The 115343-nt window shown below is 41.7% G+C and carries 100 protein-coding genes, 4 pseudogenes and 3 CRISPR repeat arrays (1 of these 107 running past the window's edge); of the genes and pseudogenes, 82 read left to right on the top strand and 22 right to left on the bottom strand.

Annotated features, from left to right (window positions below):
- Positions 1-87: the 3' end of a hypothetical protein gene (locus IFO66_RS14955; protein ID WP_192025919.1), read on the top strand. 648 nt of this gene lie to the left of the window's left edge; only the last 87 of its 735 coding nucleotides appear in the window; its start codon lies off the left edge, out of view; the stop codon is at positions 85-87.
- A gap of 78 nt (positions 88-165) precedes the next feature.
- On the opposite strand, the gene IFO66_RS14950 is transcribed toward IFO66_RS14955, so the two are convergent.
- The gene (locus IFO66_RS14950) at positions 166-912 is read right to left on the bottom strand and encodes a MerR family transcriptional regulator (RefSeq protein ID WP_192025918.1); all 747 of its coding nucleotides are present in this window, start codon (positions 910-912) and stop codon (positions 166-168) included.
- Positions 913-1063: 151 nt separating this feature from the next.
- On the opposite strand from IFO66_RS14950, the pseudogene IFO66_RS14945 reads away from it, so the two are divergent.
- Positions 1064-1189 (top strand): annotated as a pseudogene (locus tag IFO66_RS14945) (Virginiamycin B lyase); the annotation flags it as partial.
- Positions 1190-1274: 85 nt separating this feature from the next.
- On the opposite strand, the gene IFO66_RS14940 reads toward IFO66_RS14945, so the two are convergent.
- On the bottom strand, positions 1275-1631 hold the full coding sequence (locus tag IFO66_RS14940) for a hypothetical protein (protein WP_192025916.1): 357 nt from the start codon (positions 1629-1631) through the stop codon (positions 1275-1277).
- A gap of 221 nt (positions 1632-1852) precedes the next feature.
- On the opposite strand from IFO66_RS14940, the gene IFO66_RS14935 reads away from it, so the two are divergent.
- From IFO66_RS14935 to IFO66_RS24370, 11 genes and pseudogenes are all read left to right on the top strand, one after another.
- Positions 1853-3088 carry a phosphatidylinositol-specific phospholipase C gene (locus IFO66_RS14935; protein ID WP_192025915.1) on the top strand — a complete coding sequence of 412 codons (1236 nt, stop codon included), beginning with the start codon at positions 1853-1855 and terminating at the stop codon, positions 3086-3088.
- Positions 3089-3310: 222 nt separating this feature from the next.
- Positions 3311-3694, top strand: a complete 384-nt coding sequence (locus IFO66_RS14930; RefSeq protein WP_192025914.1) for a GntR family transcriptional regulator — start codon at positions 3311-3313, stop codon at positions 3692-3694.
- On the top strand, positions 3691-4557 hold the full coding sequence (locus IFO66_RS14925) for an ABC transporter ATP-binding protein (RefSeq protein ID WP_192025913.1): 867 nt from the start codon (positions 3691-3693) through the stop codon (positions 4555-4557). Before IFO66_RS14930 ends, IFO66_RS14925 begins: the two co-directional genes overlap by 4 nt.
- Entirely contained in the window at positions 4550-5170 is a 621-nt protein-coding gene (locus IFO66_RS14920; protein WP_192025912.1) for an ABC-2 transporter permease, read from the top strand. Before IFO66_RS14925 ends, IFO66_RS14920 begins: the two co-directional genes overlap by 8 nt.
- A gap of 81 nt (positions 5171-5251) precedes the next feature.
- Positions 5252-6136, top strand: a complete 885-nt coding sequence (locus tag IFO66_RS14915) for a CPBP family intramembrane glutamic endopeptidase (RefSeq protein WP_225445788.1) — start codon at positions 5252-5254, stop codon at positions 6134-6136.
- A 98-nt stretch (positions 6137-6234) separates the two neighbouring features.
- Positions 6235-6429 (top strand): annotated as a pseudogene (locus IFO66_RS14910) (YfzA family protein); the annotation flags it as partial.
- A gap of 231 nt (positions 6430-6660) precedes the next feature.
- Entirely contained in the window at positions 6661-6807 is a 147-nt protein-coding gene (locus tag IFO66_RS14905) for a hypothetical protein (RefSeq protein WP_192025910.1), read from the top strand.
- Positions 6804-8684 (top strand): M56 family metallopeptidase, encoded by a 1881-nt coding sequence (locus IFO66_RS14900; protein WP_192025909.1) that lies wholly within the window; start codon positions 6804-6806, stop codon positions 8682-8684. The genes IFO66_RS14905 and IFO66_RS14900 overlap by 4 nt, the downstream gene beginning before the upstream one ends.
- Positions 8685-9059: 375 nt before the next feature.
- Positions 9060-10058 (top strand): hypothetical protein, encoded by a 999-nt coding sequence (locus IFO66_RS14895; RefSeq protein WP_192025908.1) that lies wholly within the window; start codon positions 9060-9062, stop codon positions 10056-10058.
- Positions 10059-10086: 28 nt separating this feature from the next.
- The gene (aiiA, locus tag IFO66_RS14890) at positions 10087-10845 is read left to right on the top strand and encodes a quorum-quenching N-acyl homoserine lactonase AiiA (protein ID WP_192025907.1); all 759 of its coding nucleotides are present in this window, start codon (positions 10087-10089) and stop codon (positions 10843-10845) included.
- Positions 10846-11016: 171 nt separating this feature from the next.
- Positions 11017-11232, top strand: a complete 216-nt coding sequence (locus IFO66_RS24370; RefSeq protein ID WP_225445787.1) for a cytochrome P450 — start codon at positions 11017-11019, stop codon at positions 11230-11232.
- 9 nt (positions 11233-11241) lie between these two features.
- Here IFO66_RS24370 and IFO66_RS14880 read toward each other — a convergent pair whose 3' ends face one another.
- Positions 11242-11976: a response regulator gene (locus IFO66_RS14880; protein ID WP_192025905.1), complete on the bottom strand. Its 735-nt coding sequence runs from the start codon at positions 11974-11976 to the stop codon at positions 11242-11244.
- A gap of 63 nt (positions 11977-12039) precedes the next feature.
- A complete protein-coding gene (locus IFO66_RS14875) occupies positions 12040-13668 on the bottom strand; it encodes an ATP-binding protein (RefSeq protein ID WP_192025904.1) in 1629 nt (542 codons plus the stop codon).
- An 84-nt stretch (positions 13669-13752) separates the two neighbouring features.
- Here IFO66_RS14875 and IFO66_RS14870 point away from each other — a divergent pair, with 84 nt between their 5' ends.
- Entirely contained in the window at positions 13753-14817 is a 1065-nt protein-coding gene (locus IFO66_RS14870; RefSeq protein ID WP_192025903.1) for a TRAP transporter substrate-binding protein, read from the top strand.
- A 132-nt stretch (positions 14818-14949) separates the two neighbouring features.
- Positions 14950-16242 carry a dicarboxylate/amino acid:cation symporter gene (locus IFO66_RS14865; protein WP_192025902.1) on the top strand — a complete coding sequence of 431 codons (1293 nt, stop codon included), beginning with the start codon at positions 14950-14952 and terminating at the stop codon, positions 16240-16242.
- 491 nt (positions 16243-16733) lie between these two features.
- On the opposite strand, the gene IFO66_RS14860 is transcribed toward IFO66_RS14865, so the two are convergent.
- Together IFO66_RS14860 and IFO66_RS14855 are read right to left on the bottom strand one after the other, a co-directional pair.
- Positions 16734-18119 carry an SMI1/KNR4 family protein gene (locus tag IFO66_RS14860; RefSeq protein WP_192025901.1) on the bottom strand — a complete coding sequence of 462 codons (1386 nt, stop codon included), beginning with the start codon at positions 18117-18119 and terminating at the stop codon, positions 16734-16736.
- Between the two features lie 129 nt (positions 18120-18248).
- The gene (locus tag IFO66_RS14855; RefSeq protein ID WP_192025900.1) at positions 18249-18803 is read right to left on the bottom strand and encodes an SMI1/KNR4 family protein; all 555 of its coding nucleotides are present in this window, start codon (positions 18801-18803) and stop codon (positions 18249-18251) included.
- Positions 18804-19045: 242 nt separating this feature from the next.
- On the opposite strand from IFO66_RS14855, the gene IFO66_RS14850 reads away from it, so the two are divergent.
- On the top strand, positions 19046-19591 hold the full coding sequence (locus tag IFO66_RS14850) for a GNAT family N-acetyltransferase (protein ID WP_192025899.1): 546 nt from the start codon (positions 19046-19048) through the stop codon (positions 19589-19591).
- A gap of 131 nt (positions 19592-19722) precedes the next feature.
- On the opposite strand, the gene IFO66_RS14845 is transcribed toward IFO66_RS14850, so the two are convergent.
- Positions 19723-20700 (bottom strand): chitinase, encoded by a 978-nt coding sequence (locus IFO66_RS14845; RefSeq protein WP_225445786.1) that lies wholly within the window; start codon positions 20698-20700, stop codon positions 19723-19725.
- A gap of 401 nt (positions 20701-21101) precedes the next feature.
- On the opposite strand from IFO66_RS14845, the gene IFO66_RS14840 reads away from it, so the two are divergent.
- From IFO66_RS14840 to IFO66_RS14810, 7 genes are all read left to right on the top strand, one after another.
- On the top strand, positions 21102-21839 hold the full coding sequence (locus tag IFO66_RS14840; RefSeq protein ID WP_192025898.1) for a hypothetical protein: 738 nt from the start codon (positions 21102-21104) through the stop codon (positions 21837-21839).
- 160 nt (positions 21840-21999) lie between these two features.
- A complete protein-coding gene (locus IFO66_RS14835) occupies positions 22000-22410 on the top strand; it encodes a BlaI/MecI/CopY family transcriptional regulator (protein WP_192025897.1) in 411 nt (136 codons plus the stop codon).
- A complete protein-coding gene (locus IFO66_RS14830; protein ID WP_225445785.1) occupies positions 22407-24248 on the top strand; it encodes a M56 family metallopeptidase in 1842 nt (613 codons plus the stop codon). The genes IFO66_RS14835 and IFO66_RS14830 overlap by 4 nt, the downstream gene beginning before the upstream one ends.
- A 272-nt stretch (positions 24249-24520) precedes the next feature.
- The gene (locus IFO66_RS14825) at positions 24521-26413 is read left to right on the top strand and encodes an alkyl/aryl-sulfatase (RefSeq protein WP_192025896.1); all 1893 of its coding nucleotides are present in this window, start codon (positions 24521-24523) and stop codon (positions 26411-26413) included.
- 197 nt (positions 26414-26610) lie between these two features.
- Positions 26611-27582, top strand: a complete 972-nt coding sequence (locus tag IFO66_RS14820) for an ABC transporter ATP-binding protein (RefSeq protein WP_192025895.1) — start codon at positions 26611-26613, stop codon at positions 27580-27582.
- On the top strand, positions 27579-29093 hold the full coding sequence (locus tag IFO66_RS14815) for an ABC transporter permease/substrate-binding protein (protein WP_192025894.1): 1515 nt from the start codon (positions 27579-27581) through the stop codon (positions 29091-29093). Before IFO66_RS14820 ends, IFO66_RS14815 begins: the two co-directional genes overlap by 4 nt.
- A 167-nt stretch (positions 29094-29260) precedes the next feature.
- The gene (locus IFO66_RS14810) at positions 29261-30268 is read left to right on the top strand and encodes a DUF1835 domain-containing protein (RefSeq protein ID WP_192025893.1); all 1008 of its coding nucleotides are present in this window, start codon (positions 29261-29263) and stop codon (positions 30266-30268) included.
- A 188-nt stretch (positions 30269-30456) separates the two neighbouring features.
- Here IFO66_RS14810 and IFO66_RS14805 read toward each other — a convergent pair whose 3' ends face one another.
- Entirely contained in the window at positions 30457-31017 is a 561-nt protein-coding gene (locus tag IFO66_RS14805) for an NAD(P)H oxidoreductase (protein WP_192025892.1), read from the bottom strand.
- A 252-nt stretch (positions 31018-31269) separates the two neighbouring features.
- Here IFO66_RS14805 and IFO66_RS14800 point away from each other — a divergent pair, with 252 nt between their 5' ends.
- Positions 31270-32175, top strand: coding sequence for a copper amine oxidase N-terminal domain-containing protein (locus tag IFO66_RS14800; protein ID WP_192025891.1), 906 nt, complete (start codon positions 31270-31272; stop codon positions 32173-32175).
- A gap of 131 nt (positions 32176-32306) precedes the next feature.
- Here the strand turns inward: IFO66_RS14800 and IFO66_RS14795 are convergent, their stop codons facing one another.
- The gene (locus IFO66_RS14795; protein WP_192025890.1) at positions 32307-32693 is read right to left on the bottom strand and encodes a VOC family protein; all 387 of its coding nucleotides are present in this window, start codon (positions 32691-32693) and stop codon (positions 32307-32309) included.
- A gap of 184 nt (positions 32694-32877) precedes the next feature.
- Here IFO66_RS14795 and IFO66_RS14790 point away from each other — a divergent pair, with 184 nt between their 5' ends.
- The 6 genes from IFO66_RS14790 (at position 32878) to IFO66_RS14765 (ending at position 39156) form a co-directional block, all read left to right on the top strand.
- Complete coding sequence (locus tag IFO66_RS14790) at positions 32878-33207, top strand: transporter (protein WP_420488672.1); 330 nt, start codon at positions 32878-32880, stop codon at positions 33205-33207.
- 262 nt (positions 33208-33469) lie between these two features.
- Positions 33470-34027, top strand: a complete 558-nt coding sequence (locus IFO66_RS14785; protein WP_192025888.1) for a GNAT family N-acetyltransferase — start codon at positions 33470-33472, stop codon at positions 34025-34027.
- 203 nt (positions 34028-34230) lie between these two features.
- Positions 34231-34810: direct repeats of the CRISPR family, unit length 32 nt; unit sequence GTCGCATCCTACATGGATGCGTGGATTGAAAC.
- Between the two features lie 579 nt (positions 34811-35389).
- Complete coding sequence (locus IFO66_RS14780) at positions 35390-36187, top strand: hypothetical protein (protein ID WP_192025887.1); 798 nt, start codon at positions 35390-35392, stop codon at positions 36185-36187.
- 84 nt (positions 36188-36271) lie between these two features.
- Positions 36272-36631: a hypothetical protein gene (locus IFO66_RS14775; RefSeq protein WP_192025886.1), complete on the top strand. Its 360-nt coding sequence runs from the start codon at positions 36272-36274 to the stop codon at positions 36629-36631.
- A gap of 70 nt (positions 36632-36701) precedes the next feature.
- Entirely contained in the window at positions 36702-37394 is a 693-nt protein-coding gene (locus IFO66_RS14770; RefSeq protein WP_192025885.1) for a DUF4274 domain-containing protein, read from the top strand.
- Between the two features lie 100 nt (positions 37395-37494).
- Positions 37495-39156, top strand: a complete 1662-nt coding sequence (locus IFO66_RS14765) for a DUF6138 family protein (RefSeq protein ID WP_192025884.1) — start codon at positions 37495-37497, stop codon at positions 39154-39156.
- A gap of 99 nt (positions 39157-39255) precedes the next feature.
- Here IFO66_RS14765 and IFO66_RS14760 read toward each other — a convergent pair.
- Positions 39256-39720 (bottom strand): annotated as a pseudogene (locus IFO66_RS14760) (glucan biosynthesis protein); the annotation flags it as partial.
- A gap of 427 nt (positions 39721-40147) precedes the next feature.
- On the opposite strand from IFO66_RS14760, the pseudogene IFO66_RS23825 reads away from it, so the two are divergent.
- From IFO66_RS23825 to IFO66_RS14705, 12 genes and pseudogenes are all read left to right on the top strand, one after another.
- Positions 40148-40416 (top strand): annotated as a pseudogene (locus IFO66_RS23825) (GNAT family N-acetyltransferase); the annotation flags it as partial.
- A 668-nt stretch (positions 40417-41084) separates the two neighbouring features.
- Positions 41085-41975, top strand: a complete 891-nt coding sequence (locus IFO66_RS14755; protein WP_192025883.1) for a DUF6602 domain-containing protein — start codon at positions 41085-41087, stop codon at positions 41973-41975.
- On the top strand, positions 41975-44137 hold the full coding sequence (locus tag IFO66_RS14750; protein ID WP_192025882.1) for a Cas10/Cmr2 second palm domain-containing protein: 2163 nt from the start codon (positions 41975-41977) through the stop codon (positions 44135-44137). Before IFO66_RS14755 ends, IFO66_RS14750 begins: the two co-directional genes overlap by 1 nt.
- Complete coding sequence (locus tag IFO66_RS14745) at positions 44134-44853, top strand: RAMP superfamily CRISPR-associated protein (RefSeq protein WP_225445783.1); 720 nt, start codon at positions 44134-44136, stop codon at positions 44851-44853. Before IFO66_RS14750 ends, IFO66_RS14745 begins: the two co-directional genes overlap by 4 nt.
- Position 44854: 1 nt before the next feature.
- Positions 44855-45874: a hypothetical protein gene (locus IFO66_RS14740; protein WP_192025881.1), complete on the top strand. Its 1020-nt coding sequence runs from the start codon at positions 44855-44857 to the stop codon at positions 45872-45874.
- Entirely contained in the window at positions 45852-46637 is a 786-nt protein-coding gene (locus IFO66_RS14735) for a hypothetical protein (RefSeq protein WP_192025880.1), read from the top strand. The genes IFO66_RS14740 and IFO66_RS14735 overlap by 23 nt, the downstream gene beginning before the upstream one ends.
- Before the next feature lie 9 nt (positions 46638-46646).
- The gene (cas6, locus tag IFO66_RS14730; protein WP_192025879.1) at positions 46647-47525 is read left to right on the top strand and encodes a CRISPR system precrRNA processing endoribonuclease RAMP protein Cas6; all 879 of its coding nucleotides are present in this window, start codon (positions 46647-46649) and stop codon (positions 47523-47525) included.
- 441 nt (positions 47526-47966) lie between these two features.
- Positions 47967-48336: a CRISPR direct-repeat array (repeat unit 32 nt; unit sequence GTCGCATCCTACATGGATGCGTGGATTGAAAC).
- 132 nt (positions 48337-48468) lie between these two features.
- On the top strand, positions 48469-48807 hold the full coding sequence (locus tag IFO66_RS14725; protein WP_192025878.1) for a CHY zinc finger protein: 339 nt from the start codon (positions 48469-48471) through the stop codon (positions 48805-48807).
- A gap of 70 nt (positions 48808-48877) precedes the next feature.
- A complete protein-coding gene (locus IFO66_RS14720) occupies positions 48878-50356 on the top strand; it encodes an aminotransferase-like domain-containing protein (RefSeq protein WP_192025877.1) in 1479 nt (492 codons plus the stop codon).
- A 9-nt stretch (positions 50357-50365) separates the two neighbouring features.
- Positions 50366-51295 (top strand): D-alanine--D-alanine ligase, encoded by a 930-nt coding sequence (locus IFO66_RS14715; protein WP_192025933.1) that lies wholly within the window; start codon positions 50366-50368, stop codon positions 51293-51295.
- A 1-nt stretch (position 51296) separates the two neighbouring features.
- Positions 51297-52481 carry an aminotransferase class I/II-fold pyridoxal phosphate-dependent enzyme gene (locus tag IFO66_RS14710; protein ID WP_192025876.1) on the top strand — a complete coding sequence of 395 codons (1185 nt, stop codon included), beginning with the start codon at positions 51297-51299 and terminating at the stop codon, positions 52479-52481.
- 90 nt (positions 52482-52571) lie between these two features.
- A complete protein-coding gene (locus tag IFO66_RS14705; RefSeq protein ID WP_192025875.1) occupies positions 52572-53330 on the top strand; it encodes a glycosyltransferase family 2 protein in 759 nt (252 codons plus the stop codon).
- A gap of 85 nt (positions 53331-53415) precedes the next feature.
- On the opposite strand, the gene IFO66_RS14700 is transcribed toward IFO66_RS14705, so the two are convergent.
- Positions 53416-54708: an arsenic transporter gene (locus tag IFO66_RS14700; protein ID WP_273015462.1), complete on the bottom strand. Its 1293-nt coding sequence runs from the start codon at positions 54706-54708 to the stop codon at positions 53416-53418.
- A gap of 466 nt (positions 54709-55174) precedes the next feature.
- On the opposite strand from IFO66_RS14700, the gene IFO66_RS14695 reads away from it, so the two are divergent.
- The 22 genes from IFO66_RS14695 (at position 55175) to ric (ending at position 83736) form a co-directional block, all read left to right on the top strand.
- Complete coding sequence (locus IFO66_RS14695) at positions 55175-57430, top strand: ATP-binding cassette domain-containing protein (protein WP_192025874.1); 2256 nt, start codon at positions 55175-55177, stop codon at positions 57428-57430.
- A gap of 283 nt (positions 57431-57713) precedes the next feature.
- Positions 57714-58013: direct repeats of the CRISPR family, unit length 34 nt; unit sequence GTCGCATCCTATATGGATGCGTGGATTGAAACAT.
- Positions 58014-58375: 362 nt separating this feature from the next.
- Complete coding sequence (locus IFO66_RS14690; protein WP_192025873.1) at positions 58376-59452, top strand: ABC transporter substrate-binding protein; 1077 nt, start codon at positions 58376-58378, stop codon at positions 59450-59452.
- A complete protein-coding gene (locus IFO66_RS14685) occupies positions 59442-60239 on the top strand; it encodes an ABC transporter permease (RefSeq protein WP_192025872.1) in 798 nt (265 codons plus the stop codon). The genes IFO66_RS14690 and IFO66_RS14685 overlap by 11 nt, the downstream gene beginning before the upstream one ends.
- Positions 60214-61011, top strand: coding sequence for an ABC transporter ATP-binding protein (locus tag IFO66_RS14680; RefSeq protein WP_192025871.1), 798 nt, complete (start codon positions 60214-60216; stop codon positions 61009-61011). Before IFO66_RS14685 ends, IFO66_RS14680 begins: the two co-directional genes overlap by 26 nt.
- A complete protein-coding gene (locus IFO66_RS14675) occupies positions 61008-61835 on the top strand; it encodes an ABC transporter permease (protein ID WP_192025870.1) in 828 nt (275 codons plus the stop codon). Before IFO66_RS14680 ends, IFO66_RS14675 begins: the two co-directional genes overlap by 4 nt.
- A 306-nt stretch (positions 61836-62141) precedes the next feature.
- A complete protein-coding gene (locus IFO66_RS14670; protein WP_225445782.1) occupies positions 62142-62753 on the top strand; it encodes an RNA polymerase sigma factor in 612 nt (203 codons plus the stop codon).
- Positions 62701-64428, top strand: a complete 1728-nt coding sequence (locus tag IFO66_RS14665) for a DUF4179 domain-containing protein (protein WP_192025869.1) — start codon at positions 62701-62703, stop codon at positions 64426-64428. Before IFO66_RS14670 ends, IFO66_RS14665 begins: the two co-directional genes overlap by 53 nt.
- 190 nt (positions 64429-64618) lie before the next feature.
- Entirely contained in the window at positions 64619-65380 is a 762-nt protein-coding gene (locus tag IFO66_RS14660; RefSeq protein WP_192025868.1) for a DUF4367 domain-containing protein, read from the top strand.
- A gap of 27 nt (positions 65381-65407) precedes the next feature.
- On the top strand, positions 65408-66772 hold the full coding sequence (locus tag IFO66_RS14655; protein WP_192025867.1) for an ABC transporter substrate-binding protein: 1365 nt from the start codon (positions 65408-65410) through the stop codon (positions 66770-66772).
- A gap of 59 nt (positions 66773-66831) precedes the next feature.
- The gene (locus IFO66_RS14650; protein WP_192025866.1) at positions 66832-68184 is read left to right on the top strand and encodes an ABC transporter substrate-binding protein; all 1353 of its coding nucleotides are present in this window, start codon (positions 66832-66834) and stop codon (positions 68182-68184) included.
- Between the two features lie 13 nt (positions 68185-68197).
- The gene (locus tag IFO66_RS14645; protein ID WP_337913120.1) at positions 68198-69253 is read left to right on the top strand and encodes an FAD-binding oxidoreductase; all 1056 of its coding nucleotides are present in this window, start codon (positions 68198-68200) and stop codon (positions 69251-69253) included.
- Between the two features lie 227 nt (positions 69254-69480).
- Positions 69481-70143: a GNAT family N-acetyltransferase gene (locus tag IFO66_RS14640; RefSeq protein WP_225445781.1), complete on the top strand. Its 663-nt coding sequence runs from the start codon at positions 69481-69483 to the stop codon at positions 70141-70143.
- Between the two features lie 100 nt (positions 70144-70243).
- Positions 70244-70963, top strand: coding sequence for a lipoprotein BA_5634 family protein (locus IFO66_RS14635; protein ID WP_192025865.1), 720 nt, complete (start codon positions 70244-70246; stop codon positions 70961-70963).
- Positions 70964-71007: 44 nt separating this feature from the next.
- Positions 71008-71715: an ABC transporter ATP-binding protein gene (locus IFO66_RS14630; RefSeq protein WP_192025929.1), complete on the top strand. Its 708-nt coding sequence runs from the start codon at positions 71008-71010 to the stop codon at positions 71713-71715.
- A 2-nt stretch (positions 71716-71717) separates the two neighbouring features.
- Positions 71718-73706: an FtsX-like permease family protein gene (locus IFO66_RS14625; RefSeq protein WP_192025864.1), complete on the top strand. Its 1989-nt coding sequence runs from the start codon at positions 71718-71720 to the stop codon at positions 73704-73706.
- An 86-nt stretch (positions 73707-73792) separates the two neighbouring features.
- Positions 73793-74488, top strand: a complete 696-nt coding sequence (locus IFO66_RS14620; RefSeq protein WP_192025863.1) for a response regulator — start codon at positions 73793-73795, stop codon at positions 74486-74488.
- A 4-nt stretch (positions 74489-74492) separates the two neighbouring features.
- Positions 74493-75728, top strand: a complete 1236-nt coding sequence (locus tag IFO66_RS14615) for a HAMP domain-containing sensor histidine kinase (RefSeq protein ID WP_192025928.1) — start codon at positions 74493-74495, stop codon at positions 75726-75728.
- A gap of 195 nt (positions 75729-75923) precedes the next feature.
- Positions 75924-76754 (top strand): MBL fold metallo-hydrolase, encoded by an 831-nt coding sequence (locus tag IFO66_RS14610; protein WP_192025862.1) that lies wholly within the window; start codon positions 75924-75926, stop codon positions 76752-76754.
- A 90-nt stretch (positions 76755-76844) separates the two neighbouring features.
- The gene (locus IFO66_RS14605) at positions 76845-77258 is read left to right on the top strand and encodes a MarR family winged helix-turn-helix transcriptional regulator (protein WP_225445779.1); all 414 of its coding nucleotides are present in this window, start codon (positions 76845-76847) and stop codon (positions 77256-77258) included.
- A 1251-nt stretch (positions 77259-78509) separates the two neighbouring features.
- On the top strand, positions 78510-80066 hold the full coding sequence (locus IFO66_RS14600) for a discoidin domain-containing protein (RefSeq protein WP_192025861.1): 1557 nt from the start codon (positions 78510-78512) through the stop codon (positions 80064-80066).
- A 229-nt stretch (positions 80067-80295) separates the two neighbouring features.
- Entirely contained in the window at positions 80296-82914 is a 2619-nt protein-coding gene (ppsA, locus tag IFO66_RS14595) for a phosphoenolpyruvate synthase (RefSeq protein ID WP_192025860.1), read from the top strand.
- Positions 82915-83037: 123 nt separating this feature from the next.
- Positions 83038-83736, top strand: coding sequence for an iron-sulfur cluster repair di-iron protein (gene ric, locus IFO66_RS14590; RefSeq protein ID WP_192025859.1), 699 nt, complete (start codon positions 83038-83040; stop codon positions 83734-83736).
- Positions 83737-83800: 64 nt separating this feature from the next.
- Here the strand turns inward: ric and IFO66_RS14585 are convergent, their stop codons facing one another.
- Positions 83801-85144 (bottom strand): lytic polysaccharide monooxygenase, encoded by a 1344-nt coding sequence (locus IFO66_RS14585; protein ID WP_337913113.1) that lies wholly within the window; start codon positions 85142-85144, stop codon positions 83801-83803.
- Between the two features lie 655 nt (positions 85145-85799).
- On the opposite strand from IFO66_RS14585, the gene IFO66_RS14580 reads away from it, so the two are divergent.
- Positions 85800-87263, top strand: a complete 1464-nt coding sequence (locus IFO66_RS14580; RefSeq protein ID WP_192025858.1) for an Msr family ABC-F type ribosomal protection protein — start codon at positions 85800-85802, stop codon at positions 87261-87263.
- Positions 87264-87412: 149 nt separating this feature from the next.
- Here IFO66_RS14580 and IFO66_RS14575 read toward each other — a convergent pair whose 3' ends face one another.
- Positions 87413-87967: a DinB family protein gene (locus IFO66_RS14575; protein WP_192025857.1), complete on the bottom strand. Its 555-nt coding sequence runs from the start codon at positions 87965-87967 to the stop codon at positions 87413-87415.
- 63 nt (positions 87968-88030) lie between these two features.
- Positions 88031-88726 (bottom strand): DUF4386 domain-containing protein, encoded by a 696-nt coding sequence (locus tag IFO66_RS14570; RefSeq protein WP_192025856.1) that lies wholly within the window; start codon positions 88724-88726, stop codon positions 88031-88033.
- A 352-nt stretch (positions 88727-89078) separates the two neighbouring features.
- On the opposite strand from IFO66_RS14570, the gene IFO66_RS14565 reads away from it, so the two are divergent.
- On the top strand, positions 89079-89675 hold the full coding sequence (locus IFO66_RS14565) for a TetR/AcrR family transcriptional regulator (RefSeq protein WP_192025855.1): 597 nt from the start codon (positions 89079-89081) through the stop codon (positions 89673-89675).
- A gap of 16 nt (positions 89676-89691) precedes the next feature.
- Positions 89692-90582: an alpha/beta hydrolase gene (locus IFO66_RS14560; RefSeq protein ID WP_192025854.1), complete on the top strand. Its 891-nt coding sequence runs from the start codon at positions 89692-89694 to the stop codon at positions 90580-90582.
- 17 nt (positions 90583-90599) lie between these two features.
- Here IFO66_RS14560 and IFO66_RS14555 read toward each other — a convergent pair whose 3' ends face one another.
- Positions 90600-91391 (bottom strand): heparin lyase I family protein, encoded by a 792-nt coding sequence (locus tag IFO66_RS14555; RefSeq protein WP_192025853.1) that lies wholly within the window; start codon positions 91389-91391, stop codon positions 90600-90602.
- 532 nt (positions 91392-91923) lie between these two features.
- The gene (locus IFO66_RS14550; protein WP_192025852.1) at positions 91924-93276 is read right to left on the bottom strand and encodes a lytic polysaccharide monooxygenase; all 1353 of its coding nucleotides are present in this window, start codon (positions 93274-93276) and stop codon (positions 91924-91926) included.
- A 706-nt stretch (positions 93277-93982) separates the two neighbouring features.
- On the opposite strand from IFO66_RS14550, the gene IFO66_RS14545 reads away from it, so the two are divergent.
- The 3 genes from IFO66_RS14545 to IFO66_RS14535 all read left to right on the top strand — a co-directional run bounded on the left by IFO66_RS14545 (position 93983) and on the right by IFO66_RS14535 (position 95562).
- On the top strand, positions 93983-94690 hold the full coding sequence (locus IFO66_RS14545) for an FAD-dependent oxidoreductase (RefSeq protein ID WP_192025851.1): 708 nt from the start codon (positions 93983-93985) through the stop codon (positions 94688-94690).
- 147 nt (positions 94691-94837) lie between these two features.
- Positions 94838-95167, top strand: coding sequence for a metalloregulator ArsR/SmtB family transcription factor (locus IFO66_RS14540; protein ID WP_192025850.1), 330 nt, complete (start codon positions 94838-94840; stop codon positions 95165-95167).
- Positions 95164-95562 carry an SRPBCC family protein gene (locus IFO66_RS14535; protein ID WP_192025849.1) on the top strand — a complete coding sequence of 133 codons (399 nt, stop codon included), beginning with the start codon at positions 95164-95166 and terminating at the stop codon, positions 95560-95562. The genes IFO66_RS14540 and IFO66_RS14535 overlap by 4 nt, the downstream gene beginning before the upstream one ends.
- Positions 95563-95669: 107 nt before the next feature.
- Here IFO66_RS14535 and IFO66_RS14530 read toward each other — a convergent pair whose 3' ends face one another.
- Positions 95670-96068 (bottom strand): DUF1398 family protein, encoded by a 399-nt coding sequence (locus IFO66_RS14530; RefSeq protein ID WP_192025848.1) that lies wholly within the window; start codon positions 96066-96068, stop codon positions 95670-95672.
- Between the two features lie 160 nt (positions 96069-96228).
- Between IFO66_RS14530 and IFO66_RS14525 the strand changes: the two genes are divergently transcribed.
- The 5 genes from IFO66_RS14525 to nadE all read left to right on the top strand — a co-directional run bounded on the left by IFO66_RS14525 (position 96229) and on the right by nadE (position 100710).
- A complete protein-coding gene (locus IFO66_RS14525; protein ID WP_192025847.1) occupies positions 96229-97005 on the top strand; it encodes an NUDIX hydrolase in 777 nt (258 codons plus the stop codon).
- 165 nt (positions 97006-97170) lie between these two features.
- The gene (locus IFO66_RS14520; protein WP_192025846.1) at positions 97171-97749 is read left to right on the top strand and encodes a cysteine hydrolase family protein; all 579 of its coding nucleotides are present in this window, start codon (positions 97171-97173) and stop codon (positions 97747-97749) included.
- Positions 97742-99226, top strand: a complete 1485-nt coding sequence (locus IFO66_RS14515; RefSeq protein ID WP_192025845.1) for a nicotinate phosphoribosyltransferase — start codon at positions 97742-97744, stop codon at positions 99224-99226. Before IFO66_RS14520 ends, IFO66_RS14515 begins: the two co-directional genes overlap by 8 nt.
- A 32-nt stretch (positions 99227-99258) precedes the next feature.
- Positions 99259-99876, top strand: a complete 618-nt coding sequence (nadD, locus tag IFO66_RS14510) for a nicotinate (nicotinamide) nucleotide adenylyltransferase (RefSeq protein ID WP_192025844.1) — start codon at positions 99259-99261, stop codon at positions 99874-99876.
- Positions 99877-99891: 15 nt separating this feature from the next.
- A complete protein-coding gene (nadE, locus tag IFO66_RS14505) occupies positions 99892-100710 on the top strand; it encodes an ammonia-dependent NAD(+) synthetase (protein WP_192025843.1) in 819 nt (272 codons plus the stop codon).
- A 217-nt stretch (positions 100711-100927) separates the two neighbouring features.
- Here nadE and IFO66_RS14500 read toward each other — a convergent pair whose 3' ends face one another.
- From IFO66_RS14500 to IFO66_RS24115, 5 genes are all read right to left on the bottom strand, one after another.
- On the bottom strand, positions 100928-101566 hold the full coding sequence (locus IFO66_RS14500; protein ID WP_192025842.1) for an ABC transporter ATP-binding protein: 639 nt from the start codon (positions 101564-101566) through the stop codon (positions 100928-100930).
- Between the two features lies 1 nt (position 101567).
- Complete coding sequence (locus IFO66_RS14495) at positions 101568-102446, bottom strand: hypothetical protein (RefSeq protein WP_192025841.1); 879 nt, start codon at positions 102444-102446, stop codon at positions 101568-101570.
- Positions 102439-103203 carry a hypothetical protein gene (locus tag IFO66_RS14490; RefSeq protein WP_192025840.1) on the bottom strand — a complete coding sequence of 255 codons (765 nt, stop codon included), beginning with the start codon at positions 103201-103203 and terminating at the stop codon, positions 102439-102441. The genes IFO66_RS14495 and IFO66_RS14490 overlap by 8 nt, the downstream gene beginning before the upstream one ends.
- A gap of 7 nt (positions 103204-103210) precedes the next feature.
- Positions 103211-104431, bottom strand: coding sequence for a hypothetical protein (locus tag IFO66_RS14485; RefSeq protein WP_192025839.1), 1221 nt, complete (start codon positions 104429-104431; stop codon positions 103211-103213).
- Positions 104432-104792: 361 nt separating this feature from the next.
- Positions 104793-104927 carry a hypothetical protein gene (locus tag IFO66_RS24115; protein ID WP_273015453.1) on the bottom strand — a complete coding sequence of 45 codons (135 nt, stop codon included), beginning with the start codon at positions 104925-104927 and terminating at the stop codon, positions 104793-104795.
- Between the two features lie 594 nt (positions 104928-105521).
- Between IFO66_RS24115 and IFO66_RS14480 the strand changes: the two genes are divergently transcribed.
- From IFO66_RS14480 to cydC, 7 genes are all read left to right on the top strand, one after another.
- Entirely contained in the window at positions 105522-105851 is a 330-nt protein-coding gene (locus IFO66_RS14480) for a PadR family transcriptional regulator (protein ID WP_192025838.1), read from the top strand.
- Positions 105852-105866: 15 nt separating this feature from the next.
- Positions 105867-106736, top strand: coding sequence for a pentapeptide repeat-containing protein (locus tag IFO66_RS14475; protein WP_192025837.1), 870 nt, complete (start codon positions 105867-105869; stop codon positions 106734-106736).
- A gap of 231 nt (positions 106737-106967) precedes the next feature.
- Complete coding sequence (locus IFO66_RS14470; protein WP_192025836.1) at positions 106968-108530, top strand: polysaccharide lyase 6 family protein; 1563 nt, start codon at positions 106968-106970, stop codon at positions 108528-108530.
- Positions 108531-109172: 642 nt separating this feature from the next.
- Positions 109173-110540: a cytochrome ubiquinol oxidase subunit I gene (locus tag IFO66_RS14465; protein WP_192025835.1), complete on the top strand. Its 1368-nt coding sequence runs from the start codon at positions 109173-109175 to the stop codon at positions 110538-110540.
- Positions 110537-111550: a cytochrome d ubiquinol oxidase subunit II gene (locus IFO66_RS14460; protein ID WP_192025834.1), complete on the top strand. Its 1014-nt coding sequence runs from the start codon at positions 110537-110539 to the stop codon at positions 111548-111550. The genes IFO66_RS14465 and IFO66_RS14460 overlap by 4 nt, the downstream gene beginning before the upstream one ends.
- A 106-nt stretch (positions 111551-111656) precedes the next feature.
- A complete protein-coding gene (gene cydD / locus IFO66_RS14455; RefSeq protein WP_192025925.1) occupies positions 111657-113450 on the top strand; it encodes a thiol reductant ABC exporter subunit CydD in 1794 nt (597 codons plus the stop codon).
- Position 113451: 1 nt separating this feature from the next.
- On the top strand, positions 113452-115179 hold the full coding sequence (gene cydC, locus IFO66_RS14450; RefSeq protein ID WP_192025833.1) for a thiol reductant ABC exporter subunit CydC: 1728 nt from the start codon (positions 113452-113454) through the stop codon (positions 115177-115179).
- Positions 115180-115343: the final 164 nt, after the last annotated feature.

Below are 115343 nucleotides of genomic sequence, written 5' to 3'. Positions count from 1 at the left end.
GATCTCATTCATAAAATGGAAAGAAATTATCTCGAAGCCTTGTATAGCTCGCTAACGAATAACGAATTAAAGGAAATTCACAGGTGAAACACCGAAAAAGAAAAGAAACAAAAAAAGACCGCTATATTGCGGTTTTTTTGCGTCTATTTTTCCCATCATACTCGATTAGTCAATTTGTTGCCTGTCCACGGATTGACTTCCACTCAACATTGAAGTTTGTGTCAATTGAGTCAATGGATATAAAAACGATATCCCTCGCATTTGAGATTCGATGATTTGACTGAAATACGCACGAATATTTTCTGCAAGCTGTACAATACGCGGCAAATCGGTATACTCGACTAAGGCAATTGCTTGCTTGAAATGAACCGTTTCTTCTGAATAGACGGAGTTTTGCAGTACTTGCAACAGCCTGATTTTTAGAAGGTGAGATTCGCTGTATTGACGATATCGGTTAGTAGGGGCTCTATCTGGCTTCACATAACCAGCATGCTCCCAGTAACGAATAGCGGTTTTGGAAACCTGTGTCATTTCTGAAACTTCATTTATGGAGAACCAATTGTCGTTATGGACACTCGGACTTTCTTTCATGTACCGTTGAATATCTTCGATCAGTTTTTCCACTTTTGTTTTTTCCTTATACAGAGCGACTTCTTGTTCCCGCACAACCCACAAAGCATCGTACGGCTGCTCTAAATGAAGGAGATTAAGTACTTCTGTAGTCACTTCCATTCCGAAAGCTGGAGCCATTGCTTGAATACATGCCAAATAAGCTTCATGCAGATCTGTATAAACGCGATAGCCATTAGCAGAGCGTTCTGCGGGAGGGATTAGACCTTTAGCTTCGTAATTTCGCAAGGTGCTGGTGCTTATCATGTATTTGGAGGCCAGCTCTTTAGGGCGTATCGTCAATTTGTGTGTCTCTCCCTTTGAAATGTTGCTAAATTAAAGTTGCTTGTAAGGTTTTCGAGAAATGATGCTAATTATCCTGCTTTTTATTCATATGATAGGACAGGAAAAGGAGGCAGCATGTATGAGGATAACGATGCGCAAGTATGAAACCGGAGCTATAACGGAGTTCCTAATTCCTAAACAGAATGCAGAACCGCATGGTCTAGCGATTTGTTCTAAGGGGAATATTTGGTTTGCTGAACAGTGCGATCAAATTGGACGTTTAGTTATCAATTAGGAATATCCAAAACAGCTCCTATAATGGATTGTGATCTGTTAAATCTTTGGATTCACGATCATACGGGTCATACAGGGGATAACATTCAATTCGGTTGCGCTGTAATTTTTACCTCTTCATATTCTGAGATGTTAAAAGGGTCAAGAATATCTATTACTTTCTTTGTTGTTAAATTGACCACTGCTACAAATGATGGATTGATAAAGCAATGTACGCCGGGAGGACAACTAAATTTAAAAGCAACATAGGAAATTCCTAAATTTCCAACGACTTTTAAACATCCATATCCATTGTAAATATATCCTGCTTTGAATTTTTCAATAAGCTTTTCCCTTACTGACTGATTCGTTAATGCGATAGCGGTTGCGACCGTACATGGGTCTAGCGAAAATGCCGCACTATTAATAAATGCATCAAACTGTGTATGCAGTTCATTTGTCATGATACCCCTCCATTGTCAATCAGTTCATTTCGACGATGAAACATATCTATGCATCTGCCTAGAGAAAGGTGTGAGGTGTATGTTGCCCCTGCCGTGTAGGAAATTAAAACTTCCAAATTTGAGTAGCTAATGGATTGCTATAGCATGGTTCCTGAAGCGATATCATATAATTCTTCCTGAGAGACTCTCATAGCCTTATTAAGGGTATACAAAGGAGGAGAATGATGGCATCTATTCGCACGGACTTGAAATTAACCAATAATACTCCGTTACAAATGGTACGAATTTGGGTGACGGACACCGATAATTATGACTGGGATGGGGGCTCACGGCCTGATCATAATTTTCAAAATGTAAGTCTTACGGCCTACAACAGCCGTGAAGAACGTGAAGAACTTAACTATTGGGCAAGTTCAGCTTGGTATACCCTTCATATGCAATTTCAAAATGGCGATACCATTTCATATCGAAATGATCAATACGATGCTCGCCATGATCATAAGCGAAAAATTACACTACATGGTGAAAACGCAGGCAAATACATTGCGACGCAAGTTTCCGGAGATAACTGGAACAAGATTACGATATCACTTCGCATGCCAACTAGCGACTGGATGGACAAAATTGCGGGAAATTCAAAGTTGTCCGAGCTTAATCTCCCTGGCACGCATGATACTTGCGCCTTATATGGTGGAGACTTGGCCATTTGTCAGACGCAGACGCTTCAAGAGCAGCTGGAATCTGGTATTCGATTCATAGATATACGATGTCGCCATATTGAGAATCGATTTGCGATTCACCACGGTATTATGTTCCAGCATTTAATGTTCGGCGGAGGAGTCAGAGATGTATGTCTGAAATTTTTAGAAGATCATCCACGAGAGACGATTATTATGTCAGTCAAACATGAATACGACGATGCGGATGACACGAGAAGCTTTGAAGATACGTTCCGATGGTATCTGGAAGGCAATGAATCAATGTGGTATTTAGGTGAAACCATCCCAACATTGGATGAGGTACGGGGGAAAATTGTTCTGCTTCGCCGTTTTAAGTCCAATCTTTCACTAGGTATAGACGCAACGGCATGGAAAGATGATGCAACGTTCTCGATTGAGAGCTCTTATGCTGTCCTTCGGATTCAAGATGAATACAAAGTACCAACCGTATTTAATATCGGTAACAAGTGGGACCATGTCAAATCACTTTTGGATCGTGCTGTAGATGGAGCACAAACAGATTGGTATCTCAATTTTACATCTGGTACATCCGCTGGTGCCTATCCTTATACGGTTGCAGAAGGTAGCCTTGGTATAGAAGGTCTTAATTCCCATATGTACAGTTACTTGGATCATATAACGACGAAGAGATTAGGTACGATAATTATGGATTTCCCGAACAAGCCGATCCCAAGCTTAGTGGAGAGAATCATTGCGACTAATAAATTTTCAGTCTAACTGTCTCTTGAACGAATCAGAATATCTCCTCTAAAAGCCGCCGTTAGGCGGTTTTTTTCATTGTGCACGAATCGAGTTGATATTTTCAATTGAGGATAGAACATTAGGCGCAATACTTAAATTTTATTTGTACATCCATTCATATGTTGACGTATAAGTGAATAGTGTATATATTGTGTATATACGGTAGTTTATCGATTAACTTAAACCAGGTGGTAGAACATGAACATTATTATTTCAAATGCATCAGGCGATCCGATTTACATGCAAATTTTGAACCAGATCAGACAAAGTATTTTAAGTGGTGAATTGCAAGCCGGTGATAGCCTTCCGTCGATTAGACAGTTGGCTAAAGATTTGCAAGTAAGTGTGATTACAACGAAGCGTGCCTATGAAGAGTTGGAGAAAGAGCAGCTTATCGATTCCGTGGTAGGAAAAGGTTGTTTCGTATCAGGAGCCAACAAAGACTTTATTCGGGAGCAGCGGATGAAACGACTAGAAGAGAAGCTATTGGAAGTCATCCAAGACAGCAAAGAATTAAGCATGAGTCAGCAAGATGTAATGGAGCATCTGACACTATTGTTTGAGGAGGATCAGACATCATGAATGCAATCGAACTACGTAATCTAACGAAAATATACCCTCAATTTACGGTTAATAATGTATCTTTGGATGTGAAGCGAGGGTATATTACCGGGCTTATTGGTCCGAATGGTGTAGGTAAGAGTACCTTGATCAAGATGATGCTTGGAATGGTTCGCCCTGATACCGGCAGTATCAAAATACTTGGGTGTGATATGCCTAGGCAGGAGATAGATATTAAGCAGCGGGTCGGTATTGTGTCGGATGATTGTTTTTATTATGAAGATGTTTCGATTCGTGATATGAAGCGTATAATCGCTCCGTTCTATAAGAAATGGAATGAACAAAAGTTTAACAGTTATTTGGAACAATTCGAGTTGTCGCCCAAGAAGAAGATTGGACAATTGTCCAAAGGGATGAAGATTAAGTTTGCTCTTGCCGTTGCTCTATCTCATGAGGCGGAGCTGCTCATTATGGATGAGCCCACCTCTGGGCTTGATCCTGTGTTTAGAAGGGAATTGCTTGATCTGCTTGCGGAGATGATGCAGGACGAGCGAAATACAATTATTTTCTCAACCCATATTACAACCGATTTGGATCGTATTGCTGATTATATTAGTTTCGTTAACCGTGGTCAGCTTGTATTTAGTGAAGCGAAAGATGAAGTTCTTGATAGGTACGCAATTGTGAAAGGAGATAGGCAACTGCTTGATTCGGACATTCGAAAGAAGTTTACGGGGGTGCGTGAGACTGCTTTTGGGTTTGAGGGGTTAGTGGAGAATAGGCATGAGGCCGAACAATTATTTGGCAATTACGCTGTATTTGAGAAAGCATCCTTAGAAGACATTATCTACTACAACGCCAAGGGAGGCCGCGCTCATGCTTAATCTGCTTCGTAAAGACTTCATAGCCGCAAAGATGTCTTTAGGTATGAGTATCTTAATTTTTTCTATATTTTGTATCTTCTTTATGAAAAAAGAGATGTCTATGCATCTTGTCGGTATCATTACCGCCTTCGCCACAATTAGCAGCCTTACACTTAACGATACTAAAAATCATAATCATCTTTTTCTAGTTACATTACCTGTCAGTCGCAAGCATATTGTGCAAGCCAAATATGTGATATCTCTCCTTACTATATTTGTTGCCGTACTTGCTTCTTACGGAGTTCACTCGTTTGTAAAAATAGCCGTTCCAGGGTACATCACCGTAGGTTATAGCATGATAGACATTTTGGTCCCTATCGCCATTATGCTTGTTCTAACTTCTATTTACCTGCCGTTCTTTTACATGCTCAGTGAGAAAGGAGCGCCTGTTTTAAATGTTATATTCTTTTTCATTTTTCTTATAATGGCGGATCCAGTAGCTCAGACTATTCATAAGGCATCTCTAAATGGAATTAATTATCCACTTGTATATGGAACCCTATTCAGCACCTTATTATTGTTTATTGCATCTTGTTATGTAACGGTATATCTGTTTACGAAGAAGGACTTATAAAATAGAAGTAGATGCTGTTGCAAGGCTAAAGATAAATATGAAGGTAACTGTACAGTTAATGAGCAAAGGAGAGTTTTTCATATGAAAATGAAAACCATGCAATGGATAAGATTCATGTTTGCTGGGTGGGCAACCGTAGTACTAGGATTGTTCCTCGCTACTTGTTCAGCTGAAGTAGCTGAACAAGTGTTTGGGTTGCCCAGAATGGGTCAACAATGGGTTCAAGCTATCGTAATGACTGCTCTTGTTGTTCCAACTATTTTATATTTGTATCGATATGTTTATCGAATAACGGGAGTTAAACCTAAAGTACTGGAATATTCATGGACAAATATGTATCACTTATTTACAGGCATGTTCTTTGCAATAGCGCTCACTGCGGTGGGTTTCATTATACTCAGTGCACAAGGATTAATAGCCAATGTACAATGGCACGCACCTGATCAGTGGTTCGCTGCGCTGTTCATAAATATCATCATCGCTTTCTTATACGAAGCTTTCCCCGAGGAACTAGCTTTGCGGGGACTGTTGTATGATGTGCTGCGTCATCGATTCACGGCATGGCTCGCAGTACCCTTACAAATGTTACTATTTGTCTCTGTTCCTATCTTCGTAACTCAGCTTCAAGTACTCGTTGGAATGGCTCCGGGGAACATCATTAATATGGGTTACGTTATCACGATAATAAGCTTTGGATTCGTTTTGCAGCTGGTTCGTCTATGGAGCGGGAATATATGGGCTTCAATGGGATTTCATATTGCCTATTTAGAAATTATGAGATTTGTTGTAGCAAAAGGGTATGGAGCTTCACCGATCCTGACCTATCATGAATCCGTACCAGGGATTATAATCATCATTCCTGCTGTGGTGATTTTGGGAGGCGGTGTTGCATCCCTCGTTATATTAGGAGTTAAGCATCTCGTACAGAAAAGGAAAATGAAGCGAGATGCTTCTCTTACAAACTAAATTAATGAATATATGATCATAATTAATTATTTAGTTCAGCCTTTAGAGTCGAGTACTAGCGCTTTTTGCTGGACTTTTTCTAAGCATCGTGGCCGCTCAATCTACATGAGGGATCACTATTGGACCGTATATTTCACGACCTTGCTGGTACGAAGTTTTTTACGGAATGGTTTAGTCCTTACACAATGATGGAGTTTAACATTTTTACAGTGTTCTTTATCATTCTATTTCTCCCGTATGCGTGTATAGGTGTCATGAAAGACATCTATTTTAGTAGAAAGAACTCGAATTGAATGATAAAGAAGACCACTGATGATGAAAAATCGGTGGTTTTTTTGTTGCTCTAAAATTGAACAGATGACAGTTGCAAGTGCCTTTTTTATATTTATATGGAGGTCAAAAATGTTTTTGGGAAATAGTTAAGAAAATAATGTAAAAAACATGGTTGACATCTTCAAACTACAGATGTAGTATTTAATTGTAACTACACGTGTAGTGTCATCTTGATTTTGGAGGTTTCATGCATGAAACAATCACTACTTACTGCGGAAGTAGAACATGAAGATTGGCAAGTGTGTAGGGCAAATCCGGATTGCCCACCCAGCGTAGTTGTAGAGCAAGACAACAACAACGGCAGTAACAGGCAGCCAGAAAAGAGCGAGAGCGAATGATGGCTTCCTTGTATGCAAGCGTACTACAGATTTTTGATTGGGTAATTCGTGGATCATTTATGGCCAGTATTCTGGTCGTACTTGTCTTGTTTTTACAATTTTTCTTGAAAAAGAAGCTTGAGGCGAGATGGATGTATCTACTTTGGCTGCCAGTAGCATTACGATTGCTGCTTCCTTGGACTCCCGAATCTTCATTAAGCATTTATAACATTTTGCCTGAAAAGCTCGTCACGCTTGGCATTCAGCAACAAAATCAAGCTCCGTTACTATCGTCAGGAGCGTGGATGCAGTCGGCTGGGAAGGGTGAAATAGCTGTAGAGGAGTCACTATTCAGCAGTCCAGAAAACAGCAAATCACTAGACCAAACATCTTCACTCATTGACCAACGTCCTGCTTCAGCCTTGGCAAATGAAAGTTCACTACGATGGAAGACTAGCGTTGTAACAATTTTATTGCTCATTTGGCTCTCAGGCGTTGTATTATTGGCTGCGAAAACGGGATATGAGCAGACTCGTTTAAAGCAAGCTTTACGCGCAGGTCGTACTATTGAAACGCCACAGTTATTAGCATTATTTCAAGAGACGAAGAATCTTATTGGCGTTACGAAAAAGGTACAGTTTGTAGCTTCCGAACGCATACCTGGACCCGCTGTAGTTGGGTTTTATAAACCAGTGGTGGTTATTTCGCCCCAATTGCTCGTCACGTTGAGGCAAGAGCAATTGCAGTACATACTGGCACATGAATGTGCTCATATTCGGCGCCAGGATGTAGCTGTGAATTGGATATTGCACATCATTCTAATTTTTCATTGGTTTAACCCGTTCATTTGGCTTGCTCTATTCAAAGCAAGACAGGATCAGGAGATGGCTTGCGATGCATACGTCTTGGATCGCTTGAAGCCGCAGCAAAACCATATATATGGGCAAACGATTATCCACGTGCTGGAGCATTTTGCAGGCAATAGGCAGCAGCCAGGTCTTGCAGGGATGTCTTCCACGCATGAACAAATGAAAAGGAGATTACTCATGATTAAACATTTCCATAAAAAATCCTACAGCTTATCCATTTTAGGAATATCAACAATACTAGCACTAAGCAGTGTTTCATTGGTTGATGCAAAGCCAAGTGCAAGCTCGATTAAACAATCGGCCGTGGCGGTGGCTCAGATGGATCAGAAAACAACAGTTATTACGTCTGATTCAGTTTCCAAGAAAGAAAACAAAAGATTAAGTAGAAAAGAATTTGATAAGTTGTATAAAGGAGAGGCGAAAATTACAATTGACGAATTTTATCGACTCTATCAACTACAAGAAAAAAATCCAGATGATATTTATGGCGTGTACATAAATAACAAAAAGACAAATAGTAAAGGCCCAGAAGTGATTTGGTACGGACCCGTTGAGAATTGGTTCCACACGTACGAGTCGTATATGCAAAAGGCTGATACGTTAAAAGGGGAGTTTCTACAACGTCCAACAACACTGCCAGAAGAATATACTTTTGTCGAAGGACAAATTATGGCCAATTTAGATCCAAAATTCAAGAAAGATTTGAGAGAGGAAGCAGCAAAGAATGGCAAAGCAGTACACTCAAAAAAATACACATGGAACACAATGGAAGGTTCGTTGATCAAGTTTATAAATGGGGACAACTATGTGATTTTTAATTTTTACGAAATAGATTCAAAACATAAGGAAAAGCAGAAAGATTATAAATATTACCAAGCTAAAAAAGATGCAACAAATAAAAAACCACAAGAAAACGAGCTTACTTGGTATGGCAAGGATAAGTCATACAGAATCGTTACGAATGCGGATAATCCTTTGACGAAGGAAGAATTGATTATATTGTCAGAAACAATGATTGGTAGAAATTAATTTATTTGAAATTAAGAAAAAGTCCGTTTAGGCGGGCTTTTTTTATTTTGAGTAAGCTGCGTTAGCTATTTTTTATATCCAGAAATTGCTGGACTTTTCATAGGGTTGCGGGTATATTAATGTCACGAAATAAGTCTACGATTTCCCCGATGAACGATTTACCACAACTCCCACATATCATCCACGAAAAGAGGTGAAAGCGGTTACTCACCAGACTTCTTAATTTTGTTATTTTACTTTATTTCATTTACAAGAAGCATTCAGAACATCCGAAAATAATGAAGCCCTGTTTGCATGTCTGCGTTATGCTGGCAGATTGTGTGAAGACCTTTTCTATCTATTTGATGAACAAAAAAAGATTTGGAGGTATGATGTATGAAAAGTATATTTCCCAAAAGAATAGGTACAATGAACATGACCGTTAGGCCCAAGAAAGGTTTGAACCTATTTGTAGTCTTTCTTCTCATATCCACGATGCTACTCCCAATCACAGCAAGTGCCGCTTATTTCAACACCTATACGACTGTCGCAACGCTTGAAAATGCGAACGGTGGGAATTCCGCACAGGCATTTGCCGTAGGTTCTACCTATGCCTATACCGTTAAAGTTGCCAATGGCAATGCCAAGCAGGTCATTTACCGTACGAATATGACCACAGGTGCGACGAATCTTATGACAAACGGTGACACTGGAACGACCTACACGACCAACCTACACCATGCCAACGATATGGTACTTAGCACAATCAACGGTGAACTGTATATGTTTATCATCACGATGAAAGCTGGCAATATGAGTCTTGTAAAACTGAAGTATGTAGGTTCGACGTATTACCAAGTTGGTAACTATACGATCAAACTAAATGGTACGGACAAGGCAATGTCAGGTGTGAAAATCCTCAGCAAAGATGCCAATAACATTACTTTTCTTTTCAAAACAGGACATAATTTTTACAAAGGAACTATTCCGCTAACTGCCAACAGTGGGACGATTAATCTATCATCTGCCTTTAGTATAAATACACAAAATGCACTCGTTAACGGCAGCCCGGTATCAAACATCGGATCCTATGTATTCCAAGGATTCGGTCTTTATAAAGATACAATCTTTGTACCGATGACCTATAAAAATGTCAGCATTGTACTTGTATATCGTAATGTATCAAGTGCTTCGGGTACCATTCAAGCAGATAATAATCTGTCATTCCGTATTACTTCCTCTACGTATCCAGAATTATTTGAAATTGAAGGTGTCGGAGTCGCCCATGGTGATAAGCTCTGGTTTAATACGAATCGAAAAAAGACATCGACAGACCTCTTGCATGACGGTGTGCACTATTTCAATGATTTCAACGCTTCCCAATTCATTCAATAAATTTACGGCATTTATGAGGTGATTTGTAATGATCGAAAAATTGTATTGGCTTCCAGCGGGTAAACTCTCCTCGGATTATTCCGCACTTAATCTAAATGTACCGCCTGGTCAGATGGTGACCATCCCAATTTGGGTTTTTTTACTGGTCACTGAGGACGGTCCGATCCTACTTGACACGGGAATGCCGGAATCCTTTATTAACAACCCTGATTATTTTAAGGGTACTCCCTACGAAGGGCGAATCATTCCGCTGATGGAGCGTGATGATCATATTGTCTCTGTGCTAAAAAAGGTAGGCTACTCACCAAGTGATATGATCGCAGTGATCAATTCGCATCTTCACATGGATCATGCTGGAGGTAACCCTTATTTTCCTGATACCCCGATTTATATTCAACAGAAGGAATGGGAAATAGTTAAACAGGGGATCTCTGCTTATGCGCCTCCAGAATGCTTGCTGCCGAATCTGAACTATACCATTGTGGAAGGTGATACTGAACCGTTTCCAGGATTACAGCTTTTGTCTACGCCTGGACATTCACCTGGGCATCAATCCGTGCTTGTGACAACAAAGAAAACAGGTCCTATTTTATTAACTGTAGATATGGCGTATACGCGAAGCAATTATGAAGAAGGGGCCCCATTTTTTACGTACGATTATAGGCAGGCGAGGCAATCTATTGAGCGAATCAAACAGAAAATGGAGGGGATACAGCCGAGCATCATTTTCTTTGGTCATGATATTGACCAAGGAGCCGTACAGCAGGTATATCCCATATTTTATTAACTTCGGACAGCTATAGTTTGATTTATGTATGGATCTATTCGTATTCAATCTTGTAGAAGAGGTCGTTTTTAGAGGGTACAGTCACTCAATCAATAATGAGTGGCTGTATTTTTTTATGGAAGCAATGCTACCTAATGCTATCGAAGAGCTGCTTCGCTATACGGGCCCATTATGATCCACAGGCGTTTTGCAAGTGAAGACTTAACGATGCATGAGAAGAACCTCCATAAAGGAGAAATGGTTCTATTCTCACTTGCAACTGCGCACCTTGATTCCAAACTGTTTTCCGATCCTGGAAGCTTTGATAGTACCAGAAAAGAAAACGAGCATCTGGCCTTTGGTAAAGGTATTCATCACTGTCAGGGCGTGTCTATTTCACAATCCTGATGTAAGATGTTAAGAGCGTGAGTGTGGTTCGATAGCTGAAACAAGTGCGTAACGATTTACCGGTCTACCAACGCTGCCGTAACGTATATCAAGACGAACAGAGCCTGATTGAACTAAGTAATCTAAATAACGTCGGGCAGTTACTCTCGCCAAACCGACACCGTCCGCTACTTCTTCAGCAGTTAAACATGAACGCTGGTGCTGTAGCAAATGAATGACTTGTCGCATGGTACTTGATTGCAAGCCTTTCGGCAGTACCGCCGCAGCATCTAATACAAAGTCGGAAGTCGTGCTGCGTAAAATCGCATCCAGTTCTGCCTGTGTAACATGACGTTCTTCAAGTAGTGCTTGTCGGTATGCTCGATATTGCTCCAGTGCCGCCGCAATTCGCTCGAACTTAAATGGCTTGATAACGTAGTCGAAGACACCTTTTTGCATAATGTTTTTCACTGTAGGCAAATCTTTAGCCGCTGTCACAACAATAACATCGACAGGAAGTGCTTCAGCTCTGATTTGCCGAAGGGTTTCGACACCATCCTGTACGGGCATGAACATATCAAGAAATACGAGGTCGGGCTCTAAGTCCCGCACCAATTTCAAACCTTCCATACCGTTTCCAGCGATGCCCTCAACACGAAATCCAGTCACATTTTCAACAAACTGGCGGTTCACTTCTTGTACCATCGGATCGTCTTCAATGAGCAAGACACGGTACTCATTTATTTGAGCTTGCTTCTTATTCATGGATTTTGACTCCTTTCACAAGCGCATCATCTTAAATAGTGATACATGGTTATCAATTGCAGATTAGGATGCTCCTTCTTGCATCGGGAAGGTAATAATCATCGATGTTCCGTTTCCAGTAGAGGAGTGACAGACAAGCTCTCCACAGCCTTTTTCAATGATGTTGTCAATTAAGTACAAACCGATGCCGCGCCCGTCGGCAGCTTTGGTGGAAAAACCTTTTTCAAACATATGCTGCTGTGTACATTCATCCATGCCGTTTGCGTTGTCCTCGACCATAATCGACAGCACTTCATCATCTTGTTCTATGCTGATTACCACTTCTTTATGTTCACGTTCAGCCAGTTCCAATGCATCGAAAGCGTTTTCAATTAAGTTTCCGAGCAGCAGCACAAGATCGTGCCGATCCAGCTTCGGTGGAAATTGTGTCAATCCACTGCGCTTGTCTAATTCTACGTGAATACCAAGTTCTTGACCACGCGAAATTTTGCTGAGCAGCAGTCCGCCAATCCCTTCATCTGAAAAGCGTTCTTTAACGAAGGAAAGTAGTTCTTCCTGTCGTTCAGATACCTCGAACAAATAATCAAGTGCTTGTTCATAGTGCTCAAGCTGAATAAGGCCTGCTATCGTATGGAGTTTATTCATATATTCGTGATTTTGGACGCGTAGCGCATCGACAAATGCCTTAACGCCAGTTAATTCTTCCGCCATGTGCGCTAGTTCCGTTCGGTCTTGAAAAATGGCGATCGCACCGACGGTCTGTCCCTGCACAGTAATGGGGATGCGATTGCTCCAAATCACCGCTTTGCGCACGATTAATTCACGATTATATATCGGCTGCTGCAACGTCAAAATTTCTGGCAGCCTCGTATCTGGAATGACATCACGAATGGGCTGGCCAACTGGATTGCCTTCGATATCAAAAATTTGCTTTGCACGCTCATTAAATATCGTGATGCGCTCTTTGTTATCCACCGCGATAACACCTTCGTGCATCGCTTGAAAAGCGGCTGTGCGCTCTAATAAGATACGCGCAATCTCTTGCGGCTCCAAATTGAACATTTGCCGCTTAATATTTCGGGATAGCTGCCACGCCCCAAGCAATCCGAAGAGAAGGGCGAGCATGAGCGTTGCAGCAATGGCCCCGCGCTGCTCCCAAATCATCTGGTTGATGCTCGGCAGCAGCAACCCAGCCATCACCACACCTACTTGATGATGCTGTGTATTCATGATCGGCACATAAGCCCGCAGGGCAGAACCAGCTTCGCCTTTTACTTTAGATAAGTAAGAATGCTCCGCGAACGCAGGCTCCATGTCTTTATCATCCGTAATAGGCTTGCCGATCCGATCCGTGATCGGATGCGAATAGCGAATGCGGTCCATATTGAGCACGACGATATAAGATACTTCATTAATCATTCGGATATTTTCAGTTTCGTAGGCGATGTCTTGTGCTGCCGATACCGGAAGCTGCACCTTTTCTCGGATATGCGGCTGCTCCGCAACGGTTCGCGCTGTCGTCATTAATCGGCGACCAAGCTCATCCTCGGTCATGCGTGTCATAATGCCTACGACGATAATGCCGCCAATTAAGAGTGAGAACGAAGTTAGACCAAATGCGAGTAGCGCAATTTTACCATATACAGGCAAGTTGCGAATATAGCGCAAGTGGCGAATATTGATTTGATGCATGGCTAGTTTCGCTCCCTACCATTTACGTCTTTCTATCATTGTGAAATAATAAATGGAAATAATCAACAGGGAAGGGGCGAAATAATGAGATCTTTCGTCACAATTGGGATTTTTGTACTTGTTGGTCTCATTACTGCTATACTGATCGGATTTCCACTCCATTCGTCGAAACCATTGCCTTATGATGCAGAACAAGCGGGTCTCAAAGATCGTATTGTCATTAAGTTTAGTCATGTTGTTGCTGAAAACACGCCCAAGGGATTGGCGGCAGAACGATTTGCCAAGCTCGTTCACGAGCGATTGAGCGATCGTGTCGAAGTGCAAGTATACCCGAATGGAACCTTATATACAGACAAGCATGAGCTAGACGCTCTTAGTCGAGGGGATATCCAAATGATTGCGCCGTCTTTTTCGAATCTAACCAGTGCATTCCCAAGCTGGAAAGCGTTTGATTTGCCATTTGCTTTTCCTAATCAACAAGCGGTAGATGAAGCGTTACAAGGTGAGATTGGCAAGCAGTTGCTTGGTGAGCTGACCAATGCAAATATGAGAGGTATTTCCTTTTGGAACAACGGTTTTAAGCAGGTAACAAGTGCCCAGCGGCCACTAATTCATCCTGAAGATTTCGCAGGTCAGACGTTCCGCATATTGCCGAGCGAAGTGTTGGAGCAGCAGTTTCATGCATTGGGCGCGGAAGCGGTCATGATGCCCTTCACGGAGGTGTACCACAGCGTTGTGCGCGGCGACGTCGATGGACAGGAAAATACGATTTCAAACATATATAGTAAACGCCTCTATCAAGTACAGCGGTATATGACGATCAGCAATCATGGCTATTTAGGATATGCGGTTATTGTCAACCGCTCGTTCTGGGAGGGGCTTCCTGCTGATATTCGTCACGAGCTGGAACTGGCATTAGCAGAGACGACACAATGGAATAGGAAGCTTGCTCAGCAGCTTAATGACCAGCAGCTTAATGAAATTAAGAAGAGCGGCATGATGACCATTCATCAGCTGACTGTCAAAGAGCGAGACGAGTGGCTAAAGAAATTAGCACCCATTTACGAGCAGGTGGAGCAAGAGATTGGAGCTCCTTTACTGGCGCAAATTAAGTCACTTCGACATAAATATGATACACACAGTCCATAACGATGTGGAAACAGCAAGACCAAAAAGACCAATATGACCACATTATTGAATGGAACCGCTTTCTTGCCTACAATGAGGACACAAATTCACATTCCTTCACATTGTAGAACGTGACAAGAAAGGGTGTTCCTCTTGAGAATCAATTTTAAAAACTTGACGGTTCAAGTAGTTATCGCCATAATTATTGGGATTTTGGTCGGTCATTTCTTCCCAGCCTTTGGTGAAAAGCTCAAAGTGCTCGGAGATGTCTTTATTAAGTTGATTAAAATGGTTATCGCACCAATCGTTTTGTTCACCGTTGTGAATGGTATTGCCAGTATGGGGGATATGAAGAAAGTTGGCCGCATTGGCGGTAAAGCGCTGCTATATTTTGAGATCGTTACAACCATTGCACTAGCGATTGGACTTATCGTAGTCAACGTTATCAAACCAGGTGAAGGGTTTGATACGGCTGCGGTGCAGGGCGATGTAACTACGTATGTACAAAAGGCAGAGGAAGGCAATCAGACCATGATGGAATTCGTCGTTTCTATCGTGCCTGAAAATGTAGTTGCAGCGTTGGCAAGTGGTGACTTGCTGCCGATCTTGTTCTTTGCGGTATTGTTCGGCTTGGCGTTAACCGCTATGGGTGAGAAAGCAAAGCCAGTCATCGACTTGTTTGATCGACTGTCACATGCATTTTTCAATGTCGTCAATATGATTATGAAAGTGTCTCCCATCGCTGCATTTGGTGCAATGGCATACACGATTGGCAAGTTCGGTATAGGCTCTTTAACAAAACTAGGTTTGTTGATGACTTGTGTGTACATTACGATGTTCTTGTTTGTAGTATTTATTTTGGGTGGTATCGCAAGATTGTACGGCTTCCGTCTTTTCAAATTTATTCGCTACATTAAAGATGAAGTATTGCTCGTACTTGGTACATCTTCTTCGGAATCGGCGCTGCCGCGCATGATGGATAAGCTGGAGAAGTATGGCTGTTCGAAGTCCGTTGTTGGTTTAGTTATTCCAACGGGCTACTCCTTTAACTTGGACGGAACATCCATTTACTTATCTATGGCAGCCATTTTTATAGCACAAGCGTACGGTGTTGATCTTAGCGTATGGGAGCAACTTGTATTGCTCGGAATTTTGATGCTGACGTCTAAAGGTGCTGCAGGGGTAACAGGTTCAGGCTTTATTACACTTGCCGCAACGTTGGCGGCGTTCCCGACGATCCCAATTGCTGGCTTAGCCATCTTGATTGGTGTAGATCGCTTTATGTCTGAAGCTCGTTCGATTACAAACTTGATCGGAAACGGCGTCGCTACGATTGTCGTGGCAAAAATGGAGAAAGAGTTTCATCCACCAGCAGAATATGCAGCTGATAGTGACTTTAAAAATCGCGCAGTTATCGCCACTACGCCAGTAACGGAAGCAAAATAGCCAATATCTATAGCCCTCCATTACCAGATTGCAGTGGGATGGGGGGCTATATGCATGCTGGTTCCTATAAAGGTAGTGTGAAACAGACGTACTACTTCCTATATTGTACTCGTACTCTTTCGATGCAATAGTAAACTTATCGATGCTTTGGACAAAAGTGCAGTTACCATAACGAGAGATTATCCATTTTCGATGGATTTGGACAAACGTGCATTTATTTTTCTTGATTATGCAATTGATATCGATAACTAAACCGAAATAACTGCATTTTTGTCAATATTACTCCGAAAAAGGATATTTTCGGAGTAAATAACTGCACATTTGTCACTCGGCTAAGCTAGAAGCTTATAGGAGTAGCGTTCACCATCGTATCCTACGGGATTGTTTATCTAAATCGGATATACTTCATACCGACCTTGTTTGTAGGTGCGTGGAATTCAATCCATTATAATAGCTGTTTTTTCAGTAGCTTTAAATAACTTTAAATAACTTTAAATAACCAGTAGGGTGTTCATCAATTCCGTAGTGAACTGCTCGGTGAACCGAAGACGTCCATTTTCCTGTATAATTCGACCTTCCTTCATGCGCCGTTCTAACCATTCGGTAATCCATCCAGGAGCATAGCCACCTTGCCCAAATTCACCGCCGAAGGCAATCATTCGATCATACATCTTCAAATATTCCTCGCGATTCGTATTCGGATATGACTTTGTATATAACCAAAACTGTACATCATACATCAAATAAGATAATTCATCTGCATGAAAGGAAAAATGTCCTTTTTCTTCAACAACTTTTGTACAAATCGAACGAATTTTCATTTCAATTTGGTCAACCTCTGATACTTGTGAGCACAGCTCCTCCAGCAAGGGTGAAAACTTGCCATGGGCTACTTTGTAAAGATCCTCTGTCTTGTCCTCCTCGGAAGTATCGTATTCCTCTTCGCTTACAAGTCCACAAATAAAAGCTTCAAAATTATCAGCTAAAAATGTAATTTCATATTCGTTTTCCTGATCAACATGAACGACCTCAGGCTCGCCATCTCGCCCGCATGCTCGGTAGTCTAACATGACTACGTCATGTCCTGCTGAAGGGCAGTCGCAAATAACGATGCCGATGTCGGGATAGCCCCATTCCTCGATCATAAACGGACTACCTAACTCTCCGCAAAGGGAATAATTTTTCTCTCGGCCAATGCCCATTATACCTGTAATGGCAATATGATCCTCAGCCCAAGAAGTTGCTTCCTCTGTTGGGAAGCAGGTGTTCTTAGGAATTCCTCCATTTTGCTGTTTCATCAATGCGATGTAAGAGGAGGGGAGCTTATAGCCTAACTCTTCTTCGATTGAATGAATCAGCTCAACAGTCGGAGGATCAGATAGATAAGATTGTTTCGCATATTCACTGTCCTCCCAAAAATCATCTAAGGAAATGTTGGAAAAAGGTATCTTTAATGCTGTTGAAATACTCCATTCGATCGCATGTTTTCTTTTCGCGGCAATTCGCAGCTCTTCTCGCTGTTGTTTTTTCACCTTTTGCAAACTCAATGATAGCAAATATTCGATATTCGGATCACCAGCTTCTAGTTTATCAGCAGAACGCAGAGCCTGAGCCGCGTCCTCAAATCTTTTCAGATGAAATAGGGCAAAGCCTACTCGATAATGCCACAGTGAATCTTGTTGTCCTTCTTCAGCAATTTTATCGAATTGTTGAAGTGCCTCTTCGTAAAGGCCCAAATTATTATAGGCTCTTCCTATTCGACTGAACGCCTCATAATCCCATTCAGTCTCGGGAATGGCTAACAATTTATCCACGATATACTGATGTTTGTCTTCTTCATGCCATTGATTGAATTGCTCAATAAGGGATTGATCCATGGTACCCTCCAACATTGTAATGGTTAAAAAGTTCTCGCTATAAAGCGGTTATTCGGTGCAATATTTCTATTAGCGTAAATCATGCTGTAGATTCTAAACTTGATGAGCATGCCGTGTGAGACTTGGTTTTTAGCCATATCGTATGTATTCGACCGAAATAGTCCCTTTGCACAGTTCCATAAATGATACGGCAATTGGTACAGCATCCTCGTAACCTAAATTTCCTGAGTGAGTGACGAGAATAGGATATTCATCTTGATGCTTGTCTGTTCTCATGTCCCATGCATAATGATGACCACAGCCGTCCATCGCAAATGGTACAGCTCCAGGCATATACTCGGGAAATTCATAGGCAAGCATCATGGATCTTAACTCATCACTGCTAAAAAATTGAAAATGCCGTTCTCCGTTGCTAAATTCGCCCCCATTGGAATAACGCAGCAATTCGATGTAGGCAGCTGGTAATCGTTTGTTCGGAATGTTCCATTTTGCAGGATCAAATGGTTGGTACCGTTGATGTAGGGGATCTGCTACTGGGAAAGGGTTGCGCTGCCTTTCTACTATTTCCTGAATTTCTTGCTCAGATAGAGGTTGATTCCAAGTATTTATAAGCAGTTCTAATTCATGTTCTGACATCTCGGGACACTTGTGGTAACACATTTCGAAAATAGCTTTCCAATCCATGTCGTTGCTCCTCCTATCGGGATAGGGCATGATTTCATTGGCGTTTTTATCAAATAATCGCAATAGGTAAACCTGCATTCAGAGTAATGCTATAAACCAACATATGTATAGGTTTCTATATTATTTTAACGTAAATCGATTGACGATAAAATCCCACTATTATACTATATCAAGAATACTCATTTGTAGGGCACATAATACGATGAGAGTAAGATGTGTAAGCATATGGAGGAGGCAGGACTATGTACAATGAAGAGCACAGAACCATTACAACCGAAAGATTGTTAGTAAGACCGTTTCAATTATCGGATGCACAACGTGTCTCCGAGTTCTGCAACAATTATAATGTTTATAAAAGTACATTGACGCTGCCTTATCCGTATCCGATAGAAAGTGCACAATCATGGATTCAAACACATGAAGACAATTTTCGTCATAATCGATCTTACGAGTTTGCGATCACCGATAAATATACGCATGAGCTTTACGGAGCGATAGGACTAAGTTATAAGCCATTACATAAAAATGGCGAGCTCGGTTATTGGATAGGTGAGGAATATTGGGGGAAGGGCTATGCAACAGAAGCAAGCAAAGCGGTCATTTCGTTTGCTTTTGCAGAAAAGAAATATCACAGAGTATTTGCGAGATTCTTTGCTTCCAATCCTGCCTCTGGACGTGTAATGGAGAAAGTAGGTATGGTGGAAGAAGGTAGGCTTGTACAGCATGTTTATAAAGAAGGTAAGTATGAGGATCTTATTCATTATGGAGTTATCAATACTGGGGTATAAAAACGGTCATACTAGACAAACAAGCTAGTTCATTTACTAGTTGGCAGCCTAAAATTATAAAAGTAAGCTAGTAGAACATGAAAGAGCCCGTAATAAAAATTTGGGCTCTTTCATGTTGCAATTATTTTGAATTAGCAGCTTAAATTTCCGCCAGTGGAGACACCAAGTATATTGGAGAAATTAGTAAAGTAATTGATTCGATTATTCACTTTAGTAGGTTCTTTGCCGCCGCATTCAACAGCACCATTGATTGCTCGAATGGTCTCACCGAAACCCTGATTATTTATTATGGCATTGTGAGCAGTCATCGTTCCTGCGCCTGTTGATGTCGTCCAGAACCACAAGGCTGTTTTCCAGGACACAGCAGGATCTGTGGCAACCAAGTCAGGATTTGTACGAAGCGGGAGTCCTAAAGCAGCGCCAGCTGCGCCATAGTTTCCGTTCCAGCTTAATTGAAGCGGTCCGCGTCCATAGTACTGCTGACCTGGAGCACATGGATAAAGAACATTTGAATTATCGCAGTAGAGCGGCCAATTCGCTGTATTCGACTCTCGTACATATTGTAAAAATCCTGATTCCTGTGCAACGTTGGCTAGGAAGGCAGCGGCTTCCCGTTTTCTAATTTCATCACTTCCCGTTTTTGCAAACTGAGGGAACGAAACCATTGCAGAAACTAAGCCAGTGTACGTATAAAATGAATTACGGTTAGGGAACATTTGATTGAATTGTGCTTCTGATACAACAAATCCCCCCGTATTGCCGTTTCCAGCAGTTGGCGTACAAGATTTGCTAGCACTTTTAGGTGAGGTTGTCACTGGAGTGGTCGTATCATTTTGAGCAGAGACGGTATACGTGTAAGCCGTCCCGTTGGTTAAGCCTGTATCAGACCATGAAGTTGTATTAGTCCATTTATACCAGTTTCCGTTGCGATAAACATCATAACCATTAGCGCCACTTACCGCATTCCAGCTCAGCGTACAAGCTGCATTAGATGCACTGACATTTAGCGTTGGCGTGGGCAGTGCAGCAAATGCGGTAAGGGGAACTACCATTAAAAATCCCATTACAATCGTCAGCATTAATGAAATCTTACTCCACTTTTCTCGCATAACCATTCACTCCCTAATCATTTTTTTGTCCTTTTATAAAAGTCGTGTATTGTCCTATTTTTTGAACATGCGCATCACTCCTGAGCTGTAATTTTTAACCACTTTTCTTACGGATTGTATATTATATCTGGAACCTTAAATGAACCTTAAATATAAATGAAAATACTAATCGAATCGCATTGTAGTATTCATAGAAACAAAACGATACAAGTGTATTTACTCCTTCTACCTAAGTAGGGGAGTTTTTTTGTAATTCAGCGCCTTATGTAATTACTTTTATAAAAATAAAGAGGCCTTCTCTATGCAAATAGGTTGACATTCACAAACTACAGTTGTAGTATTGTTCTTGTAACTACAAATGTAGTTTAAGATCGCAATGAGGAAGAAAGGAGAAACACAACATGAACACAGTATCAAAAGCAGCAGTTGCAGTACTAAGCGGTGTCTTATTACTCGGCTCCTCCATGCACTTTACAGCAGGAGTGGGATCGAATAAAGCGACGCAGCAACAGCCCGTTAAAAAAGCAGCCAAATCAAGCCAAGCTATACCAGAAGAAGACAAACAGTTTATTGAAAATGAATTGAAAAGAGTAAAGGAGCTAAGCGAGAAGTCCGGTGATATGTTTATTTTGTATCACAAATACAAAGTATTGAATAGCGGACTTGATCTAAGCTTCTGGGGAGGGACTCATTCCTACAAAACGTATGAAGACTATTTGAAAAAAGCCTCTACGTTGAAAGGGTCAATCATGCAGCAGCCTTCCAATTTACCGAAGGGCTATACGTTCTCAGAAGCATTAATCGAAGGCCCAACGGAAGGAAAGTTCGTTGCTGAAGCGAGAGCCGAAGGCAAGAAAAGTGGAAAACCGCTCTATACCAAAAAGATAGATTGGAAAGAAGCAGCAAGCATTCGCCTGAAATATACGAAAGGCAAAAATACTATTGCTCTTTCTAAGTTTACATTAGACAAAGATTCAACGAAGAAAAAAGGTTATTACGAAGATGAGCTCCCGAAACATATTTATCCTAAATATGTGTACTGGCAGGATGATACGTTTGGCTACAGTATATCCACGACATTTGACATGCCAAAAAAGCAAAAAATCGAAATTTTGAAAAAAGCGATTAAGAAAAAGTAGTTGTTAGATGCTGCATGATACTAAATATATGGGAACTTTTCTCGACTAAACAGGTTGACATTACTAAACTACAAATGTAGTATTTTAATATATAACTACATACGTAGTCTGATAATTGTCTACACGTAATCTGAGAAAATGGACCGTGGAGGTTTCACAAATGCAGCACATACCATCCATTACCGATGCAGAACTAGAAGTCATGCGTATTTTATGGACGAATCCAGATCGCCTTTCTAGCGAAATCGTAAAAATAATGGCGGATCGAATGGATTGGAGTCCGAATACAACTCGAACGCTCTTGAACCGTTTGGTGCAAAAACAAGCGGTTGGGGTGAAGCTAGATAATAGTGCAAAGCGTTTTCAGCTATTTTACCCCCTCGTTAGCGAGCAGGAATATTTGCGATCCGAAACTAAGTCTTTTGTTAAAAAGCTGTATGGCGGATCATGGAGGCCCATGCTAGCCCACTTTTTAGAAGATGAAAAGTTGAATACCCAAGAGATTGAGGCATTAAAAGCTTTATTTGACGATAATGGCAGCGACAAACAACAAGAAAAGAGAGATAGATGATGAGTCCTTCCTTATATGCAGGTTTAGTGTCCATTTTTGAGTGGGTCATTCAGGCATCCTTCATGGCAAGCATATTAGTTATTGTTGTTCTTATTTTACAATTTATAATGAAAAACAAACTGGAAGCGAGATGGCACTATTTACTGTGGATGCCTGTTGTCATCCGTCTTCTGCTGCCGTGGGCACCAGAATCATCGCTAAGTGTGTACAATATGTTTGCATTGGAAAGCATTGCGCCTGGTGTGCATGAGCGAGTTCAAGATTCAGCGGCATGGCATCATTGGCGGAAGGACACGCTAGGGGTCTCGGAAGATGGCGTTTATTATCAAGGACTTTCCAATATCGAATTAACCGACGGAACAAATGAGAATCTTTTATCAGGGGCGGGGCAAGAAGATGCTTCATGGTGGAGCGTTGTCAAGCAATTAGGTTTCATAAACATGCTGATGGTGGTATGGTTTGCAGGCGTTATGATTTTAACTGTAAAGACCGTAGTTGATCAATTTCGCTTGAAACAAGCGCTTCGTGCAGGCCGGGCCATTGATACGCCTTATTTATCGTCATTATTTCAGGAGACGAAGCAGTTATTGCATATACAGCGAAACGTTCGCTTCGTCGCATCAGAGCAAATTCCTGGACCAGCAGTGGTTGGCTTACGGAACCCTGCGATCGTTATATCACCCAGTTTGCTTGTAACACTACAAAGGGATCAACTGCGCTATATTCTCGTGCATGAATTTGCACATATTAAGCGCTGGGATGTGGCTGTGAATTGGATGATGCACTTCCTACTGATTCTCCATTGGTTCAATCCGCTGCTATGGCTTGCTGTTCACAAAGCAAGGCAGCATCAAGAGCTTGCTTGTGATGCATGTGCACTGGATAGACTGAGTCCTCAGCAAAATCATGCATACGGGCTAACGATTCTCCACGTGCTGGAGCATTTTACAGGACATCATCAGCAGCCAGGGGTTGCTGCTTTGTCTGCCACTCATAAACAAATGAAAAGGAGACTTATCATGATCAAACATTTTCATAAAAAATCATATAAATTATCTATTCTAGGATTAACGATGCTTCTTGCGCTTGGCAGTGTATCCTTGGTTAATGCTAAAGAAAGCAATACAGGCCCTACATCACAACCAGCGATTGTTTACCCAGAGGGAATAGATTCTTTGGAAGAGCGCGAGAACTATAAAAAAGCAATAGACGAAGCTAACCGAAAATCCACTGAAGCAGCCAAATCTATACCTGCCGAGGATTTGAAGTTTATTGAAGACGAGAAAAATAGAGTGAAACAACTACATAAACAAACAGGCGATATGTTTGTTTTGTATCATAAATATAAAGGCATTAATAGTGGTCTCGATCTAAGCTATTGGGGAGGAATCGACCATTACAATAGCTACGAGGACTATATGAAACAAGCCTCTACGCTAGAAGGGTCCATCTTAGAACAGCCGTCCAACTTACCAGAGGGATTTACATTCTCAAAAGCTAGAATCGAAGGCCCAACAGAAGGGGAATTCGTGGAAGAAGTACGAGCTGAAGGAAAGCAGAGCGGTAAACCTATCTACGTGAAAAAGATAGATTGGAAAGAGGCTGCAACCATACGTCTTGAGTATACGAATGGTAAGGACACGATTGCGATTTCTAAGTATACTATTGGCGCAGATGAAGTGAAGAAAAATGGTTTCTTTGAGGATGATTTGCCAGCCCATATGTATCCAAAATATATGTTTTGGCATGATGATAAGCACGAGTACAGCGTTTCCGCTACATTTGATATGTCTAAGAAAGACAAGATCGAACTGCTAAAAGAAGCGGTTAAAAAATAAAATAAGGTGTAATTGTGCGCAGCTAATATACGAGTTAGCCCAAACACGAATTGCTCTAAGCAATTGACGAGGTTAGCCCATGTGGTCCAGTGAGATACTAGGATTGCATGGGTTTTTTCTTTGTTTGGAAAGTGACCGTCTATATCCGGCTGTTGTGCTTAACATAAACATTAGAAAAACGGAGACAATAGCAATGAAAATAGCAGTATACATATTACGCAATATGCATTGAAAACTATACAACTTAACAAAACATACGGAGGTATTCGTAAATGTCAAATGAAGCTACACCTAGATTAGCTACTTCTTTTACAAAAAAACTACACGAACATGTTTATAACGAGTTGAACTTTGAAAATAAACAAGATTATGAAGAGGCTAAAAAAGGTTTCATCGCACCATTAGAAACGAAAGTTTTTAATGATGAAGGTGACATTGCTTGGGATATCGAACAAATGAAATTTATAGAGCAAGATCCAGCACCTGAGACAGTGAACCCAAGCTTATGGAGAAATGGGCAGTTGCAGACGATTACAGGCTTATTTGAAGTGGTTGAGGGTGTTTATCAAGTACGTGGTCAAGGATTAGCCTACACCATTCTGATCGAAGGTAAAACGGGTGTCATTGTGTGTGATACACAATCAACGATAGAATCGGCCAAGGCAGTCATGCAGCTGTATTATAAACATAGACCCAAAAAACCGGTATCCGCCATTATTATTAGCCAAAGCCATATTGATCATTATGGTGGCATCCATGGTATATTGCACTATGCTGAGAACGCAAATATCCCGATTATTGCGCCAGAAAATTTCACCAAAGAAACGATGAGTGAGCAAGTACTATTAGGTATAATCATGAGTCGTCGTGCTCAATATCAAGCTGGAGCGATGTTACCGATTGGTCCAACAGGGCAAATAAACGCTGGCATAGGTCTTGATGTAGGTAGTGGTACGATAAGCTTTAAAGCACCTACTAATGAAATCCATGAAAAATTCCTTAAAACTGAAATAGACGGCATCACGTTTCAATTCCAGTTGGCTCTAAATACAGAAGCTCCTTCGGAGATGCATTTTTATGTTCATGATTATAAGGTTATGTTTGCATCCGAAAATGCCAATAGAACGATGCATCAAATCTATACACTACGAGGTGCAAAGCCGCGAGATACATTAGCATGGGTGAATGCACTGGATACAACCATTGATTTTTGTAAAAAAGTTGAGCTTGAAGCGTTGATTATGATCCATGCGTGGCCTGCGTTTGGAAAGGAAAATGCGCTATATCATTTAAAAATGCAGCGTGATATGTACAAATATATGCATGATCAAACGGTTCGCCTAGCTAATCATGGGTATACGATGGATGAAATAGCAGAAGCGATGCAACTTCCTCCTACATTGAATACGTATTGGGGTAATCGAGGCTATTATGGAACACTCAAACATAATGTGAAAGCGATATACAATTTTTACTTAGGGTATTACAGCGGTAATCCATCCGATTTGGATCCGCTACCTCAAGTCGAGTCTGCCCAAAAGTATGTTCAATATATAGGGGGAGCGTCGAAGGTAATCGAACAAGCCAGAGTCGATTATGAAAAGGGAGAATACCGGTGGGTTGCTCAAATTTTGAAGCATGTCGTTATGTCCGAACCAGATCATGAAGAAGCTAAGCAATTGCTAGCTGATGCCTTTGAACAACTAGGATTCCAAGCAGAATCTGCGATTTGGCGCAATGTATATCTGTCTGGTGCCCACGAACTAAGACATGGCGTCAAATCCGAAACGAAAAATACATCAAAAATGTTAAACGATGTGCCCGTAGATGACTTCTTTAAGCTGTTGGCGATTAAATTGAATGGGCCAAAAGCGGAAGGGATATCCGTAACGATAAATGTGACTTTCACAGATATGAATGAGACGTACACGTTGTATGTGGAAAATAGTGTGTTAACGTACAAAGCAAATGTAGCAGCCGACCAACCTGATACTGCCTTAATTATCGACAAAGTGGCATTTTATAAGATCGGAACGGGTCAACTTACACCAGAACAAGCGCTGGCAGATGGTCAGTTATCCTTATCGGGTGAGTCTGCAAAACTAAATGAGTTTTTAGAGCTTTTGGATACGTTCGACATTATGTCCAATATTGTAACTCCTTAAGTGGGAATACGGTTAGGATAACATAACCACAACATAGGTATAGCTCAAATTGAATATTTAATAAAAAAGCCGCGATCATCGCGGTTTTTTACTATATGATGAGTACTATGTTTCAGCAGTAACCAATATGTCTAAGGAAGACAAGATTGAATAAGACAAGAAGTGGGCTTGTATTAAAGCAATAAAGGAGTCAAATCATGATCCAATTCCAAAATGTATCCAAGCACTTCGATCAGGGTGCACCTATCGTAAAATCTTTACATTTGACCATTCATAAAGGCGAGTTCTTTGTCTTAATTGGCCCAAGTGGCAGCGGGAAAACAACAACCTTGAAAATGATAAATCGACTTATCGATCTGTCGGAAGGTACGATTCTCATTCATGGAAAAAAGATCAGTGACTATGATATTCACGAACTACGTTGGAACATCGGCTATGTGCTGCAGCAAATTGCTTTATTTCCTCATATGACCATTGCGGAGAACATCGCCATCGTACCTGAAATGAAGAAGTGGACGAAAGAAAAGATGGTGGAGCGGGTAGATGAATTACTGACGATGGTAGGCTTAGAACCCCATATTTATAGAAATAGAAAACCGAGAGAACTGTCTGGTGGGCAACAGCAAAGAGTGGGGGTCATTCGAGCACTTGCAGCAGATCCTGACATCATCATTATGGATGAGCCGTTCAGTGCGCTAGATCCGATTAGCAGAGAAAAGCTGCAGGACGATATTCTGACATTGCAAAGATCGATTAAGAAAACAATCGTATTTGTAACACATGATATGCAGGAAGCATTAAAGCTGGGGGATCGCATCGCGATCATGAAGGACGGAGAATTGGTGCAGGTGGGAACTCCTGATGAATTAGTTCATCGACCAGCCAATGACTTTGTGAGCAGCTTTATAGGCAGGACAGATACGAAATTACCTGTCGCAGATTTTGATCTGACAAGACTGATATCCGATTCAACCTCTTTTACAGGGAATTATGAGGGAATGGAAACGCTAAGCGTAAATAGCTCACTGGAACGCACACTAGAGCTGTTATCCCAACAGGAGCAGGTACCCGTCGTAAGAGACGGAGTAATGGTTGGTATGTTAGATCGCCAAACGATGCTGCAGCATTTATCCGGTCAGGTGAAAATGAAAGTAGGTAACGTCAAATGAGTACTTTGTGGCAGACCTTTCTAGACCGAAAAGAAGACTTATGGAGCGCATTAATCGAGCATATGACCATCTCGTTTATCTCGTTATTTTTTGCGCTATTGATATCCGTTCCTCTAGGTATATATTTGACACGAAAGAAAAAAGCAGCTGAGATCGTGATTGGAGCAGCTGCTGTATGTCAGACGATTCCTTCTTTAGCTCTACTTGGTCTGCTTATACCGCTAGTTGGTATTGGGACAGTGCCGGCCATCATTGCTCTCGTCCTTTATGCACTGCTACCCATTCTAAGAAATATATATACGGGGATTATGGAAGTAGATCGCAGCTTGATTGAAGCTGCCCGAGGTCTTGGCATGAATAATCGCAGGCTTTTGCTTAAAGTGGAACTTCCTCTTGCGATGCCAGTCATTATGGCAGGTATACGTACAGCGATGGTGCTAATTATAGGAACCACGACTATTGCCTCTCTTATCGGAGCAGGTGGGCTTGGGGATTTAATTATCGTTGGAATTGATCGGAACGATACTAGCCTTATTGTCCTTGGTGCAATTCCCGCTGCTGTATTAGCTTTACTATTTGATTTTTTATTAAGGAAAATTGAAAAATTCTCATTTAAGAAGTCAATGGTATCGGTTGTTTCGGCTGTTATCGCCGTCTTTTTATTGATTTTCGTATCTCTTGGGTTTCAATCCCAAAAAGATTTAGTTATAGGAGGGAAACTGGGAGCAGAGCCGGAATTATTAATGAATATGTACAAACTTCTTATAGAAGAAAATACGTCGCTTAACGTAGAGCTGAAGCCCAATATGGGCGGAACCTCTTTTGTATATACCGCGCTTACATCTGGCAGTATCGATCTATATCCTGAATTTACGGGGACCGCTATTGTTGATCTTTTGAAAGAGCAACCTGAAAGTACCGATCAAACTAAAGTATTTGAGCAGGCGAAAGATGGGCTGCAGAACAAATTGAATTTACGGATGCTGGAGCCCATGGCTTACAATAATACATACGCTCTTGCTATTCCTTCAGCTCTGGCAGAGAAATACAATCTTAACACGATTTCTGACTTAAAAGCAGTCGAACATTTGCTGCACGCTGGTTTCACACCGGAATTTCCTGAACGGGAAGATGGATATTTAGGTATTCAGAAGTTGTACGGCATTCAATTCGCCAAGATCAACATTATGCAGCCAGCACTAAGATACACAGCCTTGAATAATGGTGACATCCATGTGATTGATGCCTATTCAACAGATAGTGAACTCCAGCAATATAACCTTACTGTATTAGGGGACGACAAACATCTTTTTCCACCTTATCAAGGAGCACCCTTATTAAAAGCTGAAACGTTAGCGAAATATCCCGAGCTGGAAAACGTATTGAACAAGCTTTCCGGCAAAATTACGGATGATGAAATGCGACTCATGAATTACAAAGTAAATGTGGAGAAGAAAGATGCAGCTTCGGTGGCCAAACAATTTCTGAAATCGAACCATTTGCTGCCTTAACTAGTAATATGAGATGAACGAAAGTGCCTGCACAAGTCGCGTTGCAGGCACTTTTACTGTTATAGGGAATAGAAATATACGATTTAGTCACTGTCTATTCTTTGCACAACAGAACAAAGGAGTTGAGTGTGCATGTGGTTCAACATTTGTTTGAGGGAGGAAAAGGGATGCTGCATATTGTAAACGGAGATCACGTAGCTGAAACACTAAAGAAAGTTGTAGATAAAGGCGACATTCTCGTTTGGAGAGAAGTGTATCCTGATGGACCAAACTTCACGAATCCCGCAGAACCTGCCAATCGTGAAATAAGAGCACAATATTTGGAGCAAGCAATGGGCATTCCAACCGCGGAGTTCACTAGGAACTCTGAAATACAGGAGAAGCAGCTAGCAGATTTCGCTCAATATGATGAGGTTGTATTGTGGTTCGAGCATGATTTATTCGACCAGACGATGCTGTGCTACTTGCTCCATTGGTTTGCTCAGCACCCACTAGGCGATACGAAGTTAAGCTTATTGTGTATCGGCTCGTTCCCAGGTATCGAATTATTCCGGGGACTTGGACAGCTTCATGCAGAGCAGATGGCTACACTATCAGGCACGTGGCAAATCGTTGGCAGCGAACAACTAGCCCTCGGCTCTGCCCTATGGGAGGCGTATGTTTCTTCCGATCCTAATAAGCTTTCACAACTGCTGAATGGTGACACTTCGGCATTGCCGTTCGCTCAAGCTGCATTTCAGCTGCATCTTGCACGCTTTCCATCTGTCCATAATGGGCTAGGCATCGTTGAGCAAATCACGCTGGAACATGTCCAGAATGACGATTATACACCCTATATTTTATTTCAAAAGGTGGGAGATAAGCTGCATGAGCTTGGCATGGGGGATTTGCAATATTGGCATGTATTATCTAAGCTTTCGCAAGGTACTCAGCCACTTCTACATATCGAAGGATTGGAGTCTTTTCCTCATTTCCAAGGTACGCCACCTTCCTTTCATAACTGTACTATCTCCCTTACGGAACTGGGTCGACAAGTGCTGGAAAGCAAAGTTGACTGGATAGCGTTATATGGTATCGATACGTGGCTGGGTGGCGTGCATGTATTAGGGCAGTCGGTACCTTGGCGTTGGGATACAGAAGCGAATGCTATCGTCAACTGCCGTAAGGATAAGTAACTGCTGAATAAGATGATAAATACGCTTTATTCATAATTAAAATAGAATAGTAAACACGCATTGTAAGCATAGAAAAAGCTCGCATGTTGAAATACGGCAAATTAACATGCGAGCTGTGTAAGCTTCAAAAATTAAGGAATACGATTCTTTAACAAGCTTCCGTATCAAGCATATCCTAGCATTTCTAATTACTCATAGTTTCGTCCAAGCTGATAAGCACGTTCTAGCAAACTTTCAATATGTTCCTTCGACTCGGAAAGGGTGTCGTATAGAAGCTCGACGTTGGATTCTTTCACACGTGCATAGCCAGATACAGCTACATTAAGATAGTGCTTTAGCATCTCCTCGCGGTTGTATTTTGACATATGATCTTCATCTCCGCCGGTCAGACAAATCCACAGCACTTTTTTCTCACCCATCTTACCAAACAACCCCATATTCCATACTTTATCCAAATACGCTTTAAGCATGGAAGGCAAGCTGTACTGCCATAATGGAAATACGTAAATAAGGGTGTCTGCTGCAGCAATCCGATCCATCTCCTTACGAACCTCTGGAGCGTAGATTTTATCTGGCTTTATCCAGTCCTTCTCATCTTCTACCGTATAAATAGGGTTGAACCCATCACGATGCAAGTCTAATACATCTATCTCATGGTTATTTTGCTTCAGACCTTCTACAATGCGATTCATCACTGCATGCGTGAGAGAATTTGTGCGAGGATGAGTTACGGTAATAAGAGCTTTCATCGTTCAACAACCTTCCTTTTTGTAGAATTCCGGTAACTTCATGAATAATAGCTCAGCATATTGGGTAATGTCCGGATATAGCTGCAATTATGGATAATATACAACCAGTTGTGAAGTACGTACTTTGAAGTGCTATAGGTACTCTCAAGTTCCCTAGTGATTAGACTCAGTCCACAGAAACTTTTTTAATCGTTATTTCGTCTATATATATAAGTACATATAAAAATATCTTATCAACTTTGGAGGTACGTTATGAAGAGAAAGCTTCTAGGCATGATGGCAGCAGCCCTTGTATGGGGGGCTATTTCAGCAGGAACCAATGTACAAGCATCGGGTTTACATACTTCTCCACAAGTGTTCATAGATGGCATATGGCAAAGTGATGTCTTGACATTGGAGGGCCGCACGTTAGTACAATTGGTGGCATTCAATGATCCGACTTGGACAAATTATTCCTATGATAAACATACGAAAACGATAAGCATTACGAATAAAGCGAAAACAATTGACATCCGGATTACAGCTGGTCAGAAAGAAGCATTGGTTAACGGAACTAAAAAAACGTTGGATGTTCCAGTAACGATTCGCAATGGACGTACCTATGTACCACTTCGTTTTCTGTCAGAACAGCTCGGTGGTAGCATCTTCTATCATAAGCAGAGCAAAAGTACGGTCGTGCAAACTCCTTCACGTGTCATGCAAATGAAGACGCTAATGGAAGGGGAGCTATCAGAAGCGCGGCAGATTGCTATTTCGTTACCAGTTATATACGAGAAGGACGCATTAAAGAGAGAAGGGGAAGGGTTCACCAGCCGTTATGTTTTCCCTGAAGGTGAAGCTTTGCGTTTCATCGAAGAGCATAGAGATCTGAGGGAATATATTGAAATCAGTGAACATGGTTTTGCTGAAGTAAAGTGGGCGGAAGATAAGTACGACACTCCGGGCGCTAAGAAACGAGAGTGGGGTAAGAAACCTGCAGCGTTTGGAAGTTCTGTTTACTTTATCGATCAATTAATGCTTGACACGACAGAGTATGGAAAGATTAATAATGCTGGTGTAGAGACAAAGCTTGGGCGGATTGACAGAACACAACCTGAAAACAAAAATAAAGTGATTGTTGCAATTGAAGGTGAGAAGCGTAAGGATGTACGAAAATAGAGGAGTAATGAAGTAAAACAATTGATCTGCATGCAATTATTTATAAACAACCTAGCATGAGCATTCAAACTAAAAAAGTCGATTTCCTGTATAAGGGATCGACTTTTTTGCATTTTTCGTATTTTTCTATATTAAACTTTAAAATACACAACTTCCCATAGATGCCCATCAAGGTCTTTAAAGTGTCCTGTGTAGCCCCAATCATACTCCATCGGCTCCGCAGAAATTGTTCCTCCAGCAGCTTTGGCCTCAGTCAAGATGGAGTCAACTTCTTCTTTACTATCAGCTTGATGACTAAGACTAATTGAAGAGAATCTTGGGGATGAGCTCGATTGATTAGCTGTGTTATCGAATTCACTACGTAAATAAAGCACCAACGATAAATGTCCTTCTAATTGAAATAGGATATGTTCACCACCCATTGTAATATCAGTTAATCCTAGTCCATCCCTGTAAAAAGATAATGCGCGCTCTAGGTTGTCTACTGCAAGTGTAATGATACTAACTTTTGGTTTCATTTGTATCTACTCCAATCTTGTATCTTAGTATAAAAATTTCTTCTTTAATTATCTTCTCGATAAAACATTCGTGATCGATTAATTGTGTTATTTTCTATTAACGGGGATTATAGGTATTCGTCCAATCCAATGCATTCACTCCAACATACATTGTTTTAGCCTACTTGTAAAAGGAGTGAATCCATTGGCGTTTGTACCATTGCCAGGACCATCTGGACCGATGATGCCACCACCGCCAGGTCCAGGTCAGGGACCTCAAGGACCCGGTCAACAGGTACCAGCAGCTCCACCCCCACCATTTGTTCCTCAAATGTCTCCACTTGCTATTGATCCTGGAGCTATTTCCCGCTGTTTGTTTCGGAATACGTACGTTTGGTTGAGAAATGGAGATAGCTTTTGGTTCTTCCCAACCTTTGTAGGACGCACTTCAGTATCAGGATTTAGGTTTTTCCGCGGAAGATGGATGTTCTTTGGCGTTGACTTAAGACAAATTGTTTCCTTTACTTGTTTTTAATTATTCAAAATGGCTGCCACATCTGTAGGCAGCCATTTTTATTAGATACATATACGATTCCATTATATTTAAATATACCATAAGAAGAGATCCTATTCGGTAGCGAGAATCGTAATTAGCGAACACTTAAAAATCCACATTATGGATAAATGTGATAGATAAAGTTTGTATTTCCTTGTATAATGGTACTATCTTTTAGTATGAAGGGACTGAACTATGCGCAGATGGTCAATATTTTAAAACCAACTATTTCAACTATAAAATGGAGGTAAAAATATTGATTACTTGGAATACGGAGCTACACATGGAACGCTTGTACATGAGGAAAATGAATGTGTCGGATTCGCCGAGCTTATTTAAAATTTGGTCTGATCCGGATGTCACCGAATTTATGAATGTGAGTAGTTTTACTGAGGAGCGTCAAGCGAAAGATCTAATTAAACTTCTAGATGAACTTTCTCAAGACAACAAAGCCATTCGGTACTCAATTATTGAAAAAGGATCGAATGAAATTATAGGTTCTTGTGGCTTCAATTACTTGGATTTTGAACATGCCAAGGCGGAAATCGGTTATGACATTGCTAAAACATCATGGGGTAGAGGATACGCCACGGAAGCGATTCAATCTTTGCTAAATTACGGTTTCTCAACGCTAGAACTTAATCGAATAGAAGCCAAAGTAGAACCGGAGAATGTTAACTCGGCAAAGGTCTTGCAGAAGTTAAACTTTACATTTGAGGGAACATTAAGACAGTATGAAAAAATAAATGGTATATTTAATGACCTTACTATGTATTCGAAGTTACGATCTGATGCATAGTGTTGATAGTATAAGCGATCTCTTTATTTAGTGGTGCGAATGTGAAGTGCACATGAAATCCCCGGGACATTCGCACCAATTATTTTCTATTTATTTACTTTAAAATGTCGTGCGTTCTTTTTGTTTTGGTGATAAATGTACTTTTTATTTGACTGTTTCCAGTGAAAGGGGAACGATCGTTCTTCTTTCGCTGGAAATTCGCTGTCGCATCCTACATGGATGCGTGGATTGAAACACAACTAGAAGAGGCGCGGCTAAATGCATCGCCACGTCGCATCCTACATGGATGCGTGGATTGAAACCAGATTCGATTGCTCATAGACCTTGAAACGAGCGGTGTCGCATCCTACATGGATGCGTGGATTGAAACTATGGTCGGCCCAGTCGTGACAGAGCAACCAAGCACAGGTCGCATCCTACATGGATGCGTGGATTGAAACCCTAAGTCCATTGGACGCTGTATTTGAGCATTGACTGGAGTCGCATCCTACATGGATGCGTGGATTGAAACAAATAAGATTCTAAACGGAATTGAGTAGATACAGAGTCGCATCCTACATGGATGCGTGGATTGAAACATCGATGTAGGTATTCATTTGCTTTAATGTAATCGTCGCATCCTACATGGATGCGTGGATTGAAACACACCCTCCGTATGCGGGTAGGAAGCTCTTAAATTGGGTCGGATCCTACATGGATGCGTGGATTGAAACAAGCATCTGTTGCTCATCAATTTTGTTTTGCTCTTCAAGTCGCATCCTACATGGATGTGTGGATTGAAACACCCTTGACACGCAGGGCGAGAACGTTGACGTATATGGTCACATCCTAAACAGATAATAGAACAAGAATCATCGCAGGATGAAAAAATCCAGATAATATTTATAGCGCGTACATAAATAACAAAAAGACAAAACATTCAGGTCCAGAAGTGATTTGGTACGGACCCGTTAGGAATTAGCACCATACGAACGAATCGTATATGCAAAAGGTTGGCACTTTAATAAGGAGAGTTTCTAAAGCGTCCAACAACACGGTTAGGAGAATATACATTTGCCGAGGGATCCTATTAACGCTGATTTGGATCAAAAGTTTAAAAAAGCATTAAGAGAATAGGCAACTAGAAAGGAACGGATACGTCGTAAAGAAGCCCTGCCTACTTAATGGTGCAGGGCTTCTTTGTATTCGATATATTTCATTCAGCTATTAAAATTATTTGTAACGTGGAGATGAACTAGCATTTTTTTGATAAAGTGTGCAATTGTTCATCTTTTTTGTGAAATTCGTCTCTGTCACCGTATAGCTTTGCAAGTGTATCATAAAAGATAGACAATACATTTCAATAGTAGGAGTCGAATTGCAATGGATGCTAAAGCAAAAAAAATATTGATCAACACGTTCTGGAGCTCTGGCGGATGGAGGTCAGGCGGTTACTCTTACACGGATGAAGACTTTCAATATGCGAAAAGCAAAGGGTTAATGTTCGATCCAATAACGCTATCACATGAGGAATGCGTGCTGGCATTAAGAGAACTGCACGAGCGAAAAATAACAAAAGAAATAGTAGTTCGTGCCTTTCTACACAGTTTATCCACGCGCAAGGTTTATTTACGAAGCGCCCTGTCCAGCTTTGCCTTGACACATCAATTACCGATACATACTTTCGCAGAACGGGCGGCAGAACAAATAAACTACTGTGCTTGTGGCGATTGCAATGACAATAAACTGGTGGCGAAGGAACATTATGATGATGAGGATCTGAATGTACTTAACTTTGAGCGAATCAAATGGGGCGGCGTCCGTTTGAACTGGCTGCTCTATTGTATGATGGACTTGAATCTACTTAGTCAGGAAGCGGAGTTTGAGGTTAGAAGCGAAGATATTGATATTCTCAAGCAAATGATCGAAGCCGTAGAGGCATGCGAGGAAAAGGATGCAGCCCGACAGTTAGAGAAGCGCTGGAAAGAAATTTTTCCTAGCAACCAGCATGAACGAGATCGCGTGATGGAAATATGGGGCTACGCTGGTCTGTTACAGTCCCAGAATGATTACCGTAAAGAGCGTGGACGTGGAACTGACTTTGTCTCAATGGCAACCTGGAGAGGCGAGGATCGGTACTGTGCGGATAGGTTGAAAGACTACTTTGGGGAATATTTGTAGTTCCTGAATGTGGAGCTGCAACGGTAAGAGCGCATAACTAAAATAGTAATGAGGGACGAATACAACTCAAGAGGAGGGGGTCCATTGACAACAATAAATGAAATTTTCGCAATCATCCGCACAGACGGCTTCTTTGAAAATGTTTTCGATAAAGAAGTAGATTGGGACGCAGAGTTAGATGCAAGAGATGCTGCTGAATTTGATAATGTATGGCGTTTGAGTTATGAAAAATTAAATCATCTCGTTCCCGATGAACAGGAGATGATTCGAGATATTAGGGAATTTGCGTTCAAGCAAACGTTTCGGATTACGAATAATCCAGAATTGGCAGGATATACGTCGGATGATTTTGGTCTTATTGCCAAAGCAGTTGATAACAAGATCGATATTCCATTTATTTATGACCTGTGGAAGTCCTATCTTCAAGGAAAATTTCCAAGCTGAACGTAGTTCAGATCAAATACATATACAATTGTTCAAGAAATACTAGATTGATAACGGAGGTCGACTTTTTGTGGATTGGAAAGAAGTCAGCAAGATGAGGGACCTAGAAGAGATTAGCAAAGCTCTAACCAAGCTAAATGTGAATGAACAGGACGAGCGGGGAAGAACGCCTCTCATGCTATTTTTAACCAATCGAATGCCTATCCAAGCGATTGAACTGTTAATCGAACAGGGGGCAGCGCTTGATTTAGAGGATAAGCTTGGAGATACAGCACTTAAAAAGGCAGTTAAATTCAAGCAGACCGATGCGATTCATAAATTAATCGAAGCAGGTGCGGAGCTTAATTCGACGCGTGGTATTTTAGCGACGGCTTGGAATGCAGCACGCAGCGATACCAAAATGGCCGATTTGCTGCTTGAGACGGAGGGGGCGATTCGCCTAACTTTGACGGCACAGGAACAAGAGATCGTAGATGAGATTTTATATGAGGAGTCTCTAAAAAAAGTGTGCGAAAAAATCGGTCGCTTGCATTCCTCGGTTCTGCTGCATGCGATTGTGAATCGGTATAACTGGGATGACGGTCCCGAACCAATGATGTCAGCCTTCGAGAACTCGGCCATTTCCGAGATTACACTGCTTGACATGTACGAGCTGCTAGAAGGTGATTACTGGTTGGAGAAGGACGATTCGGAGCTCAAGGAAACAGTAGCGGGGTTGCGTTGGCAAGAGCTTGCCTTAAGGATAAATGCAAGATTGTCCTAATCTTTACTGCGGGGAGAACCGCGCTGCAAGCAGCACATACAGCAATGTAGAACAATAAAACGGACGGCAGCGCTTTGCACCTATGAAAGGGGAGAAACCGTTGAATCAGGCTGTTGAAGCTTTTTTGGACGATGTATGGCAGGAAGTTATGTCTATATATGCGAAAGAAAGAAAGAGGATTGATGAATTAAAAGATCGAAGCAGCTTGCAAGCAGGTATTAAGGACTATGTTCGTGTTGCGTGGCGCAAGGGTAAGTTTGCATGGGCGAATGGGAAGATTCATATTGATGTGTATGAACCATTTTCTTGGGGTGACGACTCGTACAAAATGGAAGCCGGCTCCTATATTACGGAGCTAACTGATGAGCTTTTGACCGAACAGTTTTTTCCTGCATTATGCGGACGTATGGAGCAATTATTTCTTTCAGAGGAATGGGGCCCTCGGTTCTTTAATTACAAGTTTGAGGTTGTATTTGAATTCGAGTGGGAGCAGTCGAAGGTCATGCTAACAAAGAAGCTGCTTAATGAACCTAAATGGATTCAACTTCAACAATCTTTGGAGCAATTTATCGAAACGAAGATTTTTTCCGATCCGCCCGTGCTGCCCAAAGAAAAGGATATATTCTTTTTTGCCTATCATTTGGTCAATCCAGATATGATGCAGCAGAAAGTTGAAGAGATTGAGCCTCTTATTCGTCGGCTCTCCGACAAGCTTACGACGAATCAAGAACGTAAACATGATTGGATTACTCAATATACAAGAGCCTTCAGCGAATGGTCTGAGGAGCATTTTTTACCGCAGTATTTTAGCCGTTCTGAAGATTATGGGTCCCATTGGGTTGCGAAGGAACAGGGGGATCATCCTCCTTTGGATGCAGAAGAAATGGAATTCTTTCTTTATGCAGCCTTGCAGATTGGCTTTACCGAGCCGGATACTCGGAAGAAGTATCTAGAGCTGGCGGTCATTCTAGGTTCTAAACAAGCAGCTGACTATTTAAAAATAGGCAGTGGAAAATTTGAGAGTACCTATCGAGGAGAACAGATAGAGGCCCGAAACAATGATGTCTTGCAGACGATCGACATCCGAATCCTCTCTGAAGAAGAGACGGCTTACAGGGAAGCGCTTGATTATATCATCCAACTGTTGCGACAAGATTTCCCTAAAGGCTACCATATAAAGTTAAAAAGTAGTCAAAAACATTTTCTACCGTTGAAAAAACTGGCGAAGTCCAAGCTGCATCAGTTTTTTGCCAATGCGCTCAGCTACCCAAGCCTATTTCCTAAGCTTGCGGAATATGCGGAAACCGCGATGGAAGAGTTCGCGTGGTACAACGATGTGGAGCCGGGAGAAAAATCCGTCATGCCGGGCACTTACGCTGTATTTGGCCTCGGATTGTACAGCGAAGCTTATTTTCCGTTAGTATGCCGTTATATGGAATTGGTGGATACAGAGCATCAAATGGTGCAGGATAGCTATGCGCAAGCATTTATTGAGGCCCATGGCGTAAAGGCAGAGCATATGCCCGTGATTGTCTCCATTTTGCTAGGAGGCAATGAAGAAGGAAGACAGGTCAAAAATCTGACCATCGATCATCCTGAGCTTGCCGATGCACTTGTCGAGGCACTAAAGGGTAAAGAAGTCTATGAAATCGAGCTGGTTGTGTGCCGGATTTTCGGAAGTGTGAAGAAACTGAGCGCAGCAGCCAAGAAAGCAGATTCGCCTCTAAAAGAAAGCTTGGAGGAGCTGTTGGGACAACTTTAAACGTATCCTTTTAAAGGGCATGGATAAGAAACAAATACCACCTATCTCCTTGCAACAGATGGAAGGGAATAGGTGGTATTTCTGTTACGGCTATATTACTCAGATGGCAGAAATCGTTTTAATCAGTTCGGCCGTGAACCGATCTGTAAACCGAAGTTGCTCATGATCTTGCACGATTCTTCCTTCTTGTATCCGCCGATCCAACCATTCGCTAATACTGTTAGGTGCGTAGCCGCTCTGACCAAATTCGCCACCGAAGGCAATCATCTTCTCATAAACAGCAAGGTACTGCTCGCGATTCGTTTCTGGATAGGACCTGGTGTACAGCCAAAACTGCACATCATACATTAAATATGATAACTCATCGGCATGAAAGGAAAAATAACCTTTTTCCTCAACAATTTTTGTACAGACTGTGCGAATCTTCATCTCAATCTGATCAACTTCTGTTACTCGCGAGCAAAGTTCCTCCAATAACGGAGAAAATTTGCCGTGAGCAACTTTGTAAAGTGCTTTTGTCTTGTCCTCTTCAGAAGTATCATATTCCTCTTCGTTCACAAGGCCTAAGTAGGTGTTCTTCGGTACTCCGTCGTTTTCAGTTTCATTAGGGCTATATAAGAAGAGGGGAGTTTGTATCCAAGTTCTTCTTCAATTGAACGGATAAGGTAGCATTCACAGACGCTCCTGCTATCAAAAGCAAAAAAATCATACATTTCCCCAAATCATTAGTTTGTTCCTTCCTAGTTGAGATTTACTGAATGTATCAGTGGAATTTATTGCGTGTATCAGAAACAGGTTTAAGCTAAACGAAACCTAGTGAAACATATAAATATATGTACAAAATACTATATTATTATAACGTGAGAAGTTGACGCAAACATCCCACTATTATACTATAGTATGAATATTCTTTTATTCGGCTCTGAGAATATGTAAACATAATCCACATCCGATAGAGAGTTCCATATTATAGATTCAAACACATGATAAAAATTTTGAACATGCAACAGCAGAAATCGGATATGACATTGCTAAAACATTTTGGGGAAGAGGACAGCTATTCCCTCTTTAATAGATAACGGATTCTCAATTTTAGGGCTTAATCTGATTGAAGCCAATGTAGAGCTGAGGAATGTGAATTCAACCAAAGTGTTACAGAAGTTGAACTTTACATTTGAGGGAACACTGAGACAGTATGAAAGAGTAAGCGGAATATTTAACGACCTTGCTATGAATTCGAAACTACGATCTGATGTATAGAGTTGATAGTAAAAGCGATCTCTTTATTTATTTCGTGGTGCGAATGTGAAGTGCACATGAAATCCCCGGGAAATTCGCACCATGTATTTTCTAGTTATTTACTTTTTTCGTTTCATGCACACCTTCTGTTTTGGTAATAAATATAATTTTTATTTTAATGTTTCCATCAAAAGGGGAATTAACGTTCTTCTTTTGATGGAAATTCGCTGTCGCATCCTACATGGATGCGTGGATTGAAACTAAAAACACAATTTCATGGTTGAATAGGTCGCCGTCGCATCCTACATGGATGCATGGATTGAAACATTGTCTGCTGGAATTCGTGGATCAGCGACTGCTGCGTCGCATCCTACAATGATAGTTGAAACAAAAGCGAAAATAGTTGTGTTGATAAAATAAGTTTGAAAAGACGGTACCTTCGCTAAGTCTAGCTTGTATGCTAGAGCGAAGGTCCGTCTTTTTGTTATTCACGTAAATGCAGCATATATGGTTGATGATTGTAGACTTTAGGGGAATTCAACCGAAATTTGATTTGAACAGAGAGGAGTTCAGGTGATTCATGTAGAAATATGCTGTTATATGGAGTATTAAATCAGATTACCACGCTTATAGAGCCCACTTATTGAACGTAATAATCATGCCAACATTTAACGCAATGGAGGAGCCAAATGACAACGAAATCGCTCACTAAGCCACCAAAACAAATTATGATTGAAAACATTCGTTCAAATTATCGCAAAGTAGAGAAGTCGATTGTAGAGCAGTTGTACATGAAGCATGATTTGCATGGAACTACTGTCGGTTCGAATAGAGAAGATATATGGAAGCAATTGTTTGAGATGATTATTCCGAAAAAGTTTATTATCGAGTCGTCCGTGTTTATCATCGATTCGAAAGGTAATGTTTCTCGAGAGGTCGATCTGGCAATTATGGATGAAACGTATACACCTTATATTTTTCGTAATGGACGTATTAAATTTATCCCGATTGAAGCGGTTGCCGTCGTCGTGGAATGCAAAAGTCAAAGTCTAGACAAAGAAACGATTACTGAGTGGAAAAAAAGTATGAGTAGTTTGTGTACTTCTGTTGGAGCAATAGCTAGAATGGCCGGCTCTATTTCAGATAAACCGGTGTGTACACAACCTTCTACAAGGCCGATTCGCGTCCTATGTGCTCTTCAGTCACAAGTTAAAGAGGGTATTTCCGACGGGTTTGATATTGTCCTATCCGCGGTACAAGAAGGCAAATCATCCGGGCAAGGTAGTATCGAAATTAATTATTCTAATAGTGAAAATTTATCCTATTGGTTCAAGCAACTGAATTTCCACGAGGGTGATGAGGTTAATAAGGTTGATAAGAAGGCTGCAGATGCGTATGCCGCACCGCTGGAGGGTATCGATCTAGAACAATATAAAGTGTATGATCCCGATGGGAACGAAATATCTTTGCTTACGTTCAACTTCCAACTTAACCAACTGCTAATGCTGATTAACAATCCGATCCTTTTCCCACATCGAGCATATGCCAAACTATTTGATTTTCAGAGGGAGGGTATTTGATGAAGCAGTACATCGTAGCTTTTTCAATCGACAAAGTACAAACCTTCCTCTATCATGTCCTGCGCGTGAATATACAAGAAAATCAGTCGAACAGCGGCACGTTAAAAGACATTATGAACTCCTCGAAACTGATCTCAGAACAGTTCTATCAAGATATCGGATTGGAAGGTGACACTGGGGTATTTAGCAGTCACGTGTCAAAAGAACTGTTGAAATGCTCAGGAGTGTGTATTTTTACGACTTCGTTACATCCGAACGAGATTATAGATAGAGCAGATCGTTTATTTCAAGATTACTATAAATCGTTTGCAGGACAACTGTTGGTCAAATATGTTTACTTTGAGAAAGAGATTGTAAATGATCAGCACAAGCTGGAAGCGATCAAAGAAAGCAAAGAGAGACTTAGACATACATCATGTCTAAATACGATGATCGAAAGGCAACATGAGCTGTTGTTTCAATTTAATAAAGTTCCTGCATCTGATAGGAAAAGTAAATCCACTATTGATGACAGCAAGTATCCCGCTTTTTCTCGTACGATCAACGAACTTTTTTCAAATGAGGAGAAGGGGAATGATAACCATTTCCGTATTGCGGTGATAAAAGCCGATTTGGATGGAATGGGTGATTGGTTTGGACAAATCAAGACATATGAGGGGTATAAAGCGGTAAGTGAGCTGTTATCAAGCGATATTTCTTTGGAATCCTTACATCGTCAAGCACAGAGTTATCAAAATAAAAATAAAGGCAAGCAACGTGATAAATCTAAGGACACGCAGAATGATAGACGCAATCATTTTACTCTCTATCCGCTCTACATAGCAGGCGATGACATTTTCTTTGCGGTCGCTTCACCTTGGCTGACTGAAGGTGTGAACATATGTAAAAATCTGTTGGAGCAATTAAATGAAGGAATAAAAGCAATCAACATAACGTACGCTACCAATCTTCAACCTCTTTCCATGAGTATCGGCATTGATTTTACATTCAATCGTGAGCCAATCCGTTATTACTATGAGCGGGTACAGCAACAAGTAGAGTGTGCCAAACAGGTACCTCCATTACAGGGATTATCTGCTTCGTATGTCAAAGTAAGCATCAATCAGTATGTGTTTTATGACTTTGATCCGCCTAAAGATAAGAAGGAAGTCTACGCAGACATTCCGAACTGGAGACACTTCTTAAACATGGTTAAGCGTCTGAAGCAAGCAATAAGCCAAGGGTATGTAGGTCATCACTTTTTCTATCATTTGCTTGAAAAAATTACTGACCCTACGATATGTAAGACCGATGTGAAATACAGCAACGCCGTACTCTATCATTTGTTGCCTGAGAATCTCGGTAGCAGCAACATAGAGTTAGCAAAATCCGAATTATTAATTCTCGAATCACTTATCAAACAGCTTTTAGTGAAGCGGGGGACGTACCAGAAAGCTCCACATTTTTTGAATGTCAAGCCTGAACAGCGTAAGCGTCTAGAGTCTTACGTTCGCTTACTGTTATTGTTTTCAGATCCAAGATTCAATATTAGAGAAGACCAACAATCTAATTCCCGCGTGGAATATAACGGGAACGATATCCGAAAAACGTTTTTCAATAAGGCGTTACGGTATTTGTTTGAACAAAGTCTGCTTTACTCACTTAAGAATACGGGAAGTGCTTCCAGTCAAGATAATAGGAAGACGTTTCGAGACATATTAGTGAAACATACAGAGTATTCAGCTAAGGAAACAACGAAGGAAGCGGAAAACGTTAAAATTTATCGCACGCTTCGCATTTCTAGCTCTATGTTTCATCGACTAAAGAATAGGAAGCAAATCGATATCTACAAGGCTGCTGAGATGATTCATTATTTTAATGATCGAACAGAAGAAACGATCAATGAGTTGGAGGAGCAACGAGCAAGTGAGAAGAAAGCACCTCCCAACTTATTTTTTGACAAGGACAGCTTTATACATACGGCAAAACGTTCACAACTTTGGACCGAGGACTATATCGACTCTCTATACATCCTTCATCAGTACAATGAGTTATCGATCCAATTTAAAAGCAATCCCAAATTATCACCCGGGCAAGAAGCGAAAAACAAGAAGTCACCACATAAAAATGCACAACGATCATTTAACAAAGGACAGCAGTCTCACAGGGGGAAAAAGAGATGAGTATCGAAACGATTCGTTTTAAAGTGACTACGCTTTCGAATTTATTTATCGGAGGATCGCCAGCCACGTTTGAAATTGGCGGTGTCGATTTGTTTACCGTTACGGATCATGAAGGCAATCCATACATTCCTGCCTCTTCCTTCAAAGGGAGTTTGCGTACAATCGTTCGCGATATAGTAAATGAAGGTGTTCTATCGGATGCGGATGAAATTAAACAAAGTTACCTAACTTATTTGAAAAAAATGGAAAAAGAAAACGAAGTGCAGTTAGAGCAAATGAAAATTGAAGATGAACGAAAAAAGAAAGTGTTGGATCGATTTGAGCGTGTAAAGAAGCAAGCATCTGCGGAATGTTTGTTTGGAATGGAAGGATTCAATCATACGCCGAAGTTATTATTTAATGATTTGCGACTGTCTTGCGGCACAGCTGATCCATTTTCCATCGATTCGAAAAACACGATTGAGATCAGTAATGATGGAGCAGCATCTGCTATCTCAGCTAACCCACGAACTTATAAGACCGTACGTCCAGGCGTACAGTTCGCAGGCGAAATCAATATGTACATGATGAACAAATTATCGATTGAACCGCAGACGGTGAGAACATTTATCACGCATGCGATCCAGCAGTTTAATGATGGTGTGTATCGTCTGGGTAACTCAGGCAGTCGTGGATACGGCAAAATACAAGTAGAGATTATTGGGGAGGATGAGTAGGTTGACCGCTATCAAGACCTATAAGATTGAAATGTTGCTGCAAGGCCGACTTACTCAATTACCCGACTCGCAGAAGATTTTTGGTGCGCTCATATACATGTATGCTGACTACTACTCCTCTCAGAAAGCGGCATTGCTAGTTTCGAAAATTCGAGAAGAGGAAATGTATGTATCATTGTCTAATATGATGCCGCTAGATTACTTGCCAGTGCCGCAATCTTATTTACTAGATCAAGCAGCTAGACTACCTAAGCAAAATAACGCTGGGGATCTCCTTAGGGCCAAACAAATATATCAAGCGATTAAAAAGCGCGTGTATGTCAAAAAGGAGCAGCTCGAAGATTTTATTGCTAATCCTGAGCATGCAACCAATGTTTTTCCGTATGTGCATATTCGATCCGGGCAACAAATTCATGCTTCAATCGATAGTGTGAGGTTGAACATACCAGGTCTTGATCCTAACTTATATTCTGTACCTGAAGTTACTGTTTTGGTGAAGGAATCTGAAACAGGAAAAGATAAGCATGTCACTGCATTTTCCTTTTACCTATGTCTCGATGATAGCCTAGAATCAGCCGAGCTGCTGGATGCGTTGCATCATGCCCATAGTGAAAATAGACGATTTTTCTTAGGTGCTCGAGCCTCTCAAGGATTAAATCAATATATGATTACTGCGATACGAGCAGACGAGTGGGCGGTAAAGGATGGATTACGGACTTTTTTAAATATGGGAATGCTGTTGCCCAAAAATATCAATTACGAACAATCTTTCATCCAATTGTATACATCGGAGCGTCGACCATATGAAGCTTTCGGTAAGTGGGACAATAATGAATTTCAAAGGGAATTCATCAGTTTTATTGAGGCAGGCAGTATCGTATCTGTAAAAAATAGCTGGCAACAGGCAGGACGTTCCATTTCATCGCCGTTCCGTGATCGTGATGTTGTGTTTGGACATGCATGTTTGTTCCCCTTAGACATCGAAGGGAGGTCATCACTTGGCATCACTCAAAACGTATAATTTTCAACTTCAGACACTTTCCAGCTTAGTGCTTTCCCCGCGAGAGCAACATAGCTTCTATCGTATAGCTGGGGACTTTGCTACTGAAGCGATCATAGCTGACTCAGAAGAAAAGAAGGAAGTAAATATCATTTATCCATTTTACCAATATGGTTCCTATACTAAATACAATCCGCAAAGCGCACAATATTACATACCGGGGTCCTCTATGAAAGGGGCGCTTAGAGCTAGTGGATTTGCTCCTCTTCCAACGCAGTTGATGGTAGATGATATTAACGTTGACCGTAAAGATATTCGACTGCGTAATTTGTATAAAGTGCAGCATGCTGGAACGGATACTGAGTCATCTGCAAAGATAGAGGTATTTTTCCCGAATGTTGGTGTAGAGATGCTGAATGCAGGTATACAGTACCAAGGGGTAATGTATTGTGATCAAGATCCTAAAGAGTATTTGTTGAGTGTGAAACAGAAGACAGCACATACACTTCATCAGTATGTAGAGCAGTTGAACTTCAGCATGCTAAATATGGGAGATACGAAAGATAGGGCTGATTTGCAAGAGGTAAAGGAACGTTCAGAGGGTTGCTTATATCAATTAAAAGACGATAGTACATCTGATTTGACCATACTGCTCGGCGGTTATAAAGGGGCTATTCTATCAGGTCTATATATCGATAACGATGGTGTAGATCATAAGAGTGCAATCTATTTCGATAAGCAACAGAAATTACCTCATGGTCTTGTACAAATAAAATGGGAGTAAGTTAAATTTATGTCGAGTAAAACGTCAGTTTTTTCATTATCTTATTTGCCGTTAATGATTCGCCTGCAGTGTTGTGATCCCGTTCAATTACCGCCTTTTCTAGGATCAACCCTACATGGCGTTCTAGGGTGGAAAATAGTAAAGCAACCCGCAGCATACAAGTATTTATTTGAAAATCGTCGCTTTGGCGCTAGCAATCAGGACATCGTCAATCCTTATTTAATCCAGGTTCCTAGATATCGATCTATGTACCGACATGGGGATATGTTATGTTTCAAGCTAATTCTATTAGGAAACGCAGTTGATTACTTGAATGATGTGTTAGAGGCGCTGACGAACGAACAGTGCTACGAACTCGGAGCCAGCAGAAAAAAATTTCGACTGGTCGATATTTTACACGGTGAGCAGTTTAGTCCGATTTGGCGCAATGGTGGGGTAGATGTAGCCGCAGCTACCTCCGAAGTGCTTACAGTATCTGCTCAATCCAATGTTACACGTTGTTCAATTCAATATATAACGCCGTTGCGAATACGTCGTAATGGGGAGTTACTACAAAATATTGATTTTCCTGCTGTAATCCGAAATATAACTCGAAGAGTAGCAGCTGTAACCGAACGCTATGGAGGTCATGCATCGTCAGATACTATCTCAGAGCTGGTTGAATGGGCATCCGCCGTTCGCACAATTTCATCAGGCTTGTATTTGAGCGAAGTCCAGCGCTATTCTAATCGTCGTAGTAAAACGATGGATATGAGCGGTATGTTGGGTGCAATGACGCTAGAAGGAGATTTGACTCCTTTTGTTCCTTGGCTGAATGCTGCACGGACGCTTCATATTGGTCGTAATACGACTTTTGGATGCGGTCAGGTTGACGTTGTATTTGCGTAAATATGATTCTCATTCATGCGGCCATACGACAAAAATAGGAAGTGGGAAGATTTACTCGTTATCTTACATTTAAAGTGTCTGTCTGTGAATTTATTCGCATTTACATTTTACACTTCTTATTATGTGAAAATGACTATGTTCTTTAGATACATGGTTATAGACTTTAAAGGTTAATAGCTAATGCATGTTCAAGTTACCAGATAGCATTTAAAAGTGGAATAGAGTATGATGGAAGCACGACTTTTACTGATTGATCGGACTATCATTGCTTGGTGCGAATGTGAAGTGCACATAAAATCCTTGGGACATTCGCACCAAATATTTTCTAGTTATTTACTTTTTCGTTGCATGGACGCCTATTGATTTGGGGATAAGTGCACTATTTTATTGACTGTTCCTAGCAAAGAAGAACTAATGTTCTTTTATTGCTGTAATTTCGCTGTCGCATCCTACATGGATGCGTGGATTGAAACGTGTAGTGGCTCATAGCGTGACTGCCACGGCGTTTGTGTCGCATCCTACATGGATGCGTGGATTGAAACTTATAGGGAATAGTCCGATCTACACTCGACATAGGTCGCATCCTACATGGATGCGTGGATTGAAACAATTCCGATCTCCTCCATGATTGCGTCTATCTTCGTCGCATCCTACATGGATGCGTGGATTGAAACCATGCACGATGTCGGACAACAACGGTACCATACTTTGTCGCATCCTACATGGATGCGTGGATTGAAACTCTTTAGTTGGGAGTTTGACATGTAATTAAGCCAAAGGTCGCATCCTACATGGATGCGTGGATTGAAACTGTGAAGCTATAACAACAACCATTTTTTCTGAGCGTGAGTCGCATCCTAGAAGAATTATTATGGATGTATACAAAACCAATGATGTATCCGATAAATCCGTCCACGAATCCGTGGACATAGGGGAAGTAAAAATGAAAATATACGGTGCAATCATAGATAGTGAGACCCGGTGCACACACTATCATACAGTGAAAGATATTATCGCTATCAAATTTTATTGTTGTAATCGCTATTACCCATGTTACAAATGCCACGAAGAGAATGAAGACCACGACATTCAAGCTTGGCCGCAGGAACAATTTGAGGAAAAAGCTGTTTTGTGTGGAAGTTGTCGTAGTCAAATGACGATCCTGCAGTATATGAATACGAACGATTGTCCTTATTGTCAAGCTTCATTCAATGAGCGATGCGCACTGCACTATTCGATTTATTTTGAATCGAACGAAAGCGGCAGAACCACCCACGGATGAAAAATCCAATGCGGTGGTTCTTTTTTTCTCTCCGCTGGTATGCCATCATTATGTATGGGGGCGATGAAGCATGTTCCAAGATTTCAAAGTCGTTCGTGACCGTCCGGTCGCGCTACAAGTAAAAGAATACGTCAAACGTTTAATTATAAAAGGGTCCTATCAGGCCGATCAGAAGCTGCCATCCACAAGAGAAATGAGCGATATGCTTAAGGTGAGTCGCAATACAGTTATTGCTGCTTATGAAGGTTTAGAGGATGACGGATTTACATATACCATTCCCGGCAAAGGCAGTTATGTAGCTGCGATGATCAGTCATTTGGATACGAGTATCGGGGAGACCGACAGTTCCACAGCTTGGCAGATCGATTGGAAGGCGAGAATGAACGAATATGCTGTATCAGCAGTGGAATTGGATTTGATGAAGCAGGGCATTCGCGCTCAAAAAGGAACGATTTCCTTTACAAGCATTGCTCCAGACGAGCAATTGTTTGATCTCGGAGATGTAAAGCGCGCCTTTATGGATCGGATGGCAATCGAAGGGCAAGTGCTCTTGAACTACGGCTATGCTAAGGGCTACAAGCCATTAATTGATTATTTGATGCATTATATGGAGAACAAGGGCGTCGACACAAACGGTAAGGAAATGTTGATTACAAGTGGGTTCACGGAAGGGTTTGACATTGTGCTGTCCGCATTACGACCTTCTGGACGACGAGGGAGAGCCATTTGTGAAAATCCAACGCATCATACCGCCATTAAAAATTTGAAACTGCATGGGTTTGACATTACTGGCATTCCGATGGAGCGTGATGGTATTGATGTAGAGCAGCTTGAGTCTGTATTGCAAAAGCAAGCAAACAGCTTTGACCTAGCCTATTTGACTCCGTCTTATCATAATCCTACCGGCATTGTCATGTCGCCTGCGAAGCGCAGCGCTGTTATGAAATTAATGACACGCTATCAAATTCCGGTCATTGAGGATGGGTTCAATGAGGAGCTGCGATACTCGGGAGCGCATGTTGCGCCATTAATTGCGACAGCAGGACAGGGTAACGGAGTCATCTATATTGGCAGCCTTTCCAAGGTGCTGTTCCCTGGCTTGCGAGTAGGTTGGGTGCTGGGAGACCGGGCTCTAATCGACAATTTAGAAAGTATAAAAAGAGCGCGTACGATTCATACATCAACATTTGACCAAGCGATACTTTATCAATACTTGCTCAATGGAAATTTCGATAAATATGTAAAAAAAGCGCGTATGGAATATAAGCGCAAATACGAGTTAACCAAGGCATGCTGTGAAGCCTATCTACCTGATGCGCAGCTGTCTGGCGACGGGGGATTGCATTTATTTTTAACCTTCCCGTCAAGCGTGAATACACGCGAGCTGCTGGAAGCTTGCACAGAACAGGGTGTTATTTTTACCCCAGGAGACAAATTTTTTATTCAAGAAGGCGAAGGTTCGAACACGCTGCGGCTTGGTTTTTCACGAGTATCGGATGAAAATATCCAACGTGGTATTCAGATTATCGGCGATCAATTTAAAAAATGAGGTGTCATGATGAAGATTGGTGTCATAATGGGTGGTATTTCTACCGAACGTGAGGTTTCTTTACAGACAGGTCAAGAGATGATTAATCATTTGGATCGTACTCGATATGAGGTAGTTCCAATTGTTATTGATCAACGAGCGGATGTAATTACATTGGTACAGCAGGCGGATATCGATCTCGCACTTTTGGCACTCCATGGTCAATATGGTGAAGACGGCACGGTACAAGGAGCGCTGGAAACGTTGGGCGTTCCATACACTGGTAGCGGTGTTTTAGCTAGCAGCTTATGTATGAATAAACAATTATCGAAGATGTTGTTGAAGGCAGGTGGCGTGCATACGCCTGCGGGCCTTTACTGGCAGGGGATGGACGATTATGATCCTCAAGCTGTGGAATTGCTCGGTTATCCGGTTATTGTAAAGCCCAATACGGGAGGTTCCAGCATCGGTATCCAAATTGTGCATAGTGAGAAGGAACTGTTGCCAGCTGTTCAAGAGGCATGCCGATTGGGTCAGGATATTTTAATTGAACCTTATATAAAAGGCACAGAGCTTACCTGCTCGATTGTTGATGGAGAAGTATTCCCGATTATCGGTATTCGCGCTGTCCATTCGGAGTGGTTCGATTACAAAGCAAAATATGAGAATGGCGAGGCTGAGGAGAAGGTGATAGAGCTTCCTCCTATCATAGAGCAGCGTGTGCGAGAGGCCGCACTTGCCAGCTATCAGCTGTTGCAGTGTAAGGTGTATGCCAGAGTTGATATGATATTGCGTCAGGATATACCGTATGTATTGGAAGTCAACACGTTACCGGGGATGACCGCTAACAGTCTCCTTCCGAAGAGTGCAGCCGCAGCAGGGTTGAGCTTTACACAGTTGTTAGATCGTATTATATCTAGCTCACTGCACGTACGGAAACAGGAATGGGAGATGGTGTAATATGCTTAAAGTAGAAGGCTCAGGACAATTTTTATCCTCACGTGTAAAGGATATTCGACCATCTGGAATTCGCGCATTTTTTGATCTTAATGTAGCTGGGGGGGATACCATTTCCCTAGGAGTTGGCGAACCCGATTTCCTGACACCCGAAAAAATACGTGAAGCATGTATTCAGGCATTACGTGAAGGAGACACGAAATATACCTCAAATGCTGGATTAATGGAGCTGCGCGAGGAGATTTCGGCTTATTTTTCAAGCAACTTTGCACTATCTTATGATCCCAAGCAGGAGATTATCGTGACAGTGGGGAGCAGTGAAGCGGTTGATCTAGCGCTCCGAACAGTACTAAATCCCGGTGATGAGGTGCTAGTCCCAGCGCCAAGCTATATCGCTTATGAACCGATTACCCATTTACATGGTGGAAAGGTTGTGGAGGTGCACGCTACTGCAGAGGAGCAGTTTAAGCTGACAGCACAAGCACTCGAAGCAGCGATTACGCCTCAGTCAAAGGTTTTGATGATCAATTATCCGAGTAATCCGACTGGAACAGTAATGACTACGCAAGATTGGTTACCCATTATCGAACTTGTTATCAAATACAATTTAGTTGTTATATCAGATGAAGTTTATGCCGAGCTGACTTATGGAAGGAAGCACGTCAGTATTGCTTCCTTGCCAGGCATGAAAGAGCGCACGATTGTCATCAGCGGTTTCTCTAAGGCATTTGCGATGACAGGCTGGCGGGTCGGTTATGCATGTGGCCCGTACGAATTAATCGCTGGTATGTTGAAAATCCATCAGTATACGGCGATGAGTGCTCCTACCATTTCGCAAATTGCTGCGCTTGAATCATTGCGGTATGGTTTAGCTGCCAAAGATGAAATGATGGCGAAATACGATGAGCGCCGCAAGTTGTTTGTAGCTGGCCTGAATGCAATCGGGTTAACCTGTCACGAGCCTGAGGGAGCTTTCTATGCCTTTCCTTGCATTGCATCCACAGGTATGTCCTCTGAGCAGTTTGCTCTTCGGTTGTTGGAGGAAGCGAAAGTGGCGGTTGTGCCGGGACATGTATTTGGCACAGGTGGAGAAGGATTCATTCGCTGCTCTTATGCAACTTCGCTCGTCGATTTGGAGAGAGTGTTAGAGCGGATGGGAAGGTTTATGCAAATGATACAGTTTGTTTGATGAACCGATAAGATACATTGCAGGAGGATAATAGCAGATACCATTTTTCATGCTACGGTCATATTGTAAACATGAAAGGAGGATCGTAGCATGAATACGATTATTTCTCATTTTTACAATGAAGAGTATTTACTTCCATGGTGGTTAAAGCATCATATTCCGTTGTTTGAGCATGGTATTCTGGTTAATCGCGGTTCTACCGATCGCTCTGTTGATATATGCAAGAAGCTTGCTCCGCACTGGGAAGTTCGAGATTCAAAAGTAGCAGAGTTCGACGCTCTACTCGTTGATCGTGAAATGATGGAAATCGAAACGGAATGCAAAGGTTGGAAAATGGTATTAAATACAACTGAATTTCTCTGCTTTCGCAATACGAAGCAATTTTTCACCAAACTAAAAGGGTTAGGCAGCAGTATGTATCATCTTCGAACTATTTTTCTCGTGGATGATCCTGACTATGGATATACAGCACCTAACCCCGAAGTACCCCTCGTTAAACAGCGATATCATGGCTTCCTATTACCGCATGCCGGAAGGTTCATCCATCGTTATACACATGGAGGCTATACGGTTGGCAGACATTCGACGGATCAATCTTTTACACACTTTCCATTCCTTGATGTTGTGGATCCTGCTTTTGTGATAAAATGCTATTTCAGTCCATGGACAGAGGAGATGAAGCTGCGCAAGCTTCAAATTGGTCCAACGATGTCAGAGAGTAGTGTTCGCAGCATGTTAGGACATCAACATATGGTTAGTCGTGAAGAACTGGAGCAGGCGTACATGCATTATGTTCAGCAATCCAGTGATTTAAGACTTTATCCAGCCTATCAACAATTGTGGAAATGAGCCAAAAAAATAGACAAAGAGATAAGAAAAGGTGGTCGTTTAACAACGGCCACCTTTATTATTACGTTATTCGGCAATATACTATTTAATAAAGAACACTAAGCCACAAATACAGCCCCGTCAACGTAATGAACAGCACGGGTACAGTCAATACGACGCCTACTTTAAAATAATAGCCCCATGTAATTTTCACATTCTTTTTAGCAAGGACATGAAGCCATAATAGAGTAGCTAACGAGCCAATTGGTGTCATTTTGGGCCCTAGATCAGAACCTATTACATTTGCATAAATAAGCGCTTCACGTACAACACCTTCTGTTGCTGTCCCCTGAATAGCAAGGGCGTCAATCATAACCGTCGGTAGGTTATTCATAATCGAGGAGAGAATTGCAGCTACGAATCCTGTCCCAACAGTCGCGATGAACAGCCCTTGATCAGCCAGCCATTGAAATACGTTGCCTAGTTCATCGGTAAGACCCACATTACGAAGTCCATAGACGACTACATACATGCCAATAGAAAAGAAAACAATGGACCACGGTGCTTCTTTTATAATAGATCCAGTATGAATATCTTTACTCCTACGAGCAAATAAAATGAGTGCAAGAGCTGCGATACCAGCAATAATAGAGATAGGAATAGGTATAAATTCACTTATCACGTAAGCTATCAACAATAGAGACAGCACGAGCCAGGAAAGCTTGAACATCCTCATATCTTTGATAGCAAGCTTAGGCTGTTTCAGCTGACTAAGATCGTAGGTTCTGGGTATACCTTTACGAAACACAATAAATAGAACGAGTAGGCTACCGCCAATTGCAAAGAAATTTGGTACAATCATCCGACTAGCATATTCAGCAAAGCCAATGCCGAAGAAATCGGCCGACACGATATTTACTAGATTACTAATAATAAGCGGCAGGGAAGCCGTATCTGAAATAAACCCGCTAGCCATAATAAACGGCAGGATCATAAGCTCGTCAAATTTTAATGCCCGAACCATAGCCAGTACAATTGGGGTCAAAATAAGGGCAGCTCCATCATTTGCGAAGAAAGCAGATACAGCAGCACCTAGCAAAATGACATAGGTGAACATAAGGTATCCATTCCCTTTAGCTATGCGCGCCATATGAAGCGCTGCCCATTCAAACAGTCCAATCTCGTCCAAGATAAGGGAAATAACAATGATTGCAACGAAGGCAAGTGTTGCATTCCAAACTATACCGGTAACATCCCATACATCCTGTAAGGTAACAACTCCGAAAAGAAGGGCTATAACAGCGCCACCTACGGCAGAATACCCGATATTTAATCCTTTTGGCTGCCAGATGACCAAAATAAGTGTAGCAATAAATATAAACACAGCAAGTGCCAGCATTTCTTCCTCCTTGAAATTTTTACAACAATGTGGATGTAAGTAAACGACTTCTGATAAAGATGTATCTTGTAGCGAGATCGATATAAAGCTTCATTTTATCCAGAGTCTATTATACAAAGATGCTTCAATAAGTAAACTATTTTATTCAAGGAGTGTGTGCATCTATGTACCCTTGCTAGGTGATACATACAACGCCTGATGCTTGCAGAAGGATGTGAAAGTATCGGCTGTCCCTTGGTAATAATGTGAGGAGTAAGTGGAAAAATAAGTTTAGCGCTAGTCTTTGTCCCCGAACCATTTCCTGCTATAATACTACATTCAGTATGTATATTTGTTGCTTAACCTTGCTTATCTTTAACCAGCATGAATCAGCTGCATGTGGATTGCAGTCAGTTCATGTTTTCTATAGAGCTTTTATAATTGCAGCTATTAAATAGCGAATAACACTAGTGGAGGTATTTATGTCATGAGCGAAACGAATCAGGAATATATCGTAATCTCGGCTGCGAGGGAAAACAATCTAAAAAATGTATCGTTACGAATTCCAAAGCGTAAGATTACAATCTTCACAGGGGTATCCGGCTCTGGTAAATCATCGATCGTTTTCGATACAATTGCGGCAGAGTCCACGCGGTTGCTGAATGAGAACTTCAGCATGTTCGTGCGTACTTTCTTGCCACGCGCTCCACAACCAGACGCGGATGCGATCGAGAACTTGAGTATGGCTGTAATTGTGGATCAAAAGCGGTTAGGCGGAGGTTCCCATTCTACGATGGGCACCATTACCGATATTTCTCCCATTCTACGTCTGCTTTTTTCTCGCGTAGGTGAGCCCTATGTCGGACAAGCGAACATGTTCTCATTTAATGATCCGCAAGGCATGTGTCCAGATTGCAATGGGATTGGCCGCAAATTAGGTGTTGATATGAGCAAGGCTGTAGATATGACCAAATCGTTGAACGAAGGGGCTATTATGCTGCCGGGTTATAACGTGAACGACTGGGAATGGAACATGCTTGTGCAGTCTGGATCCTACGATCTGGATCAGAAGCTGAGTGAGTATCCGGATGAGGATCTTCAAGAATTACTGTATGGTAAGGCACGGAAAGTGAAGATGGATTTCGCTGGTAAGGAAATGAATATTACAGTAGAAGGTGCCCTTGAGAAGTTTACAAACAAATACATTAAGCAGGATGTAAAGACGAAGTCCGAGCGCACACAAAAAACGGTTGCACCATTTATAACCGAGTGTTCGTGTCCTAGCTGTCACGGTGCGAGACTAAGTCAAGCTACACTCAACTGCAAAATAAATGGACACAACATTGCAGACATGTCCTCTATGGAGGTTGGGCAGCTTATACGCGTTATTCGGGAAATAGACGATTCTGTTGCCGCTCCCGTTACTAAGTCGTTGACGGAGCGATTGCAGCATCTGGTGGATATTGGACTAGATTATTTGACACTTGACCGTGAGACAGATACCTTGTCTGGTGGCGAATCACAGCGCGTCAAGATGGTGAAGCACCTGAGCGGCAGTCTGGTGGATGTCACTTATATTTTTGATGAGCCTAGTGTTGGCTTGCATCCGCGTGATGTGCACCGCCTAAATGAACTGCTTCAGAAGCTGCGGGACAAAGGCAATACCGTGATTGTCGTCGAGCATGATCCAGATGTCATCAAGGTGGCCGATCATATCGTTGACGTCGGTCCTCACGCGGGAAGCCGTGGCGGTACTATCGTATATGAAGGAAGCTATCAAGGCCTTCTAGAGGCAGATACACTGACAGGTACCCATATGAAACGTCCGCTCCAACTCAAGCAAGATTGCAGGCAGCCTTCTGGCAAACTATCTATCAAGGATGCCACACTGCACAACTTGCGCAACGTAAGTGTTGATATCCCAACTGGAGTACTGACCCTAGTTACGGGTGTTGCTGGTTCAGGCAAGAGCACGCTGATTAACGATGTATTCCTTAGTCAACATCCAGATGCGATTGTCATTGATCAATCCGCAGTCGGTGTGTCAACACGCTCGAATCCTGCAACTTACACGGGTATTATGGATGATGTGCGTAAGGCATTTGCTTCTGCCAACAAGGTCAGTCCAGGCTTGTTCAGCTTCAACTCCAAGGGGGCTTGCGAGAACTGCCAAGGACTAGGTGTTGTATATACAGATCTTTCATTCCTCGACAGTGTGAAACTGCCATGTGAAGTGTGCGGAGGTAAACGCTTCAAGGAAGAGGTGCTCGAATACAAGCTGAATGGGAAATCTATTGCAGAAGTGCTGGAAATGACTGTGGAACAGGCATTGGAGTTTTTCCAGCTTAAAGAAGTAGTCCGTAAGCTGCAGGCGATGAGTGATGTAGGGTTGAACTACATTACACTTGGTCAACCGCTTAGTACGCTATCAGGTGGGGAATGCCAACGTATTAAGCTAGCTAGTGAATTGCACAAGCAGGGAAGTATCTACGTCATGGACGAGCCTACGACTGGCTTACACATGTCAGATATCGGTCATATTGTAGAGATTATGAACCGACTTGTAGATGCGGGTAATACGGTGATCGTCATCGAGCATAACATTGATGTAATCAGTCAAGCCGATTGGATTATCGATATGGGGCCGGACGGAGGCAGCAATGGCGGACAAGTGGTGTTTGAGGGTCAACCGATGCAAATCATCCATGCGGAGCAGTCGATTACGGGAAAATATTTAACTTGACCGAAGCTATTATTTAGGGTGCCTGTTAACTTTAAATGATTAGGTAGAAGTAATGAACCGAATGGAGTATGATGGAAGTGCAATTCATTGAAAAACACTTTCTATCAATTTGGTGGTGCGAATGTGAAGTGCACATGAAAATTCCGGGGCATTCGCACCATTTTATTTACAATGATATACATTTTCGTGGTGCTGTTCTGGTTTTTATAGTAATATATGTTGATTTATGGTGTATTACTGCTCAGGAATAGGAACGTTCGCTCTCTTTTTGTATAAATTCGCTGTCGCATCCTATATGGATGCGTGGATTGAAACTATTAATCTAGCACAAATCAGACGGCACGAAGCGGGTCGCATCCTATATGGATGCGTGGATTGAAACATTATTCGGAGTTGGTGGTGCGATGACACAACAATGTCGCATCCTATATGGATGCGTGGATTGAAACATCCAATTAGAAAAGGATTGGAATAGCCCAGATAGTCGCATCCTATATGGATGCGTGGATTGAAACATATGTACGTTTAGATAAACGCCCCATGGATGATGTCGCATCCTATATTGATGCGTGGATTGAAACTTACAAACCGCTTTAATATCTAGATAACCTTGCTTATCGTCACATCCTACAAGAATAGTAGAGAAAGAACCACCGCAGGATGAAAATCCAAAGCGCTGGTTCTTTTTTTTGTTGTTATACAAGTGTGGGAAACGGGGAGCATCCACAAATTCACAATTATTCGGGACAAATCGTTCACAATAGTATAGAAAAAGTGTAAAGATAAATAGAGTAGATATTAGCTTTCCTTTTTCATGGAATGAGAGCTGCTTTAGTATAACGAATTGAGCGAGATAAAATAATTGACATTAGTTTAGTTAATAAACTAAACTAAAAACGTAATAACTAGTTAGTAACCACTAGTATCGATAAGGAGGAGTGAATAATGAACAAATGGAAACAAATCGCACGTATTGGATCTCTTATGAGCCTGATCTTGGTAATGGTGGGCTGCTCCGGGGTTTCGCAACAAACGACTGATAGAATAGGGGGGAATGACGGTATTAACCAACTGCAACAGTTAACGAAAGTAAAAGTAGCTATCGATAATGGACCAGCGGAAGTCGGGATATTCTTAGGTGATCATCTTGGTTATTTCGCAGAACAAGGAATTGCGATTGAACCTGTGAAGTTCCCTTCAGGTCCTGATATGCTGCTTGCGTTGGCTTCGGAACAAATCGATGTTACACGTGGGGTTATTAATGCTGGGCTGTTCAACGCTTACGCACGTGGCATAGATGTAAAACTCGTAGCTGACGGTGGTCATAACGACCCTCTAAGTCCTTATTATTCTATCGTTATAGCAAAATCATTAGAGGGTAAAGTGAAAGACTATAAGGACTTAAAAGGTTTGCGAATTGGAATAGCTAACGAAGGAAGTATTAATGAAATCTTTCTTGCACAAGCTTTGGAAAAAGGCGGACTAACGATGCAGGACATTGAAAAAGTAATTATTGATTCCTTTCCAGATTTAACAACAGCAATCGCAAACGGAGCTGTGGATGCGGTTATTCAACTTGAACCACTCATCACACAGGGATTAAAGAATGGAACCTATGCTTTGTTCAAAAATCCTGTTGAATATGCCCCTGAGGAACAACTGGCCATCCTGATGTACGGCAAGAGAATGATGAAGGACAAGGAACTTGGCAATCGCTTTATGGTCGCTTACTTGAAAGGCATTCGTGCTTATCATGAAGCAATTATTAGTGGTGACAAAAATAGAGAGCAAGTCATTGACATTTTGACTCAATATACATTCGTTAACGATAAGGAATTATATGCCCAGATGAATAAACCGCTGCTTGATCCAGACGGAACGATATTGAAAAAGGGGATCGAGAACGATCAAAACTATTATTTTGAGAATCAGTTAATTAAACAAAAAGTTGATGTGGGTCAGATGATTGATAATTCCTATATCGAAGCGGCTCTTAAAGTGATAGGTCCATATGAACAATAAAATTTATCAAAAAACGTTAGAAATGATCCCACCACTGTCCCTTCTACTACTCTGGGAGTTATTCGTGCTTATTGCTGTACTCGATGCACGATTTTTTCCAGCACCGCATGTTATCTTGATTTCATTGTGGGAGCAAATCACTCTCGGCTACTATTGGCACGATGTGAGCAGCAGCCTAATTCGCATCACGCTCGGTTTTGTCATTGGTTCCGTTGTTGGCGTCGCCATCGGAATAAGTATAGGAATATCCTCTCTATGCCGTGCTTTGTTTGAACCCATTGTTGCCGCAACATTCCCAATACCTAAGCTTGCACTCATGCCTCTTATTATTTTGCTCTTCGGACTAGATGAACTCGGTAAAGTAATTGTCATCGCCATCGGTGTACTATTCCCTGTCATTATCCAAACAACGGCTGGTATAAGCAATGTGGACCAAACCTATAAAGAAGTTGCTTATAATTATGGAGCTTCGCGTTGGAATTATTTCAAGACAGTTGCTCTGCCTGCTGCGGCTCCATCCATTTTTATAGGACTCAAATTGGGTAGTGGAATGGCCATTTTATTAATTGTAGCGGCGGAAATGCAAGGTGCAAGTGCTGGGATCGGTTATCGGATTTGGTCTGCCTACAGTTTATTTGACATTCCAACGATGTTTGTTGCTTTATCGACTATTGCACTGCTTGGCTATTTGTCATATACAGTCATCGAGAAGTTAGAACACCGAGTTATTTCGTGGCATAGAAGCCCACAGAAGGAGAGGGATGCAAGTGGAAAAAATAAGGATTGAGCAGTTACGTAAACAATTCGTCAAGAAGAATAAAATGGTGGAGGCTTTTCATTCCATTTCCCTTCAAATAAAGGATGGAGAGTTTGTAAGCATTGTTGGACCAAGCGGCTGCGGAAAAACAACGTTACTACGAGTTATTGCCGGGCTTGAACTTCCTACCTCTGGTACGATGCACATTCAGCATCATGATTCGAACCAACCTCTAAATGCTATGGTTTTTCAAGAACATTCTATATTTCCTTGGATGACGGTACGAGAAAATATTGCCTATGGCTTAACAATGAGAAAAGTTCCTCCGTCCATTAAGAAGTCGATTGTAGATCATTACTTATTAAAAATTAACATGGTTAACTTTGCTGAAAGCTATCCACACCAACTTTCTGGCGGGATGAAGCAGCGGGTGAGCGTCGCTCGCGCCTTTGCCAATGATCCGGAAATCCTGTTAATGGATGAGCCGTTTACTGCATTAGATGAACAGAATCGATTGTTAATTCAGCAAGAACTGTTAAAGATTTGGGAGGAAAATCAAAAAACGGTTGTTTTTATTACGCATAGTATTGAGGAGGCTATTTTATTAAGCGACCGAATCATAATGATGTCGGCACATCCAGGAACACTTATCGCTGAGTATGAGATCCCATTTCCTCGCCCAAGAAAGATTGAAGAAATAAGATCCTCCACGTTCTACAAAAATATGTTCAACGAAATATGGATGCAGCTTAAGGAAGAAGTAGAGAAATCACGTTCCATGGAAGGAATGCTGCCGATATGATTGCATCTAAAGTTGCGCCCATATCTGAGCGAACATCTGAAAGCACTGTCAATCGCAATAACGATTGGTACTTTAGGAAACCAGTAAGCAGCAAGATCAAATATGGAATCCCTGTATCATTGATTTTAGGATGGGAACTCGTGGTCAGCCTATCTATATTGGACAGCCGATACTTGCCTGCTCCGTCACATATTTTTCAAGCACTTCTAGTCGCTGTATCTAGCGGTCAACTATTAGCAGATATGCAAATTAGTCTGTATCGAATACTTACAGGCTTTATCCTCGGTGCAGCACCCGGTCTAGTAGTAGGGCTGCTTATTGGTTTTATTCCCTTCATGCGAATGTTCATTCAACCGATACTACTCGCCATTCGCCCCATTCCTAAACTTGCGCTGCTGCCACTATTAATCATTGTTATGGGCATTGGGGAAGCGTCCAAAATTACATTGATCATGCTTGGTGTATTTTTCCCTGTGGCGATTAATTCAGCTTCTGGCGTATTGAATCTCCATCAACAATATATCGATGTAGCTAGAAATTACGGAGCGTCTAAATATCAATTTATAAAAACAGTAGCGATCCCCGGTTCGCTGCCAACCCTATGCGCAGGAATTAAAATCGGATTCGCCGATGCGTTATTGCTCATTGTTGCTGCGGAAATGATTGGAGCTAACTCCGGGATTGGATATCGTGTATGGATGGCCTATTCTATATTTGATATGCGTATGATGTTTGTTTCTTTTATTATGATGGCTGGTCTTGGTATTGCCTCTACGATGATTATTCGTTTTATGGAAAAAAGATTGATTCCTTGGAATAAGTAGTTCAACGACCAAACACAAACCTAATAGAAAGAACCGTAGGGATCGTCTAAAATGCGCCTTTCAATGTTAGATGTTGTCTAGCAAATCGGAGGGGCTCATCATCCTTGCGGTTCTTTTTCGTATCCACAAATAGGTATAGGATCTTAGCTTAATCGATATTGGTCGGAGGAGAATGGCGTTTTTTAGAAAATATTTCATCTCAACTATCCAATTATTGAACCTTTTACAGGAGATAGTTGTTACTATAGTAATGCATGTTCAAGGGGGAGCTGCAGCTAGAGTGACTTGAGAAAGGTGGGGAACCTGTTGACGGACAGGGAGTTTTTTGAACGGTACAACAAAGAAGTGTACAGAACCTGCTACTACATGCTGCGAAATGTTTCGGATGCGGAGGACGTGTGCCAGGAAGTGTTTATTAAAGCACTCGCCTCAGGATGGGAGCAGGTCGAGTATTTGAAAACATGGCTGATGCGGATCACGGTCAACCATTGTTTGAATCACCTGCGGAAGAACAAGTCAAGAGTGATGAAGGAGAAGCTGCTGCTCTTATTCCAACGGGAACAGGTGGAACCTTCTGTCCTTGTCATTGCCGAGCAAAAGGAAGCAGATGAAGAATGGAAGCAGCGACTCGCGAAACTCCCTGATAAGATTCGGGTTGTCGTAACGCTGCGATATACGAATGATTTGCCGCTTACCGACATTGCGGACATCTTACATATTCCGGTGGGGACTGTGAAATCTCGCTTAAACCGGGGATTGAAGTTGATGAGGGTTATATTAGACGAGATAGAGGATGACTTGAAGCTTCAGGATGAGTTACCGATCAATCAGAAAATCACCGTACAAGGAAAGGAAGGTATGGAGCATGAAGAAGAGAACAAACGGAATCCAAAATCTCTCTCAGCAGTTGGGCAATAAAGACGACCATCCCTATCCAGACTTTGATGCGATGTGGACGCGAATTGAAGCGGCTAGAAACGAGAAAGATGAACCAATCACAGCTGCCGCTCCGATACAAACAAAGTCGTTGTTCCGCGGACGACGTTTAGCCGTACTCTCTGTAGCTGCATTTGTCCTAGTGGCTACTCCGGCACTTGCCTATATTGCTGGGAAATGGGACTTTATTTATCCTTCAGGAGTAAAGTCCGCACTTCATCATGGATTCGGGCAGCCGATCAATAAGTCTGTTACGGATAACGGTGTTACCTTAAGCATGGATACAGCAGTCTCTGACGATAATGGAACGGTGCTATTATATAGCCTAGATACGGGAGATAAAGAGGAACGAGAGTGGGTATTTGACGAATTTGAGTTTAAAGATAATAAAGGAAATTCTATAGCACGTTTTGATAATGAGACGGCAATAAAAAGGAACTGGAATAATGGCTATTATTCGCAAGCATGGGATGAAGAAAATCGGATTTACAAAGGATTTTTCGATACATCATGGACATTTTCCGGTAATGAGTCGAACGTGCAAATGCATGTGAGCGGGTTGCAGGCTTATGATTACGTTCACAAGTCAATCGCTTTGGATCCACGTAAAACAGAGGTGCAGAGCTTTCCGATCCATGAAGGCGGGATTAAGGATTTAAAGGTACAGGTTGTGACGGGGGAAAAGGGAGAGGGATTACTCAAATATTCCTTATCGTACACGGATGATTCGATATTTCGTATCGTCGACCCACAAATTCGGGTGAACAAGGGAGAGTCGACAGTAAAGCGAATAGGCTATAAGATGTCTTCACCAATTGAACTTGATGGACATAGGGAACGTGGCTCACAAGAAAGCTATCGTCTAGACGAGTTACAGCAGAGCGGAAATACGTATGAATTCGTTTATGGTGTAAAGGGAGATCGTATCGAGGGAAAATGGAATTTCGATAATATTTCGTTGAATAAGGAAAAATCGTTGCAGGCATCCGTAACTCGGAACTTGGACATTCCAATTGTATCAGCAGATGGTGACTCGATAATCCGGAAACTAATTATTAGACCAACCGGGGTTAAGCTGGAAATAGAAAATAAAAAAGAGTTTCGAAGAATTCCATATCGGAATGTTTCGTTACTGGTAAATGACCGTGTGCTAAAAGGTTGGGAGACGTACGAGTATGCAAATACTCCATCTCACGGATACAAGCAAATGTACACGTTCAGGCTTTCTCCCGAGATGCGACTAACCGCGGAGACGCCGATACAATTGTTGTTGGAAAATGAAATCGAATCGCATCGAAACTACAAGGAGTCAATCAAGCTGCAAAACATTTCAGACGAAAAGCGAGAACAAGTAGTAGACATAGTAGGGTATCCAGTGAAATTGTCTTACTATACAAAAGATGGTGACCTTTATGTTGAAAATGAAAGCGAGAATCTCAGTTTCAGCGGCGTTACACAGACCTACATGAAACGAGGCGAAGATAAAGTATATGGAGAAGTTCTGTTTCACCAATGGGAGGACAATTGGCTTGATTGGGAGAACTCGAACAAGTTCGTAAACATCTATCGTGATTTCAAGGGAAGCGATGCCGAACTATATTTGTATGAGTTCCAAATTCGACATCGAGATAGGGGAATGAAAGTAAAGCTGCAGTAGTTCATAAATGCTGTCCACGTCATGATATGACGAGTTGGGCAGCATTTTTTTATTTCGTTCCTATATTAGTGAACCAAAATGAAAGGGGATGTGTTTATAAAATAGAGGCTTGCGCAAAGGGATCCCAATAACACGGAAGTGTGGCCTGATACCATCGATCATTCGTTTAAATAGAGAGGAGCAATATTCAATGAAAAACACGACAAAACTTGCAATCGCTACGCTAAGCAGCATGCTGCTTCTAGGTTCTATTCATGGTGTTGTACATGCGGAACCGATCTCATCGCTCAATGGTAACTCCCTCATAATGACTATAGCTAAAGCACCTACTACTGCAGAGAAAAAGAAAATAATTTCAGCAGAAATAAAAAAAATAATGAATGAGACAGAAAATACACCAGGGGCTGTCTATCTTCTATGTATTGGCGATAAGTCGATGAATGGCGGGAGTGAGTGCCAGTATTATGTGAATTTTCCAACATTCAAAACATACGAAAATTACGAGAGATGGCTAACTAAATTAAAGGGACCCGTTGTAGTTGAGCCACAGGGTATGCCAGAGGGCTATTCTTTTGTTAAAGGCGAAATTCAGAATTCGTTAAGCAACAAGGCATTTGAGGCAAAAGTAAAAGCCGAGGGCAAAGGTAAAGTCGTTTATTCCAAAAAGATGGAATGGACGGAAGCGGGACAAATCAAGTTGGAGTACGCAAATGGAAAAGACAATATTATTTTCCAAGTGCAAATGGAATATTTCCCAATGAAGGATTTAAAATACCTCTACCAGTCTGTAGATAGCCACAGTGAAGAGGATAGAAAGAAGTATGCGAAAATTTTGCGCAATAAACTTCATTGGAGAGAAAAAGGAACATCATACGAAATATCCACAAATCCCGGAAATCCGTTAACGAAAGACGAGCTTATCGAGCTTGCTAAGACGATGATTAGAAAATAAGTTTGTTAAAGGGGATTAATCGGCGAAATGAAAGGCAAACTGCGAGGATTCAAACGTTGGAAGCAAGCTGTGCTTCTGCTAAGTATCATGATGCTATTAAGTGGATGCTTGGGTTCAAAACCCGTGCTAGAGGAGCTTGATAAAAATGGAAAGGGTACCTTGAAAATTCTTGCTTATGATGAAAAATGGTTCTTTCAGGAATATGGAAATGCATTTACGCTTCACTATCCAAATATCGAGATCGAAATAGTGGAGACTAGGCATTTGTTACAGCAGCAGACGGAAAAGGACATTGATTATGGGACGGCATTGGCGCAACTTATTGATGAACAGCGGCCGGACGTATTAACGTTAGCACCGCATTATTATGAGAAACTCGCATTAGACGGCAAGTTATATAATATAGAGCCGATTGTCAAGCAAGAGCAATTCGATCTAGCAGGATATATGCCTGGTTTAATCGATCTGATGCGAGAACAGGGTGGCGGTACGTTATATGGGCTAGCACCGTATTTCCATACGGAAGTGATTTACTATAATGCGGATGTGTTCAAAACGAATAGGATTGAACTGCCCAAAAGCGGCATGAGCTGGCAGGAACTATTCAATTTGGCTGCAAGGTTTGAAAATGCGGGTATGCCTGGACTGTATGCTGGCGATGAACATGCAGATCAGATGCTGTATCGCGTAGCGAGCACATTGAGTCTGCAAATGTTCGATGGCAAGGGAGAACATGTACAGCTTGAGTCTGAAGGATGGAAGCAAGCCTACACGATGGTCACCGATGCGATCCGTGCCGGCACACTGCAAACTCGTAAATGGGGGGATACAAGTTATCTTCGTTCCGAGAATCACTTATTTTTGCAGGGCAAAGCCGCTATGACCATCAGTGGCTCGAATTTAATTCATCAACTTAACGATTCGAGGAACAAAAAGGCGTCCAAAATGGACTGGGGTATCGTCCCAGTTCCTATTGATCCCGCCTACCCAAATGAAACATCAAGTGCCAATGTATACGAATATTTTGCTATTCATGCACAATCGAACAATAAGCGCGCAGCATGGGAATTTGTGAAGTATATAAATAGCCCGGAAATGGCCCAGGCTAGTTCCTCCATTTACTATAAGCTGCCGACACGAACGGGATTCGTCAAGTCCGTTCAGGGCAAGAGTACAGATCCTTTTTATGCCTTGCAAATAAAAAATCAGAAGCACGAATATATGTCTAAGCGGATTCCCGATGAATTTAGCAGCGTCTATACCCCTTTGCGAGCAGAAGCGCTGCGGGCGATTACAGCAAATGAGAAAACGGTAGATGAGGCTCTGGCAGAACTGCAGCAACAAGCTCAAGCAGCGTTTCAACAAGTTCGCCAAAAAAGCAGCGGAAAATAAATGGAACGATGAAATAGACAGAGTCATGCAAAGTTGTGAGAGGAGGGGAGAAGGAAGCGATGAGGAGATCTGATACACGTCAAGCGTCTATCCTTCTTTTGTTTAGTGTTGTTCTGCTGATAAGCGGGTGCTTCGAAAATAAGCCCCTATCGAACGAGCTAAGCGGTGATGGAAGCAGGAAGTTGAAGATTTATTATCCCTATGTAGAGGATTTCCATGTTAAGTATGGCAGGCTATTCAACAGCAGGTATCCAAATATTGAAATTGAGGTAATCCAGTCCACCGATGCAGGGGAAGTCGAATTTGAAAGTGCAAGTGCACTGGAAAAACTGAATCGCATGCTGGAACGCGAGAAGCCTGACGTGCTCCTATTGAATCAAGATGAATATAACGAATTATCCAGCCTTGGAAAGCTATATCATTTGGAGCCTATTATGAAGCAAGAGCAGTTCGATGCGGAAGGCTATGCACCTGGCGTAATAGACATGCTGCGCGAACGTGGAAACGGTTCTTTATTTGGACTTGCAACCACACTCAACGCTCGCTTTTTATACTACAACGTAGATATGTTCAAAGATAAGCAAATGGATCTACCTGTTAATAGCATGCAGTGGAAGGAAGTAATCGAACTCGCTGCTCGGTTCCATAATGGCAGAACGGACGAGAATGCTACATACGGCTTCATAGATAATGAAGCGTCCGATGTAATGTGGAGCGTCTCAACTACGATGGGTCTACAATTATTCGATGCGGAAGGGAAGAACGTACTGCTGCAGTCTGATGGTTGGAAGCAAGCTTTCCAGCTCACAGTCGATGCCATCCAGCAAAAGTCGGTATCCGTTCGGCCATCGGGGCAGAGCGGAGATCCAGGGTCGCGATACATAATGGCCATGAACAAATTTCTAAATGGGGATATACCGATGATTATGAGTGATTCGTCGTTTGCTTCGCGCATCGGTGAATCTTCCAAGATGAATTGGGGCATGGTTTCAGCCCCGATCGATCCAGCACGCGTGGATGAATCCACCCTGACGTATGCGACACAAATTTTTGCGATAGCTGCTAAATCCGATAATAAACAAGATGCTTGGGCGTTCGTTTCATTCATGAATGGAGTGGAGATGGCCAAGATCATATCCCGAACGGGAGGCAGTGATTTGCCAGCACGAAAGGAATATCTGCCACGAAGCTTGGAAAGAGACGAAGAGACGCTCTATATGCTGAAACCATCGAAGCATCGAGTGAATGAGCAGTGGAAGAAAAATATCCCGGAGAGCTTCTATCAAGCATATACGCCGATGTTGAATGAGGCGTTGCATGCCGTAGCTAGCGGAGAGAAGACGTTGGAGCAGGCAATAGCAGAACTGGAGCAGCAGGCACAAGTAGAGTTAGATATCATTCGTAAAAGATAACAGAAGATATATAGTGTGCATTGCGAGAGTAGAGGCAGGCAATCGTGTAGGTAGAATCGTAAATGCGCTTGCAAAGCAAGGTTTTATGGCTCCCTTTGGTGATAGCCCTTCTGTTGGGATCGGTGGAATTACTCCTGGCGGAGGAATTGGACCGCTCCAGCGGACGACCGGCCTCATCAGTGACAATCTAATCGAGCTTGAAATGGTTGATGCGAAGGGAAAAGTGATTCGTGCTAACAAAAAAAATCATAGCGATCTCCTGTGGGCTTCCCGCGGGGGTGGCGGCGGTAACTTTGGTGTATACACCAAATACAAATTCAAAGTGCGACGAGCTCCAGCCAAGGCAACTGTGTTTCGCATTACCTGGCCGTGGAATCAGTTCGAAGAGGTACTCAAAGTATGGCAGCGATGGGCTCCGTCCGTAAATACCAAACTGGGAAGCGAATTATCTATAGGGCCGAAAAAGGGCGGAAATGTCAGTATGTTAGGTCTGTATCTCGGTTCTAAAAAAGAGGCTATCCGCTTATTAGAGCCCATAATTTGCGTCGGTACTCCTTCGAAAGACATCCGGTTACTTCCGTATACGCAGGTCGTAAAATTTATGTTAGCTCCGGATCCAATTCTCATCCAGAAATTCAGCAATCAATTTTCCAGCGGTTTCGGTAGACGTCCATTTCCAGATAAGGCGATTAAAATCATGCGCAAGTTTTTGGAGAAGGCGGAGGGAAATACACCTGCGGGCTTCTTCTTCCTTAACTGGGGTGGTGCTGTAAGCCGGGTCTTACCTAAAGCAAGCGCATTCTATTGGCGTAAAGCGAAATATTATGTGGAATGGAATAGCTCCTGGGTAAAGCCATCCAATGCCGCTAAAAATATCGCTCTAGCTCGTAACACACGACGGAAACTGAAACCGTATATTGTAGGATCATATATTAATGTTCCAGACCAAGGAATTAAACATTCCGGACCTGTTTACTATGGTAGGAACTACGCAAGATTACGGAAAGTAAAAGCTAAATACGATCCGAAAAATGTATTTAATAATCCTCAGAGCATTCCTCCAGCCTAAACAGAAGGACATTTATTGTCTATATAAGAGATTAGTAAGGAGGCGTTTGCCGGTGGCAGCTGCTCCTTTTCTACATTAAGGGTTCACATACAGACATCTTAATTTAATGATCCCGTATATTGACGTTATGATTTCGCTATTTTTATACATAGTGATTGACCTTGACACTATGTCAAAGCTTACTCTAAGGCTAAGAAAAGTGATCAAGAGCATAAGGAGAGTACAAAATGAATACAAACGTGATGAACTCATCGATCACGATTGAACCTATGCAGGCTAAGTATCATTCACAGGTCAGTAGATTACTTGTACACGTATTTCGCGGCAAATTTCAACATCTCACTACGCTGAGCGATGACGATCTTGCACTATTTTTCGAAAAGCTATTTGAACATCTTCCTACTAATCCATCGAGTCGAAGAATGGTTGCTCTGCAAGATGGGGAAGTGATTGGGACGATATGTGTGAAATGGAAAGGTGAATACGACAACAGTCGTAAACAGAAATGGTTTCCGTGGAACAATTTTAACAGGTTTGGAAAATGGAACTTGCTTAAAATGTTGATTGGATTGCATCTATTTAAGCATAAGCCTGAGGTTGGGGAATGTTATATTGAAGATGTTGTTGTTCATCCTAATCATCAGGGCAAGGGAGTGGGCAAGCTGTTATTGCAGTGGGCGTTCCATTTTGTACATACAGAATCAACGCTGGACATGCTGAGCTTATACGTTTCTGCTAAAAATCCACGAGCTAAGCAGCTCTATGAACGGTTATTATTTCAAAGACATTCGCAATCAAACAGTATAGTATGGCATCTTTTATTCAATGAAATGAAGTGGGACTACATGGTGTTGGAATTGGAGGCAAAGAGACCCAATCTTACTAAATAGTAAGATTGAACATTAGAATGGTTAGACTATAGTCATTCATTTGTATATAAGCTTCGTCTATAATTCAGTCATAAACTATTAGCATGTAAGGAGCAGACAGATGAAGAAAATAATCGGATTTTTAGTAGTAATCATTATTTTTGCAGGTATAGGATTTGGTGTGAAGCGTTATGTAGAAGGTCCGTCACAACCCGTCAATGGTATTTTAGTTATGGGTACGGAACAAGATGTTAATAAAGTGAAGCAGCTGTACAAAGATAACACAAAACAAACAAACGACTATAAATTGAAATTGGTAACAACAACACAAAAGACTGAACTGTCAGAACAAGAACAGAAAGAGCAAGGGCAACAATTCAGTGTCCGGCATATAAATTACTCGGTTATTACTCACACTACAGCTACACAATTTATCCAAAAGGGCATAATTAGACAACGCAAAGATCCAAACAGCACATCCGTGATTTCAGAACCTGTTACGACTATAAAAGAGCTATCTGCGGGTCATAATCTTCTATTTTCTTTGAGTGATGAGCAATTGAAAAACAATCAACTTGATTTAAATGGTCAGATGATACCCGCACAGTATGTTAAGCATCAAGCATGGATCGGCTATATAAAATGGATGGATCTCGTTATTGTTAATGACCAAACGTACAACAAGTTAGCAGAAGCAGAAACAACAATCTCATTGATTCCTTTTCAAAAGCGCAGTTTTGACTACAAAAATAAAGTAAAAATGAATGAGGTTATAAGTGAAATTGGGCAAGTCTACCCAGGTAGTGAAGAGAAAGTAAATTTTGTAGATGTACAAGAATAATGGTTAGTAGTAGATGGACTTCAGGGGATGAGAGGTAAATGAGTATGGAAGTTGTACGTATGGAAAACGTGGTGAAAAGCTATGGCGAAGGCAATAATAGAGTTGACGCACTAAAAGGAATTAATCTTTCCATTCAGCAAGGAGAATTTGTCTCTATTGTAGGGGTATCCGGCTCTGGAAAAAGTACCTTGCTGCATATTTTAGGTGGGTTGGATCGGCCTACTTCGGGAGAAGTACTCATTGGAGATCATAATATTTATAACTATTCGGATGATGAACTTTCGATATTTAGAAGACGAAAAGTAGGATTTATTTTTCAGTTCTTTAATTTGATACCTGTATTAAATGTTCAAGAAAATATCGCTCTACCGACTTTATTGGATGATGAATCGATAGATACAACTTATTTGGATGAAATCATTGAAATTCTAGGTCTTCATGAACGGAGAAATCACTTACCTTCCGAATTATCTGGTGGTCAGCAGCAGCGAGTTTCTATTGGTAGAGCCTTAATCAATCGACCGCATTTGATATTAGCTGACGAGCCCACAGGTAATCTGGACACGCGAAATACGAAGGAAGTCATGGATCTATTACGATTAACGGCCAAAAAATACAATCAAACGATTGTTTTAATTACACATGATCTAGCGATTGCATCGGCTTCCGACCGGATCATTACGATCGAAGACGGTACTATCATTTCAGATCAACGGCTAGCTGCGAATAAGCATACGGCTGGAGGAGAATGAAAGTGATCAGCAATTATAAACAATTAAGCAGCAGGTATTTGAAGGGAAACATCAAACGGACCGTGCTAACCTTTGTTGGAATCGTACTATCCGTAGCGCTGATTTCAACAGTAGGCCTTTTTATGAAAGGATCACAGCTCTCGCAAATTGAGAACACAAAGAAGATGGATGGCGTTTCCTTTCATGTTAGTATATCAAACTACGATGAAACGATTTTAAATAAAATAAAATACAATCCACAGATCGCATCGGTTGGTTTGATGTCTCAGGGTGATGCTGTACCCGTTGAAGAAATTTCTGTACAAATGAATTACGCTGACCATCCTGCAATGGCATTTTTGACGTACAGCCTCGTTGAAGGTAAGGTACCTTCCAAGGCGAATGAGGCGGCTGTCGATTCATGGGCACTTCCTTATGTACAAGAAGATCTTCAGATCGGCGATTCATTCGAGTTAGGCGGAAAAACATACAAACTGGTTGGTATATTAAATAATCGTGAATTTGCACAGAAAAACAAAGAGGCCCGCTTATTAACTTATAAACAAGATTTTGGTATCGGAGAGGGCAGAATATTAGTCGAAATTAACGAGAAAGCAAACTTTAACAAGGTTATAGATGACATTAAATCACTAACAGATAGCAAAAATATTGATATCAATCAGCAATTGATCGACGTCATGAAACCAGGATCAAATAACTCCATATTAGCCATGGTGGTCATCGTTGTCAGTATTGTTGTGGTTGCTACCGCTGTGGTTATTTATAACGCTTTCCAAATCAGCGTCGTTGAGCGAATGAAGCAGTTCGGCTTGTTAAGAAGCATCGGTGCTACACGCAAGCAAATTAGACAAATTGTGATGAGAGAGGCAGCTGTGATGGCAGTCATCGCTATCCCGATCGGGATTATATGCAGCCTATTGGCGCTTGCTGCGCTCCAATTCCTTTTTGACCTACTAGAGGTAAGTGGTTCAGGTGTTTCGTTCTTTCATATCGATTGGCAAATATTATTGATCAGTTCGGTCGTGACATTAGTCGCTGTATTTGCTTCAAGTTATTATCCGGCTTTGCGTGCAGGCAGAATATCTCCCTTGTTAGCGATTAGCAGCAGGTTATCTATTAAGAAAGAATCGATCAAAAAACAAAAAAATACCGTGCTAAAAAAGCCGCGATCATTTCCGTTAAGTTTGGCTTTGAAAAATGTAAAAAGGAATAAAAATCGATATACCATCACCATACTATCGATTATTATTAGCAGTGTATTGTTTATTACGTTCACGTCTATCATGGATATGGCATTTTCATCGAAATATGTGAAAGATTTATCCACGAAGTCGGATATTACGATCATTCTAAAATCGGATAATCAAGATTCATCCGTGAAAGAAGTGAATCAACAAGTAATGAAGCTGTTGCAAACGTTTGAAAATGTATCCAAGGTTCATGTGCAGGATTCCCACTTTGAACTTGAATTAAAGGATACAGCTCAATCCAACACGACTGTTCAGGACATTCAGCAGACTCTTGGAACGCAGCATTCCATTACGATCGTTAACCATATCGATGAGAATAAAGCAAAGAAACAATCTGAGCTTGTGATTAAAGTGCTCGTTTATAGCTTTATTGCCGTCGTCTCGTTGATTGGCAGTCTCAATATTATCAATACGATCACGATCAGTATCATCATTAGACGCAAAGAACTGGCTGCGCTAAAATCAATTGGCATGTCACAACGTGATTTGAAAAAAATGATTATCTATGAAGCACTCATTTACGGTGTTTCAGGAAGTTTGCACGGGATCTTCTTCGGCTGTATACTTTCCTATATCATGTATTTGGCTGTTTCAGGCATTAGCAATGTAGAATGGTCGATCCCTTATGTGGCTTGTATAATAACGTTTGTTGCTGCTTTGTTTATTAGTTACGCAGCGGTTCTACTTCCGCTAAGAAAAATTCAAAAAGATAACACTATTGATATGATCAGGGAGCAATAACAGGGAGGGCCCGGCTATTTTATAGTCGGGTTGTTCTATTTTCATGATTATGACTGAAATGGCATCTGGAAGAGGAGAGAACATCCGTGCATAAAATATTGCTTGTAGAAGATGATGAGGCACTCGGGCTAGCCATTGAATTTTCATTAAAGAATGAGGGTTATGAAGTTATCCGGGCAACGAATGTAAAAGAAGCAAAGTACCAGTTTGATCAGCAGTCTTTTGACTTGTCTATTTTGGATATCGGCCTACCAGATGGCAACGGCTATGACCTATGTGTTCATTTTAAGCAACAAAATGATACATCGGTTATTTTCTTAACCGCCCTTGATGAAGAGGCGAATGTAGTTATGGGATTGGATATTGGCGGGGATGACTATATCACGAAGCCATTCCGAGTTAAGGAACTGATGTCCAGAGTAAAGGTTCAATTGCGCAAACAAGCGCGGTTGGAGGCTTATTCGAAGATCTTAACATCTGAGAATATACAACTCGATTTGAACTTAATTAAGGGTTACAAAGATCAAGAGATCATTCCACTAACGAATTTAGAATATAAACTTCTGTTAGCTTTTATGACGAACGCCCACAAAGCATTAACCAGAGATGAGCTGATGCACAAAATAACAGATGATGACGAGATATTTTTTGACGAGAATACATTGTCTGTGTACATTAGGCGCTTGCGAGACAAAGTGGAAGCTGATCCCAAAAAACCACAGTTTATCGTAACCGAAAGAGGATTAGGCTATCGCTGGAATAAGGATGTGAGCAGTAAGTAGGATGATGAAAAATACGGAGTTAAAAAGCCATATGCTGATGTTTAGTATTTTGTTATTGCTCTATGTAGGCTATCAGTTCGTTACATATCAACAGTTTTACAATCAATTAAAGGCTGATTCCATTACAACTTGGGGTGAAATTACGGCCAGATTGGTTGAGCAGAATCCGAATAATGAAGCGGAAATTATGAAAGTGTTAACGAACCATTCTACGGATTCAAATTTGTACAAGGAAAAAGGAAAGGACATCTTTAGACAGTATGGAATCGATGAAGTTTTGAAAACAGAGCTATTTCCCATGTTAAACAACCATATTGCTAGTCATAATCAATCTATTTTCTGGGGACTACTGATTCTTGCATGTATGCTGTTTGGGACAAGCTATTGGCATTACAAAATAATCTTCTATAATATCAAACAACTTACTTCGGCAGCGAGAAAAATAATAGAGGGCGATTACTCCGTTGTCATAAACGAGAACAAAGAAGGTGAGTTAGCCAAATTAGCCGCTTCGTTTCGTTCCATGAAAGATATTATAAGAAAGAGTATGCAGGATCTGCTGGAAGAGAAAAAGTTTTTAGGACAAATGCTGCAAGATATTTCCCATCAATTAAAAACACCACTAACAACGATATCCATTTACAATGAATTGATGCTGAATGAACAGTTGCCCCGCCAGCAGCAAGTTCAGCTGTTACAAAATAATGAGGTTCAAATAACTAGAATGAATGTCTTGATTCAAAATTTGTTGAAAGTAGCGAAAATCGACGCTAGAGCTATTTCATTTGATAAAGAACGAGCAAACTTGGTGGAGAGCGTAGAGGAAGTGGTTGACCGTTTGGCGAGCATGATTAATGAGCGTCAACTATCCGTGCAATGGGATGTGCCGGATGAAATCGTTATGGCTTACGATAAACTGTGGATGCAAGAAGCGGTCATGAATCTGCTGAAAAATGCGATCGAACATTCCAAACCGAACGGTGAAATTAGGATTCAAGTTAACGACACACCGATTTATTCCGAACTGGTGATCCAAGACTTTGGCGAAGGCATTGATGCTGAAGAACTGCCGCATATATTTGATCGATTCTACAAAGCAAGCAGTTCTAAGAAGCCTGATTCAATTGGGATAGGGCTGGCGCTTGCCAAAGCCATTATCGAAGCTCATCAAGGCTTGATTAAAGTAGAGAGTAAGAAGAATGCCTATACGAAGTTTACGATTACCTTTATCAAATTTTGATAAAGCATCTTATGTAGAGACGAGTCCGCCATCATGCGGACTTCTTATTTATCTAGAGAGCGGAAGAAGTTTTTGTTTTAGCTAACGGGACTTAAATGGAATGATTGATCATATAATTGACAATAGTTTAGTTTATGAACTAAACTAAATAACGTAAGCCGACTTTTATTACAAAATAGAAGGGAAGAAGAAGCTATGATTAAAGCAACCGTTATTTGCGAAAATACTGTATTCGGTAACCTTGGAGCCGTTGCCGAGCATGGTTGGTCTGTGTATATTGAGACGGAACATGGACACTTCTTGTTCGATACAGGTCAAGGAAATGCACTAGTAAACAACATGAGTCTGTTGAAAAAGAAATGGTCGGACTTATCTGGGATTATCATAAGCCATCATCATTGCGATCATACAGGCGGATTGCTGTCTGCTCTGCAAGCGATGCCCCATTCCGAAGTTCCTGTATACGCACATCCCCAGTTATTTAAGACAAGTTACCTTGTTCGATCCAATCATCGTTATATTGGAGTTCCGCATAGAGAAGTAGCGCTAATCGATGCAGGTGCGAAGTTTATTTATAACCGCGATTTTGTTGAGATCGTTCCAAATCTCTATTTAACAGGCGAAGTGCCGAGAACGAATGACTATGAGATTGGAGATACGGATATCGTAATTGAGACGGAGAACGGTTATGAGATTGACCCTGTTGAGGATGATCAATCGATTATTATACGAACGGGGAAGGGCTTGTTTATTATACTTGGCTGTTCTCACTCCGGAATAGTTAACATCATTAACTATGCAATTCAAAAGACAGGTGTACAAAAAGTCCATACGGTCATCGGAGGCACTCATTTATGGGCAGTTAGCGAGAATCAAAAGGAGAAAACGATTCAAGCTCTACTAGAGATGGATATTGAACGAATCGGCGTTTCTCATTGTACTGGATTTGAAGTTAGTTCGAGATTACAGCACGCATTTGGAAACCGATTTTTTCACTGTAATGTAGGTACGGTAGTAACGGGGTGAATCACAGCTTAACTCATCCATCTCTTGACAATATAGATAGGGTACTCTACCTTAAAAGGTAACGATTATTAGGTAGGAGTTAGATTACATTTGGACAATCATCATGTTATAGGCCAACTCATACACAAGCTGCGCAGAATGGAGCGTCAGCCCCGCATGTTCGGTGAAGCTGGAGCTCTTACCCCTTCTGAAATGCACACCATTGAAGCAATTGGATGTGGTGAGGGGATTCTAATGAGTGAGCTTGCTTTGAAGTTAAGTATTACAAAAGGTGCAGCTACCCAAATTGTATCCCGTCTTGAGAGAGAAGGGTTTGTAAGTCGTCATGCTCACCCAGTAGACTTACGAGCTGTTGTCGTTCAATTAGAAGAAAGAGGGAAGATTGCATTTTTGTCACATGAGGAGATGCATAAAGAGTTCATACAAGCACTACGTGAAGAACTCGGAGATGACGGATATCGTACTTTTGAAAAAGGAATCGCTAAGTTTATTGAGTTTTTATAACAAAGAGAATGCAATTTAGTACGGTGGGACTACAACCAGTTCGTTAGTTTGCTCACGGACGTTGTGGTGCGAATGTGAAGTGCACATGAAATCCCCGGGACATTCGCACCACCATTTTTCTAATTATTTACTTTTAAGTGAGCTGTACGCAATGATTGGCGGTAATACATGTACATAAATCATACTTTTTTCCAATAAAAAGGGAATGAATGTTCTTTTATTTCTTTAAATTCGCTGTCGCACTCTACATGAGTGCGTGGATTGAAACCTAAGGATATATCACTCAATTGGAGACTAAGGGAGTCGCACTCTACATGAGTGCGTGGATTGAAACCCGAGATATGACGCTTGCAGTAAGTGATAAGGTCAGTCGCACTCTACATGAATGCGCATATGGAAATACCTCCATTTAGTATGCCGCGAATTTAGTTCAGTCGCTTTCTAATGTGTTATGTAACACTTAGAATCGAAAAAGACGACTATATCCCACATAATGGGGCTGTAGTCGTCTTTTGTATAACTATAAGCTTAGAGAGTATCTTCCATAACGTAGCAACTGAAGTGCCAAAAGTTTCGTTATGCGTCTGGCTTCATGCTTCAGGTTATTGTGAGTTACCTTATTATCTGCAGGTTCAACCGCTTTTACTACAAGGAGTATGCCGTATTGGCGATCAGTTGCCTAGGCCGACCAGCCAACCTGATGTTACGTCGCTAGTTGTCCTCGCTCAATTATGCTATGATGGGAATAGCTCATGTTGAATTCTCCTGTAATCAGGGTGGTCTGATAACTCTCATTTTTCACGAATTCGATGATGAGTCTTTTGTTTACTTTAGTGTCGAACTTCATCATTACAATCCTTCATAATGCAAGTCATACTGCTATCTCTTCACAACAGATTTACACTTCATTAGGGTCACGAGAGTATCTCTTACATCCAACATTCAAAAGGCTGGGTGTTTTTCACAAACACTTCTCATACGTAGAATGAAACAACTCACAACACAAACCGAAACAACATCTTTCATGCTTTTTCTGACTGCATTTTTCATCGTATTATGCAAGTATCCAGATAGGAATAGGATTTGTTGGGCGATGCCGGTATGCCCTTCAAAAGAGCTGTCCTTAATGAGAAAAGGGATATCCAAATTAACTAGAATAAATTACGAAAGAATAAAGGAGTGGTTCACATTAATATTAATTACTTAAATTATTTTAAATTTAGGCACATGAATTGCGGGATATCTCAAGTTTTGTTTGATCTTCTTAATAAAGGTGTTCCGGTAGATTACCTTTTCTATGATTCTTATATTGAATGTGAGGATATTTATAATCAGATTGTTGTTAAAGGTATAGATCGTTGGTTCATGAGCACTAGCACGTTGAACGATCTTAGTGATATAGGGATGGATGTAAAAATTACAAAGTTCCCAAATTTAGCCTCCTCATACCCCTTCGTTCAAGAAAAGTTTGGTGAAGGAAAACGAATTTTTCTTTGGATATGTACCGAATATCTCCCGCATCTAGCAAATGAACCACGAAGCGTTCATGCTATAAGTCTGGAATCTTACGATAAAGGTCAGGGTAATTTTGTGATTTCTGATATACCTAATTTAATGGGACACACCTATGATCAAAGCAAAATACAAGAGGCTTTTGACAGCTTAGATGAAAGATGGAGATCGATGGCATACATATGTGATGAACAATATAACTTCACTGAAGAAACGGTAAGATTATTTATTAACAAGTTTGAAGATGGTTTTTTAGCAGTTAGTGATAATTTGAGTTTGTACGATAAGTTAATAGAAATGCTACAAGAACATTCCCTGCAAATGGAGGAGAATAAAAAAGATATAAAAAGTTATGAGCACGCATTGGCAATGGTGGCAGGTTCTCGTTATTTTTTATCCAAGTTTTTCAGAATTACTCGATACCCAGGGACAGATAAATTAGACGAAATAGTTGATTTATCCTGTTCTATTAGAAATGTATTCCTTAAGATTTTACTAGGTGGAAAGATCGATATTCAAAAAACGACTGAAAAAATAAAAGCGCTAAAAGAATTAGAAACGGAAAACATTAACATGATCAAGAAAAGAATTAATCAAAATAGAAGCCACCCTGTTAATAGAATGAGTTCCCAACCTGCAACGATAGTAGATCTAAAGCTGAAATATGAAATTTTACCAGGTAACGCCCTTTTGCTAAAGTGGGAAGATATTCTCGATGAATATATTTATCAGTATCAAATATATGCTAACAATACTCTGTTAGGAGTGACCCTGCAGAATGTATACGAAATACAAAATGTAGATCATGGCCGTGAATATAATATAAAAGTGAAAGTTAGGACGGTTAAAGGTCAGATCAGCCTGTGCAATGATGAGATAACCTTAATTACAGCATCTAGAGGAAAAGACCATGCATTAGGAAAACCTGTCTTCTGTTCATCGCAAGAATCAAACGTTAATCGGAAAGAAAATGTTAATGATGGAAGCTCCAAGACAAGATGGAGCAGCGCTGCAACAAATGATTATGAATGGATATGCATTGATCTGTTAGAAGAAGTAGAGATTGGGCGTGTTCTTATAAATTGGGAGGAAGCTTATGCTACGTCATACACAATAGACATATCGAACGACAATGAAATATGGGAGACAATCGTTAATACGGATTCAGGTAAGGGTGGAATGGAAGAGCATAGCGATTTTGGAAGTGTAATGTGTAGATATGTAAAATTGACTGGTGTAAAAAAAGCGACTTTATGGGGATATTCAATCTGGAAGCTAGAAGTGTATACCGATTAGGATTCAATCTGGGCGTAACTTTGGAGTTTCATCCTGCAGTACAAAAAAGAACCTGATAATTTTATCAGGTTCTTTGCTATTGCAAATAAAAAGTCACGATGATACAATCAGATCACGACTGTTATTATCAATAAATGCATAGTTATCGTATCTTATACTTTTATTTTACTATGCTGCTAATCTCATGTCAAATCTTTTTTCTAAATGTAATGGTTAGGGGAGATGTTGAATGCGTTCTTTGACGCTCGGTTTTCAGGAAATAGAACAAACACAGCTTATGCTCGTTGGCGGAAAAGGGTTACATTTAGGTGAGCTATCTAAATTGAAAGGCATACAAGTCCCTGAAGGGTTTTGTATTACAACAATCGGATATCAACAAGCCATCGAACAAAACGAAACGTATCAGGCCCTGTTGGATCGACTAACCATGCTTACCGTAGAAGATCGGGAGCAAATTGCTGAAATTAGTAGTGCCATTCGACAAAGCATCAGAGAAGTAGTACTTCCTAGCGATATCGTGAACGGAGTTACTCGCTATCTCTCACAGCTTGGCGAGGAGCATGCTTATGCCGTGCGTTCTAGCGCGACCGCTGAAGACTTACCGCATGCCTCTTTTGCTGGTCAACAAGACACCTATTTAAATATTATTGGCCAACAATCCATCTTACAGCATATCAGCAAATGCTGGGCTTCTTTATTTACGGATCGCGCAGTCATCTATCGTATGCAAAATGGATTTGATCATCGTCACGTTTATATATCTGTAATCATTCAAAAAATGGTGTTCCCACAGGCATCCGGCATTTTATTTACAGCTGATCCGATCACTTGTAACCGCAAGGTGCTCTCTATCGATGCAAGTTACGGCCTTGGAGAAGCACTGGTCTCAGGCTTGGTATCTGCCGATTGTTACAAAGTACAGGATGGACAAATCGTTGATAAGAGGATCGCGGTCAAGAAATTAGCCATTTATGGGCGGAAAGAAGGCGGAACAGAAACTCAGCAGCTCAATCCTGAACAGCAAAAGAGTCAAACCCTTACGGAACAACAAATCTTACAACTTGCACAGATCGGAAGACAGATCGAAGCTTACTTCGGCTGCCCGCAAGATATGGAATGGTGTTTGGTTGATGGTACCTTTTATATCGTTCAGAGTCGCCCAATCACGACTTTATATCCGATACCTGAAGTCGATGATCAAGCAAATCGCGTCTACGTATCTGTAGGACATCAACAAATGATGACCGATGCTATGAAACCGCTGGGATTGTCCTTTTTCCTACTGACTACTCCTGCTCCTATGCGGAAAGCTGGTGGAAGGCTCTTTGTTGATATCACACCTATGCTGGCTTCACCTGACAGTAGAGAGATGTTAGTGAATAACCTAGGGCAATCTGATCCCCTTATCAAAGATGCGTTGACGACCATACTAGAGCGCGAAAATTTTATCACATCGGTTCCTAATGAGAAAACAATACCGTCGGGTCCCAACACAAACGATAATGAGATGGTAGCTGCCAATTTTCAAAACAAATTCGAACCCGATTCAACAATCGTTTCTGATTTAATAAAGAATCATCAAACATCAATAGAAGAGTTAAAAGAAGTCATCCAGACGAAATCAGGCTCTGCGCTATTTGATTTTATTTTAGAAGATATTCAACAATTAAAGAAGTTTTTATTTGACCCGCAAAGTTTGGGTGTCATTATGACGGCTATGAATGCTTCAGCATGGATCAATGAGAACATGAACGAGTGGTTAGGCGAAAAGGGTGCAGCAGATACCATTTCTCAATCTGTACCCAATAATATTACGTCAGAAATGGGACTCGCACTCTTGGATGTCGCAGATGTGATTCGTCCTTTCCGTGATGTTATTGATTATTTACAGCATGTAAACGTGGATATTGGGGAGGATGAACTGGTTAAGATTGAGGGTGGTCAGGAATCCTTAGACGCCATCCATGCTTATCTCAACATATTCGGAATGCGATGTGCCGGAGAAATTGATATCACCAGAACCCGTTGGAGCGAAAAACCATCTACACTTGTTCCGATGATTCTCAGTAATATCAAAAATTTTGAGCCGAATGCAAGTAAGCGGAAATTTGAGCAGGGGCGTGTAGAAGCTGTAAATAAAGAGCAAGAGTTATTACAGCGATTGCAGCAATTACCTCACGGTGAGCAAAAAGCCGAAGAAACCAAACAAATGATCGATCTCGTGCGGAATTTCATCGGATATCGGGAATATCCAAAGTACAGCATGGTGAATCGCTATTTCGTATATAAGCAGGCTCTACTAAAAGAAGCTGATCGACTCGTAGCAGCGGGGGTTATTGTTCAAAAAGAAGATATATACGAACTCACTTTTGAAGAACTTCACGAAGTCGTACGAACTCATCAATTGGATTACCAGATCATTAGTAAACGAAAAGACGAGTACAAAGTGTATGAAAAATTAACGCCGCCACGTGTCATCACGTCAGATGGTGAGATTATTGCTGGTAAGTATAAACGTGAGAATCTCCCCGCTGAAGCTATTATAGGTCTAGCTGTTTCTTCTGGGGTGATAGAGGGACGAGCGCGAGTCATCTTGCACATGGAAGATGCTGCTCTAGAAGAAGGGGATATTTTAGTCACCGCCTTTACTGACCCGAGCTGGACACCGTTGTTCGTTTCCATTAAAGGCCTCGTAACCGAAGTTGGTGGGTTGATGACCCATGGAGCCGTTATCGCACGTGAGTATGGCTTGCCTGCAGTTGTCGGAGTTGAGAATGCGACCAGATTGATCAAGGATGGACAACGAATTCGCGTACATGGAACAGAAGGGTATATTGAGATATTGTAAATTCACACAATGTTACATTTAAATATGACTGGAATCACACATGCGGACTGAGGGATTACCTATACTTGATTTGTACTAGTGAAGATTTTCACGAAATAATGCAAATCTAAAGGAGGTTCTCATATGAGTTCATTCACACTTCAAAGTCATATCTCTGATATTGTTACATCCATACCGCAAACTGCGGATTTATTCCGTTCGCTCCGCATTGATTTTTGTTGTGGAGGACGAGTACCTTTGCAAGAAGCTGCTATGCAGCTTCAGTTAGATCCCGTTGATGTACTTGAGAAGGTGCATTCCATAGAAGTCAAGTTTGAAAATTACCAAGAGAGCCGTCCAGCATCATGGAAGGAATCAGAGTTGATTTCATATATCCAACAAAAGCATCATGAATTTTTGCGGGAAGAGTTACCGGCATTAACACCCTACGTGACAAAATTGGCGCGAGTGCATGGAGAACGTCATTCTGAGTTAATTAGGGTACAGGAACTTTTCACAGACTTGAAAATGGAGCTGCTGGACCATACGCAAGATGAGGATGAGCATGTATTTCCGCTTATTTTGAAATTTATTGACCAACCAAACCATCAGACCGCAGCAGCGCTTATGCCACATGTATCTGAACTAGAACATGAACACGCACATGCTGGCAGCTTGCTTCAAGAGATCAGAGAGGTAACGGCTGATTTTAAACTTCCGGAAGATGCCTGCGGGACGTATCAGTTAGTCTATAAACGGCTTGCTATGCTTGAAAAGGACATTTTTGAGCATATACATCTTGAGAACAATGTATTGTTCGAACGAATTCGTGCAGCGATTTAATTTTATTAAAAAAGACGACCATAGCCCATTTAAGCGGGGTATAGTCGTCTTTTTTAGATCTAGTCTATGGAATTACCTTCCACACTGTAGCGGTTGAAGTACCAGGCGTTTCATTAAGCGTCCACCATTTTGCTTCATAGTTGACGTTGTTGTGTGTGACTTTATTCCCTGCGACATATACGGTCGTTGCGCTCCATGCTGGATAAACGGCAGGTGATGAGAGCGTTGTCACGTTAAGTACATTGCTTGTTGTTGATATATTGCCCGCATGGTCTACTGCTTTTACTGAAAAAGCATACGAAGTATTGGCGGTTAAGTTCGAAACGGTGTAATGTACGGACGTTGCGGGTACAGTTGCTATATAAGTGCTTCCACGGAATATATGATACTCTTTGACCCCTACATTATCAGTCGATGCATTCCACATGAGAGGGACTGATGTCGAAGTGATCGTCCCCATAACATGAAGACTGGATGGAGCAGTAGGTGGAACGGTGTCTGGTCCTATCACTGGAAGAGTTGTGAATGTAATCGTATTGCTCGCGTTCGAAACATTGCCTGCGGCGTCGAAAGCTTTTACGGTAAGGTTATATGTCGTATTCGCCGTCAGACCAGTCAGATTCGCAGATCGTACTCCGTTCGTTGTTGCAATTTGGTTAGAGCCGTTAAATATCCGGTATCCCACAACGCCAACATTGTCGGCGGAGCCCCCCCAAGATACCGTTGCAGTTGTCGTTCCGATATTGGATGAAGTAGCGTTCGATGGGGCGGTAGGAGCAATTTGATCCGTGTCACCGCCAAAATTAACATCGATAACATTATAGAACGCGTTGTTTGTATCGTAGATTTCCCACACTGCTAATATAACTTGGTATCCAGTACGGCTAGGAATGTTGCAAGTATCGGAATAAGAACCTCCTGGCATCGAGCCTCCAGACGATACACTACAAAATGGAGTTAGATCAAAAGAAGCGCGTGTAAGAGGAGCATTAGGGTCCCAGTTCTGCTTCGTGATGTAGTATTTCCAGCTGGTTGTTTTATGAGGAACTTTAATATACCAGTTAAATGTGTAAGTTCCTGGGCTGATGTTCACCTTAGACCAACGAGTAGACGATTGTTGATCAAGCTGGGTGAACCAAGTGTTGGCGCTCGCTATTTTTCCATCCTGTGGTCCCCCTGCTGGGAATCCTTTAGGTCCTTCCAGACTGTATGGCTCATAAATAATTTGTCCACAGTTCTGATTTTGACCGCTAGCACATAATGCACCACGGCTATTTGTAACATTCCCATGCGCGGAAGATTTCTCGACAAACACTGTATTTGATAATACGAATAGCAGAGCAAACAACATACTGCACAGTACAAACAGCTTTAACTGTTTTGAAAAAATTGAGCTCACAGTAGACACTAATAATCCCTCCATTGTCATCTTTTTTTGAAACACCTATTCATTTCGTGTAATGTTGATCCGTTTCTATGAGCGGTTCACCAACTCCCTCCACAATGTGCCATGGTTGTAGAATTACAAAGATGATTATGACGAGAAAGAATATGAGTATCCGAAATATTTTAGTACTAAAGGATTTAATGTTTATGCATAGCCTTTTTAACTTCGTGCAGCGATGTAACCATGTACGGAATTGACAGCCGGAGCAGTCAATGTTACCATTAAGCATATTTTTATTAGGAGGCTCGTTATCTATGTTCTTACTATTCGTTTAAGATAAGCTAGCAATAAAAAAGCGGATATTTCCACGAATTGTGGGCTTTTTTTGAGCTACTTATTTTACGAGTGAAAGACATAGAATTCGATTTGGATAGGTTTTTACCTATGCCTTTTCGGCGAACTCTCTCTCGTGATAAGTACAGATCTAAGCCCGCAAATTGGACTTGGATCTGTATTTTTTTATTGCCAAAATACAATATACGATATTATTAACCATCAGGAAAAAGGAGCTATGAACATGCAATATAGGCACTGGTATTTCTTTATTTGATCCTCTTCTTAAGTCGCAGGCTATCCTGCGAACAGAACACTGCGATTTATAGAGGAGATGACTATTGTGAATATATTAATAAAAGCAAAAGATATTTATGTAGAATATATGGGGCGCGATATACTGGATATTGATGAATTGGAGCTCTATGATTATGACCGTATTGGTCTGGTAGGTGCCAACGGCGCAGGTAAGAGCACGCTGTTAAAAATATTGCTGGGCGAAATTATTTTGCCGCACGGAAAAATGGTACGGGAAGCTGATTTTACGTATATCCCTCAGTTGGAAGATGTCGTCGTACAAGAGGTAACGGATTACGCTTTAATGGGCAAGCTGGGAATTGAGCATCTTCAAGCGGAGCATAAAAGCGGTGGTGAAGAAACAAGGTTAAAAATTGCGCAGGCGCTGTCTAGTGGGGCGCATGGCATTTTTGCCGATGAACCAACGTGCCACTTAGATCGCGAGGGAATCGACTTTTTAATTAACCAGATTAAATATTATTCAGGTGCACTACTCATTGTAAGTCATGATCGCTATTTTCTTGACCAGGTCGTCGATAAGATTTGGGAGCTAAAAGATGGAAAAATTACGGAGTATTGGGGCGGATATTCCGAATACTTGGCGCAAAAAGAAGAAGAACGACAAGCTCAAGCTGCGCAATATAAAAAGTTTTCTGCTGAACGAGATCGGTTGGAGAAGGCAATCATTGAAAAACGGAATCAGGCTCGGAAGCTTGATCAAAAAGCAAAGGGCGCTTCAAGCAAAAATAGCTCTGAAAGCGGCGGACGCCTCAGTCATCAAAAACCGACGGGCAGTAAACAGAAGAAGCTCCATAACGCAGCAAAAAATATGGAGCACAGAATAGAGGAACTTGGCAATGTGAAGCCGCCTGAAGCTATTCGCTCTGTCCAATTCCGTCTCAGTAAAGCGCTGGAACTTTACAATCCATTTCCTATCACAGGGAAGGGTATCAGTAAACAGTTAGGGCACAAGGTTATATTTGAAAATGCTGCATTTCAATTGCCATTAGGTGCAAAAATTGCGATAACAGGTGCCAATGGAACAGGTAAAACGACACTTTTCAAAATGATACTTGAACGCGAAGCCGGCATTTCCATATCTCCTAAAGCGGCAATCGGCTACTTTGCTCAAAATGGTTACAAGTTTGATCGTGCTCAGGGAGTTATGGAGTACATGTTGGATAACTGCGATTATCAAATATCCGAAGTTCGCGCTGTACTAGCATCTATGGGTTTTTCTCAGCTTGATGTACGCAAAGAGCTATCTGCTTTAAGCGGGGGCGAAATCATTAAATTGCAGCTCGCTAAAATGCTGCTGGGGCGATATAACATCTTGCTTATGGATGAACCAAGCAACTTCTTAGATCTTCCTGCTGTAGAGGCGCTGGAAAACTTGATGAAGAACTACGCAGGTACAATCCTATTTATTTCGCACGATGCTCGTTTGTTGGAGAACGTAGCTGATATCGTATTTGAAATTAAGGATAGAAAGATCATTCAGAGGGCTTAGCGAAGTTTGCTAAGTGAACAATGATTATAAATGAAGTTAACAGATAATGTTAGTATAATTAGTATAAAGCTGTCGGCGATAAACCGGCAGCTTTATTATTTTCTGCTGTTTACCGGCAATTGTAATCGAGGAGAGTGGTTATCGGATGTTTAGTCATTTTCTTGTTTTTGGGAGGCAAAGAGAAATCGGCAAGAACCAATTTCCGCCGCATTCTTCATAAGCTCCAAATTGAGCCACGCTAATAGTTCATAGAATGATTTATTACTGAAAGGCCAGTTGGTTCGAGTGTGCTTATGAAGTTCCTGAGGGGAGAGTTGAGCCACTGCAGCTTCCCAATTATTCTTTAGTTGATAAATGTGGGCAATCGCTTCTCTCGCACTACCGAAGCAAGGAACAGATTCACGTTGCAGCGTTCGATCTCCAAACGAATGGTCGAGAACTATAGACCACCAATAAATAATATGCCAGCTCAACCAAGCGATGCTTGGAGGTCCAATATCATAATTTTCAGAGTCAGGCCAATCTGCACGCCATATTCCCGAATCGAAAGTTATGTGAAGTCCTTGCTCAGCAGGCATCCAGCTATATTCATCTTCACCAAGTCCGCTTAGATGAATATCTAACAGCTGGCATGAGATTTGGTACTGAAATTGAAGAATGGCTTGAGCGTTGTCGTCTGAAAAAAACAAGTCTTTGTTAGTCATTTCCATGTACCTCCTTGCCAAAATCAAATGATTATGAATTTGGGAAAAGCTTTAAGAACTTATTTATTTATTAGGATACTGTCCTGCCCTATTAAAACCTTTAAGGATTAGCCATATAGCCAACACCAATTGTTGAACGGCTATTGGAATGTTCAAGATCATGTAGGTTTCATCCAGACCGATGAAACGAATCATAAAAAATAAGCTTGCTAATATGGACAATACAGACCCGATAAGACCTGTAACGGACAACCAACGTGGAACGATTTTGCTTTGGTAAAATACCCAATTAAACAAGAACATAGCCAATACAAACGACAGTGTCGTTGCCACATGGTTCACCAAATCACGGCCTTCTCGTAACAATCTACCTAACGTCTGAAAGTATGCGATATTCTCAGTTCCTACTTTTGAAAATTCGTGACTTACTGTCAAAAGCAACAGAAGAATGATTACACCAATAATAATGAACACTCCCGCAATGATGCCAAAAGCAACAGAGCCAAGCGCTAAGCCTTTATAGTGCTGACTTAAAATCGGATATAGAAAAATAGGTACACCAACATAAGCAACAACCATAAGCAGCTGAAAAAATGATCCTATTAGCACCTGATTCTCACTGGTAGAAGCCTTGGCTAAATAATCTGCTCCATCTATAACAGGAACAACACTGAAAATACCTGTAACGAACCCAGCAATCAATAACACTCCAATAATTATCGCAGACCATCTACCTGAGTTTATACGCTTCCTCAACATATTGAACCTCCTTATCATACCAATCGAAGTGTAAATTGAGGTACCAGCTCTCAGCTGCAAATTGGCAAATGTTTAGTGCCTGAAAATGAGTGACGAGAGGGATAACTGAAATGAAATGGAATATAGTCATGCATATTTTTCTGAGCTGTTTTTTATGAATATACCTTTTTAGCAATAGGGGTGAAAGTTGATTAATAAAATTAAATAATAGGCTAAAAAAATCAGCTGCCTGTTAAAAGGAAGTATCCTATTACACATTTGGTTGTCAGTGCATGTAAACTCATAAATTATTCATTTGACTGAGGGTCAGTCAAATGAATATACTGGAAATAACTAAAAACGGAGGTGGGTCATGAGGACAACGAAAAAGCCCGAAGAGCGACGGAAAGAATTTATGGATACTGCCATGGCATTGTTTTTAAAAAACGGATACGAAAAAACGACAGTTGAGGATATTACCCAATCGATGCAAGTTGCGAAAGGAAGTTTTTATTACTATTTCAAAACCAAACAAGATGTATTTGAAGCCTGTATCTACTCCGCAGCGAGTGGAATTGTCGACAAATACCTCTTGATCTTAAACAATAGTGATAAAACAGCTGCTGCAAGAATCGTTGAATATATAGAATTTAATTTCCATTTATCTGAAAAGGGACAGTTGAACGATATTTTTGATACGATTCACTCTCCAGTATTTGAAGCTGTTCATAGCCGAGTGGCTGCAGAAAGCATAAAAGAATTGCTGCGTTGCTTTACGTCCTTAATTGAAACTGGAAAAGTGGATAGCGGGTTCCAAACAGAAGATGCTGAATTTACTGCCGCCGCACTTCTAGGCGCGCTTCAAGAGGTACACCATTTACTGTCCAGAAGAGTAGACGAATCATCAGAACGTCAGCGGAGTTTAATTTATAGTCTCATTGAACGCATTGTTGGCACGAAAATTCGATAAGAAGGGTGAGTCAATTATGGACAAGGCAACCGTTCGTATAGAAAGATTAGAATTCCAGAGCAGCGGGACAACTTGTGTCGGTTATTTTTATTGTCTGAATCACGATAGTCCCAAACCATGTATCATCTTAGGATCTGGATTCGGAGGCACGCAGGACACGCCGAGTCTGATTGCAGTTGCCACTGCCATTGCTCAGGCAGGGTTTTGCTCTTTTACTTTCGATTATCGTCACCTCGGTGAAAGCGACGGGCAGCCTAGACAAATTGTAAGTATTTCAGGACAACAAGAGGATTTTTTATCAGCAATTCAGTTTATCCGTGATCATCCAGCAGTCGACGAACATCGCTTAGGCCTATGGGGATCGTCGCTTGGAGGCGGGCATGTCGTATCCGTTGCCTCGAGGGCACCAGAAATTACAGCTGTTATCGCTCAGATTCCGTATAATGGTTTCCCGAAAAAAAGCACACATTCTTGGTGGCGAAGGCTACAGCTATTAAGACTTATTCGCAAAGATCAGAACCGTGCCAAGAAGGGACGCGAACCGCTCTACATCCCTATGGTCGGCAATACTGGGGAACTGGCTATTATGGTAGGAAGCGATGCAGCCAGAACGATTGCAGGTATGCAGTCCAGCACATGGCGCAACGAGATCGCTCCAAGAGTAATTATGGAGATGGCGAAATATAAACCAAGCAGCACAGCAGACCAAGTTAAGGCTGCCGTGATGATCTGCTATGGTGAGTTTGATAAAGAGACGCAGGGACCGCAGACGAAGGAATTAATAGAAGCCCTTCCTAAGGTTGAGGTAAAGGCATATCCTGCTACTCATTTTGAGTTTTATGAGCCTGGAGTGAGGGATGGCATTATTGCTGACCAGATCGCATTTCTCAACAAAGTTTATTCGTAAGTAGCAATGAGTAATGATTAATGCTTACTAATTTGGAAGTTGGCAAACTGAATTTTTGCATCTTTAATTTCAGCGTAATGTTTGCGATAAATACCCCATTTCGGACGGATAATGTTTGCCCCATCTATCCACATGTCTTGGTTACCGCTATAAGGAGGCATTACGTCTTTACCGTCTAACGTTTTTAATGTCATAGAAAGGAATCCATGATCTGAATTTACAACGGTTACGGTTGCTTCAACCCAGACATCTCGATAATTCGTAAAGTCGACTTGACTTAGTACTTTACGCTGGGTATTATCCGTCCCTTTAGGATTGTGATAAAATTTTAAAACGTTCTGATCTAATGAAAAGGTGAGAAGTGGGATATCATCATTTTGTCCTATAGCTTTATATTGAAACATAGCAAAAAAGTGTGCTTTTTTAGGGAACTCAAAGTTTTCATCTAATTTAAATTTCCATTTATACGTGTAGTTCGAGTCTTTAGGGGCTTTTAGTTCAGCGCGAGAAGCGTTATATACTTTCACTTCATTACGTTGACTCGTATTGTTTTCTAGTGGATCGGTGTTTTTGACGATGAATTCAAATGCATGTCCGACACTAGGGGAGTTTACTTCGAAAATACGATCACTAACAGCACCATCCACTGGTTTGGGTCCAAAATGATCTTTGAATATTTGATATGCATCCTTACCGTAATTAGGCCCGTCTGCATTGACGGTTAAGGTAAATGAGGCAGCGGATACAACCGTTGACATTAATCCGAACATCATGGTCAGCATAAGTAGAGTAACACTTTTTTTCTTCAAATATTTTCGCCTCCATAAATTAGGTTAGGTAATTTAATCCATATAAAATTTTAGTTTATAATATCTAGATAATCAATACGTCTAGGTAAGGCTAAAATACGCTAACAGTTGCCATAGAGCTTATTCCGTGTAAATCGTTTTATTTTAAAATGTAAAGGACGTCACAGCGCTTATTAGTCGGATGGAGCGCAGTTTATCAACATTGTGGCTTAAATAAGCTCGCCTACAACCGTTACATTTATATGAAGGGTTATTTTATGAAAATAACGTCCATGGCGCTCGTTAGAGGAAGTAATGGACTGAATTCGCGTTGTAGACGGCCTTCAATTACATCCAAATCCTGTATTAATAATCAATAGGCGTGAACTAACATACGTAGAGCATCCACTTTCATAAAAAGGAACGAATCCAGTACAGACGAAACAAGCTGACTCCGGTTGAAAATACCGTTGCCAGCTTGTTTGCTAGTTTTTCAATGTCTACTCATTTGAAAACTTGGCCAATCTGAGAGACTGCTTAACAAATTGACTTATTATTGTGCCTGCCATAAGGAAGGAGATGAACTCGGTGTCCAACCAGCTTGTGAAGTATGTGCTTGGATACACTTATACGTCACACCATTATAAGAAACTAAAGCATTCAGCGCATACGCTGTGTTTGTTGCCCATGGCGTAGCTGTAGAAACTTGAGAGGTTGTGACTGTGATGGCATTACTATTGCCAGATTCGTTAAGCGATGGATCGATTGCACGAACCGTATACGTATAGGACGTATTTGGAGTCAGTCCCGTAATGTACTTACTAGTAGCTGGACCTGTTACGGTTGCGACAACAGTCGTGCCGCTATAAATGCGGTAACCTGCGATTCCTGCTGCATCTGTAGACGCATTCCACATAAGTGTAAGCGAATTCGTGCCAGCAGGTCCCATTACATGCAGCCCCGTCGGATTGGTTGGCGGTGTTACGTCGTTCTGGAGTGGACTGGTCGTTACTTGCACGCTATTGCTGGCGGCAGAACGATTACCAGACGGATCATAGGCTTTGACGGTAAAATTGTAGGTTGTTCCTGCGGTTAAATTCGTTACGGTCGTACTGAGCTGATTGCCTAATACCGTAGCCACTGGTGTCGTGTTCGATCCTGCATATATTTCATAACCTGTAATCCCATTTTGATCCGTGGAAGCACTCCATGATAATGCAGCAGTTGTTGTACTAACCGCACCCGAAGTCAAATTGGCAGGTGCTGTAGGTGCTGTATTATCGGCTGCCCCGAACTGTACGTCAATGGCGTTGTACCAGGCCATTGGTGTATTTGAAATATCCCATACAGCTAAAATGATATGATAGCCTGATCTAGCAGGCACATTACAAGTATGGGACAGCGTTGTAGGCGGAGCTTGTCCATTTCCTTGAACGGTACAGAACGGAGTAAGATCAAGTTGTGCGCGCGATAGCGGCGCATTCGGATCCCAATTCGGTTTCGTAATAAAATAACGGTAGCTAGTCGTTGCATGCGGTGCAGTAAATTTCCAAGTAAATGTATTCGTGCCGCTGCTGATGCTTGCTTTATTCCAACGTGTAGCGGTTTGTGCATCTAGATTGGAAAAGCCAGCTAGGCCCGCACTCGCAATTTTCCCATCCGCTGGGCCAGCATTAGGGAATCCCTTATATCCTTCAAGGCTTTGCGGTTCATGTACGATAGAGCCACAATTCGTATTTAAACCATTTTTACACTGGATCGCTCGACTAGCTGGCGAATCCACATAACCATGAGCAGAAACCGATTTAGCAGACGCAAGAATACCAGCTAAAATAAGCAGCGCACCACCACAAACAACCAACACACGCATCATGTGACTCCGATCGATTCGAACATTCATCGTCATAACATTACCTCCCAAGTTTTTGGTATGGTATTGTATCCACCCATCTCCTCACATCCAGTAAGTAGCGTTATTAGCTGCCTCCTTTCATTCACATTGACATACATAGAAATCATTTATTCCTTACAATATCAACTCCTTTTCAGTTGATTTATATAAACTCTACTGAGCTTATACACGATGTGGATACGTAATGATGAAATCAATTGGGACTTTTTAATAGAGCAGGATGGGGTAGGGGTCGGTGCTAGGTTGCTTTAACAGATGAGTGAACTTACTTTTAGTTGAGCGGTAGGAACTTCGTTTGAGTATAGACTGAGGAATCGTAGACAACTCTATCATAATGCAATCGCTTACATTTATGCACTGAGATTTTAGAACTATTATCAACAAGCTTATTAAGGGCCATCTGATAAGCTTAATGACCTATGTAATGATAGGACTTGTCTGAAAAGGTATTTCTGCTGCGTAAAAATTCACGCAATCTTTGACGAATAAAATTTCGTTTCCAAGAAAAAGCTCTATTTGTGATAAAAATGCTCAAATGTTCCATTAACAGAGACGTTCTCATGTGGAATTTAATTCCTAGTTGACAAGACACCGAAAGGTGTCCTAAAATCAAAGCGTCACCATATGGTGTCCGTTTAATCGCAATTAAAATGTAACCTGATACGTACGGTCTGCGAAGTGAATCAAGGGAGATGACGGAATGAGTTTCTTTAAAAATTTTTTCTCGATATTCAAAAAGAGAGAGCTGTTATTTTTAAAGAGTCAGAAAGAATCAGAAGATGTGTATTCTTTTCTATTTGAAAAAGGGAACGATTTAACCTGGAAAGCAGGGCAATATGGTCTATTCAGTATTACGCATAGAGCCACCAAAAATGCTACAAAACCATTTAGCATTGCATCTGCTCCTACAGAAAATATCGTTAAAATAACAACGCGTATCGGCGATGATCCAAGTGACTATAAGAAAGCGTTGTTAGAATTAAAACGGGGAATGAAAGTGAAGATGAGCGGACCTGTGGGGACTTTTCAGTTAGATGACAACACTCCTTCGCTACTAATTGCAGGTGGAATTGGCATTACACCATATCGGTCGATTCTAAAACAGATGGAGGCAGAAAGGTGGGCGGGCAGGAAAGAGAGAGAGCTACTTTATTTAGATAGCAGTCAGTCATTTATCTACAAAAATGAACTTGATGAACTGGCTAGCCGTACTTCCATACGTGTAACTTATTTGGATTCAAGAGATGACTTACATCAGGAAATAGACAAATTTAATGACTTATATAAAAACAATGGTAAGTACTTTATTGCAGGGCCAAAGTCAATGGTAGATTCGATTTCAAGCTATTTACAAAACAAGCAGGTTTCAAAACAGAATATTAAAAAGGATTCCTTTTATGGGTATTAAGCAATAATGATAGTAGAGGCTGACACAACACCAATTGGTATCCTATAATCAAAAGACAAGAAAAGTTGTCCATTTAGGGGTCCATGCCTTGCAGGCGTTAGATCCGATAACATTACTGGCTGTCCCTTGATAAAAGGAGAGGGTGTTGTGAGCGAGAACAAACTGTCGCGGGATGTGTTTAGCGCGATTGCAGATCCAACTAGGCGTCAACTGATTCATCTGTTAGCAGAGGCTGAGGAGTTACCGCTCCATGACTTAACGGTACAGTTCCCAATGGGCCGAACAGCGGTATCCAAGCATTTAACCATTCTCAAAGAGGCCGGGCTAGTACTTGATCGCAAAGTCGGCAGAGAAACGCGATTTAGACTTAATGCCTCACCACTCAGAGAAATTCAAGATTGGGTCTCTTTCTACAGTAAATACTGGAGTATGAATATGATGCGTTTGAATCAACTATTAGAGGAGGAAGAAGAATGAGTTTAAAATTAGAATTGGATTATCAGTATACAACTTCGATTGAGAAAGCTTGGGACGCCTTAACCGATTCAAGCAAGTTAGCAAAGTGGATCACGGAAAATGATTTTAAGCCTATCGTAGGTTATCGTTTTCAATTCCGCCATCAGCCATCCGAATATTGGGATGGAATTGTTGACGGTGAAGTACTTACCGTGGAACCACCACACAGGTTGTCCTATTCTTGGGCTACCGGAAATGAGAAGCATACGGTCACTTGGACGCTACAGGAATTAGGGGAAGGCAAGGTTAACCTTCATCTTGAACAAACTGGATTCACAAATGAGCATGGACTCGGAGGCGCGAAGTACGGCTGGAGTGCATGGTTCGACAAGTTTGAACAGGTGTTGGATCAATAACTTTGCTTGTTATTAAAAGGTAGGCCTAGAAGACCAGTTGCAACAACAACTGGTCTTCACCTTTATTATAAAAAGCTGATGTCTAGGTAGATGTAGGTAAGAACTGATTAGCCCTTATATGCGGGGATAGGCTCAACAACTATGATGTGGTTAGATGTATCCATATAAGCCACTTCCATTTTAATTAAATCAGCAGTCCAATAAGCAATACCTGCTTCTCCGGCTAACGTAATAAATGTTTCAAATTCGATTTGCCCGCTTTGGGCTTTATTTATTGCGCTCTGAATTCCTTCCTTGGAGGAGATTTCATTGACCTTTTTAGGGATGCCATTTAGTTGTGTTTCTATGCTGATATTACCATCTGTAAAAACATAAACGCCACGATCCACTATAAAATGATACTTTTCAATTCCTAATTGTTTAAAACCGTGCACAACCTTCGGAAAATCTCCAGCATGTTCTTCACTAGTTGCAACATTCAAAATACTTTCTTGATTAAATTTCATAAGAGTAAGGCCTCCAAGTTATTTTGTCGTCATCAAATGTCAAGGAAAAAGGGCTAATTAAGAAATAGATAATATCTACGTTGACAAATGTAGGAACTACTATTATTATATAATTAACACATTGATAATTGTTAAGAGAATGAAAGGGTTGTCCTTATACATGTCAAATAAAGAAGCTCTAGCACAGTATGATGTAAAACAATATCGTACACCAGATGGTTATACATCAGACATTGCCGTATTTACCATATTGCCTGTTACCATCAAAGAATTCAAGCCGCCTGTGATGGATCTCAAGATTATGCTCATTCAGAGGAGTATGCTGAACAGTGAAGGCCAGCCCAACATTGAAGCAGGGAAGTGGGCCTTACCTGGTGGATTCGTAAACTCAGATGAGACTGCCTATGAAAGTGCCAAACGTGAACTGCAAGAAGAAACAGGCGTTGAAAACATTCACCTCGAACATTATGGAGTGTACGATAAACCAGGGCGTGATCCAAGAGGGTGGATGATTACGAACGCACACTTTGCAATCGTTCCCGAACATAAGTTGTCCCAAAGACAGGCAAATGATGATGCTGCAGATGTTCAGTTGTTCTCCGTAAAAGAGGTTATGAATCTCGATCTGGCTTTTGATCACGCACAAATCATCACTGACGCGATTCATGTCATTCGTCAGAAGCTGCTCGAATCGACGGTAGCAAAGGAGTTTCTACCTGAACAATTCACATACTCAGAGCTTCAAGCCGTTCTCCTTACGGTCACTGATGATTCTGCCATTGCGATGGAATCGGCATTTGCAAGAAAAATCAAATCTTTGCCCTTTATCGAAGCGGTTGCCGGTCAGAAAACAACGCGCACCTCGAAACGACCGACACAGTTGTACCGATTCATTGATATGGATCTAAACAAATCCATTTATCATACCAAAATATAATTGATTTACAGTAGGTAAGAAAAGATGGTGTCTAATAAGTAGGAGCACGATTACGCAAGTCGACGCGTAATGAGTAAAGTGCTACAATAACTTGTTGTCACTACTCTTTTTTACAATATACAATTAACAATTACGCATTAGTTAAATTAAAAGGAGGAGTAGAGCATGGAAAACAAAAAAGCACTTATTAATATCGACTATACAAAGGATTTCGTTGCTAGCGAGGGGGCATTAACTTGTGGGGCTCCAGGGCAAGCGATTGCTGAACGAATTACTGACATTACGAAAAAATTTATTCAAGACGGCGATTTTGTTGTCTTTGCTATCGACACGCATAAAGAGAATGATCCGTTTCATCCCGAAACGAAACTATTTCCACCACACAATATCGAGGGTAGTGATGGTCGCAAACTTTTTGGAGACCTGGAGGATTTGTATCAAGTCAATAAAGACGCCAAGCATGTCTATTGGATGGACAAAACAAGATACAGTGCATTTGCTGGGACGGATTTAGAACTGCAGCTTCGAGCAAGAGGAATAAATGAGCTTCATCTTGTAGGGGTCTGCACGGATATTTGCGTACTTCATACCGCCGTAGATGCTTACAATAAAGGTTTCCATATTGTTGTGTATGAAGACGCGGTTGCAAGCTTTGATGCCGAAGGTCATGTATGGGCACTTAGACATTTCAAAGGCTCGCTTGGAGCTGCTGTCGTAAAAAAGGAGGGAAATGAAGATGAATAAGTTCGAGCTTCCTGTACTCAATTATAGTGATGACAGTTTCGCGCTGCATACCGATAAATATCAAATTAATATGGCACAAGTTTATTGGCAAAATGGCGACCATAATCGGAAAGCTGTGTTTGAAGTGTACTTCCGTAAGCTTCCGTTCCAGAACGGATATGCGATCTTTGCGGGCTTAGAACGAGTCATTCGTTATTTGCATAACTTCCGTTTTACCAAGAGTGATGTGGATTATCTTCGTGAAGAAGGATACAGAGAGGAATATTTAGACTACCTTAAGACTATACGCTTCACAGGCAGCGTACGTTCGATGAAAGAAGGGGAATTGGTATTTGCAAATGAAGCAATTATGCGAATTGAAGCCCCGCTCGTAGAAGCACAATTATGTGAAACCGCGATACTTAATATCATTAACTACCAAACTCTTGTGGCAACAAAAGCTTCACGTATTAAACAAGTAACCACTGAGGATAATTGCATGGAGTTCGGAACTCGCAGAGCACAAGAAATGGATGCCGCGATTTGGGGGACGAGAGCTACATACCTTGCAGGATTCGAAGCAACGTCGAATGTAAGAGCAGGAAAGTTATTTGGAATCCCAATCTCGGGTACACACGCCCACTCTATGGTACAAGCTTATCGAGATGAATATAAGGCATTTAAAGCCTATGCTGAAACGCATAAAGACTGCGTTTTCCTCGTTGATACTTATGACACACTGAGATCTGGTGTCCCTACGGCCATTAAAGTAGCAAAAGAGTTTGGTGATCGTATCAACTTTAAGGGTATTAGACTAGATAGCGGAGATTTAGCGTATTTATCGAAAGAAGCTCGTAAGATGCTGGACGAGGCAGGCTTCCCACAGGCCAACATCTATGCATCGAACGATCTGGATGAACACACGATCATGAACCTAAAAGCACAAGGGGCTAAAATTGACGTGTGGGGCGTTGGCACAAAGCTGATTACAGCGTATGATCAACCCGCTTTGGGGGCTGTGTACAAGTTAATCTCGATTGAAGACGAAAATGAAAAGATGGTCGATACGATCAAAATCAGCTCGAATCCTGAAAAGATTTCGACCCCAGGTCGCAAGCGTGTATTTCGAATTATTAACAAAGCTAATGGAAAATCGGAAGGTGACTACATTGCACTGGAACAGGAAGAGCCGCAGAATGAACAACGTTTGCACATGTTCCATCCCGTCCATACGTATATTGCCAAATTTGTAACGGAATTTGAAGCGAAAGAGCTTCATCACACCATCTTTGAACATGGAAACTTAGTATACGATTTACCTACGCTTGAAGAAATCAGGACCTTTGTAACAGAAAATCTCACATTGTTGTGGGATGAATATAAACGTACGCTCAATCCAGCAGAATACCCTGTTAATCTCAGTCAAGCATGCTGGAATAATAAGATGCGATTAATTGAAGAAGTTCGAAATAAAGTTCAAGCAGCACTCGAAGCCTAAATGGTGAAGGTACAAAAAGGAGGCTGTATGCGATGGCCAAAATCGGAATATATGGATCATCCTTTGACCCAATCACGAATGTCCATCTTTGGACAGCAAGCACAGTAGCACATCGCTGCAAGCTTGATAAAGTAATCTTTCTGCCTTGTTCCAGCAAGCGACAAGATAAACCAATTCATGTTTCTGATGAACATCGTATTAACATGGTTCACATTGCGGTTGAGGGAAACGATAAATTTCAAATTGACGATTTTGAAATGAATCAACCCGCTTGGGAAATCGCAACCTACCATACAATGAATCATTTTCGTGAGAGATATCCGAATGACGAAGTGTATTTCATTATGGGCGCTGATCTTCTCGTTGATATCGGTGAAGGCAAATGGAAACGGGCAGAAGAGCTCATTCGTGAAAATAAGTTTATTGTCATGGCGAGAGACGGTATCAATATGCTGTCTGCCATAAGCAAATCTCCCATTCTTCGAAATGCAGACGATGGCCATACGTTTCATTTGATCGACAAGGGATTAGCCATGGAGATTAGCTCTAGTTATATTAGAGACGAATTCAGGATGGGTGGAGAACCACGCTACTTGGTTCCTGATAAGGTGTATAACTACATTCAAAACAATCAACTATACAAATCATGAAAGAGGTAGCACGATATGAATAAGCAAACTGAAATCATCAACGCATTGCATGTACAACAAAAGATTGTACCGTCGGAAGAACTTCGTGTTCGAGTGAATTTCCTTAAAGATTATTGCCGAAAAACGGGGGCGAAAGGATTTGTTCTGGGCATTAGCGGAGGGCAGGATTCGACACTCGCAGGACGATTATCACAATTGGCGGTTGAAGAGCTTCGTGCAGAAGGCTATGAAGCAACGTTTATTGCGATCCGTCTACCTTATGGAACCCAACAAGATGAGGACGATGCTCAACTGGCTTTGCAATTCATAAAGCCTGACCGCTCGTTGACTTTTAATATTGAAGCTCCTGTAAATGTGTTTGTAGAAGCTTATGAGAAGGCAGACAGTAAATCCCTTACGGATTTCCACAAAGGGAACGTAAAGGCAAGAATGCGTATGATTGCACAATATGCTGTAGCAGGAGAACATCAGTGTTTAGTTGTTGGAACCGATCATGCCGCCGAAGCGATCACTGGTTTTTTCACTAAATTCGGGGATGGTGGAGCTGACTTGCTCCCGTTAGCTGGACTTACAAAAGGTCAAGGACGTGAACTGTTAATTGAACTACATGCAGAAGAACGATTGTATCTTAAAACACCAACCGCCGATCTTCTCGACAACAAGCCGCTGCAAGCCGATGAAACTGAGCTTGGATTAGAGTATGCTGTGCTTGATGAGTATCTTGTCGGAAACGAAGTAGCTCCTGAGGCGAAGTCGCAAATTGAAGACCGCTACACGAAAACACAACATAAGCGGGAGCTACCGGTATCACCATTCGATCAATGGTGGAAGTAATAAAACAAAGAGAATATGACTACGTATATAAAACAAAAAAGGGAATGACTTTTCCGTTAATGACCAGATCATAATTTTTGTATACCTATGTTCAGGAGCTCCAGAGCTTTATTTGCATTACATTCATTGTGATCTGAAATATTGGTACCGTAAGGATGATTCAAGCTAGGCTGTCGAAATCATCCTTATGGTATCTCTCGCTCAGTAGTTTTCCCAATCATCGAATGACCGATAACACTCCGCCATCCATCTCGCAAACCGTATCGCACAGTACTTCAATGTCTTCAGCATAGTGGGAGGAAAGTAAGATAGTGATACCTTCTCTGTTTAATTCCTTTAACAGTTCGCGAATTTCGAGTACCCCTTGCTTGTCTAATCCGTTCATAGGCTCGTCCAGAATGAGCAGCTTGGGCTTCTCCATAATGGCTTGAGCGATGCCTAGCCGGTGCCGCATGCCCAAAGAGTATTTGCGTACATGCTTCTTGCTGTGCGGATCAAGTCCGACGCGTACCAGCGTCTCACGGATGGTCTCATCAGATATTTGACGGCGGATGGAGGCTAGCAGCTTTAAATTCTTGAAGCCACTGAATGAGCCGATGAATCCAGGGTCTTCAATAATAATCCCAATCTCTTGCGCCTTCGTAGGCTGTACGGGTTGACCATCTACTAGCACGTGGCCGGAACTAGGCTGCATGAAGCCGCAAATGCATTTGAACAAAACGGTCTTACCAGAACCGTTGCGACCTATGACGCCATGAATTCTCCCTCTCTCAAACTTAATGGACACCTTATTCAATGCAGTTGCTTCTTTAAACCGCTTCGATACATCGGTTATTTCAATCATATAGGATGTCATGTTACAGCCTCCTCTCACGTATATCCATGTCTCGCTTACAGAATACCACTACTGCTACTACACTCATCACTACAATCGACGTCATAAGGCAACTCACCGCATAGATCGGTGTAGGAAACTTATCCATCCCGCCCCAATTCAAATAGTACATGCTGCTCCAATTCAGGGGAGATAAGAAAAAGAGGATATTTCCATGAGTAATATTGCCGACATAGATGGAGAAGTAAGCAATAAAGGTGAACAGTCCTGCCGCAATGAGTCCGCTCATTCCCCCGAAGACGATATTGCCGCATAGGATCAACACCCCTATAAATATGGAGACGAGCCAAAATAGTCCAAAACTAATAAGCATCGCTTCAATAGCAGAGAATAAACTTATGATTTGACCTTCTATATTTACCATATTTTCAATGCCATATCTGGTCATGCTCGCAGGATCGTAAGCGATCGTTTTCAGTACAGCCCCCCAGTCCGCACTGAACTGTACATTAGGGAATAACGCAAGCATGGACATGAACACAAAGAAAGCAGTATAGATGAATCCTGCGAAGACAATATATAGAATCTGCCCTATTATCCAAATGCGTCTGCTTGTTCTGATGGCCAGAAAGGGGGTGTGGCTGTCTGTAAAGGGAGCATCACAATAGAATAGCGCAGTCAAGCATCCATAGATAATCATCATGACCGGCGTGGTAAGCATAAACGGGAATACCCATGGCGTTACCGCAACGCCTACAGCATCGACATAGTCAGATAACCATGAGAAGAGCCATATCATAAATGCCGCGATTATCGCAGCTATTGTATACATGCGCGGGGTAACAGACCATTTGTTGAAATTGATTACCGCGCATACCCATATATTTTTCAGATCAGTCATTCTGCACCCTCCTTCGCATCTGTACAACTGTACCATATCCCATAAGCAGACATAATAGGATAACCGTCATCAGCTTGAACAGAAAGGCCATAAGCGGTGTGCCTGCATGGTAAGTGCCCTCCATAATTGTGCCTATCATCATATAAGGAGGCAATTCCCAAAATCGGGTTAATCGCAAACATACAAAGTATACCACTACCGGGAGTGCAATAGCAGTAAATCGATTAGGGATAAATGTAGATATCCATAGAGCTGCTACGCCAAATATGGCGGAAGATAAAGCAAGATGAGCAGATGTACCAAGCAGATAGAGTACAGGTTGACCAGCTTCTAACAAAGGAGCATATGCATCTCCAGTATTTGAATTCGTGAAAAAAGGTATTTTAATCATCAGTAACACGGCATATAACCAAATACCAAGAAAAGTTACTAGAACACTAGATACTGCACCGGCAATAACTTTGCAGATTGCGTAATTACTTACTCCAGCACGTATAATCCAGAAGCTGGAGGCTCGCTCTTCCCACTCAGAAGCGAAGGTTAGGGCAAATGGAATGAGCGGAATGATGCCTACTACTAAAGTGAAATTCCCACCACCACTCAACATAACTACAGACTTAACATCTTCAAGGTAGTCGATTGTGCCATAGGAGGTAACGAAGAGTAAAGCTGTGACACCACAAACACATACAAGGAATCGTATGGTCAGAATCGCTTGAGATAGATTCACTAGGAGCAGAGAGAGGAACAGCTTCATGGATTCATCACCTCATCCCAGACAGTTTTTCACCTGTAATGGCATTGACAACATACCGACCATACAGATCATAATTAATAGACGCTCCACTTTGAGGGTCTTTATAAGTATCTGGCTTTGCAATATCCATGACCCAAGCCGGTATTAGTTTGTAACTTCCAGCATCTCCTTCTGGGATAGATACATAATTCAATTCTAAGGTCGTTATTCTTGTGCCTTCATTCAAGATAAGTTCATCATATTCATCGAGTAACACACGTAGAGCTTCTGCTGCATGGATGAGAGATTGCTTCTTTCCACTTTTTGCAGGATCGATATCGTAGAGATTACCTGCACCAATACGAACAATACCATCTTTAGCATATTCAACTTGGATAACAGTCGTTGGCATGTAATTGCCCAAATGGTCCGTTCTTGCGCCAGTTGCTGACTCCCATTTCACATTCGTCACAGGTATTTCATCAACTAATTGTCTATAATGGATCAGGTATCGTTCATCATCTTTCGACCAGTGAATTTCTCTCTCTTCATTCTCCATATTGCGGTTCTTCAGATTTTCTCGGTACAGGGCATAGTGTCTCTCGACCGTCTCCAAGTCTATCGAATACGCTTCTACAACATCTAGTCTTGGGAGACCAATCTTATCTAATTTGTCTTTTACAACCGCAAGTGCATCAGCATACGTCTCAAAGGACAAATCCGTGTAGGATTGATAATTACTTCTAGTCAGGTTTTCGTTTAACTGCTCATTCATGTCGGGTGACCCAGCCGATATGCCAATAACAGATGAAGACGAAAGATCGTGTAAGCCCTCTTGAACGACACCGTACGATAAACCGCCATTCACATCAGACTTTGTACCGAAGCTTTTGCCTCCATCATATACGTATAAATACTCGATCATGCCTTCTTTCTTAGCTTTAAACCCTGGTCCTACTGCCTGCGGAATATGCTCTACAATTTCTCCACGAAGAAGATGCTTTGTAACGCTCTCGGGATCAAGCTCCAAATGTCGAGTGATATAGATATTGGCAGAGTCGATGGACTTCACCGCAGATGGATCAAAGGCTGTCGTGAGATTTGTTGGAAGTTTCACGGATTGCAAGTAAGTAGGTAAATCTACAGTTTCAGATGTCGGTTCCCGTTGTTGTTTGTCTTGGGTACGCGTGCAGCCAGTAATAGACAACAAGAACATTAAGCTTGCCGCTAATAATAGTAATGTTCGCATTGTGATCGTTGTGTCCTCCTTTTATTCATAGAACAGTAGAAAATACAGGTGGCGAGTACACCTGCATCATCTGCTGACAATTATTTTACTGTACTGTTGTGAAAAAGTTATGGTGACCAAGTTCCATTTACACTATATGCCCCGAAGTTATAGTTTGATGGGTATCCAGCTAATTTAATGCTAGTACCCACTCCTCCATAGCCGGAATTATAAGTAAAGCTGCGTTTGCCCGCTGTTGAAACGTCGGTGATCCAATTTGCAGCTATAGTTGTATCATTGTTATTACCTGGGGCTAAATAATATGTCGTTGGAGCAGAGGAAACACTAGGATTGACATAAGCGGAATTAGATGAGGTAACAGTCATGGCACCGGTTTTTTTAAACTGCCCACAAAACTTCCCGAAAAACTAAAACTATAAATTGATGCGAATGCAGAGGCCGACAGTGTAAGAGAAAGACAAGCAACTCCCATAATACTCATAAGACGCTTCTTCATATTCGAATTACCTCCTCATAGTAATTTGTCATATGTATAATTAATCTGCCTTATACTCGCCCTCAAGCAAATTAAATATGACCTACTTCTACTATTTCTCATCATTAATCCCAGATCTTTATATCCTTCAAATAAACAAGTTGGTTGATTACGAAGACAAAATCAGCATTGATCAACGAAAAAGAAAGATAGACTTTTTATGAAATCATTGTTGAGGTGTTTGACGTGAACCATAAAGGATGAAAATGAAGTGAATTGGTGGTAACTCTATGACTAACTTAAGGGGTAGGTGAATCTGCGATACTGGCAGTTAGTATATGATCATTTCATAACTACAGGCAAGTCTTTGACATGCTGAGTGAAGAAATTAGGATTTCATTCATGCTATTTAATTCTTGGGATAGCGTAGTCTTTCATAGAAGGAAAGAATGTACTCTGTTCTTAACCCGACCATCACAATACGTGCTAGCTGCATATTGAAAATCATTTGATGCTAATAGCGGTAACAAATTTTTCAGGGAAAGTATAACAACAAAAACACTACCTTTACAGACATAGTAATATATCTTATCATGTTGTTATTGAGGTGATGGAATGAGCGAGAACAAGATCACATCCGATCTGCTGCGCGGACATACTGATACGATGATTTTACGACTACTGTCCGAAGCTGATCGATACGGTTATGAGATCGTCAAGCTAATTGCCGAGCGTTCAGGCGGCAATTATGAATTAAAGGAAGCAACGATGTACTCCAGCGTCCGGCGACTTGAAGCCGAGGGGGATATCGAATGGTACTGGGGCGATGAATCACAGGGCGGAAGGCGTAAATATTTTAGAATTACCGCTAAGGGAAAAGATACATACGCCCGTAACATAAGCAATTGGGAATTTGCAAAGCGCGTGTTAGAAAACTTGCTATAAAGGGGAGTTGTAGTGATGAATCATAGATTGACGGACTATTTAAATAGCGTTTTTGCGCCATATGGCGAGGTGAAAAGCGTCTCCGAATTGAAAGCCGACTTACTCTCCGATTTACAGGAACGGTATCGTGAACTCAGAGCTGAGGGTAAAGACGATGAAACAGCGTTCAAGATGAGCATTGATAGTATCGGTGACATCGAGCAAACAATAGTAGAGGTAGCGAACCTCTCCCGTTCACTGGAAAGGCCAGTACCAATAAACCTGCATGCGATTGATCTGCAGGAAAGCGATTTTGCTGGCGTCATTTTACACAAGGGAAAGTTCAAAGTGAACTCCTTGCGCGGAGCTGATTTTACTAAAGCAGACCTGACTGGTAGCTCGTTTGCAACGAGCGATGCGAATGGAGCCATTTTTGACAACGCAAATCTGACGGACTGTAACTTATCGACCATGGACCTGACAAATGCGAGCTTCCATAAAACAATCCTTGTTCGCACTGAATTCAGCACGTCCGGGCTGGACGGAGCAACTTTCAAAGACGTAAAACTGACCGACGTCACTCTTGTAAAGAGCGACCTTAGAAAAGTAAACTTTGAGAACTGCATCTTTAACGGCGTTGATTTTAAGCATTGCGACTTGAGGGGAAATCATTTTGATGGGCAAACATTTATCGGTGTCAACTTTAACAAATCTGCACTGAACGAGGTTTCATTTAAGGGATCAACACTCAAGAACGTATCATTCCGCCTTCCTTTTTCGATGACCAACAAATCTTACCTTGATTTCAAAACCGTCTGTTTTGACGGCGCGACGATGGATAAGTTGACCTATGCTGCACTTAAAGGTTTGTGGGTTGTCGATTTGTCAAAAGTTACGGTCATGTAAGAGAGAATTCGAAGATTATTTATTGTAGAAATTGAAAATCAAGTTGGGACATAGCCAGCCGATTTCGTATCATACGGAATCGGCTTTTGTACAATTTTATAGGTAAAGCGTCCTTTATCAATTGATTCCATGTTCCTATTTTTTAATTTTGTGCAAATTTAAATGTACTTTATACCAAAAAAAGGTTATATATAGAGAGTAATATTACAATTATATACAGAGGTGACCGTATTGAGAAAATCTAGTAAAGTTAGACGATTATTACTAATGACCTTATTATCAGTAACCTTGCTTCCCGTAACAAGTTATTCGTTAGCGGACAATCAGCCAGCAGGTGGAGCGCCTGGAGTAACAGACGTAGTATATGACGCTGCGCTTAAAACCGGGGTAGTTAATGTGTCGACTTCTGCTCAGTTGGAGAGAGCTATTGCCCAAGCAACTGCTGGGACAACCATTGTGTTGGCAGACGGCATCTATACAGGAATCAAAGCACTGCAGATCAGTGGTAAGCATGGTAGCAAAAATAGTCCGATTACGATTAAAGCCGCCAACCGTGGACAAGCGATTATTGCTGGTGCTGAAGTACTACAAATTGTTCGTTCCTCGCATATAGTCGTTGAGGGCCTTAAAATCACGAACACCGGAACTGCCACCCGCAGTATAGCGGTTCAGCTTGACGGCTCGAACAACATCCGACTGACACGCAATACGTTTGCCGTTCCTGCAACTGGAAATAAGATGATCTGGCTGGAGATCAAGGGTAAAGGTAGTTCCGACAATCGGATTGATCGCAACAATTTCGAAGGAAAAACCGATTCTGAGCCAGTAATTGCTTATAGCGGATATAATAATGGACAAATTAAAGAAATTTCTCAGCGCGACGTGATTGAATACAACCATTTCCACCAAACATCGTCTACTAAAGATAACGGCAATGAAGTGATTCGTCTTGGAATATCGAAGATTTCTTTAACCTCTGGTCACATTAAAATCCAATACAATCTATTCGAGGATTGTAACGCCGATAAGGAAGTCGTGTCTGTAAAAACAGGTGACAATGAAGTTAGGTACAACACTTTCCGAAATAACAGTGGCGGACTGACAGCCAGACATGGGCATAATAATAAGTTCTACGGGAATTTCTTCTTTGGAGATGGTAAGAAAAAGGTGCTTGGCATTCGAGTATATGGAAATGATCATAAAATCTATAACAATTATTTTCAAGGTATAACAAGTCAGGCGATATTTTTGGATAGTGGCGATTATGACGGAGGTACAGACGGTAAGGCACCGAATCATACAGAAGATGATTTAAAGAAACAATGGCGAGTGTATCGTGCCACTGTTGTAAATAACACCATCGTTAACAGTACAGTCGGCATTACGGTCGGTTCAACGAAAAAATACGCTCCGAATGGCAGCTGGATAGCCAACAATATCGTTTCTAACCAGACGGGCATCTTATATGAGGAAAACAGCATTACAGACACCGTCTTTAAGGGCAATATCGGCTTTGGAAGCACATTGAATAATACCTCGCGTGGACCGTCAGAAATCGTGGCCGTCAATCCAGCTCTCACCATTTCTGACGATTTGCATAAACTATCTGCCAACAGCCCAGCTATAAATAAAGCAGTAATCGACAGCCAGCTTGAGCAGCGAGTAAATGTGACAGATGATATGGATGGTCAGCTACGCTCACAAACCGATGTGGGCGCTGATGAATTTTCAAATGCGGCTATCAGCCGTAAACCGCTTACAAAGAATGATGTGGGTCCAAACGCACCGGAATGAAGAATGAAGAAATGATTGTATCATAGATATCCAAATATCGAACCGTTCCCCTAATTAAAGGTGGAACGGTTTTTTACGAGTATTAACAGCCAAGGCATGGATGTGCCATTTTCAACGGACAATTAGCAGCATTCGAAAGGGGAGAAGACTTGCAGCAATACACAGGAGCAAATCAATCAATGGTCCCATTGAGAGATGTGATGTTTTTCACAGAGTTGTCAGAAAGAGGTGTCGCTTTCTTGAACATTTAGGGTCAAAGATGTGTCACTGATTGAAATGCTTCGTAACAAAGCTATACTAATTTTAGCTATTAGGTCTCGTCTAGTACTTTGACTGCATTCCGTACTAGGTTCATACAGGTCATCAGATCCCGCTTCAACCAGTAACGAATGGGGTAAAACTCAATAAACGTGTGAGAAGATATCATTACGTCTCGTTTTGTGAAAAAAATCCCATATTACATATCAAATTCGAGGAGCTTGTATTTAGAGGAATTCATATTAAATGAAAACGGAACATGCAAGGATATTTTTGAGCCTGACCGAACTAGATATGGAATGAAGCCTCACGGCTTACAGACTTAAAACTAAGTATCCATTTATAACGAAAATGGAGCAGAAATTTGAAAGGTGGCAATATAGAATGGCAATTGATACGGTGATGTGGAGCAAGCTGGTAACAGGAATGACGTTAGCGTTTCACGTTATTTTTGCGACGCTTGGCGTCGGTGTACCATTAATGATCGCTATTGCAGAGTTTATCGGGATTCGCAAAAAAGATCCCCATTACACATTAATGGCGAAAAGGTGGACACGTGGATTTATCATTTCAGTTGCAGTTGGTGTCGTGACTGGTACGGCGATTTCACTGCAACTGGCTCTGGTATGGCCGAATTTTATGAAAATGGCCGGGAATGTCATTGCACTCCCGTTATTCCTAGAAGTATTCGCGTTCTTCTTTGAAGCTATCTTCCTCGGTATTTATTTGTATACGTGGGATCGGTTCAAAAATCCGTATATCCATTGGCTGCTAACAATCCCGATTGTGATCGGGGCATGTATGTCTGCTGTATTTATTACAACAGTAAACGGATTTATGAATCAGCCTGGAGGCTTTGTCATGGAAGCAGGTCAATTCACAGCGGTTGACCCGGTGCAAGCGATGATGAATACAGCGACGTTCTCCAAGGTGTTCCATGTATTAAGTTCAGCCTATTTGACAGGAGCTGCTTTGTTAGCTGCAATTGCAGCCTTTACGATGCTGAGAAAAGGTGTGTCCGCCTATCACAAAAAAGCGTTGAATCTGATGATGGTGCTTGTGTTGGTGTTCGGTTTGCTCAACACGCTAGCAGGAGATGTGTCCGCCAAGTTTTTGGCAGAACATCAGCCAGAGAAGCTTGCGGCGGCAGAGTGGCATTTTGAGACTGAAAAAGGCGCCGATTTGATATTAATGGGTTGGCTAAATGCACAGCATGAAATAATAGGGGCGCTGCACTTGCCGAAAGTACTCAGCTTCCTAGCCTTCGGTGATTTTAACGCAGAGGTAATCGGACTGGAGGAATTCCCTAAGGATGAATGGCCGCCGCTGCTCGTTCACTACCTGTTTGATCTGATGGCCGGAGTCGGATTTGCACTGCTCGTTATTGCGCTACTGTATTTCTTGTTTGTGTTCTGGAAAAAGCGCAATGAACTTAACAAGTGGATGCTTCGTCTCATCGCACTATGTGCACCACTCGCATTTTTGGGTGTTGAACTGGGCTGGTTCTATGCAGAGATCGGGCGGCAACCGTGGATCATCCGAGGATATATGCGTGTAGAGGAAGCCGCTACAACATCACCGAGCATTAGAATTTTATTTTTCGTCTTTTTGCTTCTTTACATCGTACTCGGCACCATGTGTGTGGTTGTACTCAGACGCTTGTTCAACAATAATCCACCAGAAGTTGAAATGGAGAAATGGATGAAGGAGAAGCGCAATCAATCTATTGAAAAGGGTGAGTCCACACGATGAGTTACGAGCTAATTGGCATCTCGGTGCTCTGGCTGTTCTTATATGGCTATCTAATTGTAGCCTCCATTGATTTCGGGGCGGGTTTCTTCGCCTTTTATGCACGCTGGACGAAGCAGGATCACTTGATTAATCGTCTGATTTCCCGTTATTTATCACCCGTTTGGGAGATTACGAATGTATTTTTTGTCTTTTTCTATATTGGCATCGTTGGATTTTTTCCGGATACGGCCTATTACTATGGCAACGCACTGATTGTTCCGGGGAGCATTGCCGTTATATTGCTCGCGATTCGCGGTTCATTCTATGCTTTTGAAAATTACGGTTCTAAGAAAAACATTGTGTTTCTCTTCTTGTACGGGGCAACAGGTTTGCTTATTCCGGCTTCGTTGTCAGTCGCACTAACGTTATCTGAAGGCGGCTTTATTGTAAAGCAGGGTGAGACGGTTTCTCTGGATTACTGGGCGCTATTTACCAATCCGTTATCGTGGAGCATCGTTGGACTTGCGATTGTGTCCGTGTTGTTTATTAGCAGCTCATTCCTAGCCTTTTACGCTTCTCGTGCAGAGGATCATGCCGCGTTGAAACTAATTCGGGGCTATGCTCTGTTCTGGAGCACACCGACGATAATTATCGCATTGACTGCCTTTATTTATTTGGGACAACACAACGAGCGGCATTTTCAAAATATGATGGATCTTTGGTGGTTGCTCGCGCTTTCGGTCGCGTTCTTCATGATCGCGATGTGGCTGCTTTATAACGGACGCCGTTACGGATTAGCCTTTATATGTGTCATGCTGCAATTTTTCACTGCCTTTTTCGCATACGGGATTGGGCAATATCCATACATTCTTGATCCATACATCACCGTTCAGAGCAGCGCAACTTCACCTGCGATGGGCATGGCGCTAGTTGTTGTGTTTATCGGTGGATTGTGCATGTTAATTCCTTCACTTCTTCTGGTCTTCAAACTGTTCTTGTTTGATGCGGATTATGTAAAAGGAAAAAAATAAAGTTATTTTATCTATTACGGCCTGTTAGAGGTTTCTCTACAGGCTTATTACAAAGGAGGAGAGATCTGTGAAGAAGAAAAAGAAATCCAGTCTGATTTCTCAGCAAATGTCTTCACAAAGGAAACGTATGGCCCTCCTCACGGTCATTTCGCTCGCACTTGGTGCGGCCATTGTTAGTCAGGCCGCGCTGCTCGCTGAAGCCGTTCAGCGGATTTTTGTGGAGGAAGCTTCATTAACATCGCTTATGATGCTGCTCAGTATACTGCTAGCGGTTATGGCAGTACGAACGTTGTTGTCTTATGGAAATGGCAGAATTGGTTTGCATATGGCTGCCAATGCCAAAACGAATATGCGAGCAGCGGTGCTGCAAAGCTTGGCCCATGCTTCCATGCCTTCAACCCTTCGTGGACAGACAGGAGGGAAGGTCAGCATTGCGCTGGATGCTGTGGATGAGGCTGACAGTTACTTCAGTCTGTACATGCCGCGTATGATGGAAGCTGCTATCATCCCGATTCTGATCTTGGTCGTTACCTTTGTGCTGCATGCCAATACAGGCTTCATTATGCTGTTTACAGCTCCGTTTATTCCGATATTCATGATTTTGGTAGGGCTAAAAACAAAAAATAAATCAGAAGAAAAATATGCGGAACTGGCCCAGTTTTCAGGTACGTTTCTAGATTCTCTGCAAGGGCTGGTTACGTTAAAAATATTTGGACGGGCTGAGCGTCAGCAGAAAGAGATTGAACGCAGCAGTTTGAGTTACCGTGATGCGACGATGGGTATTTTGAAGATTGCTTTTACAAATACGTTCATGCTGGAATCAATCGTGATGTTAAGCATCGGTATTGTTGCTCTAGAATTGGCAATCCAACTTCTCGTGTTCAAATCGATGACGTTCCACACCGCCTTTCTCGTATTGCTGCTCGTTCCCGAGTTTTATAGCCAATTAAAAAATATGGGGACCGCTTTTCATAGCGGTCGAACAAGTATGGGAGCAATACGTAAGGTGGAACAAATGCTTGCTGCAACAGAAGGGGAAAACAACAACCTGGATGGCAAGCAAGAAGTAATTATAGAAGCAGGCGCATCTAGCAATAGCAGTAATGAAATGGAACAGGTAGATAGGTCCCAGACAGCTCATGCAGTGCTACTACCCATGCCACCATCTATTGAATTGGATCATATCCGCTTTAAATATACACCTGATTCATTTGAACTTGAGACAGGCTCGATTTCTCTTGGCCCGAAAGAACAGATTGCCATTGTTGGAAAAAGTGGTTCCGGTAAAACAACCTTGCTGCATCTCATTGCTGGTTTACTGAAGCCAGAATCGGGTACGGTTCGGGTGAATGGAATCCCACTTTCACAATACGATGAAACAGCATGGTTCAAACATGTCAGCTACATTACACAGCATCCCTATATTTTTGCAGGCACATTTGCTGAAAATATTTCGATTGCTGCAGGTCGTAACGTCTCAAGAGCTCAAATTGAGCAGGCAGCGAAGGATGCAGGACTTAGTGAACTCGTTGCTCAATTGGAGCAGGGATTGGATACGTTTGTTGGTGAAGGAGGCAGAGGACTGTCTGGTGGAGAAAAGCAGCGGCTTGCCTTGGCGCGCGCTTTCTTGAAACGGCCTGCCATCATCTTGTTTGATGAACCAACAGTGGGACTGGATTTGCACACCGAGCGGGTACTGCAACGTTCCATTGCCGAACTTGCAAAAACGGCTACGATGATTACGGTCGCTCACCGATTATATACGATTCAACATGCCGATAACATTTTATTTATGGACAATGGAGTGCTAGTAGATTCGGGACGACATGACGAACTCCTAGAGCGCCTACCTCAGTATGCTGAAATGATTGATGTCCAACGAAAAGGGGGAGGGGATTAGCATGAATGAGCTGGCTGTTTTGTCGAAGGCTATGTTTCAGGAGCGTAAAGATATCGTCCTTTCCATTTTGGGCGGATTTATTGCCGGCATAGCTGGTGTGATACTCTTTTCCACTAGCGGATATTTGATCTCGCAAACGGTATTTGCGCCACCGCTTTACACACTAATTGTGCTCACATCGCTAGTTAAATTGCTTGGTCTGCTTCGGGCGGCAAGTCGTTACGGAGAACGCTTATATTCACATCGGGCTACATTCTCCATACTTAGCCGTTTGCGTACCTCTTTTTTTGCCAAGCTTATTCCAATAACGCCGGGGATATTTAACAAACATCGGAGTGGAGATCTGCTTGCGCGGATCGTTGGGGATGTAGAAAGCTTGCAGCACTATTTTTTGAGAGTCGCATATCCACCAATCATTGTCGTCATGGTATTTTTGGCTACGATCCTGTTTACTTCGGCCTTTTCGTTCTGGATTGCATGCTTGTTTGTGCTAGGAATGCTGGCAACGGCACTAGTTGTGCCGGGAATTGTTTTGTTAGGTCAGCGGAAAATACATGGACGAGTTCGCGAGCAACGGGCATTACTTTCTACGGAAGTAACCGAAGTATTGTATGGTTTCCGAGATTTGAAAGTATACGGGCAATTGGCACAGCGAGAGCAGCAGCTTCAGCAAGCCTCAGCTCTTTTAGCAAATGAACAGCAACGAGCAGCCGCGCACTTGCTGCGCGGGCAATCGATGCACGCTTTTGTTACGTTTCTCATTTCCTGGGGTGTGCTGGCTCTTGGAGCCTATTTAATTATGGATGGGGCACTTGCAGGTGTATTTCTTGCCATGTTAGTCATGGCCGCGCTAACCGTATACGAAGAAGCGACTGCAATGGCGACATTACCTGCGTATAAGCAAGACAGTGAACACGCTGCTAATCGACTGACGGAAACGGTGCCAGCCTTTGATGTGCAGACTTCACAGCCAAGCGGCGCGATGTCTGTTGATCATGCCGCTTCGATCGAGCTATCTGGTGTTACGTTTCAATATGAAGGGGAGTGGAGACCTGCGCTCCGAGATTTGTCGCTGCATATTTTACCTGGCTCCAAAACGGCAATAGTCGGACCAAGCGGGTCAGGCAAATCAACCATTATCGATTTGCTGCTCAAGCTGCGTACACCAACGGCTGGCGATATACGATTCAACGATGTTTCGGTGAAGGAACTGGATGAAACGAGTATATGGAGTTCGGCTAATGTGGTACTGCAGCAAAGTCATTTCTTCCGAGGAACGATCCGGGACAACCTGCTATTAAATGGAGAAGAACATGCTGACGAACAACTGTTGGATGTGTTGGATAAAGTACAGCTGTCGAGTAAGTCATTGACCGATATCGTATATGAAAAAGGGGAGAACTTGTCTGACGGCGAGAAGCAGCGGCTGGCTCTAGCGCGGGCTATGCTTCGCAAAGGACGATTATGGCTGTTGGACGAACCTACCTCCTCGCTGGATTATGTGACAGAGCAGCACGCTTTGAAGCACCTTTACGCACAAGCGGCTAATGACACGCTGCTATTGATTTGTCATCGCCTTACCGGATTAGAAGAGATGGATCAAATTTTAGTCATGGACCAAGGTAAGGTCGTTGAAACGGGTTCCTATTCGGAGTTGATGGAGCAAAGAGGCTACTTTTATGAGATGAAGAAAATCGAACAGCAAATGATCGGAGAAGATGGACTGTAAAAGATGGTAAAGACTTAACTGTGTAATTGTTAAGTCTTATAGTTGTACGCCCAGCATGGGCGTCATCTCTAGGGTGAAAGTCCCGAACGGGGGCTGGCGAACGCCTACCGTTAGCCAAGAGCAAGGGTGTCTGTCGTGAGGCAGAATCTGAAGGAAGCTGGAGG

It is taken from the genome of Paenibacillus arenosi (assembly GCF_014841135.1).
Classification (GTDB): Bacteria; Bacillota; Bacilli; order Paenibacillales; family Paenibacillaceae; genus Paenibacillus_B; species Paenibacillus_B arenosi.
The sequence above is the reverse complement of the archived record's forward strand: the minus strand, read 5'-3'. Positions and strand labels throughout refer to the sequence as shown.

Bases quoted from the DNA above. Each gene is read 5' to 3' on its own strand.
- IFO66_RS14710 (WP_192025876.1), top strand. From the start codon at position 51,297: ATGCTTAAAGTAGAAGGCTCAGGACAATTTTTATCCTCACGTGTAAAG.
- IFO66_RS14825 (WP_192025896.1), top strand. From the start codon at position 24,521: ATGTCAAATGAAGCTACACCTAGATTAGCTACTTCTTTTACAAAAAAA.
- IFO66_RS14675 (WP_192025870.1), top strand. From the start codon at position 61,008: ATGATTGCATCTAAAGTTGCGCCCATATCTGAGCGAACATCTGAAAGC.
- IFO66_RS14875 (WP_192025904.1), bottom strand. From the start codon at position 13,668: ATGCATCAAATCAATATTCGCCACTTGCGCTATATTCGCAACTTGCCT.
- IFO66_RS14720 (WP_192025877.1), top strand. From the start codon at position 48,878: ATGTTCCAAGATTTCAAAGTCGTTCGTGACCGTCCGGTCGCGCTACAA.
- IFO66_RS14660 (WP_192025868.1), top strand. From the start codon at position 64,619: ATGAAAAACACGACAAAACTTGCAATCGCTACGCTAAGCAGCATGCTG.
- IFO66_RS14815 (WP_192025894.1), top strand. From the start codon at position 27,579: ATGAGTACTTTGTGGCAGACCTTTCTAGACCGAAAAGAAGACTTATGG.
- IFO66_RS14485 (WP_192025839.1), bottom strand. From the start codon at position 104,431: ATGCGAACATTACTATTATTAGCGGCAAGCTTAATGTTCTTGTTGTCT.
- ric (WP_192025859.1), top strand. From the start codon at position 83,038: ATGAGTTCATTCACACTTCAAAGTCATATCTCTGATATTGTTACATCC.
- IFO66_RS14880 (WP_192025905.1), bottom strand. From the start codon at position 11,976: ATGAATAAGAAGCAAGCTCAAATAAATGAGTACCGTGTCTTGCTCATT.
- IFO66_RS14550 (WP_192025852.1), bottom strand. From the start codon at position 93,276: ATGACGATGAATGTTCGAATCGATCGGAGTCACATGATGCGTGTGTTG.
- IFO66_RS14465 (WP_192025835.1), top strand. From the start codon at position 109,173: ATGGCAATTGATACGGTGATGTGGAGCAAGCTGGTAACAGGAATGACG.
- IFO66_RS14820 (WP_192025895.1), top strand. From the start codon at position 26,611: ATGATCCAATTCCAAAATGTATCCAAGCACTTCGATCAGGGTGCACCT.
- IFO66_RS14835 (WP_192025897.1), top strand. From the start codon at position 22,000: ATGCAGCACATACCATCCATTACCGATGCAGAACTAGAAGTCATGCGT.
- IFO66_RS14515 (WP_192025845.1), top strand. From the start codon at position 97,742: ATGAATAAGTTCGAGCTTCCTGTACTCAATTATAGTGATGACAGTTTC.
- ppsA (WP_192025860.1), top strand. From the start codon at position 80,296: ATGCGTTCTTTGACGCTCGGTTTTCAGGAAATAGAACAAACACAGCTT.
- IFO66_RS14920 (WP_192025912.1), top strand. From the start codon at position 4,550: ATGCTTAATCTGCTTCGTAAAGACTTCATAGCCGCAAAGATGTCTTTA.
- IFO66_RS14500 (WP_192025842.1), bottom strand. From the start codon at position 101,566: ATGACATCCTATATGATTGAAATAACCGATGTATCGAAGCGGTTTAAA.
- IFO66_RS14665 (WP_192025869.1), top strand. From the start codon at position 62,701: ATGAAGAAGAGAACAAACGGAATCCAAAATCTCTCTCAGCAGTTGGGC.
- cydD (WP_192025925.1), top strand. From the start codon at position 111,657: ATGTCTTCACAAAGGAAACGTATGGCCCTCCTCACGGTCATTTCGCTC.
- IFO66_RS14870 (WP_192025903.1), top strand. From the start codon at position 13,753: ATGAGATCTTTCGTCACAATTGGGATTTTTGTACTTGTTGGTCTCATT.
- IFO66_RS14640 (WP_225445781.1), top strand. From the start codon at position 69,481: ATGAATACAAACGTGATGAACTCATCGATCACGATTGAACCTATGCAG.
- IFO66_RS14530 (WP_192025848.1), bottom strand. From the start codon at position 96,068: ATGAAATTTAATCAAGAAAGTATTTTGAATGTTGCAACTAGTGAAGAA.
- IFO66_RS14570 (WP_192025856.1), bottom strand. From the start codon at position 88,726: ATGTTGAGGAAGCGTATAAACTCAGGTAGATGGTCTGCGATAATTATT.
- cydC (WP_192025833.1), top strand. From the start codon at position 113,452: ATGAATGAGCTGGCTGTTTTGTCGAAGGCTATGTTTCAGGAGCGTAAA.
- IFO66_RS14700 (WP_273015462.1), bottom strand. From the start codon at position 54,708: ATGCTGGCACTTGCTGTGTTTATATTTATTGCTACACTTATTTTGGTC.
- IFO66_RS14810 (WP_192025893.1), top strand. From the start codon at position 29,261: ATGCTGCATATTGTAAACGGAGATCACGTAGCTGAAACACTAAAGAAA.
- IFO66_RS14535 (WP_192025849.1), top strand. From the start codon at position 95,164: ATGAGTTTAAAATTAGAATTGGATTATCAGTATACAACTTCGATTGAG.
- IFO66_RS14940 (WP_192025916.1), bottom strand. From the start codon at position 1,631: ATGACAAATGAACTGCATACACAGTTTGATGCATTTATTAATAGTGCG.
- IFO66_RS14460 (WP_192025834.1), top strand. From the start codon at position 110,537: ATGAGTTACGAGCTAATTGGCATCTCGGTGCTCTGGCTGTTCTTATAT.
- IFO66_RS14705 (WP_192025875.1), top strand. From the start codon at position 52,572: ATGAATACGATTATTTCTCATTTTTACAATGAAGAGTATTTACTTCCA.
- IFO66_RS14745 (WP_225445783.1), top strand. From the start codon at position 44,134: ATGAGTATCGAAACGATTCGTTTTAAAGTGACTACGCTTTCGAATTTA.
- aiiA (WP_192025907.1), top strand. From the start codon at position 10,087: ATGATCGAAAAATTGTATTGGCTTCCAGCGGGTAAACTCTCCTCGGAT.
- IFO66_RS24370 (WP_225445787.1), top strand. From the start codon at position 11,017: ATGATCCACAGGCGTTTTGCAAGTGAAGACTTAACGATGCATGAGAAG.
- IFO66_RS14690 (WP_192025873.1), top strand. From the start codon at position 58,376: ATGAACAAATGGAAACAAATCGCACGTATTGGATCTCTTATGAGCCTG.
- IFO66_RS14925 (WP_192025913.1), top strand. From the start codon at position 3,691: ATGAATGCAATCGAACTACGTAATCTAACGAAAATATACCCTCAATTT.
- IFO66_RS14490 (WP_192025840.1), bottom strand. From the start codon at position 103,203: ATGAAGCTGTTCCTCTCTCTGCTCCTAGTGAATCTATCTCAAGCGATT.
- IFO66_RS14655 (WP_192025867.1), top strand. From the start codon at position 65,408: ATGAAAGGCAAACTGCGAGGATTCAAACGTTGGAAGCAAGCTGTGCTT.
- IFO66_RS14725 (WP_192025878.1), top strand. From the start codon at position 48,469: ATGAAAATATACGGTGCAATCATAGATAGTGAGACCCGGTGCACACAC.
- IFO66_RS14830 (WP_225445785.1), top strand. From the start codon at position 22,407: ATGATGAGTCCTTCCTTATATGCAGGTTTAGTGTCCATTTTTGAGTGG.
- IFO66_RS14840 (WP_192025898.1), top strand. From the start codon at position 21,102: ATGAACACAGTATCAAAAGCAGCAGTTGCAGTACTAAGCGGTGTCTTA.
- IFO66_RS14520 (WP_192025846.1), top strand. From the start codon at position 97,171: ATGGAAAACAAAAAAGCACTTATTAATATCGACTATACAAAGGATTTC.
- IFO66_RS14845 (WP_225445786.1), bottom strand. From the start codon at position 20,700: ATGCGAGAAAAGTGGAGTAAGATTTCATTAATGCTGACGATTGTAATG.
- IFO66_RS14650 (WP_192025866.1), top strand. From the start codon at position 66,832: ATGAGGAGATCTGATACACGTCAAGCGTCTATCCTTCTTTTGTTTAGT.
- IFO66_RS14850 (WP_192025899.1), top strand. From the start codon at position 19,046: ATGTACAATGAAGAGCACAGAACCATTACAACCGAAAGATTGTTAGTA.
- IFO66_RS14685 (WP_192025872.1), top strand. From the start codon at position 59,442: ATGAACAATAAAATTTATCAAAAAACGTTAGAAATGATCCCACCACTG.
- IFO66_RS14935 (WP_192025915.1), top strand. From the start codon at position 1,853: ATGATGGCATCTATTCGCACGGACTTGAAATTAACCAATAATACTCCG.
- IFO66_RS14780 (WP_192025887.1), top strand. From the start codon at position 35,390: ATGGATGCTAAAGCAAAAAAAATATTGATCAACACGTTCTGGAGCTCT.
- IFO66_RS14695 (WP_192025874.1), top strand. From the start codon at position 55,175: ATGAGCGAAACGAATCAGGAATATATCGTAATCTCGGCTGCGAGGGAA.
- IFO66_RS14610 (WP_192025862.1), top strand. From the start codon at position 75,924: ATGATTAAAGCAACCGTTATTTGCGAAAATACTGTATTCGGTAACCTT.
- IFO66_RS14915 (WP_225445788.1), top strand. From the start codon at position 5,252: ATGAAAATGAAAACCATGCAATGGATAAGATTCATGTTTGCTGGGTGG.
- IFO66_RS14480 (WP_192025838.1), top strand. From the start codon at position 105,522: ATGAGCGAGAACAAGATCACATCCGATCTGCTGCGCGGACATACTGAT.
- IFO66_RS14930 (WP_192025914.1), top strand. From the start codon at position 3,311: ATGAACATTATTATTTCAAATGCATCAGGCGATCCGATTTACATGCAA.
- IFO66_RS14795 (WP_192025890.1), bottom strand. From the start codon at position 32,693: ATGAAACCAAAAGTTAGTATCATTACACTTGCAGTAGACAACCTAGAG.
- IFO66_RS24115 (WP_273015453.1), bottom strand. From the start codon at position 104,927: ATGAAGAAGCGTCTTATGAGTATTATGGGAGTTGCTTGTCTTTCTCTT.
- nadD (WP_192025844.1), top strand. From the start codon at position 99,259: ATGGCCAAAATCGGAATATATGGATCATCCTTTGACCCAATCACGAAT.
- IFO66_RS14615 (WP_192025928.1), top strand. From the start codon at position 74,493: ATGAAAAATACGGAGTTAAAAAGCCATATGCTGATGTTTAGTATTTTG.
- IFO66_RS14900 (WP_192025909.1), top strand. From the start codon at position 6,804: ATGATGGCTTCCTTGTATGCAAGCGTACTACAGATTTTTGATTGGGTA.
- IFO66_RS14895 (WP_192025908.1), top strand. From the start codon at position 9,060: ATGAAAAGTATATTTCCCAAAAGAATAGGTACAATGAACATGACCGTT.
- IFO66_RS14800 (WP_192025891.1), top strand. From the start codon at position 31,270: ATGAAGAGAAAGCTTCTAGGCATGATGGCAGCAGCCCTTGTATGGGGG.
- IFO66_RS14565 (WP_192025855.1), top strand. From the start codon at position 89,079: ATGAGGACAACGAAAAAGCCCGAAGAGCGACGGAAAGAATTTATGGAT.
- IFO66_RS14495 (WP_192025841.1), bottom strand. From the start codon at position 102,446: ATGACTGATCTGAAAAATATATGGGTATGCGCGGTAATCAATTTCAAC.
- IFO66_RS14575 (WP_192025857.1), bottom strand. From the start codon at position 87,967: ATGACTAACAAAGACTTGTTTTTTTCAGACGACAACGCTCAAGCCATT.
- IFO66_RS14475 (WP_192025837.1), top strand. From the start codon at position 105,867: ATGAATCATAGATTGACGGACTATTTAAATAGCGTTTTTGCGCCATAT.
- IFO66_RS14680 (WP_192025871.1), top strand. From the start codon at position 60,214: ATGCAAGTGGAAAAAATAAGGATTGAGCAGTTACGTAAACAATTCGTC.
- IFO66_RS14785 (WP_192025888.1), top strand. From the start codon at position 33,470: ATGGAGGTAAAAATATTGATTACTTGGAATACGGAGCTACACATGGAA.
- IFO66_RS14545 (WP_192025851.1), top strand. From the start codon at position 93,983: ATGAGTTTCTTTAAAAATTTTTTCTCGATATTCAAAAAGAGAGAGCTG.
- IFO66_RS14750 (WP_192025882.1), top strand. From the start codon at position 41,975: ATGAAGCAGTACATCGTAGCTTTTTCAATCGACAAAGTACAAACCTTC.
- IFO66_RS14855 (WP_192025900.1), bottom strand. From the start codon at position 18,803: ATGGATTGGAAAGCTATTTTCGAAATGTGTTACCACAAGTGTCCCGAG.
- cas6 (WP_192025879.1), top strand. From the start codon at position 46,647: ATGTCGAGTAAAACGTCAGTTTTTTCATTATCTTATTTGCCGTTAATG.
- IFO66_RS14525 (WP_192025847.1), top strand. From the start codon at position 96,229: ATGTCAAATAAAGAAGCTCTAGCACAGTATGATGTAAAACAATATCGT.
- IFO66_RS14755 (WP_192025883.1), top strand. From the start codon at position 41,085: ATGACAACGAAATCGCTCACTAAGCCACCAAAACAAATTATGATTGAA.
- nadE (WP_192025843.1), top strand. From the start codon at position 99,892: ATGAATAAGCAAACTGAAATCATCAACGCATTGCATGTACAACAAAAG.
- IFO66_RS14560 (WP_192025854.1), top strand. From the start codon at position 89,692: ATGGACAAGGCAACCGTTCGTATAGAAAGATTAGAATTCCAGAGCAGC.
- IFO66_RS14630 (WP_192025929.1), top strand. From the start codon at position 71,008: ATGGAAGTTGTACGTATGGAAAACGTGGTGAAAAGCTATGGCGAAGGC.
- IFO66_RS14635 (WP_192025865.1), top strand. From the start codon at position 70,244: ATGAAGAAAATAATCGGATTTTTAGTAGTAATCATTATTTTTGCAGGT.
- IFO66_RS14715 (WP_192025933.1), top strand. From the start codon at position 50,366: ATGAAGATTGGTGTCATAATGGGTGGTATTTCTACCGAACGTGAGGTT.
- IFO66_RS14860 (WP_192025901.1), bottom strand. From the start codon at position 18,119: ATGGATCAATCCCTTATTGAGCAATTCAATCAATGGCATGAAGAAGAC.
- IFO66_RS14905 (WP_192025910.1), top strand. From the start codon at position 6,661: ATGAAACAATCACTACTTACTGCGGAAGTAGAACATGAAGATTGGCAA.
- IFO66_RS14805 (WP_192025892.1), bottom strand. From the start codon at position 31,017: ATGAAAGCTCTTATTACCGTAACTCATCCTCGCACAAATTCTCTCACG.